Here is a 113,634-nt window from a genome sequence, read left to right on the forward strand (position 1 = left end):
CCACCCTCAACCCCCCGCACCCCCCCCCCTCCCCCCCCCCGCCCCCCCCCCCCCCCCCCCCCCCCCCCTCCCCCCCCCCCCCCCCCCCCCCCCCCCCCCCCCCCCCCCCCCCCCCCCCCCCCCCCCCCCCCGGATGCAGCTCTGAAAACCACCCGCGAGGGGGAACCACCCGTTCGACCCACCGCCTACGGTGCCGACGGCATCCCCGGCCGCACGTAGAACGACCGCCCGGTCTCGTCCACGAACAACAGTTCGGGCGCGCCCTGCCAGGAGGTCAGCATCGCGCCGGTATTGTTCTGATGCTTGACCATCAGCGTGGCCCCGCGGTCCGGGTTGGCGACAACCTTGAAGACTTCGGTCGCGCCGCTGGCATCGTCCAGGGTCAGGATCGCTTCGCCGCCGGTGTCCAGGGTGCCGTAGCCGCCGCGCTCGGTGCCGTCCGGGCCCAACAGGACCACGCCGGACAACGGCGCGGCACGCGGACCCAGCGCTTTTTCGCTGCGGGTGGGATCGGGAACCGGTGCGCCCAGGATCACCCGGGCCTGGCCCTGACCATCGCGGATGATCAGTCCACGGGCGTGCAGGACCCGGTCGGGCGATTGCGCTTGCTGCTGGCGCCAGGCGGTCCAGCCACAGGCGGCGAGGGCGACCAGTGAGAGGGCGAGGGCGGTGATGCTCAGGGCACGGGACATGACGGATTCCTTCCTTGGATCGATCCACGACAATAGCCGATGCCTGCGGCGCGCTCCAGTCGTCCATGCGACCTTCGCCGCATGCGACGGAGGTTGACAGCAACGAACCTGCTCGACCACTCTTCACCTGTTGGATTGCCCCGCAATCCAGGAGCAGGTTGTCACGCCGGACGGAGGGGTCCGTGCGCAGGCCCGCTCCGCCCCGGTCCCTGCAGTATCGCTCCGGCGACGCCTGCATGCGGGCTAGCGCTGCTCCCTTCGGCGGCACCCTTTCCAGGACCGACTGCGCAGGCATCGGGTTTGAAACGTCTGTCGATGAAAACGATTACAAAGCAGCTCTCCCTATCCGCCGCCATTGCCCTGGCGCTCGCCGTCCCGGCCCTTGCCGCCGATGCCGCGCCGTCATTCAACGTACTGGCACTGGACAAAGCGCCGCTGGCGGCTGACGTGCCGTCGCTGGTCACCCAGCTCGCCGACGTGCAGGCCGACGTGGTGACCGTGCTGGACGTGGAGCGTCCGGTGGGCGCGATCGATCCGCTGCAGACCCTGGCCGACCAGCTCGGGTATGACTATCGGTTCGTCCAGGCGGACGTGGATGCCCAAGGCACTGCGCAGGGCCAGGTGCTGCTGAGCCGTATCCCGGTGCAGGCCGAATCGGGCCCGGACCAGGTCGGCCGCGGATACCTGCGACTGGCCGACGAGCGCCACGTGGTCGCACTGTATGCACAGGCCGGTGCGGATGCGGCGGCATTGCCGGCACTGCTGAAGTCCTCCCGACTGGGTGCGCCGGCCGTGCTGCTGGCGCCGACTTCGGTGGCGGCGGAAGGCTTCATTGCGAGCGGCGTGTCCGGCGTGGCAAGCAATGGCTTCGCTGCGGGGCGCGCAGCGGATCTGAAGCTGCGCGGCGCCAGCGGCAACGCGCTGAAGGCGCAACTTCTGACCCTGCCGTATGCACAGGGTGCGACGCCGTCGCAGCCGTGGATGGACCCCACGCTGGCCGCCGACGAACGTACCCGGTTGTTGCTGGGCGAGATGACCCAGGACGAAAAATTCCAGATGCTGCGCAGCTACTTCGGGCTGGGCAAGGACGGCGGTCCGCTGCCGGAAGGCGCGGTCGGTTCGGCCGGCTTCGTGCCGGGCGTGGCGCGGCTGGGCATCCCGGCGCAGCAGTCGGCCGATGCCGGCGTAGGCGTGACCAACCCCGGCGGCATCCGCAAGGGCGACTTCGCGACCGCGATGCCGTCCGGTCCGTCCACGGCGTCCAGCTGGAACCCGCTGATCGCCTATGTCGGCGGCGCAACCATGGGCCGCGAAGCCTGGCAGCAGCGCTTCAACATCCTGCTCGGCGGCAGCGTCAACCTGCAGCGTGATCCACGCAACGGGCGCAACTTCGAATACGCCGGTGAAGATCCGTTGCTGGGCGGTGTGATCGTGGGTGAGTCGATCCGCGGCATCCAGAGCCAGCACGTCATCTCCACGATGAAGCACTACGCGCTCAACGACATGGAAACCCGACGCAACTTCCACAGCGTGCAGATCGGCGACCAGGCGATGCACGAGTCGGACCTGCTGGCCTTCGAGATCGCCATCGAGCTCGGCAAGCCGGGTTCGGCGATGTGTTCCTACAACAAGATCAACGGCATCTACGGCTGCGAACATCCGTACCTGATGAACCAGGTGCTGAAGCAGGAATGGAAGTTCCCCGGTTTCGTGATGTCCGACTGGGGCGGCGTGCACAGCGGCTCGAAGGCGGCGCTGGCCGGCCTGGACCAGCAGTCGGCTGGCGAAGTGTTCGATGCCACCACCTTCTTCGACCAGCCGCTGCGACTGGCCGTAGCCGGTGGCACGGTGCCGCAGGCGCGGCTCGACGACATGGTGTCGCGCATCCTGCGCACGATGTTCCTGCATGGCAACTTCGACAATCCGCCGCAGCACCAGCCGATCGACGTGGAAGCCGGCTTTGCCGCCGCCCAGCGTACGGTGGAAGAGGGCAGCGTGCTGCTGCGCAACGAGGGCAACCTGCTGCCGCTGGCTGATAGCGTGAAGCGCATCGTGATCATCGGCGGACACGCCGACAAGGGCGTGATCGGCGGCGGTGGCTCGTCGATGGTGGGCGTCACCGCCAAGGGCACCAATGCGGTACCGGGCGTGATGCCGACCACCTGGCCGGGCCCGGTGATCTTCCACCCGTCTTCGCCGCTGGAAGCGCTGCGCGCCGAGCGGCCCGATGCCCAGATCACCTATGTGGATGGCCGCAACCCGGCTGCCGCCGCGCGTGCGGCCGCACAGGCCGACGTGGCCTTGGTGTTCGCCACGCAGTGGTCGGCCGAATCGGTCGACCTGCCGGACATGCAGCTGCCCGACCAGCAGGACGCGCTGATCAGTGCGGTGGCCAAGGCCAATCCGAAGACCGTGGTGGTGCTGGAAACCAACGGCCCGGTGCGCACGCCGTGGCTGGCGCAGGTGCCGGCGCTGCTGCAGGCGTGGTACCCGGGCATCCGCGGCGGTGAAGGCATCGCCGCACTGCTTACCGGCAAGGTCAATCCGTCCGGTCGCCTGCCGGTGACGTGGGTGGTGGACGAATCGCAGCTGCCGCGGCCGCACGTGCCGGGGCTGGGCTTCAACCCGAAGCAGCCGCCGGTGGACATCTTCGATTTCGATATCGAAGGTGCCAACGTGGGGTACAAGTGGGCTGCGGCCAAGGGCCTGGTGCCGACCTTCGCCTTCGGCCATGGCCTGTCCTATTCCAGCTTCGCCTACGAGAACCTGCAGGTGAGCGTGGAAGGCCAGCGCGTGGTGGCCAGCGTGGACGTGCGCAACACCGGCGCGCGTGCCGGCGCCGACGTGGCCCAGCTGTACCTGAAGCTGCCACAGGGCCACACCACGCCGATCCGCCTGGTCGGTTTCGACAAGGTCAGTCTGCAGCCGGGTGAGCAGCGCCGGATCCGCATCGAAGCCGAGCCGAAGACCTTGGCTGATTTCGATCCGACCGCGCGGCAGTGGAAGATCGCCGCGGGCGCCTACCAGCTGCAGTTGGGTCGCAACGCGGGCGAGCCGCTGCAGGTGGTGGATGTGCAGCTGCAGGACACCGTGGTCCGCTGAGTGCGGGCAGGGAGGTGACGACCAACGGTCGTCACCCACCCGGAGGCGTTTCAGCCAGCCGGAAGCGTTTCAGCCACCCGGCAGCGTCAGCCAGCGCCGGTCACAGTGGCGGGTAATCGGTGTAGCCCTTTGCACCGCCGCCGTACAGGGTGGCTTGGTCGAGTTCGGCCAGCGGTGCATCACGGCGCAGGCGCTCGACCAGGTCCGGATTGGCGATGAAGGCACGACCGAACGCCACTGCATCGGCATAGCCCGATGCCAACGCGGCTTCGGCACGCGCCTTGTCGTACCCGTTGTTGGCGATCCATGCGCCGCCGAAACGCGAACGCAGGGCCGCGTAGTCGAACGGGATATTGTCCCGGTCACCGCCGGTAGACCCTTCGATGACGTGCACGAAGGCCAGCCCCTCGATATCGTCCAGGCGCTCCACGGCGCGTTCGAACAACGGCTGCGGATCGCTGTCGTGGGCATCACCGGCCGGGGTAGTGGGGGACAGGCGTACACCGGTGCGGGCCGCGCCAATGGTGTCGGCGACCGCCTTGACCACGTCGTACAACAGGCGGGTACGGTTCTCGATGCTGCCGCCGTAGGCGTCGTCGCGCTTGTTGCTGCCATCGCGCAGGAACTGGTCGATCAGGTAGCCGTTGGCGGCATGCACTTCCACACCATCGAAGCCGGCTTCGATGGCGTTGTGCGCGGCCCGGCGGTAGTCCTCGATAAGCGCCGGGATCTCGTCCAGGGCGAGCGCGCGCGGCGTGGATACGTCTTCGAAACCGTTGGCGGTGAAGGTCTTCGCATCGGCGCGGATGGCGCTCGGCGCGACCGGCACTTCGCCTTCCGGCAGCAGGCTGGTGTGCGAGATACGGCCGACGTGCCACAGCTGCAGCACGATCTTTCCGCCGCGGGCGTGGACTTGGTCGGTCACTGCTTTCCAGCCCTTCACCTGTGCATCGGTGTAGATGCCCGGTGTGTCCAGGTAACCCTGGCCCAGCGGACTGATCTGGGTGGCTTCGGCAATGATCAGCCCGGCGCTGGCGCGCTGCCCGTAGTACTCGACCGCCAGCGGCGTGGGCACGCGGTCCGGGAGTGCGCGGTTGCGGGTAAGCGGTGCCATCACCACCCGGTTGGCGAGGGCGATCGCGCCCAGGCGGGTTGCAGAGAACAGCACATTGTCATCGGTGGGCATCAAGCGTCCTTCGTTTGGGGGGAGGAAGGGCCGCGTCAGGGCCCGTGCGCCGAGCATAGGGCCCGGGTTGTTGCAGCGGTGGGAAGGCCTGTTGCACGCGCCGTGGACGCATGATGCGGGCGCGTCACGCAGCGCGGCGTACCGTTGCCGGGGATGGATGGACCCCCTCCAGACCAACGCAACAGGAGTCGAGCAATGATTGATTACCAACTCAAGGGCAAGACCGCGATCGTCACCGGCGGCGTGTCCGGGATCGGCCTGGCCGTGGCGGAAACGCTGGCCGCCTCCGGTGCCGCGATTTCCGTATGGGACCTCAAGCAGGAGGCGGTCGACGCCACCACCGAAGCGCTGCGTGGCAACGGGGTGAGGGCGCTCGGTATCGCGTTGGACGTCACCGATGAGACGGCGGTGGAAGCGGCCGTCGCGCGCACAGTGGCCGAACTCGGCAGCGTGGACATCGCGGTCAACAACGCCGGCATCGCAGGCCCGGCGGCGATCAGTGGTGACTACCCGGTGGATGGCTGGCGCAAGGTCATCGATGTGAACCTGACCAGCGTGTTCCTGTGCCAGCGCGCGCAGATCCAGGCCATGCGCAGGGCCGGCAAGGGCGGCAGCATCATCAACATGGCCTCGATCCTGGGCCAGGTGGGGTACGCCGGATCGGTGGCCTACGCGGCGGCCAAGCACGGTGTGGTGGGGCTGACCCAGACCGCGGCCTGGGAACATGCCGCCGACCAGATCCGCATCAACGCGGTCGGCCCCGGTTTCATCAGCACCCCGTTGCTGGAACAGATGGATCCGAAGGTACGGGCAACGCTGGAAGGGCGGCATGCGCTGAAGCGCCTGGGCACCCCCGAAGAGGTCGCCGAGCTGGTGGCCTGGCTGGCCAGCGATGCCGCATCGTTCGCCACCGGCACCTATTACCCCATCGACGGCGGTTACCTCGCGCAGTAGGCCACCGGGCTTCACGGTCCTCCCACGGCCTTCCGGCGACCTTCACGGTTTGACCAAGGGAGGACAGACGATGGATTTCAGCCAGGATATCTCCCTGCTGCTGCGGGTCGGCGCGGCGATGCTGTTCGGTGGGGTCATCGGCTTCGAGCGCGAACTGGGCAAGCACGCGGCGGGGCTGCGCACCCACATGCTGCTGGCCGGTGCGGCGGCGCTGATTGTCGGGTTGGGCGATTCGGTGGCCGAACACTTCCAGCAGGACCGGTACCGCGACCTGCTGCAGGTGGATCCGATCCGCCTGATCGAAGCGGTGGTGGCATGCGTGGGCTTCATCGCCGCCGGCACCATCATCCGTGGCGCGCGCGATGGCGAGGTCAGCGGCCTGACCACCGCCAGTTCGTTGATCATGTCCGCTGCGGTGGGCATCGCGGTGGGCATCGGCGCGTACGTGATCGCCACCGGGGTGACCTTGATGTGCCTGCTGGTGCTTACCGTCATGCACAAGCTGGAAAGGAAGCTGTAGGCGATCCCATGCGCCGAAAGGAGACTTGCCTGCCGGCGCGTTTTTCGCCCACAGTCGGGGCATGATCATTTCCGCCTCCACCGACTACCGCGCAGCGGCGCAACGCCGGTTGCCGCCGTTCCTGTTTCATTACCTGGATGGCGGTGCCTACGCCGAGCACACGCTGCGGCGCAACGTGGAAGACCTGGCCGGCATCGCGCTGCGCCAGCGCGTCCTGCGCGACATGTCCGAACTGGACCTGCAGACCGAGTTGTTCGGCGAGACGCTGGCGATGCCCGTGGCGCTGGCGCCGGTCGGCCTGACCGGCATGTTCGCGCGGCGCGGCGAAGTGCAGGCCGCACGCGCGGCGGCCAGCCGGGGCATCCCGTTCACGCTGTCCACCGTGTCGGTATGCCCGATCGAAGAGGTGGCCCCGGCCATCAACCGCCCGATGTGGTTCCAGTTGTACGTGCTGCGTGATCGCGGCTTCATGCGCAACGCGCTGGAGCGCGCGCAGGCGGCCGGGGTGACCACGCTGGTGTTCACCGTGGACATGCCGGTGCCCGGTGCGCGCTATCGCGACATGCATTCGGGGATGAGCGGACCCAACGCCGCGCTGCGCCGTGCCGGCCAGGTGCTGGCCCATCCGCTCTGGGCCCTGGACGTGGGCCTGCGCGGGCGTCCGCACGACCTCGGCAACATTTCGGCCTACCTCGGCAATCCGACCGGCCTGGGCGACTACATCGGCTGGCTGGCCAGCAACTTCGATCCGTCGATCAGCTGGAAGGACCTGGAATGGATCCGCGAATTCTGGAAAGGGCCGATGATCATCAAGGGCATCCTGGATGCCGATGACGCGCGTGATGCAGTGCGTTTCGGCGCGGACGGCATCGTGGTGTCCAACCATGGTGGGCGGCAGCTGGATGGCGTGCTGTCGACCGCGCGCGCCTTGCCGGCGATCGCCGATGCGGTGAAGGGAAACCTGAAGATCCTCACCGATTCGGGCATCCGCAGTGGCCTGGACGTGGTGCGGATGCTGGCGCTGGGCGCCGACGCCGTGCTGCTCGGGCGTGCTTTCGTGTACGCCCTGGCGACCCACGGAGAAGCCGGGGTGGCCAACCTGCTGGACCTGGTGGCGAAGGAGATGCGGGTGGCGATGACCCTCACCGGCGCGCGTCGCATCGCCGACATCGGCCCCGGCCTGCTGGTCCGCGCCGACTGAGCACGGACCGGCATGGCGCGCGTCTATTCGCAGCGCACGGCGGTGATCACGTCCTGCTTGTCGATGTAGACGCGCAGGCGATCGGTGCGCAGATCCTTGGTGGTGATGGTGCCCGGGCCGATCGGGTTGACCAGCCCGGCGCCGCTTTCGCGCGACAGGCGGCGCATGTTCGCCTCGTTCGCGGGCTGGCCCACGGCCCACCCGAGCGTGCCGGCCTGGCACTGGCCACTGCCTTGCACCTGCGGGCCGGGACTGCTGGCACAGCCGCCCAAGGCCAGCGTACCGAGCAGGGTGAGGGAGATCATCATGCCGTGACGGGTGGCCATCGGTGCGCGTCCGCAGGGGAGGTGGAGGCACCATAGCACTGCCCGGCGTGACGGCCACGGCAGCTGGACGGCGGCCCGCTGGACTGCCTGGCCGGGCGTTGCGTGGGTTTCGTGACCCTCCGACCGGGGGCTGGTCTGGTGCTGGAACCCGAACACTGGCGCCGACGTGCGGGTCGGTCAGTGCGGGAGCGCGCCCTGCAGGTAACTTTCGATCACGTAGCTGAAAGGCCGCTGCGCGCTGTCACGCAGCAGCGCGCGGATCTCGAGCACGGTGGCGCCCGTGCCTTCACCCCGCGCGGGCCACCAGGCTTCATCGCGCAGCGTTTCGCGCTGGAAGCCCAGTGGGGCAACCACGCGGCCGAACGGTTCATCGCTGCCGTCCAGCACGGCATTCATTGCCGGGGTCAGCAGGCTGGGCAGGTACCAGTTGTCGGCCTCGGACAGCACGTGTTGCCCACAGGCCAGCTGCACCCGGCGGTAGCGCAGCGGCGTGCCAGGCTCCACCTGCAGCGCGCGACGTACCTCGTCCGGGGCATCGCGCTGCACGCCCTGCACGCGCACCGCGCGCACCCGCGCCTTGTCGGCCAGCCCATGTTCGGCGCACCAGGCTTCCAGGGTCGCGGTGGCGCTGCGTCCGGCCAGCACGCGCTGGTGCAGTTCCTCCACGCGCTGCTGCGGCGTCGCCGGTGCGTTCAGCCCGGTCTGCGCATCGGCCGCGGCGAAGGCGGCAACCGGCGCTGCCGCCAGCAGCGAGGCGGCCTGCCAGCGAAGGCGGTCGGTGCGGTCGAACGGGCCCATGAAACCTGCTTTGGTGGTTGCGTCAGCGTTAGTTTACCCGCTCCCCGCACCGCTTCGGTTCAGCGCGCTTCGCTGTCCACCTGGCGCTTCAGCTCCAGGGCCAGCGCGCGCACGCCGTCGTCGGCGTTGTCACGGTAGAGGATGCCGATTTCGTAGCTGTCGATCACCGGCAGTCCGTGTTCGCCATCGATGATGCGATGGTCGGCGGTCACCGCGCGCCGTGGCAGCAGGCTGATGCCGATGCCATCGGCCACCGCGCCCTGGATCCCGCTCAGCGAGGAACTGGTGAAGGTGATCCGCCAGCGCCTGCCGAGCGTTTCGATCGCATGGATCATCTCATCGCGGTATAGCCCGCGGGGCGGGAAGGTGACCAGCGGCAGCACGTCCTGGCCTGCACTGGGCGTTGCGCGGCCGTCGATCCAGTGCATGGGCTCGGGCCAGCAATGCACGGCGGGCCGGCTGTTGCGCCGTTGCTTGACCAGCACCAGGTCCAGCTCACCACGGTCGAAGCCCTGGGCCAGGTCCCGGCTCAGCCCGCTGCTGATTTCCAGCCGGACCTGCGGATTGCCCCGGTTGAAGGCGGCCAGCATGCGCGTGGTGGCCGGGTTGACGAAATCCTCGGGCACGCCGAGGCGCAGCGTCGTGGCCACCGTTGCACCCGCCAGCGCCTGCAGCAGTTCGTCGTTCAAGCCGAGCATGCGGCGCGCGTAGCCCAGCAGCGTCTGGCCGGCGTCGGTAGGCTGCACGTCGCGGTGGCCGCGTTCCAGCAGGCGATGGCCGGCCAGCTGTTCCAGGCGCCGCACCTTCTGGCTGATGGTGGACTGGGTGGAATGCAATCGGCTGGCGGCTGCGGTGAAACTGCCGCAGTCGGCGACCATGACCAGTGCGCGCAGCAGGTCCAGTTCAAACAATGGTCTATTCGACTGGTTCATCGCTGCTATTCAATTATTTTGTTTCCGCATGGGTAAAGCGACTTCTACCATGCGCTGGCCGGGCATGCCAACGCGCACGCCGGCATTTGTTCCCGCGGCCCGTGCGCCGTGCAACCGGATGCCTGCCATGTTTTCCAGAACCCTGTGCCTGCTGGCCCTTGCAGCGGCCGGCGCACCCGCCGCGTCGGCGACCTCGCCACAGCGTGCCGACGTGCTGATCCAGCACGCCACCCTCGTGGATGTCGAAGCCGCGCGTACGGTTCCCGGGCAGAGCGTGGCGCTGCGCGGCGAGGACATCGTCGCCGTCGGTGACGACGCGTCCATGGCCTCGCAGTGGACCGCCGCGCGCCGCGTCGATGCGGGCAACCGCTACCTGGTGCCGGGGCTGTGGGACATGCACGTGCATTTCGGCGGTGGCCCGGCGTTGATCGAGGAGAACAAGGCGCTGCTTCCGCTGTACATCGCCCATGGCATCACCACCGTGCGCGATGCGTCCGGCGACCTGCCGCAGCAGGTACTGCAGTGGCGCGGGCAGATTGCCAGCGGCGTGCTCGAGGGGCCGCGCCTGCTGACTTCCGGGGCCAAGATCGAAGGCCTCGATCCGGTCTGGAAAGGCACGCTGGAAGTGGGCAGCGAGGCGGACGTGGATGCGGCGATCACGCAGCTTCGCCACGACCGGGTGGACTTCGTCAAGATCACCGACAGTACGTTGAAGCCCGAGCTGTTCCTGTATGCGGCCAGCGCCGCGCGCAAGGCCGGACTCAAGGCGTCCGGGCACATCCCGATGGCCCTGACCGTGGAGCAGGCCGTCGATGCCGGCCTGGCGTCCATCGAGCACCTGGATTACGCGTTCAAGGCCGGCAGCCGGGAACAGGCCGCCATCGCCGCGGACTTCGGCGCAGGGCGGATCGACCGCGCGCAGGCCAACCAGCGCCTGGATGCCAGCTTCGACCGCGATACCGCGATGGCGGCCTATCGTGACTTCGCCCGTCGCGGTGTCTTCGTCACGCCCACGCTCAACGGCGGCCGCATCCTGGATTTCCTCGACCAGGACGATCATCGCCAGGACCCGTACCTGGCGTATATCGGGCCCGGGCTGCGCGCGACCTATGCATGGCGCGTGGATCGCGCTGCCAAGGCCACGCCGGCGCAGGTGCAGGCGCGCCACCGGCAGTACCACCAGGTGGCCGCGGTGCTGCCGATGCTGCAGGAGGCCGGGGTGACGATCATTGCCGGCACCGATGCCGGATTCCTCAACGCGTTCAACTATCCAGGCATCGGGCTGCACCAGGAACTGCAGCTGTTCGTGCACGAGGGACTGACACCGCCGCAGGCACTGGCGGCAGCCACCCGCGCTGGTCCGGCCTGGTTCGGCCAGATGGATCGCTACGGTTCGGTTGAAGCAGGCAAGGCCGCCGACCTGGTGCTGCTCGATGCCAATCCGCTGCAGGACATCAGCGCCACCCGGTCGATCAACACGGTGGTGCTGCGTGGACAGGTGCACGACCGCGCTGCACTGGATGCGATGCTGCAGCGGGTGCGCAGCCAGGTAAAGGCCTGGGACGCCGCGCAGGGTGGCACACACGCGGATTGACCTGCGCGGGCATCAACCCGCAGCGGCGTGCGGGTCCCTGGCTGCCGGGGACGGCGGACGATTGTCGCGCGCGTCGCCGTGGCAGGCGCAGCCGCAGCTGCCGGGTGCCGCCTGGCGCTGCTGCATCGCGCCGGCGAACAGTTCCGCGCCCATGATGCCGGTCGGAAACGCGATGATGCCGTAGCCGAGCAGGATCGCACAGCCGGTGATCAGCCGGCCCAGCCCGGTCTGCGGGGTGATGTCGCCGTAGCCGGTGGTGCTCATGGTCACCGCGGCCCAGTACACGCCGACGGGGATGCTGCTGAAGCCGTTGCCCGGCCCTTCCACCAGGAAGATGACCGTGCCCAGCAGCATGATCAGCAGCACCATCACCCCGATGAAGACCAGGATCTTCCGTCGTGCACGGGCCAGGGCGTGGCGCAGGTGCCGGGTTTCTTCCAGGTAGACCGGCAACTGCAGGATGCGGAACAGGCGCAGCAGGCGCAGCAGGCGCACATCGGCCAGCACATGCAGCCCGGGCAGCAGCAGGGCCAGGAACACCGGCAGGATCGACAGCAGGTCGACCACCCCGAAAAAGCTGCGCGCGTAAGCCCAGGGCCTGCGCAGCAGCCACAGCCGCAGCAGGTATTCGGCGGTGAATACGGCGGTGAACGACCATTCCAGCGTGCTCAGCAGGCGGCCGTGCTGTCGGTGGATGTCCGCCACGCTGTCGAGCATCAGCACCAGCACGTTGACCACGATCACCACCATCACCGCCGCTTCCAGACGGCGTGCCACGCGGCCGCGCTCGGCGAAGCGGCGTGCTGCGGTCCGGAGGTGCTTTTGCAGGGAATACATGGCGGCGGCGGTGGGCAGGAGAGGATCGAGGGCGGGCAGCTTGGGGGCTCGCGGCGGGGCGCGGAATACAACAAACACGAAAAGGGGCAAGCGCCGCCTTCGCCTCTAGGCTGGCATTCATCAATGCAGCAGCGTTGCCTGGAGAGGGTCTCGCCATGCATGCACGAACCAGCTTTCTGATGATCGGCATAGGGGTGTGCTGCGCTGCGTTGGCGGGCCCCGTCCACCGCTGTGGCAGCGGCGCGGCGGTACGCTACCAGGACGCCCCCTGCGCGGCAGGCGAAGCGACCACGCACTGGGTGGATCGGGACCGCAACCCGCCCATCGCCACCACGCCCACGGCCCAGCCGCCGCCGATCCGGCGCAAGGCGCCGCGGGCGCCGCCGGGGCGAAGCGTGCTGATTCCCTTGCAGGAGGACCCGCAGGCCTGCCGCCGCGCGCAGCGTGCACGGGAAATCGCGCTGCAGCGCCGGCGCCAGCACGAATCCTACGTCGAGCAGCGGCAGTGGGACGACCGCCTTCGTGATGCCTGCCGATGACCGCGATCCTTGTGCACGGATTCAGGCGCGTCCTATGGGGACGGCGGGCACGTCCGACTATCGTGCAGGTCATTTCCCCGGAACCCTGTCGCAACCAGGAACGCCGCGCACGGCGCGGGCCCGACCTGCCTGCGCACCCCCTGCATGATCGCCTGTCTGCGGCCCCTGATCGGCCTGTCCTGCCTGCGTGGTCGGGGCCAGCCCCCCCGTCGCGGTGCGCCCGGCGTGGTGCATCGCCATGCGTACCGCCTGCTGGTGGCGGCCGCGGCCGCCTCGGTCGCCCTGCCGTGCGTGGCCATGGCCTTTCCGGCGGTCGCTGGCCTTCACTGCCATGGGCGGCAGGACAGCGGCGTCGCACGCACGCTGTTCCACCTGCATCGTGATGCGCCGCTGCCGCGCACCGACGGGGCGCTGGCCACCCGGGCCAGCGTGCCCGACAGGTCAGCCGGGAGGCCGCGCGCACCGGTGATCACCGTTGCGGCCTGCGCACTGCTGGCAGCTGCGATCTGGCTGTGGCTGGCGCGCCGGGCGCGGGGCGTGCCGGTGCCGGCAGCGCTGCGGGCGCGACAGGTCCGTACCGATGAACCACTGTTCCGATCGCTGATCCAGATGACGCCTTCCGGGCTGTGCCTGGTAGACATCGCACGCGCGCAGCCGGTGGTCCAGAATGAACTGATGCGCCGCTATGCCGACGCCGCCGAGCGCTGCGGCATGGACCTGTATGCCGCGCTGGTGGAGGGGCATGCACGCGCCCGCAGCCGAAGCGGGCCAGGCGGTGATCCGGAGATCGACGAGTTCGAACTGTCCCATCCGGCGATCGACCAGATCCCGGCACGCCACCTGCTGGTCAGCGCGACCCGGGTCGTCCACGCCCAGCGTCCGGTGCTGTTGTGCGTGCTGCAGGACCTCACCGCGCGGGTTGAACTGCAGCAGCAGAAGGACCTGCTGCATGAACAGGCGGACGCCGCGCACCGTGCCCGCTCGCGCTTGCTGGCTGCCATGAGCCATGAGATCCGCACCCCCCTGCATGGCATCCTCGGCCATCTGGAGCTGTTGTCGCGCTCGCGCCTGGACAGCGAACAACAGGCGCGCCTGCGCCGCATCACCCAGTCCGCCGATTCGTTGCTGCTGATCATCAGTGACGTGCTGGATCTGGAAAGGGTGGAGGCGGACCAGCTGGGCCTGGAGGTGGTCACCTTCGAGCCGGCCGTGCTGATCGAGGGCGTGGCGTTGCTGTATGCCCCGCTTGCGCAGGGCAAGGGAGTGGACCTTGACCTGCTCGTCGATCCGCTGCTCGCAAGCCACTATTCCGGTCCGATGGCGCGCATCGAACAGGTGCTGCGCAACCTGGTCGGCAATGCCATCAAGTTCACGCCTTCGGGCAGGATCGAGATCCGGCTGCTGCCATCGCAGCAACCCGGCGCCCTGCGCTGGGAGGTTGCCGACTCCGGGATCGGGCTCAGTGCCTCACAGCAGCAGAACCTGTTCGAGCCCTTCATCCAGGCCGACGCCTCCATCGCCGGCCGCTTCGGCGGATCCGGCCTGGGCCTGACGCTGTGCCGCCAGTTGTGCCGGGTCATGGGCGGCGACATCGACGTACAGAGCACCTCCGGGGTGGGCAGCGTGTTCGGCTTCGACATCCCGCTGCTGCCCGCCGAGCGGCACGCTACCGCAGCATCCGGGCCACTGTCGGGCCGCCAGGTGCTGTTGCATTCGACCGTCATCGGCTGGCGTGAGGAGTTGGCGCGCCGGCTGCGTGGCTGGGGCGCCGAGGTGCTGCTGCTGGACAGTCTGGAGCAGATGGGCGCGCAGGCCGACCGCGGGCCGTTGCCGCTGGTGGTCTTCGAACGCAACCAGCGCGCCGCCGGTCCAGCACCGCACGCCGGAGCCGAGCGGGTCGTGCGGGTACGCAGCGATGGCCCCCTGCGCGCAGCGCTGCAGGAAGGCGCGTGGCAGGTGTCCGCCTACTCGGCCGCGTCGCTGCTGCAGGCCCTGCTGGATGCCGGGAGCAGGTCGGACGCTGCGCAGGCCGTGGATCAATCGATGGCAAGCCGGGCAGGGATCGGCTAGATTCGAGCCGCGCAGGCGCGCAAAGGGAACCGGCTTGGATACGTTGCCAACCAGTGTTGCACCGACCGTGCAGGGACGCTCCCTGTTGTCGTCGCTGCGCCGCCACCAGCGCAGGCTGTTGTTCGGCGGTGGTGGCCTGGTCAGCCTGTTGATCCTGGCGACCCTGCTGGTGGCGGTCCTGTCCGATGTCGATGCATTCCACTCCGCGCAGCGGCAGCGGTTCGCGGAAGCCCGTGCATCGGTGGATTATTTCCTGCTGCAGCGCGATCGTGCCTACGCTGCCAACATCAACGGCAGCGAGGCCATGTGGAACGGACAGCAGGCCCACCTGCAGGCGCAGGGGCGGCCGCTGGTGGAGCGCTTCCTTGCTGGCGGCAGCCAACTGCTGGTGCGCGCCGAGGGACGCACCGCCGTGCCTTGGCTGGTGCTGGGCGCCAAGGACAATCCGTTGCCGCGACCACAGCTGGATGCCTACCTGGGCATCATGGTCGAGTACTCGGCCTATACCGCGTCCACGGTCACGGCGCTGCGTGCATCGGGCCCGGTCACGATGTATCTCTACGAGCCGCAGGGGCGCCTGCTGGCGGTCGCCGGGGTGGCCGACGAAGCCCAGCTGCTGCGCGCGCTGCGGGTCGGCAGCCGCGAAGAAGCGTTTGCCCGGTTGTTGGTGAATGAAGAAAGCGCCCGCGAGATGCGGCCGCTGGCGGGGCCGGTGGAAAGCGCGGCGGCCAGCGGGCGGTTGATCTCGCGCTTCGACAGCAACCCGATAACCGGGCAGCCCTCGCTGGTCGGCGTGCAGACCCTGCTGCAGGGACGTGAGCCTGCGTTCCGGCGGATCGTCTTCGAGCCGGTCGAGACCATCAAGGCGCGGTTGGACGAGCGCGTTTCGGGCGCGTATGCGGTGGTCACCCATGACGGACGTACGGTGCTGCGCAGTGCCGGCATGCCACGCGATATCAGTCCCGCGCTGGCGGGGCGGATCGCCGGGGCGGCCACTGGCGCCGACGGACGCCTGCACGTGCGCGGTCAGTTCATCGTGCACGGGCCGGTCCATGGCGTGGACTGGTCGGTCCTGCACCTGTATGGCTGGGGCGACCTGTGGCGCGACAAGGGCGGGCGGCTGCTGGCCCAGGCGCTGGCGTCGGCGGTGATCCTGCTGGCGTTGTGGCTGCTGTTGCTGCGGCTGCACCGGCGCGTGTTCACCCCCGCCCTGGCCGATGCGTCACGCGTGTACGAAAGCGAGGCGCTGAGCAGGGTGATCATCGACACCTCGCCGGTGGGGCTGGTGCTGATCGATCCCTCCAGCGGTGAGCCGCTGGTGGAAAACGAGCCGGCCCGGCAGATGGCCGCGCTGGTCGCCGCCGACGGCGCTGCGCTCTACGCGCTGTTGGCCACGCATGCGCGCGCGGCAGCCGATGCCGATCCCGGGGCCGGTGCCGCGCAGGAGTTCCAGTGGAATGCCGAGGGCGCTGGCCGGCATGCGCTGAAACTGCAGGTGGCGATGGCACCGGCGTCTTTCCGCGACCGGCCTGTCTGGGTCTGTGCCCTGCGCGACGTCACCGCGCAGGCCGAGCTGGAACGGACGCTGCGCGATGCGCGCAGTGATGCCGAACGCGCGCGCGCGGCAGCCGAGTCGGCATCGCAGGCCAAATCCGCGTTCGTCGCCACGATGAGCCATGAAATACGCACGCCGCTCAACGGCGTGCTGGGCCACCTGGAACTGCTGGCGCGCTCCCCGATGCAACCGGCGCAGCAGGAGCGCGTGGAACGCATCCGGCTTTCGGCCGACGCACTGCTCGGCATCATCAGCGACGTGCTGGACTTTTCCAAGATCGAAGCCGGGCAGCTGGACATCGACCCGGTGGCGTTCGAGCCGCGGCCGTTGATCGAACAGGCGGCGCTGCTGTTCTCGGCACAGGCCCAGCGCAAGGGGGTGAAGCTGTACTACGCGCTGGATCCGGCGCTGGACAGCGTGTTCCTCGCCGATGTGCATCGCATCCGCCAGGTACTCAACAACCTGCTGGGCAACGCGGTGAAGTTCACCGAGTCCGGCAGGATCGTGGTCAGGGCCGCGCTGGTGGAGCGCCCGACGGCGGCGGATCCCTTGCTGCGGCTGCAGGTGGTGGATTCGGGCATCGGCCTGGCAGAAGACCAGCTGGCCCAGTTGTTCCAGCCCTTCCAGCAGGCCGATGCCAGCATTTCACGCCGCTACGGCGGCAGCGGGCTCGGATTGGCACTGTGCCAGCAGCTGGCGCGGCTGCTGGGCGGCAGCATCGGCGCGGAAAGCACCCTCGGCGTGGGCAGCGTGTTCACCCTGGATGTGCCGGTGCAGCGTGGCCAGGCGCCCGGCTGCCCCGCGCATCCGTTGGCCGGCCAGCGCATCACGCTGTTGTCGGCCGCGGCGGAATGGCGGGTGGAGATCGGCGGGCTGCTGCAGCGAGCGGGAGCGGACGTGACGGTGCTGGAGCAGCCGCCGCTGGAGCCCGCCGCCGACGCAGACGCCACCTTGCTGCTGTTCGGCGAGCGGCGCGCGTGGAGCGCCGATGAGGAAGCCGCGCTGGTCGCACGGCACCGCCACGTGGTGCGTGCTTATGCCAATGGCCCGCTTTCGCCGCAGCAGATGCCCGATGGGGTGCACGTCAGCTGTTATGCAGGCCAGGCGCTGCTGCGCGCGCTTGGCGCGTTGCACGGCGACCTTCCGACGGTGGCGCCCGCGCCGTCGGCATCACTTGCCAGCGCTCGCGGGCGGCTGTTGCTGGTCGAGGACAATCCGATCAACCGCGAGTTGATCCAGCAGCAGTTGGAAGCGCTGGGATTCTCCGTGGATACCGCAGAGGACGGAAGGGATGGCCTGCTGGCATGGCGGCATCACGAGCACCGGGCCGTGCTGACCGACATCAACATGCCGGTGATGGATGGGTACGCGCTGGCGCGCGCCCTGCGCGAACGCAATGCATCCATGCCGATCCTGGCCATCACTGCCACGGCACTTGCCAGCGAACGCGAACGCTGCCGCCAGGCCGGGATCACCGACCTGCTGCTCAAGCCGCTCAACCTGGACACGCTGGCACGCGTGCTGCAACGCCATCTCGGTGCGATGCCCGACGCTGCGGGCGTGGATGCCGTGCCACCCGCGCCCGCCGACAACCATGCGCCGGACGCGGCGATGGCATTGCCGGAGCACCTGCGCCGCACGTTCGTCACCAGTGCGGTGGACGACCTCGAACGCATCGCACGTGCGCGCGCCGACCAGGATGGACCGGCCCTGCTGGACCGGGTGCATGCGCTCAAGGGCGTATTGATGATGCTGGGGCAGCGCGGGTTGGGGGAGCGATTCAGCGCGTTGGAAGCGCAGCTGCGCGATGGCGGAACGGTCGACGCCGCAACGTTGGATACGGCAATCGAAGCGCTGCAGGCGCTGGTGGACCAGCAGGCGGCGCTGATCGGCACTGCCTGAGGCTTCGCGTGCCCGGTCAGGTGGGGGTTGTCGACAGGCCCAGCTCCACGGCGTATTTGAACAGGTCCGCGTCGCGTTCAATGCCCAGCTTGGCCATCCCGTTTACTTTCTGCGTACTGACGGTCTGCTTGCGACGGTCCAGCTTCTCGGCGATCGCGTTGATGGTCCAGCCGGCAACGAACAGGGTGAGTACTTCGCGCTCGCGCGGAGACAGGGCAAGGGTGGGGCGCTGGGTACCGCGCAGGGGCAGCAGCGGCGCGATACCCGGTGACAGATACCGGCGCCCGACATGCGCGGCCATCACCGCGGCGGCAATGTGGCTTACGTCATCTGCCTTGCTCAGGATATGGCTGATCCCCGCTTCGAACAGTGCCTGCACGATGGCGGCCTGGTCCAGGCCGGTGAACACCACGATCTGCAGTTCCGGATAGCGCTCACGCAGCATGTGCAGCAGCGGCAGGCCGTCGCCATGCGCGCCGCCGGGCATGGCGAAATCGGTAACCAGGACGTCGCAGGGATGCCCGTCAAGCAGCGCGATCAGCTCGGTTGAATCGGCGGCTGACCCTACATGGACCAGGGCCGGGACCGAATCAAGTGCCGACTCGATGGCCACCCGGATCAGCGGATGATCGTCTGCCACGACGACGTGGATGGAATTATCGGCCATTCTGGACTCCGGCTTTCGTTGTCGGCCCCTGCAGAACGGGGGCGCGGCGCAACTATATGACAGCTTCGATTGAAGGTGGCATATAGTTCCCGGAATACCCGCTTCACATGGGCTGACGACGTGTCAATTCGCATAGCCATCGCCGATGATCACCCGGTCCTGCTGGCCGGGATTGCCCATCTGCTCCGGTCCGAAGCCGACCTTGACGTGGTGGGCATGGTCAAGGATTCGACCGCGCTGGTGGCGCTGGTCAGCGGGCAAGGTGTGGATGTGGTGGTCACCGATTTCTCGATGCCGCATGGCCAGTACGGCGACGGCATCGCCATGCTGCGGTTCCTGCAGCGGCGATTCCCGCAGACCCGGCTGGTGGTGCTGACCGGCATGGAAAGCCCGCTGGTGCTGAACAATATCCTGGCAGCGGGCGTGGAGTGCATCGTCAGCAAGAGCGATCCGATCCAGGAAGTGCTGCCGGCGTTGCGGATGGCATGGGCGCAGGGCGCCTACCTGTCACCGCAGGTGCGGGCCAGGCTGGTGCCGGATGCCACGGCCGGCGACGATCACCAGCACTTGTCAAAGCGCGAGAAGGAAGTGCTGCGCATGTATGCCGAAGGGCTTTCGGTGATCGAGATCGCGACCCGCATTGGACGATCGCGCAAGACCATCAGCACGCAGAAGGTGGCGGCGATGCGCAAGCTCGGCCTGGCGTCGGATGCCGATGTGTTCCAGTACGCCATTGCCCACGGCCTGGTAAACGCCTCGCAGCAGGCGCGGGCGAACGCGGCCGACACGGAGTAGGTTTGGGCCGGGTCTGATACGCGGCGCCTGGCCATGCCTCTAAGGTGGCATGCAATGTCGCGGTTCAACCGGTGCCGATGTGCTGCCCCTTCCACCCGCCCGTATCGCGTTGATGCTCTCCGCGTTCGCCGAGCTTGACCCGAGAGAGCAGGCTGCCTTCCTGGACACGCTCAATGCGTATCTGTATGCGTCGCCGCAGCAACGCCGGCGCCTGCGCGATGCATGGCGCGATGCTGTCGTGGACTGCCGCGCGCCAGCAGCGGCAGTCCCGTCCGGCGACGACCTGACAGCACCGCCTTGAACCATCGCCGGTCAGTTGACCAGGACTGGTATGCGCAGATCGAAGAACGCCTGGCCGACGCCGGCGAGGCCATCGGCTGAAGCCGGCCGCCGGCGGCTGCGGTGCTAAAATGCGCGCTGATTTCCGCTGCCGCGAGACCGCCATGAGCCCTGTTGCCTTCTATCCCGTGGGAACCCCCGGCCAGCCCTGGGGCGACGCCGAGCGCACGCAGTGGCGGTCACGGCAGCAGCGGCTGCGCCGGTTCGACCAGGACGTGCTGCCGCGCATCGATGCCTTGTCCCGCACGTTCGAAGGCGTGCAGTACGGTGCCCTGGACTACGCCGGCGAGGCCTATCCGCTGCTGGCGCTGCGCAGCATGGACTGGGACCCGGCGCTGCCGGCGGCGCTGGTGACCGGTGGCGTGCACGGCTACGAAACCAGCGGCGTGATGGGCGCGCTGGAGTTCCTCGAACAGCACGCCGCCGACTACGCCGGGCGCATCAACCTGCTGGTGGTGCCGTGCGTGAACCCGTGGGGCTATGAGCGCATCAACCGCTGGAACTACGATGCCATCGACCCGAACCGCAACTTCCGCGACGGCGGTCCGGCGCGCGAGTCCACCGCGCTGATCGAGCTGGTGGCCCCGCTGAAGTCGCAGTTCGTGCTGCACATCGACCTGCATGAGACCACCGACAGCGATGAAAGCGAGTTCCGCCCGGCGGTGGCTGCGCGCGACGGCAAGCCGTTCGAGCCGGGCCTGATCCCGGACGGTTTCTACCTGGTGGATGACACGGAAAATCCGCAGCCGGCGTTCCAGCAGGCGGTGGTGGCGGCGGTGGAGCAGGTGACCCATATCGCCCCCGCCGACGAGGCCGGGGAGATCATCGGCTCCAAGGTGGTTTCGCACGGGGTCATCCACTACCCGCTGGTGGCGCTGGGGCTGTGTGCGGGCATCACCGGGGCGCGCTACACCACCACCACCGAGGTCTACCCGGACAGCCCGCGCGCCACCCCGGCACAGTGCAACCAGGCCCAGGTAGTGGCGATCCGGGCGGCGCTGGATCATGCGCTGGTTCATCCTGCGCGGGCGTGATCTGACGCTTCTGGCATGCAGTGGGCCGGGGCCCGCAGCCGACTGAAGTCGGCTCTACCGGGATCTGCGGCCACCCAGGTGGCTTCTTCATGCCTTCTCCATGTGAAGTCGTTCACACTTGGACGGATGTATCACTGATCTGGAGTAGGCCGTCCATGGAAGCACTGGAGCCTGGCATCCCCCCGGTGCGTACCCTGCGACCTGTCTTCGCCGTTGCCTCGGTGATCGTCGTGGCGTTCGCGATTTTCGTCAGCCTGTTCCCGCTCGGGGCCGGGCGGATGCTGATGCAGGCGCAGGACTGGGCCTCGTCCAACGTGGGCTGGTACTACCTGCTGGCGATGACGCTGTACCTGGTGTTCGTGGTGGTGGCCGCGCTGTCGCCGTATGGCAGCATCAAGCTGGGCGCAGACCACGACGAGCCGGAGTTCAGCTATCTGTCCTGGGCCGGGATGCTGTTCGCCGCCGGTATCAGCATCACCCTGTTCTTCTTCTGCGTGTCCGAACCGCTGACCCACTTCATGCAGCCGCCGCAGGGCGATCCGGCTGCCGGAGAGGCCGGGGCACGCCAGGCGATGCAGCTGCTGTTCCTGCACTGGGGCCTGCATGGCTGGGGCGTGTTCGCGCTGGCGGCGATGGCCATGGCCTACTTCGCCTACCGGCACAACCTGCCGCTGGCACTGCGTTCGGCGCTGTATCCGCTGATCGGCAACCGCATCAACGGGCCGATCGGCTACACCGTCGATGCACTCGGCATCGTCGCCACGGTGTTCGGGCTCGGTGCGGACATGGGCTTCGGCGTGCTGCACCTCAACGCGGGGCTGGCGCACCTGTTCAACGTGCCGCATACCCACGCCGTGCAGGTTGCGCTGATCGTGCTGATGATGGGCGCGGCGGTGGCGGTCGCGGTCACCGGGGTGGAAAAGGGCGTGCGCTGGATGTCCAACATCAACATGCTGCTGGCGATCGCGCTGGTGCTGTTCATGCTGTTCGCCGGCCCGACGCAGTACCTGCTGGGCACGCTGATGCAGAACGCCGGTGACTACCTGGGCAGCGTGGTCGGCAAGAGTTTCGATGTGTATGCCTACGGTGGAAAGCCCGGCTGGATGGGCAGCTGGACGGTGTTCTACTGGGCATGGTGGATCGGCTGGTCACCGTTCGTGGGGCTGTTCATCGCGCGCATCTCGCGCGGCCGGACCATCCGCCAGTTCGTGTTCGGGGTACTGCTGATTCCGCTCGGTTTCACCCTGGCGTGGCTGTCGATCTTCGGCAACAGCGCGCTGGACCAGGTGCTCCACCATGGCCAATCACAGCTGGCGCAGCTGGCCATCGATGATCCCCCCACGGTGCTGTACGCGTTGCTGGAAAGTTATCCGTGGAGCCGGGCGGTGATCGCGGTGACCGTGCTGGTCAGTTTCGTGTTCTTCGTGACCTCGGCCGATTCCGGGGCGGTGGTGCTGTCCACGCTGTCTTCGCACGGGGGGGCGCCCGAGGACGACGGCCCGCGCTGGTTGCGGGTGTTCTGGGGCACGGTCACCGCCGTGGTCACCGCTGGCCTGCTGCTGGCCGGCAACATGGACGCGCTGAAGTCCGCGGTGGTGCTGGCCTCGCTGCCTTTCTCGGCGGTTCTGCTGCTGATGGCGTGGGGGCTGATGCGCTCGTTCTCCGATGAATCACACCGGAAGCGGGCGCTGCAGTACCGTGCCTCGCCGTTGGTGGGGGCCAGCCGCCACCACCAGGGCTGGCGCCAGCGCCTGGGCCAAGCGGTCAATTTCCCGGTGCGCGACCAGGTGTACCGCTTCATGGATACCGATGTGAAGCCGGCGATGGAGGCGGTGGCAGAACAGCTGCGCGGAGATGGCTGGGAGGTTTCCACGCGGCTTGAAGCGGGTGACATGGAGCTGTCGGTCAACCATGGCGAGCAGCAGGATTTCCTGTACCGGGTGATCCTGACCGGCTACCGGGTGCCGTCGTTCGCCTCGCACCAGGCGCGCAACAGCCGCTACTACCGGGCCGAGGTGCATCTGTACGAGGGCAGCCAGGACTATGACCTGGTGGACTACAGCCGCGAACAGATCATCAACGACATCATCAGCCAGTACGAGCGCCACGTGCAGTTCCTGCACCTGAGCCGCTGATTTGCCTGTGCCGCCGGGCATGGCTCGGCGCTACCGGGTTGCCGGGTGGTGGGGTAGCGCCGAGCCATGCTCGGCGAGCGCAGCGGCAAAGCCAGAGGCGTGACGGCCAGCGGCCGTCCTTGCCGCCGGCAACGGTCAAGAAACCGTCATGCGGGTCGATAGAGAGGCTGTCCGCCCCCCTTCCGAGTTCCGTGATGCGTACCGCTTCCCTCTCTTCCCGCTCCCGGCGCCTGCCCAGCGTGGCCCGGCGCCTGATGCTCGGCACCGGCCTGTTGGCCCTGGCGTGCTTCGGCTTCACCGCCGTGATCAGTTACTGGCGCAGCAGCGATGCCTTGCTGGACAGCGCGCAGGCGCGGCTGCAGGACCTGGCAGGGCAGGAAGCGCAACGGATCGCAGCAGAGATCGCGGTGGCTGCCGACACCGGTACAGCGTTGGCCAACAGTTTCAACGTGCAGCGTTCGCTGGGCAGCCTGGACCGGGAGGCCGCCAATGCGGTGATCCGCGCGCAGCTGCAGGCGCATCCACAATGGCTGGGCATGGGGACGCTGTGGGAGGCCGATGCCTTCGACGGCAAGGACGCCGCCTTCGTCGACAGCGAGGGGCATGATGGCAGTGGCCGCTTCATGACCTGGTGGGCCTGGCAGGACGGCACGCTGGTGCGCGAACCCCTGCGGGACTATGAAAAGCCCGGCGATGGCGATTGGAACCTCAAGCCGAAGCAGACCCTCACCCAGGCGGTGGTCGAACCGTATTACTACCCGGTGGCCGGCAAGGACACCCTGATGACCACGGTGGCGACTCCGATCCTCGAGGACGGGCGCTACCTGGGCGTGATCACGGTCGACTTCACCCTGGCCGCGCTGCAGGCGCGGATCGCGGCGATGCGGCCGATGGAAGTGGGCCACGCGACCCTGTTGTCGCCGGCCGGATCGGTGATGGCCAGCCGCGATGCGGTCGAGGTCGGCAAGGTGCGCGGCGATGCCGCCACCCGGGCGATGCTGGCGGCCGTGGCGAAGGGGGGAACGGTCAGCACGCAGACCCGCGTCAACGGCGAACCGCAGCTGCAGGTCTTCGTGCCCCTGCGGGTGGGTGCGGCGCCAGAGGTTTTCGCGCTCGGGATCGCGGTGCCGGAAGCACACGTGATGGCCCAGGCGCGCACCCTGTTGTGGGTCATCGTGGCCGTGGGCCTGTTCTCGGCGCTGCTGCTCAGCGCTGCCTTGTTCGTATTGCTGCGGGCCCTGGTGTTGAAGCCACTGGGTGAAGCCGAGCGGGTTTCGGCCGCGGTTGCCGAAGGGCGCCTGGACAGCCGCATCGCGGTATCGCGCAATGACGAGGTCGGCCGCCTGTTGACTTCGATGGGGGCCATGCAGGACCAGCTGCGCGCGGTGATCACTGCCCAGGCCGACATGGCCGGGCGGCACGACGAAGGGCAGATGAGCTATCGGCTGGATGAGCGCGCCTTCCCCGGCGAGTATGGCCGCATGGTGGCCGGCACCAACGCGCTTGTGGCAGGGCACGTGGACGTGCAGCGGCGGCTGGTGGAGGTCATGGCGTGCTACGCGGTGGGCGACATGAGTGCGGACATGGAGGAGCTGCCCGGCGAGAAGGCGACGATCAGCGCGGCGATGCGCGACACCAAGGCCAACCTGCAGGCGATCAACGCGCAGATCCTGCAGTTGGCACACGCTGCGGCAGCCGGTGATTTCACCCAGCGCGGTGATGCGGCGCGCTTCAGCCACGATTTCCGCAGCATGGTGCAGGGCCTGAACACCCTGATGCACACCACCGACGGCAACCTGGCCGAGCTGTCGCGGCTGCTGCAGGCGATCGCCCGGGGCGACCTCACCGCGCGCATGCAGGGGGACTTCCACGGCGTGTTCGCCCGGATGCGGCGCGATGCCGATACCACGGTGGAGCAGCTGACGCGCATCGTCGGTGGCATCCAGCAGGCCAGCGCGATGATCAACAGTGCGGCAGGCGAGATCGCCGCGGGCAACGAGGACCTGTCGCAGCGTACCGAACAACAGGCGGCCAGCCTGGAAGAAACCGCGGCGTCGATGGAGGAACTGACCTCCACCGTGCGCCAGAATGCCGACCACGCACGCCAGGCCAACCAGCTGGTGCAGGGTACCGCCGCGGTGGCATCACAAGGAGGGGAGGTGGTCGCACAGGTGGTGCAGACCATGACCGGCATCGAAGGGTCGTCGCGGCGCATCGCCGAGATCATCACGGTGATCGATGGCATCGCGTTCCAGACCAATATCCTGGCGCTGAATGCCGCGGTGGAAGCCGCGCGTGCCGGTGAGCAGGGTCGCGGCTTCGCCGTGGTGGCCACCGAAGTACGCGCCTTGGCACAGCGTTCGGCCACTGCCGCGCGCGAGATCAAGGGCCTGATCGATGATTCGGTCGGGCAGGTGGAGCAGGGCGCGCAGCTGGTGCGGCAGGCCGGCAGCACCATGCAGGACATCGTCACTTCGGTGCATCGGGTGACCGACATCATGGCCGAGATTTCCGCTGCCTCGCAGGAACAGAGCGCGGGCATCGAGCAGGTCAGCCAGACCGTGGTGCAGATGGACGAGGCGACCCAGCAGAATGCCGCGCTGGTGGAAGAAGCCAATGCCGCGGCGCGTTCACTGGAAGAGCAGTCGCACGAACTGCAGCAGGCGGTGGCGATCTTCCGCCTGCGCGACACCTCCACCCTTACCCAGCGCGCCGCGCCCACCGCCGAGCCTGCATGACGTCCCGACGGTAGCGCCGAGCCACGCTCGGCGGAATCCTTCCGGCGTCGCGGACTGGAAGCCGCCGAGCGCGGCTCGGCGCCAGCGTTCGCGGGTTGCCGCGCTCAGGGGCGCAGCAGCACCTTGCCGGTGCGTCCACCGGCCAGGCTGGCGGCGGCCGCGTCGGCGATCCGGGCGAGCGGATAGACCGCCTGCACCGGCAGCTGCAGGCCACCGGCAGCGGCAAGCTTCAACAGTTCGCCCACCAGACGGCGCTTGTCCTCCACGGCCATCGCCTGGCTGACCTTGCTGCCCCAGAAGCCCTTCACCGTGGCCTGCTTGAAGATCACGTCACCGGAAGGGATCTGCATCGGTTCGCCGGTCATCGAACCGAACGACACCAGCGTGCCGCCTTCGCCAAGCAACCCCATCAGATCGCCGCTGGCGCTGCCGCCGATCGAGTCCACTGCGGCGGTCGCCAGCCGGCCGCCGAGCGCTGTACGCACCGCCTGCTGCCAGTCATCGGAGGCGGTGGAGAACACGTTGGCGATGCCCAGTGCTTGCAGTTCGGCAACGCCGTCGTCGCGGCGGACCAGGTTGGCGACGTTGACCCCGCGTGCGCTGGCCAGCACCGCCAGCGTCTTGCCCACCGCACCGTTCGCGGTGTTCTGCACGATCCAGTCGCCCGTTTCCACATGCAGGAATTCCAGCAGCATCAGCGCGCTCAGCGGCATGGCGATCAACTGCGCGGCCGTTTCGTCGGCGATGGCGTCGGGCATCGGGATGACCATCCGCACCGGGGCGATGAACGCTTCGGCCCAGGTGCCGTGCACCGATGCGGCGGCCACGCGCTGGCCGACCGCAAGACCGTCCACGCCCTCACCGAGCGCGTCGATGGTGCCCAGCCCTTCGCTGCCGCCGACGGCAGGCAGGGTCGGCTTGTAGCCGTACTGGCCGCGCACCGTCCACAGGTCGTGGTTGTGGATGGGCGCGAGCGTGGTGCGGATGCGTACTTCACCGGGACCGGGCTCGGGCAGGTCCGTCTCGCCTTCGGACAGAACAGCGGCGGGGTCGCCAAAACGGGCGTGGAGGGCGGCGCGCATGCAGGTTCCTTGGTGTTCGAGGTAGCGCCACAGGGTGCCACCGCGAGCGGTAACGGCAGGTCAACGGCAACAGCGATGGGGTAGTGACGACCGGTGGGTGACGACCGTTGGTCGCCACGTTCGCAGTGAGGAGCGTGACGACCAACGGTCGTCACCCACCGGTCGTCACCTACCGGCCGTCACTACCCGGGTCAGCGCTTGCGGCGGAAGGCGGCCGGGGTGCGGGCGCCGACGATGATCATGCGCACCATTGTGGAAATCTCTTCGATCAGCTCGGCATCCTTTTCCGGCGGCTGGTCCATGGCGCTGGCCCCCATGGCGAACACCAGCCGGGTGATCGCCTTGGCAGCCAGCTGCGGGGCATGCAGGCGCACCCCGTCCATGGCGGCCAGCCTGACCAGGTCGACCTGCAGCTCGTCTTCGAAGTACTGCAGCTCGCGTTCCACCGCATGCTTGAAGTCGTCCGAACCGACCGCGCCTTCGCGCAGCAGCACGTGCAGCAGCTTGTCGTCGGCGCGCAGCTGTTCCATGAAGGTCTCCACCGAGACCCAGACCACGCTGGTGGCCGACACCGTGGCCCGGCGGCGGGCCTGGCCGATGATCGTGCGCAACGAGCGCCCGGCCAGGTCGATCAACGCGATGGACAGTTCATCCATGTCGCGGAACTGGCGGTAGAAGCTGTTCGGCGCGATGCCGGCTTCGCGCGCGACTTCACGCAGGCTGAGCGTGGACAGGCTGCGATGCGGCCCGATCAGCGCCAGCGCCGCGATGATCAGATCCTCGCGGGTCACCGTACGGCGGACCGGCGTGGTGTCTTCAGGCGGAGGCGTGACGATGGGGGGCATGGGGCAACCGGGTGGACCGAGCGTGAATCATACCTGATCCGGTTCGATATACACCTGTATACACAGCTGTGTGCGCGCACGTATAGTTGGATCCATGAACGCTGCCGTCCGCCCCGCCATGGTTGATCGTCCGTCGCTGCTTTCGCCGCACCGCTGGCTGTCGCCCGCGCTTTTTGATTACTGGGCAGGGCAGGTCAACCGCCTGTGGACGTTGCGCCAGCCATTGGCGCGCCTGCTGCGGCGCGAGCCGGCCGGCGAGGGCGCCTGCACCCTGATACTGCGCACCAACCGCCACTGGCGGGGCATGCAGCCGGGCCAGCACGTGTCCATCGGCGTCGAAATCGATGGTCGGCTGCTGCAGCGCAGCTACAGCCCGACCCGCTTGGGGCGCAACCTGCTGGCCATTACCGTGAAAGCGGTAGAGGGCGGCCGCGTCAGTCAATACCTGGTGTCGCAGGCGCGTCGTGGGAGTGTCTTCCCGATCGGCCAGGCCTTTGGCGAGTTCTCGGTCCCGACCGCCGCACCGTTGCTGCTGTTGGCCGCCGGCAGTGGCATCACGCCGATGCGCAGCCTGCTGCGCGCGCTTGCCGCCCGACCGCTCGGCGCGCCGGTGGACCTCTACTACTGGGAACGCAGCAACGCCGGCTTCAACTTCCGCGGGGAACTGATGGCGCTGGCCGCAGCCGACCCGCAACTGCAGGTACGCCTGCTGCCCACGCGCGATCCACATGCACCGGCAGCGCGCATCGACAGCGTGGACTTCGACAGCCTCGGCGACGTGCCGCTGGCGCAGCGCCACGTGCTGGCCTGCGGGCCGGACGGCTTCGTGGCCGCCGCGCGCAGCCGGCTGCTGCACCACGTTGCCGGCTTCCAGGCCGAAGCCTTCACTCCGCCGCCGGCGCCTGCCGGCGACCAGGGAGAAGTCCAGCTGACCCTGGCGCGCAGCGGCCGGACGCTGACCGTGCCACGCGGCAAGCCGCTGCTGGAAAGCCTTGAAGCGCAGGGCCTGAAGCCGAAGCACGGGTGCCGCATGGGCATCTGCAATACCTGCACCTGCGTGCGCGCCAGTGGCGCCACGCGGCACCTGCGTACCGGCCAGGACCAGGACGAACCGGCCATGCCGGTACGCATCTGCGTCAGTGCGCCGACCACCGACCTGGTCCTGGATCTTTAAAGGAAGCCTTTGCTGATGAGCCGCCCTGATCGTGCCCTGACCCCTGCCGAGCTGAACGCCTTCGGCGCAGAGCTTGACGCCATCCGTGACCGGGTGATCGCCGAGCTGGGCGCCAAGGACACCCGTTACATCCGCCGTGTTGCCGCAGCGGTGCGCTGGTCCGGCGTGCTCGGCCGCCTGCTGCTGTTCGTGGGCGCGTTCTCGCCGCTGTTCTGGTCCCCGCTGCTGTGGCCGGCGTGCATCGCCGGTACGCTGCTGCTGGCGCTGTCCAAGATCCTGGAGAACATGGAGCTGGGCCACAACGTGATGCATGGCCAGTATGACTGGACCGGCGACCCGAAGCTGGACGGCAACAGCTACGAGTGGGACATCGTCGCCACCAGTGACAACTGGCGCAAGACCCACAACTTCAAGCACCACACCTATACCAACGTGCGCGGCATGGACGATGACATCGGCTACGGGCTGCTGCGCATCTTCCCCGAACAGCGCTGGCGGCCGTTCTACCTGCTGCAGCCGATCATCGCACCGGTCTTCGCGCTGCTGTTCCAGTGGGGCGTGGCGATCCAGGACCTGCGCATCGGCCGTTGGCTGAAGGGCCGCATGACCGCCCGCCAGCTCTGGAAGGAAACCCGCCCGGTGGGCGCCAAGATGGCGCGCCAGCTGGGCAAGGACTACCTGCTGTTCCCGGCGCTGGCCGGTCCGTTCTTCCTGCCGGTCATGCTGGGCAACCTGGTGGCCAACGGCATGCGCAACATCTGGACCTACGTGATCATCTTCTGCGGTCATTTCACCGCCGATGCGGAGACCTTCCCCAAGGACTGCCTGCGCAACGAGTCGCGCGGCCACTGGTACCTGCGCCAGCTGCGTGGTTCGTCCAACCTCAGGGGCGGCTGGGTGATCAACGTGCTTTCGGGCAACCTCAGCCACCAGATCGAACACCATTTCTACCCGGACCTGCCGGCCAACCGTTATTCGCGCATCGCGGTGGAGGTCAAGGACATCTGCCGGCGTTACGGGCAGCACTACAACACCGGATCGCTTCCCAGCCAGTTCGGCCAGGTCGTCTGGCGCATCCTGCGGCATGCGTTCCCCAGCCGTCCCGCGCGCCTGCGCTCCCGCGAGCCGGTGGCGGGCGCAGCCTGAACGGCCAGGGCCCGCGCTATGCAAAGCGCGGGCAATCGCTGAGAATTGCACGCATTGCGTTGTTTTCCGTAAAGGCGTGCGAGTGAACGTTGCGGCATCGTCCCCGGTCTCCATCGAGAGCCCATCCCCCTCGCCGCAGGCCTTGCCCGAGTCCCGTGCCGCACAGATCGTCGCCGACGTCGGCGGGACCTTCGCCCGCCTGGCCTGGTCGTGCGGCGATGCGCGCGCTCCCCGCATCGAGGGCTTCCGGCGCTACCGCTGTGCCGACCATCCGAGCCTGGCCTCCATCCTGGCCGACTTCGCCGGCGAACGCGCAGGGCCTGGTTGCGGCGCGGTGGTGGCCATCGCCGGGCTGTTGCGCGGCGATGTGCTGGTCAACGCGAACCTGCCCTGGCCGGTGGCCGTCGAATCCACGCGCCACCAGGCAGGACTGCATTCGCTGCAGCTGATCAACGATTTCGAAGCGGTCGCGCTGGCGATCCCACACGTCCGCGCCGATGCACTGGTCGCCCTGCATGGCAGCGGCGACCCGGCCACGGCGTGGCCCGCGCTGGTGCTGGGGCCGGGCACCGGACTGGGCGCAGCACTGCGCTTCGCCGATGGCACCCGGCCGGTGCTGGCCAGTGAAGTGGGCCATTCCGCGTTGGCCGCCGGAACCGCGCTGGAACTGGAGATACTGCGCCTGCTGCTGCAGCGCTGGGACCACGTCGACAACGAACGCGTGTTGTCCGGCACCGGCATGCTCAATCTTTACCGGTGCCTGTGCCAACTGCGTGGCGCGAGCGCGCACTGGGACGACACCGAAGCGCTGCTCGCTGCCGCGCATCGCGGCGATGATCCGCTGGCGCGTGAAACCGTGGACGTGTTCTGCGGCTGGCTGGGCAGCTTCGTCGGTGACCTGGCGATCACCTTCGGCGCGCGCGCGGTCTACCTGGCCGGCGGTGTATCGGCGCATATCGCCCCGTTCCTGCCGGACAGCCCGTTCGTGGCACGCTTCCTCAACAAAGGCGTCCTGGCCAGCGTGCTGCAGCAGGTGCCGGTATGGCGGGTCGACCATGGCGAACTGGGCGTGCTCGGGGCGGCAACGTGGAACGCGTCGTTGGCCCGGTAAAACGAAGCCACGGCGCCCGGCGGCATAATCAACAGAGGGATGCGCATGACCGATCGTAGAAGCTTCCTGCAGGCCGGCGCGCTGGCGGTCGGTGCACTGGGACTGCCGCGGCCCGCGCGCGCCGCGGCCGGTGGCGCGGGGCCGAAGGTGGTATCGACGTGGGATTTCGGCGTGGGCGCCAACCAGGCGGCCTGGAAGACCCTGGCCGCGGGCGGCAGCGCGCTGGATGCGGTGGAACAGGGCGCACGCTGGGCGGAGAGCGAACTCTGCAACCCGACCGTGGGGCGCTGTGGCAACCCCGACCGCGACGGCAACCTGAGCCTGGACGCCAGCATCATGGACGGCGACGGTCGCTGTGGCTCGGTCGCCGCGCTGATCGACATCCTGCATCCGGTATCGGTCGCGCGGCGGGTGATGGAACAGACCCCGCACGTGATGCTGGTCGGGCAGGGCGCGCAGGCGTTCGCCGTGGAGCAGGGCTTCCCGCGCGAAAAGCTGCTGACGCCCGCCGCCGAAAAGGCCTGGAAGGCGTGGCTGCAGACCGCCGAGTACGCACCGCAGATCAATGCCGAACGCCGCGCGATTCCCGGCGACAGCAGCAACCATGACACCCTGGGCATCCTGGCCCGCGACGCACAGGGGCGGCTGGCCGGGGCCTGCACCACCAGCGGCATGGCGTGGAAGATGCAGGGCCGGGTGGGTGACAGCCCGATCATCGGCGCCGGCCTGTACGTGGACAACGAGGTGGGCGCGGCGACTGCATCGGGGGTCGGCGAGGAGATGATCCGCAACGCGGCCTCGTTCCTGGTGGTGGAGCTGATGCGCCAGGGCCGCAGTCCGGCCGAGGCCTGCCGCGAGGCGATCGCACGGGTGGTGCGCAAGCGCCCCGAAGCCAGCCGCACACTGCAGGTGTGCTTCCTGGCGATGAATCGTGACGGCGAGGTCGGCGCCTACGCCTTGCATCGTGGGTTCGTCTACGCGGTGTGCGATGCGCAACGCCAGGACGGGCTGCACGATGCCGACTCGGTGTACCGCACGGAGCAGGCCTGAGCATGCGCCGGCTGCTGGAGATCGCCGCTGATGGGGTCGGTTCGGCACTGGCCGCGCAGGCCGGCGGGGCCGACCGGGTGGAGCTGTTCGCCGACCTGGCCTGCGGCGGTCTCACGGCATCTCATGCAACCCTGGCGGTGGCGCGCGACCGGGTGCGGCTGCCGGTATTCGCGTTGATCCGTCCACGTGCCGGCGATTTCCTGTATCGCGACTGGGAAGTGGACGTGATGCATGAAGACATCCTGCATTGCCGCTCGCTGGGGATGGACGGGGTAGTGCTGGGGGCGTTGACTGCCGAGGGCGAGGTCGATGTCGCCCTGTGCCGCAGCCTGATGCGCGCGGCAGGCGATCTGAAGGTCACCTTCCACCGCGCCATCGACGCCGCGCGCGACCTGCCCCGGGCGCTGGAGGCGGTGATCGGGCTGGGCTGCACGCGGGTGCTGAGCTCGGGCGGCCACGCGTCGGCGGCGGAGGGCGCGCAGGCATTGGCCGGACTGGTCGGCCACGCGCGCGGACGGATCGGGGTGGTGGCCGGGGCAGGCATCACCGCCGCCAACATCGCCGACATCGCCCTGCGTACCGGCTGCACGGAGCTGCATGGATCGGCCAAAGCGCTGCGACGCAGCGCAATGCACAACCGCAACCCTGCGTTGACCGGACTGGCGCTGGACCACCAGCAGAGTGATGCGGAACGGGTGGCCGCGCTGCGCAGCGCGCTGGATCGGGTGCCCGAGGCGGAATGAACCAGTGCGTACCGGCACTGGACACCGGCCGCGGCTGCAGGCGCTCGCCGGCGATGTGGTCGCACATGCCGGCTTCCGGTTGCCCGTGGTTTCGATGCAGGGACGGCGGGCCGGAAGGATCGGGCTGCAGGCTGATTCTGAAGCATTAAGCCTACGGTCCGCTTGCCGCAGAACACGCTGAACGCGCCACGGTCAGGCCATCCACGACGGTCCTTCACGCGTTGAACACATTGCTGATTGCGTAATGCAGAGGTTGTCCGGCGAGGGAGGCGCACGCAGCACTTGTGACGGTGCCAAGCCCGGCCGGATCCCCGGCCAGATGGGCATGCAACGACATGCACTGCTGGTCCCACACAGCAGGAAAAATCCGATGTCGGCATTGCAGCAGCGCACCCTTGATCTGATCCGTAGCAACGAGACGCAGATCCTCACGCAGTGGCAGGAAAATCTTGCCGCTGCCGGCCAGGGCCAGGACAACCGCATTTCGAGCCAGGAGCTGCAGGCCCAGAACCGCGAATTCTGGCGCCTGTTCCTGCAGGTCATCCCGGTGGCCGAAGCCGGCACCCTGCACGGGCAGGAAGGACAGGCCATCCGTCGCTTCCTCGAAGATCTGTCCGCCGACCGTGCACGCCGCGGTTTCAATTCCTCGGAAACCGCCAGCGTCATCTTTTCGCTGAAGCGCCCGTTGTTCGAGCTGGTCCAGGGCGGATTCGCCGATGCGCCGGCGCAGCTGGGTGACCAGCTGTGGGCCATCTCCGAACTGCTGGACGTGCTCGGACTGCAGACCGTGAAGGCGTTCCAGAAGACCCGCGAAGAAGTGATCCAGCGCCAGCAGGAAGAAATGCTCGAGCTGTCCACGCCGGTGGTGAAGCTGTGGGAAGGCGTGCTGGCGCTGCCGATGATCGGCACGCTGGATTCGCAGCGCACCCAGGTGGTGATGGAATCACTGCTGCAGCGGATCGTCGACACCGGCTCGGAAATCGCCATCATCGACATCACCGGCGTGCCGACCGTGGACACGCTCGTCGCCCAGCACCTGCTGAAGACGGTCACCGCGATCCGATTGATGGGCGCCGATGCGATCATCAGCGGCGTGCGGCCGCAGATCGCACAGACCATCGTGCACCTGGGCCTGGACCTGCAGGGCATCGTGACCAAGGCCAACCTGGCCGACGCCCTTGCACTGGCGCTCAAGCGCACCGGCCAGACCGTGACCAGGACGGCCATCTGAGATGGATCGCATTCCGATCCTGCAGATGGGCGATCTGCTGTTGGTGACCATCCAGGTGGACATGCATGACCAGCTGGCGTTGACGCTGCAGGATGACCTGACCGACAAGATCCAGCGCACCTCCGCACGTGGCGTGCTGATCGACATTTCCGCGCTGGATATCGTGGACTCGTTCATCGGGCGCATGATCTCCACCATTTCCGCGCTGGCGCGGATCATGGATGCCACCACGGTGGTGGTGGGCATGCAGCCGGCGGTGGCGATCACCCTGGTGGAGCTGGGCCTGGACCTGCGCGGCGTGCGTACCGCACTGAACGTGGAGCGCGGCATGAAGCTGCTGCAGCTGCCCGCAGGCGACCCATGATCGCCGAGAACGGATCCCTTCCGATTCGCATCGAGCAGGACGTGGTGCTGGCGCGGCAGACTGTCCGCCAGCTGGCCGTGGCGTCGGGGCTGCGGCTGGTGGACCAGACCAAGCTGGTCACCGCGGCAAGCGAGCTGGCGCGCAACGCGGTGATCTACGGGGGCGGTGGTGACATGCACTGGAGCCGGGTGGAACGTGGCTTCCGTCGCGGCATCCAGCTGGTCTTCGCCGACCAGGGGCCGGGCATCCCCGACCAGGCCAAGGCGCTTACCGACGGCTGGTCATCCGGGACCGGCATGGGGCTGGGCTTGTCCGGCTCGCGGCGGCTGGTGGACGATTTCGAGCTGGATACTGCCGCAGGGCAGGGTACGCGGGTGACCATCATCAAATGGATCTGAACTTCCAGGGTCCGCTCACCCGCGTCGTGGTCGTCGAAGAAACCACCCAGGTCGGCCAGGCGCGGCGCGAAGCATTACGCGTGGCCGCAGAAGCCGGTTTCGATGAGATCGACGCCGGCAGGGTGGCCTTGGCGGCCACCGAAATGGCAACCAACCTGTGGCGCCACGGCGGCGGCGGCCGCATGCTGCTGTCGGTGATCGCCGGTTCCCAGGGCAACGGGGTGGAGCTGTGCAGCATCGACCAAGGGCCGGGTTTCGTGCTGGGCCAGTGCCTGCAGGATGGCTATTCCACGGGCGGCAGCCAGGGCCTGGGCATGGGCGCCATCGCGCGGCAGGCCCGGGTCATGGACCTGTGGTGCGATGCGCGGGGGGCGGTGCTGGTGGTGAGGATCCACCGCGAGCGCGCCCCGCGCGACGCCGACCTCGCCTATGGCGCGGTCCGTCTTCCAATGAAACACGAGCTGGCCTGTGGTGATGCGTGGCACCTGCGGATGCACGCGCAGCAGCTGGTGCTGACGGTCATCGATGGCCTGGGGCACGGCGCGGCGGCAGCGGAGGCCTCCGAGGCCGGGGTACGCGCCCTGGCCGCGCAGTCCTCGCCCGGGTCGGCGGTGGAGTCGATCAACGACCTGCATGCGGCACTGTCCGGCTCACGGGGTGGCGCGGCCGCGGTTGCCTGCCTGGCGCTGGACAGCGGGGCGATCGAGTACGCAGGAGTGGGCAACATCGCCGGCAGCCTGCTGGTGGAAGACGGCTCGCGGGGCATGGCATCGATGCCCGGCATCGTCGGGGTGCAGTACCGCAAGGCCCAGGCATTCGGCGTTCACGCTGCGGCTGGCACGCTGCTGGTGATGCACAGCGACGGCCTGCAGGCGCGCTGGAGCCTGCGCGACTACCCTGGATTGCAACACCGCCATCCGGCGCTGGTGGTGGCCGTGCTGCAACGGGATTTCGATCGCGGTCGCGATGATGTCTGCATCGTCGCGCTGCGCGTGGGAGCACTGAAATGAACGATACCGAGCTGTTCGTGCAGGAACGCCTGCGGCATCTCCAGGCCGAGAACGAAGGCCTGCGCATGGAGCTGGAAGAAACCAACCAGGGCGTGCTGGCGCTGTATGGGGAACTGGACCAGCAGGCCGAACAGCTGCGCCAGGTGTCCGAACTCAAGAGCCGGTTCCTGTCCTACATGAGCCATGAGTTCCGCACGCCGCTCGGCTCGATCTTGAGCATGACGCGGCTGCTCGACGATGGCATGGACGGGGAACTGAGCAGCGGGCAACGCCAGCAGGTCCTGTTCATCAGCAACGCGGCCAGCGAACTGCGCGAGATGGTGGACGACCTGCTTGACCTGGCCAAGATCGAAGCGGGCCGGATCACCATCTCGCCGGGCTGGTTCGACCTGATGGACCTGTTTTCCGCGCTGCGAGGCATGTTCCGCCCGCTGGTGGAGGGCAATGCCATCGAGCTGGAATTCATCGCACCGCCGCAGCTGCCGATGCTGTACACCGACGACAAGAAGCTTGCGCAGATACTGCGCAACTACGTGTCCAATGCGCTGAAATTCACCCCGCGGGGCCGGGTCGTGGTCTCGGCCGAGCTGGAAGGCGGGTCCGCCGTGCGCTTCAGCGTGCGCGATACCGGAATCGGCATTCCCGTGGAAATGCAGGCGTCCCTGTTCGAGGATTTCATGCAGGTGGATTCACCGCTGCAGAAACGCCTGCGGGGCACCGGGCTGGGCTTGTCGCTGTGCAAGCGCTTCGCCGGCCTGCTCGGCGGCTACGTCGGCGTCAACAGCGTGCCGGGCGAAGGCTCGGAGTTCTTCGTGGTGGTACCGGTGAAACTTGAAACCGCAGAGGCCGTCGATGCCGCACCGTGACCGCATCCTGATCGTGGACGACAACGTGGCCACGCGCTATGCGGTGCGACGGGTGCTGGAGCATCACGGTTTCCGCGTGGATGAAGCCGGGATGGGGCAGGATGGGCTGGATGCGGTGGCGGCCAATGACTTCGCCGCGCTGGTGCTGGACGTGAACCTGCCCGACATGAGCGGATTCGACGTCGTCCGCGAGCTGCGCGCGCAGCCGCGTACCGCGCTGCTGCCGGTGGTGCACGTGTCGGCGGCGTCGATCAGCACCGGCGACATGATCACCGGGCTGGACGCGGGCGCCGACGGTTACCTGACCCACCCGGTCGACCCGGAAGTGCTGCTGGCCACGCTGCGCAGCCTGCTGCGTGCACGCCGCGCGGAAGATGCGCTGCGCGAGGCCGAAGCGCGTTTCGGCGAGATCTTCCGCCAGATCAACGCGCCCATCGCGGTGTTGAACGCAGACCTCAGCGTGCGCGATGCCAATGATGCCTTCGCCCGGCTGCTGGGCACCGGCATCAGTGGTGGCTCGCCCCTGGACCGGCTCGGCGGGGCGGGCGATTTCATCGATGGGCTGCGCGGGGCGCTGCAGCGGCGCGAGCGCTGGCAGGGCACCGTCGCCCTGCCCAACCCGGGCGGGACCCCGCGGATGACCCAATGGCGCCTGACCCCGTACCAGCAGCCCGACCAGGGGCTGGTGGTGGTGGAAGACATCACCGCCCACCACGAGCGCGACCGCGAACAGCGGCGCGAACTGGCTTACCAGATTTCCGAGCGCGAGCGTACCGAAGCCGAGCTGCTGCAGGCGCAGAAGATGGATGCGCTGGGCCAGCTGACCGGCGGCATCGCCCATGACTTCAACAACCTGTTGACCACCATCATTTCCGGCCTGGACATGATCGGACTGGCGGCCGACAGCGGCAAGCTGGACCGGCTCGGCCGCTACATCGATGCCGCCTCCAGTTCGGCCACGCGCGCCGCGGCGCTGACCCAGCGCATGCTGGCCTTCGCACGCAAGCAGCCGCTGGATCCACGACCGTTCGACGTGGTCCAGTGCGTGCATTCGCTGGAAGACCTGCTGCGCCGGACCATCGGCGAGAACATCGAACTGGAGTTCGAGCTGGGCGAGGAGCCGCTGGTGGCGCTGGCCGATCCAAACCAGTTCGAAAGCGTGGTGCTGAACCTGGTGATCAACGCCCGCGACGCGCTGGGTGGGCATGGCCTGATCCGCATCCGCGGCGAGCGCACCACGGCGGACGGTGATTACAGCCTGGCCGCCGGGGAGTACATCAGCGTCAAGGTGATGGACAACGGCAGCGGCATCGAACCGCACCTGCTGAAGAAGGTGTTCGAACCGTTCTTCACCACCAAGCCGCAGGGCGAAGGCACCGGGCTTGGGCTGTCGATGACCTACGGTTTCGCCCGGCAGAGCGGGGGCGTGGCGCGCATCAGCAGCGAGCCGGGTGTCGGCACCGAAGTGGAGCTGCTGTTGCCGCTCGGCGATGCGGCCCGCATCGAGGTGATGGGCGAGCGCGGCGAGACGCCGGTCGGCCGTTTCGAGCGGATCCTGCTGGTGGACGATACCGATTCGGTGCGGCAGATGGTGCAGGACATGCTGCGCGAGGCCGGTTACGAGGTCATCGCGGTGGCCGACGCGCGGCAGGCGCTGCGTGAGCTGCGCGACGACCAGGGCATCGCCCTGCTGCTGTCCGACGTCGGCCTGCCGGGCATGAACGGCCGTGAGCTGGCCGATGCCGCGCGTGAACTGCGGCCACGCCTGCCGGTGCTGTTCATCACCGGCTACACCGAACGCGCAGCGGTGCGCAACGAGTTCCTCGGCCCGGACATGGGCCTGCTGCCCAAGCCGTTCAACCTGTCCGAACTGCTTCGGGCGGTCAGCTTCGCGCTGCACTGAGGTCGACCGGCGGCGTATCGTCGCCTGTCGGCCGAAGCCGGCCTAGACGCCCCCTTCGCGTGGCAGCGGGGCAGGGACGTTCAGCTGGCCACCGGCGGCCACATAGGCGGCCAGCGCTTCGCCCTGGCTGAGCAGGTGGCGGTTCATGGTCGCTTCGGCCGCCAGCGCATCCCGGCGGCGGATGCAGTCCATCAGCTCGCGGTGTTCGGCCAGCGACTGCGCCATGCGGCCCGGGGTCAGCAGCTGCCGGCCACGGTGCATCTTCAGGATCCGGTGCAGGTCATGGGTCACCCGGATCAGCCACGGATTGCCGGCGTGGGTCTGCAGGGATTCATGGATGAAGTAGTTGTTGCGGTAATACTCGGCCAGGTCCCCGCACGCGGCCGCGGCTTCCATCGCATCGTGCAGGGCCTGCAGCTGGGCGATGCCGGCATCATCGATGCGGCGCACCGCATCGTGCGCGCACCGACCTTCCAGCATCGCCATCACCGGGAACAGCTGGTTGAGGTCTTCCAGGGTGAGCCGGGTCACCCGGCTGCCGCGCCCGGCGTCGATCTGCACCAGGCCTTCGGCGGCCAGCAGCTTCAGGCTTTCACGCAGGGGCGTGCGGCTGATGCCCAGTTCTTCGGCCAGTGCCGGTTCGTCGATCCATTCGCCCGGTGGCAGGAGGTAATCGTAGATCTTCTGCCGCAGCTGTTCGGCCACCTCTTCATAGAGCGGCACGCGGCGGTTGCTTTTACGGGGGCCGGGGGCCAGGGGCATGGTCGAAGCGCCGTCCAGGTGGATCCATCAGTCTAGCGGGTGCACCGGGAGGTGACGACCGGTGGTCGCCCCCCCCCGGGACGGGTTACATCCAGCCAGGCACCACGAACAGCAGCCACGCCAGCAACGGACCGAAGGCCACCACCAGTCCGCTGTAGACCAGGAAGCGACGGAACAGTGCCTCGCGCTCTTCCTTCGCCGCCGACGCCACCACCAGTGCGCCATTGGTGGAGAACGGGCTGACGTCCACTACCGTGGACGACACCGCCAGGGCGCAGATCACCCCGGCGGCGCTGAGGTGACCCTGCATCAGGAACGGGACCGCCAGCGGGATCGTGGCGCCGAGCACGGCCGCCGACGAGGCGAACGCCGACACGATGCCACCCACGTAACAGACCAGCAGCGCACCCAGCAGCGGAATGCCGATGGCGCCGACGCCATGGCCGACGAAATCGACCGCGCCGGCCTTCTGCAGCACCGCGACATAGGTCACCACGCCGCTGATCAGCAGCACGGTGGACCAGCTGATGCCATCCACCGCGCCCTTCTGTGCGGAAGGCGAGGCCAGCGCGATGGCCACCGCGACGGTGATCGCCACCAGGCCGACGTTGAGGTCATACACCAGTGCCGCCACGCCCAGGCCCAGCAGGCCGACCAGGGTGATCAGGCGGTCGCGGTTGATGCGCACTTCGTCCAGTGCCTGCGGGTCGTTGGACAGGGTGCCGCCACCGGCACTGACCACCGCGCCATGGCCTTCAATGGCGAACTGGCGCGATGACGCCTGCACGCCGGCGACCAGCGGTTCTTCGGCCACCGCACGCCCACGACGCAGCAGCGCGATGCCGCCGAAGGCGAAGAAGCAGATGAAGGCCATCAGCAGGTTGAAGCCGAGGCTGGTCAGGAATACCGCCATTTCCGTGACGTCCAGTCCCGCCTTCTGCACCACCTGGTTGGTGATGCCGCCATACACGCTGATCGGCGAGAAGCCGCCGGCCTGCGCACCGTGGATCACCAGCAGGCCCATCATCAACGGGTTGATCCTGTACTGCTTGGCAAAGCGCAGTGCGACCGGGCCGATGATCGCCACCGCCGCCGGACCCAGTGCACCGAACGCGGTCAGCACGGCGGTGACGATGAACATCACCCACGGGATGGCCACGATGTGGCCTCTTACTGCTTTCACCGCCCAATGCACCAGCAGGTCGATGGTGCCGTTCTTCTGCGCGATGGCGAACAGATACGTGATGCCGACCAGGGTCAGGAACAGGTCACCGGGGAATCCGGCAAGGACCTCTTTGCCGTCCATGCCGACCCAGATGCCGCCGACGATGAAGGCCAATGCAAAGCCGACCGCACCCATGTTGATGGGCAGGGCCGTGGCCACGATGAACATGATCACCAGACCGATGATCGTTGCGATTTCCGGACTCATGCGCCCTCCCGAGACACCTGGTTCGTTGCTTCCGATGGCGACCCGCCATCCAGGGGTAGTGCTTCGACTGCGTGGCCGGTGCGCCCGCTCATGCAGCGCGCGCGCAGGCCGTTTCCACCCATTCCACGACGCCCTCCAGCGTGTGGAAATCCTCCACCGACCGCGCCTGCAGCTGCGGATGCAGTTCGCGCGCGAGACGGCTCAATGCACTGCCGGGGCCGAGTTCCAGGAACACCCGCGCGCCGCGCTCCAGCGCCTGCTGCATCACCACCTGCCACTGCACGGTGTGGGCGATCTGCCCGGCCAGCGTGTCGCGGACCTGGTCCCGCGTGGTCACGCGGCGACCGTCGATGCCGGCCAGCAGCGGCAGCCGTGGGGCCTGCAGTGGCGTGTCATCCAGCATCTGGGCGAACGCGGTGGCGGCGGCGTCCAGCAGCGGGGTATGCGCCGGCACCTGGACCGGCAGTACCACGCAGCGTGCGCCGCGTTGTTCGGCGTCCGCCTGCACGGCCAGCAGATCGGCGCGCAGGCCGCCCAGCACCACGTGGTCATCCCCGTTGACGATGGCAGGGAACACGCCGTGGTCGGCGCACAGCACCTCGACGCTGCGGCGACCCAGTCCCAGCACCGCCAGCAGGCCGGCGTCGGCCGGGCTGGCCGCATCCATGCAGGCGGCGCGGTGGACGGCGAGCTGCAGGCAGGTCGCCGCGTCGTAGCTGCCGGCCACCGCATGCGCGGCCAGTTCGCCAGCGCTGTAGCCGGCAACGACCGTGGGCACCGGCAGGCGCGCTTCAAGTGCCAGCCAATGGCTGAGTGCGCCGGCGCAGACCAGCGGTTGGGCGATGGCGTTGTCGAAACGTGCCGGGCGGCTGGCCGCGTCGTCGGGCGCGTCGCCGAGCAGCGCGGCGGCCGCGGCCAGCAGCGCGCCGGCACGAGGGTTCGCCCGCACGCGGCCGAACATGTCCGGGTGTTGGCTGCCCTGTCCGGGGCACAGGATCGCCAGGCTCACGTGGCCTCCTGCTGCAGCAGGAACAGCGCGCAGGCCAGCAGGTCGGCACTGCCGCCCGGGCTGAGTCGCCGCTGTTCGAAGGCGTGGCAGATCCGTGCCATGTGGGCGTGGGCGTCGCCCGCGTGCACGCCGCCGGCGTCAAGGAAGCCGCGTGCCTGTGCCTGTGCGAATGCGAGGCCTTCGGCGCCGCCACGATGCAGCAGGTTGAGATCGTCGGTGACCGCGACCAGCTGCATCAGGGTCTGCAGCAGGGCGGCATTGCGCGGCAGGCCCTCGGCCAGCGCCACGCGGAGCGCCGGGACCGCCACGCCGCGCAGCAGCGGGAAGCCCGCGGCGGCCTGTTCGCGTACCCCGGGCACGGCATGCCGGGCGCGCGCGCGCTGGCCGGGGCTGGCGGCATCCAGCGGCGCCTGCAGCAGGGCATCGCGCCACTGGCGCACGCCGTGGCACACCGCTTCGGCGGAGGGCTTCGCAGCGGTCGCTGCACGCAGCCGCGCCGCCGAAGCAACCAGCAGGCCGAGGCTGAAGATCGCCCCGCGATGGGTATTCACGTTGCCGGTGGCGGCCAGCATGGCGCGTTCCGCCTGCACGCCGAGCGTGCGCAGCGGCGCGAAATCACCGCTGGCAGTGGCCTGCGCGGCGAGTGCACTGAAGTAACCGCGCAGTGCGAACAGGCTGCGCAGGAAGGTGCTGGCATCCATATCCTGGTGGCTGCCACGGCTGAACGGAGTGACCAGTCCGGGCTTCGGGCTGCAGGCCAGTTCGGCGTGGAGTGCGGCGATCGCAAGACGACCGAGCGGACGCGTGCGCGGCACGGCCGTCGTCGCGGAAAGCGGGCGGGCCAGTGCGCTCATGCGGGCAGCTCCACGCCGGCAAGGCTTGAACGCGCCGCCATCCAGCACGCGGTATCACCCTTGACCAGCACCCGCGCGGCCGCGCCGGCGTACTCGCGCCAGTTCACCGCCTGCGCCGCGTCGAACACCAGTTCGCCGTCGGCACGCACGCCGTGCAGCGCTTCCCAGTCCTGCAGCAGTCGGCAGACCTGCGCTGCCTGGCCGGGTCCGTCGACCTGCCAGAGCAGGTCCAGGTCCGAGCCGGCATGCAGGTAATCCAGTCCGGTGATCGCCTGCCAGGCGTGGCTGCCGAACACACGTGGGAACAGTGCCTGGGCCGCGCAGCGTTGCTGCAGCGCCTGCAGGGCCGGGCGCCATGGCGCCGACAGCGCATCGATCACCTCGGTCAACCGCAGCGGGGGGGCGTGGCGGACGACCGCGTCGTGCCCGACCCGGAGTGACAAACGATGCCGGCCCTCATCCAGCGGCAACGGCACGCCCAGCCGCAGCTGCGCGCCGTCGACGGCCGGGTCACGCCGCGCGACCACCAGCGGCAGGCGCGCCTGCAACCATGCGCGCAGGCGAGGTTCTGCCTGCGGACTCAGCGTGGTCCACGTCGCCTGCGGGTCGATCCAGACCAGGTCGTGGCGATGCATTTCTCAGGCCTCGCCTGCGGCCACGGCACGGGCGACGTCGTGCGCCAGCAAGCGACCGCCACGTTCCAGCCCGCGCTCGCGGCGCAGGTCGAGCCGCTGCGGTCCGCTCAGCGCGGCGGCCAGCGCGGCGGCAAGGTCGCCCTCCCATACCGCCTCCACCGCGCCCATGCGCACGTAGTTGTCCACGCCGGGTGCGAACACCGGCGAGCTCAGGCTCAGTGCCTGCAGCTTCTCCAGCGGTTGCTTGGTGACGCGCGCCATCGCGCGCAGGTCCATCACCCGTACCTGCGCCTCGGGCAGGGCGAAGATGCGGTCGGCCATCAGGCCGAAGGACAGGAAACCGCCGCTGACCGATTCACCGTAGACCAGGCTGACCAGTGCGGCGCCGCGCCGGCGCGCCAGCTCCAGGCTGCGCGCCAAGTGGGCGAAGCAGCCGTTGATGCCCAGCAGTTCATCGCGCCGCGCCAGCAGTTGGCCAGCGGTATCGACCAGCATCACGATCGGTCGCGTGGGATGGGCGCGGGTGCTGGCCAGCACGCAGGCCGACAGTGCCAGCGCATGGTCCACGCCGACCTCCAGCTTGTTGGCCGTGCCGATCACCGTCACCTCGCCGGCGGCGGTGGTTGCCGTCCCGCTGAGCACGTCGTCGTTGCGTTCGATGCGATGGCCAGCGGGGAACAGCGCCGGCAGCAGCTGGTCGAGGTTCATGGCACGCTCCGCGCGGCGACCGCGTCGAGGAAGGCGGCCGTATCCAGCAGCGGCAGCCGGTCCGGGTCGGCGATGCCCTGGCGGGCCCATATCTCCAACCCGTCGCGGCAGTCGCCATATGCCGCGATCCGCGCTTCCAGCTGCTGCTGTGCCTGTTCGAGCGCGGCCAGCGGATCCTGGTCCGGATCGCAGGCCGCGATCGCGGCGACCGCGGCATCGGCGAACGCCTGCATGTGGTCGGCCACCAGGGTGGAGGCTTCGCCGATCAGGTAGCGGTGCTTGCCACCGGTCACCCGCCACACCAGCGCGCGATCGCGTGAGTCGAACTCTTCCACGCCGCGGACGGTTTCAATCACTTCCGGGCCTGACAGTGACAGGCGGCCTTCTTCGGACATCAGCACGGCCGAACAGCAGCGGGCGACGATGCCCATGCCGCCGAACGCACCATTGCCGCTGCCCACCAGCGCGATGACCGGAACACCCTCGGCACGTGCGGCAAGGACCGCGCGCATGATTTCGGAGATGGCGATCAGCCCGGCGTTGGCTTCGTGCAGGCGCACCCCGCCGCTGTCCAGCAGCAACAACACCGCGTCCGGGCGCAGCTCGCGGGCGCGTTCCAGCAGGCCGGTCAGCTTGGCGCCGTGCACCTCGCCGACGCCGCCGCCCATGAAGGCGCCTTGTTGTGCAGCGACCAGCACCTCGCGCCCCTGCAGGCGCCCGGCACCGACCACGATGCCATCGTCGAACGCGCCGGGCACGTCCAGCTGGGCCAGGTGCGGGCTGATGGTGCGCCGGCGCGGACCGAAGAACTCGCTGAAGCTGCCGGCATCCAGCAGGCCCTCGATGCGCTCGCGCGCATCAGCTTCGTAGTAACTGCGCTGGTTCATGCGTCACTCCCGCGTTCGGCAAGGGTTTCCAGCGCCTGCTGCAGGCGCAGGCTGACCACCGCCGGGGTGGCGCCGGCATCATTCAACGACAGGCGGACATCGCGCAGCGGGTGGCGGGTGGCGAAATCAGCCAGCACCGCCTGCCAGACGTCGCCGAACCCGCGCGCGGAGGTGATCACCTCGATCTCCATCGCACCGTCCAGCGCGGCCGGTTCGACCAGTATTTCGAGATTGCCGGAGGCGACCACGCCGACCAGCGCATGCAGCTCGGCGCTGGCAAGTGCCTGGGTGCCGGGAAAACGATAACGAAGGGTTTCCATGGAGCGTGTCCCTTACCAGTTGCGGAAACGTTTGGGCGGGTCGTACAGGCCGCCGGACCAGTGCACCAGATCCTTCACCGAGCGCGCGGCCAACAGGTCGCGGCTGGCATCGCGGCTGCGCACCCCAAGGTCGTCGGCGCGGCGGATCACCCCGCGGTCGCGCAGGTTTTCCACCATCGCCTTGTCGCGCGCCATGCCGACGGCGGTGTAGCCGGCGACCCCGCGGATCGCCTGTTCGCGCTCTTCCGGTGTCCGGCACAGCAGCAGGTTGGCGATGCCCTCTTCGGTGAGGATGTGGGTGACATCGTCGCCATAGATCATCACCGGCGGCAGCGGCATGTTCGCGCGTTCGGCCAGCTCCCAGGCATCGAGGCGATCGACGAACGCCGGCGCCATGTGTTCGCGGAAGGTTTCCACCATCTGCACCACCAGCTTGCGTCCGCGCGGCATCTGGCCGGGCAGGGCGGCCTGCTGGCCGGCCTTCAGCCAGGCCGGGCTGGCGTGGCGGCGGCCACGGGCGTCGGACCCCATGTTCGGCGCGCCGCCGAAGCCGGCGATGCGGTCGCGGGTGGCGGTTGAGCTGTTGCCCTGCAGGTCGATCTGCAGGGTGGAGCCGATGAACATGTCGCAGGCATACAGGCCAGCGGTCTGTGAGAACGCGCGGTTGGAGCGCATGCTGCCATCGGCCCCGGTGAAGAACACGTCCGGGCGGGCCTGGATGTACTTCTCCATGCCCAGTTCGGACCCGAAGGAATGCACGGATTTGACGAAGCCGGACTCGATCGCCGGGATCAGCGCCGGATGCGGGTTGAGCGCCCAGTGGCTGCCGATCTTGCCTTTCAGCCCCAGCGACTCCGCATAGGTGGGCAGCAGCAGCTCAATGGCCGCGGTATCGAAGCCGATGCCGTGGTTGAGGCGCTGCACCCCGTATTCGGCGTAGATGCCCTTGATCGCCATCATCGCCATCAGCACCTGGATCTCGGAGATCTGCGCCGGATCACGGGTGAACAGCGGTTCGATGTAGTTGGGACGCGGTGCGAGGGTCACGAAGTCGACCCAGTCGGCCGGGATGTCGACGCGGGGAAGCGTGTCGACGATCTCGTTGACCTGGGCGATGACGATGCCGCCACGGAACGCGGTGGCCTCCACGATCACCGGGGTGTCTTCGGTATTGGGGCCGGTGTAGAGGTTGCCGTGGCGGTCGGCGGCCTGCGCGGCCACCAGTGCGATCTTCGGGGTGAGGTCGATGAAGTAGCGGCCGAACAGTTCAAGGTAAGTGTGGATGGCCCCGATATCGATGCGGCCTTCGGCCACCAGCGCCGCCAGCCGGCCGCCCTGCGGACCGGAGAAAGAGAAATCCAGCCGCGAGGCGATGCCCCGCTCGAACACATCCAGGTGCGAAGGCAACGACAGCACCGACTGCACCATGTGCAGATGATGCACCCGCGTGGGATCGACCTGTGCCAGCGACTCGGCGAGGAAATCGGCCTGCTTCTGGTTGTTGCCCTCCAGGCAGACGCGGTCGCCCGGTTCGATGACGGCCTCGAACAGGTCGGTCATGCGGGCATGCGGTACTACGCGCTGCAGTCCGGCCTCGGCGGCCCGCTGCAGGCGCTGTTGCCGTTGTTGCTCAAGGGTGTTCCAGACACGGGTCATGCCACTGACCTTGTAATTACGGAGTAATTACGACGCTACCACCGGATTCCGGGCCCTGCAAGCGCGAGTGCAGCAGGGACCGCAGCCACCACGAGGGTCTGCGGATGCGTATCATCCGTATCTTTGGCGTGCCGCCGGAGTCCTGCTTGACCTCTCTTCGCCCGATCAGTCCGATGGGCCGCGTGTTTGCGTGGACCGCCTTCTTCGAAGCCCTCACCTGGGCCGGCCTGCTGCTGGGCATGTGGCTGAAATACGGCCCGCAGACCACCGAGTCGGTGGTCTGGCTGTTCGGCCGCCTGCATGGGGTGGTCTTCATGGCCTACGTGGCGGTGACCGTGGTGGCTGCACTGCGCCTGCGCTGGCCGTGGTGGGCAACCCTGCTGGCGCTGGTGGCGGCGGTGCCGCCGCTGGTCACCCTGCCGCTGGAATGGTGGTTCCGCCGCCGCGGATTGTTGTCGGCCCAGCGCTGAGGCGCAGCCGCTCAGCGCACCGCACGCGCCGCGATGCCGACCAGCAGCAGGGCGATGGCCACCAGCACGAAGGCGACCACCAGGCTGCTCAGCTGGGCAACGAAGCCGACCAGCGCCGGGCCCGCCAGCACCCCGGCGTAGCCGAGCGTGGTGACCGCCGGAATCGCCAGGCTTTCCGGCATGGCCTTCTGGTTGCCGGCCAGGGTGAACAGCACCGGCACGATGTTGGCGCAGCCCAGGCCGACCAGCGCATAGCCGATCAGTGCCATCGGCAGCGTGCTGGCGAAGGTGGCCAACAGCAGGCCGGCGGCCGCCAGCGCGCCGCCGATCAGCACCGCACGCTGCTGGCCCAGCCACGCAACGGCGCGGTCACCGAACAGGCGGGTGACGGTCATCGCCACGGAGAACACCAGGAAGCCCAGCCCCGCGCGACCCGCCGGTACGCCCTGCACCTGGTTGAGGAACACCGCGCTCCAGTCCAGCATCACGCCCTCGCCGAGGAACGCGATGAAGCACAACAGGCCGATCAGCAGCACGATCCCGCGCGGAATGGCGAACATCGGCGCATCACCGGCGGCGCGCTCATCGCGCCAGTGCGGCGCGGCCACCAGCACCACCAAGGCCATCGCCGCCACCAGCAGGCAGGCGCCCACCCACGGCGCCACGCCGAGCGCGAGCAGGCCGGTCATCGCCGCCGCACCGACCGCCCCGCCGATACTGTAGAAGGCATGGAATCCGGACATCATCGGGCGCCGGGCATCGCGCTCGACCATCACCGCCTGCAGGTTCATGACGCAGTCGCAGGCGCCGATGCCCGCCCCGAACACGAACAGACTGAGTCCCAGGCTGACCGCCGACGGGGCGAGGGAAAGCAGCGGCAGGGTCAGGCCCGCCATCAGCAGGGTGGCCAGCATCAATGCGCGGCAGCCGAAGCGCGCGGCCAAGGCCCCGGCCACCGGCATCGCCAGCAGCGAGCCGGCGCCCAGGCACAGCAGGGTCAGGCCGAGGCCGCCTTCATCCAGGCCGGTGCGTGCCTTGGCGAAGGGAACCAGCGGGGCCCACGCCGCGATGGCGAAGCCGGGCAGGAAGAACACGGCGCGCGTGGCATGCTGCTGCCGCAGGGCGACAGACGGGGTAGCTGCAGACATCGGTAGGCTCGGTGAGGGAATCAGGAAGAGGGGGCGCCGCTGACGATCACGTCCAGCCCCTGCAGGCGCAGTGCATCGACCAGCGCGGCGGGCGCATCGGCTTCGACAAGCAGCACGTCAACCTGCTCGCGCGAGGCGATCCGATGACTGGCGATCGCGCCGAGTTTTTCATTGCTGACGACCACTACCATGCGGTCGGCGCAGCGCACGAGCGCACGCTTGAAGGCGGCTTCCTCGCCGTCCACCGCCCAGGCGGTGCCGTCGCGGTCGATCGCGCAGGTGCCGGCGAAACACACGTCCACGTGCAGCTCGGCGAGGCATTCCATCGCCTGGCTGCCGAGCACCGCACCGGAGCGTCGGTCCAGGCGGCCGCCGATCAGGCTGACCTCGATGCCTTCGCGCGCCATCAACAGCAGGGCGATGTCCGGTGCGTTGGTAACCACCCGCAGCTGCAGGTCACGCGGCAGCATCGCGGCGATGGCGCTGTTGGTCGATCCGGCATCCAGTGCGATGACCTCACCGTGGCGGACCAGGCCGGCCGCCTGTTCGGCGAGCGCCTGCTTGCGCGGCAGGTCCTGCTGCTGGCGCTCGGCCAGCGGCGGGAAGGTCGGAGTGAGTGGCAACGCGCCGCCGTGCACGCGGCGGCAAAGACCGCGCTGGGCGAGGTCGCGCAGGTCGCGGCGGATGGAATCCTCCGACACGCCGAACTGCAGCGCCAACGGCGAAGCAAGCACGCGGCCCTGTTCGCGCAGCAGCTGCAGGATGGCCTGCTGGCGCTCGCCGGGCAGGGTGTCCGCACTGTTCATTGGAACGGTGCCGTACGCGAGGGGGAGGGCATGGGCGAGCACGGGGTTTGGACGGATCGTCATGCTATCCAACCCATGCGGGTTCGTGCAATATCGTGCATCAGCGTGCATACGTATGCACTGAGGCGCTGCGCGTCCGTTGACCGTGCCGCGATCAACGGCGCCCGGGCAACGCGCTGGCGCCGCAACGTGATGCGCGCGAAAGTCATCCCATCGCGACGGCGCGACCGGTACGCTGAAGAGCATGATGGCGAAGGGAACCGGAAGGATGGTCAACGCATGGCGGTAGCACGGAGCGGCGCGGTGGTCGATGGGAGCGCGCCTGCGCTCGGGGACAGCTTCGGCCGTCGTTTCCCTTACCTGCGCCTGTCGCTCACCGAAGCCTGCAACTTCAGCTGCAGTTACTGCCTGCCCGATGGCTATCACGGCCAAGCCGGCCCGGGGTTTCTTGGCGTGGTGGAGATCCAGCGGCTGGTGCGCGGCTTCGCGGCACTGGGCATGCACAAGATCCGACTGACCGGTGGCGAGCCCAGCCTGCGCAAGGACCTGGAGCAGATCATCGAAGTGGTTGCTGCGGTGCCGGGGATCCGCAAGGTGGCCATCACCACCAATGGCACGCTGCTGCCCCGTCGGTTGCCCGGCTGGCATCGTGCCGGGCTGACCGCGCTCAACGTCAGCATGGACAGCCTGCGGCGCGATCGTTTCCATGCGCTGACCGGCCACGACCGGCAGCCGGAAATCCTGCAGGGCCTGCAGATGGCGCAGGCATTGGATATTCCGTCGGTGAAAGTCAATGCGGTGCTGCTGCGCGGGGTCAACGATGACGAGCTGCCGCAGTGGATGGACTTCCTGCGCGAGCGACCGGTCAGCGTACGCTTCATCGAACTGATGCGCACCGGCGACAACGAGGCCTATTTCCTGCAGCACCACCGGCGCGCGGACGAGGTCATCACCCAGTTGCTGGAGGCCGGCTGGAGCGAGCGCCCGCGGTATCCCGATGCGGGTCCAGCACGCGAGTTCGGCCATCCGGGCCACCGCGGCACGGTCGGCATCATCGCGCCGTACGCCCGTGATTTCTGCAGCAGCTGCAACCGCCTGCGGGTGACCGCGCGCGGTGACCTGCGGCTGTGCCTGTTCGGTGAGTTCGGCGTGCCGCTGCGCCCGCTGCTGCAGTCCGACGATGATTTCGATGCCCTGCTGGCGCGCATCACGACCCAGCTCGGGTTGAAGGCGGCCGGCCACGGCTTGCACCAGGGCCAGACCGGGTTGATCCCGCACCTGGCCTCCATTGGAGGATGAAACACAGCATGAGTGGTGAGATGAGCGCGGCCTTCCACATGGCCGATGTGCGTGACAAACGGATCACCCGACGTCGCGCGGTGGCGGTGGGCGAGCTGCTGGCCGGCCCACTGGCGTATCCGATGATCGTCGAGCGCCGCCTGCCCAAGGGCGACGCGCTGGTGATGGCTGAGATCGCCGGGCTGCAGGGCGCCAAGATGGCATCGGCACTCATGCCGCTGTGCCACCCGCTGCCGCTGGAACTGGTGCGCGTGCACTGTGCGCCGGTGCCCGGACGGCACGCCATCCGCGTATGGTGCGAGTGCGCCAGCGAGGCCCGTACCGGTGTGGAGATGGAAGCGTTGGCGGGGGTCAACGCGGCGCTTCTGACGCTGTACGACCTGACCAAACCAGTGGAACCGGCGCTGGAGATCAGTGGCGTGCGGCTGCTGTTCAAGGAGGGGGGCAAGCGCGGGGTATGGGTCCATCCGCAGGGCATGGATGCGCAGGAAACCGAACGCTTCGCCCCGCGTCCGCCGCTGCAGCTGCAGGGCGCGCGCAGTGCGGTGCTGACGCTGAGTGATCGTGCCAGTGATGGCCGCTATGAGGATCGTTCCGGGCCGGTGCTGGTGCAGGGCCTGCAGGCGTTGGGCGCGGAGGTCGCGTTCGCGGAGGTGCTGGCTGATGGCATCGAGCCGCTTGCTTCGCGCCTGCGCGCGCTGGCGGCCGAGGGCGTGCAGCTGTGCCTGTGCACCGGCGGCACCGGCCTGGGGCCGCGCGACCAGACGCCGGAAGCGCTGCAGTCGCTGGGCGGGCGACGGGTCGATGGGCTGGCGCAGATGCTGCGCGCGCTCAGTGCCCAGCACACGCCGATGGCCTGGCTCAGCCGCGCCGAGGTGGTGCAGCTGGACGGCATGCTGGTGTTCGCGCTGCCAGGCAGCCCGCGTGCCGCCGCCCAGTGCCTGGAGATGCTGGCGCCGTTGCTGGGCCATGCCCTGGCGATGGCGGCGGGCAGGGGGCACGCGTGATCGCCTATGCCGAGGCGCTGCGCATCGTGATGGACGCAGCGCCGTTGTTGCCGGACGAGCCGGTCGCGCTGGACCAGGCGTGCGGTCGTACGCTGTCCGCGCCTGTCTGCAGTCCGCAGTGCGTTCCTCCGTTCGACAATTCGGCGATGGATGGCTTCGCGCTGCGCCTGGACGGATCAACCGCCATGGCTGGTAGCGAATTCGAGGTATCGGGGTGGCAGGCGGCGGGCGATGCGGCGAGCGCCGCGGGCGGCGGCGCCTGCGAAATCATGACCGGTGCACGGCTTCCGGATGGCCTGGACAGCGTGGTGCCGGTGGAACAGGTGGATGTCCTGCGCAGCGAAGGCGGACGCCCGCTGCGCGTGCGCCTGCGCGCCGACGTGGCGCCGCGGCAGTTCGTGCGCCTGCGCGGCCAGGATGTGCAGTCCGGCGAGCAGGTGCTGGCGGAAGGCGAGTGCCTTGACCTCAATGCGCTGAGCCTGCTGCATGCCATCGGCGCGGGGCAGGTGAGGGTCAGGGTGCGTCCGCGTGCCGCCGTGATCGCCACCGGCAAGGAACTGGTCAGCCAGGCCGGCCAGGCACTGCAGTCCGGACAGATCCGTGACAGCAGCCGGCCCGCGCTGGTCGCCCGGCTGCAGTCGGCTGGTGCACAGGTGGTTGCCGATGCGCTGGTGGGTGACGAGGTGGCCGCCTTTGATGCGGCGCTGGACCGGGCGCTCGCGGCTGGCGCACACGTGGTGGTGAGTACCGGTGCGGTGTCTGCCGGCCGCTACGATTTCATTCCTGCCGCGTTGCAGGCGCGCGGGGCGCAGATCCTGTTCCACAAGGTGGCGATCCGTCCGGGCAAGCCGGTATTGTTCGCACGCCTGCCCTGCGGCGCGTTGTACTTCGGCCTGCCGGGCAACCCGGTATCGACCGCGGTCGGCCAGCGCTTCTTCGTTGAACCGTTGTTGCGCGGCATGCTCGGCCTGCCCGCGGAGGTTCCCTTGCAGTTGCCGCTGCTGGCCGCTGCGGAGAAACCGGAAGGCCTGCGCTTCCATGCGCGTGCGCGGGTTGAGATCGATGCCAGTGGGCAGCTGGGCGTGCGCGTGTTGGCCGGGCAGGAATCGTTCCGCCTGAAGTCATCGCTGCAGGCCAACGCCTGGGCGGTGCTGGATGAAGCAGGCGATCGGGCCCCGGCGGGAAGCCAGGTGCAGGTGGTGGGCTGGGGCCACGCGACGCCCCTGCAGTTGAATGGAGAGGATCAGGCATGAGGCAGGTGACGGTGCAGTTGTTCGGCGCGTTTTCCGAACTGGATCCCGGGCGCGAAATCGCCGTGGATGTGGCCGGCGGCCGGGTGGCGGACCTGCGCGCGGCGCTGCAAGCGCTGCTGCCGCTGCGCTGGCCCGCGTTCCGCGCCGGATTGCTGGAGTACTCCGCGTTCTCCGACCAGCAGCGGGTGTTGCGTGACGATGACGCGCTGCCCGATGACGGGCGCGTGGCGATCCTGCCGCCGGTAAGTGGAGGATGAGCATGCCAGGGCAGGATCAGTGGATGATCGTCGACCGCGCCAGCGCGGCCATCGACGTGGCCGCGGCGATCGCCTTCGTGTCCGATCCCGGCTTCGGCGGCATCGATGTGTTCATCGGCAAGGTACGCGACCTCAACCAGGGACGCGCCGTGCTGGGCATCACCTACGATCTGTTCGACCCGCTGGTCATGGCCGAGTTCGAACGACTGGTCGATGAGGTGCGCGGCCAGTTCGGGCCGCGGGTGAAACTCTACGTGGCACATGCCAAGGGCCGCCTGGCGGTCGGTGACACGGCGGTGGTGGTGGCCGCCGGAACGCCACACCGCGACGAGGCCTTCAAGGCCTGCCGCGCCCTGATCGAAGCGGTCAAGCACCGCAGTCCGATCTGGAAACAGGAGCATTACCAGGATGGCGACAGTGTCTGGAGCGAAGGCTGTTCGCTGTGCGATGCGCCGCTTCCGGGGCGTCACGCCGCCGAGCCGCCAGCGAGGCCTGCGTGATGAAATGCCTGCTCGCCGCCGCGCTGCTGCTCGGCGTATCCCCGCTGGCCAGGGCCGCCGAGCTGACCGTGTCGGCCGCCTCGAGCCTGACCGAAAGCTTCCGCGACATCGCAACCGCGTACCAGAAGGCACATCCAGGCACCCGGGTCGACCTGAACTTCGCCGCCTCCGGCGTGTTGCTGCAGCAGATCGCGCGCGGTGCCCCGGTGGACGTGCTGGCGTCGGCTGATGAAGCGACCATGGACCAGGCGGTGAAGGGCGGGCACGTGGACCCGGCCAGCCGCCAGGTCTTCGCGCGCAATGCGCTGTGGGTGATCGTGCCGCCGGACAGCCGCCTGCGCCTGACCGCGTTGCAGTCACTTGCGCAACCGGCGGTCACGCGGGTCGCCATCGGCAACCCGGACAGCGTGCCGGTGGGGCGCTATGCACGCGCCGCGCTGCAGTCGGCCGCTCTGTGGACGGCCGTGCAGCCCAAGGCGATCACCACCCAGAACGTGCGCCAGTCGCTGGACTACGTGGCGCGCGGCGAGGTGGACGCGGGTTTCGTCTATGCCACCGACGCGCGGGCGATGCCAGGCCGTGTCAAACGTGCGTTCCAGGTCCCGGTCAGCGCTGGCATCACCTATCCGCTGGCCGTGGCCTCGCACAGCGCCAGGGCGCGCGAAGCGCAGCGCTTCGTCGCCTTCGTGCAGTCGGCAGCAGGCCAGGCGATCCTGCGCCGGCACGGCTTCAGTGCACCCTGATCGATGGACCTTGACTGGAGCGCACTCGGGTTGTCGCTGAAGGTGGCCGGCTGGGCCACCGCGATCAACCTGCTGCTGGGCGTGGCGCTCGGCTGGCTGCTGGCGCGCCGCCGCTTCCCCGGGCGCGAACTGCTGGACACACTGCTGACCCTGCCGATGGTGCTGCCGCCGACCGTGCTCGGCTACTACCTGCTGGTGCTGATCGGGCGCAACGGCCCGCTCGGTGGGTGGCTGCAGTCCAGCTTCGGCATCAACCTGGTGTTCACCTGGCAGGCGGCCGTGATCGCCGCGGCGGTCGCGGCCCTGCCGCTGGTGTTCAAGCCGGCACGCGCGGCCTTCGAGGGCGTGGACGGGCAACTGGAGCAGGCGGCGCGCACGCTGGGCGCCAGCGAAGCGGCAGTGTTCTTCCGCATCACCCTGCCACTGGCCTGGCGCGGCATCCTGGCGGGTCTGTTGCTGGCCTTCGCCCGCGCGATGGGCGAATTCGGTGCCACGCTGATGGTGGCCGGCAGCATTCCGGGCCGCACCCAGACCCTGTCCATCGCGATCTACGAAGCGGTGCAGTCCGGCCAGGACGGACGCGCCAATGCCTTGGTGCTGCTGACCTCGGGGGTGTGCGTCGTGGTCCTGCTGATGGCGGCCCGGCTGGTCGGTGGACGGCGCCGGGAGGTCCGCGATGTGGCTTGACGCGGACATCCAGCGCCACCTGCATGCCTCGGGCGAACATTTCCGTCTGCAGGTGCACCTGCAGTGCACGCCGCGTCGCGTGGTGCTGTTCGGTCCCTCCGGGGCGGGCAAGAGCCTTACCCTGAAAGCAGTCGCCGGGTTGCTCACGCCTGATGCCGGTCGCATCGTGCTCGACGGCCAGGTGCTGTTCGATTCCGATGCCGGGATCTGCCTGCCCGCACGCGCTCGGCGGCTGGGTTACGTGTTCCAGGATTACGCGCTGTTCCCGCACCTCAGCGTGCGCCAGAACGTGGCCTTCGGCGTGCAGCGCGGATGGTGGAACGCACGGCGTGGCAGTCGCCATGCCGAGGTCGAGCACTGGCTGCGCGTGCTGCGCATCGACCGCCTGGGTGACCTGCTGCCGTCGCAGATTTCAGGCGGACAACGGCAGCGCGTCGCGCTTGCCAGGGCGCTGGTGACGCGTCCCCGTGCGCTGTTGCTGGATGAACCCTTCGCTGCATTGGACCACGATCTGCGTGCGCACCTGCGCATCGAACTGCAGGCCGTGCTCGACCAGGCCGGCGTGCCGCTGTTGCTGATAAGCCACGATCCAGAGGATGTGGCCGTGTTCGGTGAGCAGGTCCTGCATCTGCTTGACGGCCGTCCGGCAGCGGCCGGCGGACGCGTGCTTCACCACCGCTCAGAGCCGCCGGTGCGGTAACGCGCGGGGCCGCGCGGTTCGCGGAAATCGCCGCGCACACGACCCGCTGCGCGGTGCACACGACGCGCGAATCTGAAATCTTCAGCCAATCGGTGCGCGGATGCATCGCCGCGCACTACGGCGCTGTCGGCGCGCGGGACGTGGCGATACTGGCCGCTGAAGCTGTTCAGACGATCGGCTCATGCGGCGATGTTCGTCGCACATCACGCGATGTCACAAAGACAACGCAGCGATTTCACGAAGGTTTGATTGATCGCAGGTATAGATTCACTGCAAGAGCTTCGCCAGCGTCCCCCACGCCCGCGCCGACTTTCCCTTTAGGCCCCGCTGCTTCCTGGCGGCTGGGCACGCCATTCTGCACGCCCTTCGAGCTACCTGATGAACACCATTGCCCCATTCAGTCGTCCGTCGCCGTCACCTGTCGCGCGCAAGGCGAGCCAGCGCCTGCGCCGGCGCGATGTGCGCGGTAGGTTCGTCCCCACCCTGGCCTCGATGGACCGCGGCGAGCCGGTGCTTTTCGTGGTGTCGGAGATGGCGGATTTCATCAAGGCCGGTGGCCTGGGTGATGTCGCCGCCTCGTTGCCGCGCGCACTGCGCAGCGCCTGTGATGTCAGGGTGCTGATTCCCGGCTATCCGGAAGTCCTGTCACGCCTGCGTTCGATCGAAGTGGTCGGCAGCGTGGCGCCGCGGGGCCACCTGCCGGCCTGCCGCATCGGGCGTGCACTGCAGAGCGACGGGTTGCCGATCTATGTCCTGTTGAACGGCCCGTTGTTCGATCGCGAAGGGTCGCCCTACGTGGACGCCGCAGGCAAGGAATGGAAGGACAACGCGATCCGCTTTGCGACGCTCTCGCACGCAGCGGCGGAAATCGCCGCCGGCCGCACCGGGATGGACTGGGCCCCGGGGCTGCTGCACCTCAACGACTGGCCCACCGCGCTGGCGGCTGCCTACGTGCGCTGGGACGGCACCGAAGTGGCCACCTTGTTGACCATCCACAACCTCGCCTACCAGGGACTGTTCCCGTATGCGCTTGCAGAGGCGCTGGGGATCCCGGCCGAACACCTGGAGGAAATGCATTTCTTTGGACACATGTCCTTCCTGCAGGCCGGCATCGTCAATGCCACGCGCTTGAACACGGTGAGCCTGCACTACGCCGAGCAGATCACCGCGCCGGCCGACGGCTGCGGGCTGGACGCGCTGTTGGCGCGGCGCGCCGCGCGCGGGCACCTGAGCGGCATCGTCAACGGCATCGATGCAAGCTGGGATCCGCGTTCGGATGCGCATCTGAGCGCGCACTTCAGCGTGCAGCAGTGTGCCGGCCGCGCCGCCAACGCGGCCAGCGTGCGGCAGGCGTTCGGCCTGCGCGACAGTGACGGTCCGCTGTTCGCGGTGGTCAGCCGGCTGGTGCACCAGAAGGGGCTGGACATCACCTGCGACGTCGCGCCGCAGATCATCGCCGCCGGTGGCCAGCTGGTGGTCATCGGCGGCGGCGAGCCGCAGGTTGAAGAACAGGTGCGCGCGCTTGCGCGGCGCTTCCCGGGGCAGGTCGGTGCCTGGATCGGTTTCGACGAACAGCTGGCGCGGCAGATGTTCGCCGGTGCGGATTTCCTGTTGATGCCTTCGCGGTTCGAGCCATGTGGGCTCAGCCAGATGTATGCGCAGCGTTTTGGCTGCCTGCCCATCGCCCACGCCACTGGCGGACTGGTGGACACCGTGGACGACGGGGTGACCGGGTTCCTGTTCAACGAGCCCACCGCCAACGTCATGCGCCGCTGCGTTGAGCGTGCACTGCGCACCTTCCGCATGCCCAGCCTGCTGCGTTCGATGCAGCGCGCGGCGATGCTGCGGCCCAGTGGCTGGGATATCGCCGGACGCCAGTACCTCGACCTGTATCGGCAGGCACGGGTGGCCGCATGATGGAGGGTGAGCGCGTGCGGGAGTCCGCCATCGCACAGGAACCTGTCGAAGCGACGGTGACAGAAACGCTTCCGGCCGCGCTGCAGGCGCTGTCGCGGGGTGAACCGGCCGATCCCTTCGCCTGGCTGGGCGTGCACGGCGACGGCAACGGCGGATACCTGCTGAGGACTCTGCTGCCCGGTGCGCTTGCCGTGCATGCCCGGCTGCCCGGCGAGCCCCCGGGGCGGGCCATGGCGGCGGCAGCAACATGCGATGGTCTGTTCCAGCTTGCCGTCGCCGGCCCTGGACGGGCCAGCCTGCGCATTACCTGGCCCGACGGCGAGCAGCGGCTGGACGATCCTTACGGCTTCTGGCCCGTGCTGCCGGACGACGTGCTGGATGGCGTGCGCGCCGGTGATGGCGAAGCCATGCGCGCGCTCGGAGCGGTTCCCATGCAGGTCGACGGCGTCGATGGGGTGCGGTTTGCGGTCTGGGCGCCGAACGCGCGGCGGGTCGCGCTGGTGGGCGAGTTCAACAGCTGGGACGGCCGTCGCCATCCCATGCGCCTGCGTCACGATGCGGGCGTCTGGGAACTGTTCCTGCCCGATATCGCCGCCGGTGCGCGCTACAAGTTCCGCATTACCGGGGCGGATGGGGTGGTGCTCGCCGACAAGGCCGACCCCATGGCGCGCTGGGCCGAGCTGCCCCCGGCCACCGCCTCGCGGGTCGCCCCCGCGGCGCAGCGCGAGTGGCAGGACGGCCAGTGGATGCAGCAGCGCAGTGCCTGTTCGGACGCGCCGTTGTCGATCTATGAGGTGCACGCCGGCTCCTGGCAACGCGACGGCGAAGGCCACGAACTGGACTGGAACGCGCTGGGCGACCGGCTGATTCCGCACGTCCAGGCGCTTGGCTTCACCCACATCGAACTGTTGCCGGTGAGCGAACATCCCTTCGGCGGTTCGTGGGGCTACCAGCCACTCGGCATCTATGCCCCGACCGCGCGCCACGGCACGCCGGATGATTTCGCGCGTTTCGTGGAACGCTGCCACCTGGCGGGAATCGGCGTCATCGTCGATTGGGTGAGTGCGCATTTCCCCAACGACGCACACGGCCTGGAGCGCTTCGACGGCACCGCGCTGTATGAGCACGCCGACCCGCGGGAAGGCTTCCACCAGGACTGGCACACCCTGATCTACAACTACGGTCGCAATGAAGTGGCGGCCTACCTGATAGGCAGTGCGCTGGAGTGGATCGAGCGTTTCCACATCGACGGGTTGCGCGTGGACGCGGTGGCTTCGATGCTGTACCGCGATTACAGCCGCAGCGACGGAGAGTGGGTGCCCAACGAGCACGGCGGGCGTGAGAACCTGCAGGCGGTGGCCTTCCTGAAACAGATGAACGCCACGCTGCGCGGCCGTTTCCCGCAGGTGATGGTGATCGCCGAAGAATCCACCGCCTGGCCCGGTGTCACCGCGCCGGTGGAGCAGGGCGGCCTGGGGTTCACGCATAAATGGAACATGGGCTGGATGCACGATTCGCTGCGCTACATGCAGCATGATCCGGTGCACCGCCAGCATCACCACAGCGAGATGACCTTCGGCCTGGTGTATGCGTTCTCCGAACGCTACGTGCTGCCGCTGTCCCACGATGAGGTGGTGCACGGGAAAGGGGCCCTGCTGGCGCGGATGCCGGGCGATGACTGGCAGCGCTTCGCCAACCTGCGCGCCTATTACGCGCTGATGTGGGCGCACCCGGGCAGCAAACTGCTGTTCATGGGCGGCGAGTTCGGGCAGAGCCACGAGTGGAACCACGGCGAAGCGCTCGACTGGGAGCAGGCTGCACGCCCGCTCAACCAGGGGCTTGCACGGTTGGTCGGTGACCTGAATCAGCTGCTGCGCCGGCATCCGGCGCTGCATCGTGACGAGCAGGATGAGCGCACCTTCGAATGGAGCATCGGCGATGACCACGCCAACAGTGTGTTCGCCTTCGTGCGCCACGATCCGCAGGGGCTGACGCCGCCGTTGCTGGTGGTCAGCAACCTGACCCCGCTGCCCCGCCATGGCTACCGCGTCGGCGTTCCGCGCGCGGGGCGATGGCGGGAGGTCCTCAACAGCGACAGCATGTTCTACGCCGGCAGCAACGTCGGCAACGGCGGCGCGCTGGCGACCGAGCCGCAGGCGATGCACGGTCAGCCGCACTCGCTGCAGCTGACCCTGCCGCCGCTGGCCACGCTTTACCTGCAGGTGGATGCATGACGGCAGCGGCAAAGGAGCGATTGGGTGCATGGCCGCTTGGGGACGGACGTTACTGCTTCTGCCTGTGGGCGCCCGACGCACGTGAGGTGGCGCTGGTGCTGGATGGCGAAGTACGCGCGATGTCGCCGGGCGAGGACGGCTGCTTCCGCGTGGAGGCCAGCGGCAGCAGCGGGACACCCTACCGGTTCCTGATCGACGGCCAGGCGCAGGTGCCTGATCCTGCCTCGCGCTGGCAGCCGCATGGCGTGGAAGGCGCCAGCGCGCTGCTGCCCGACGATGGCCATGTGTGGCAGGCGTGCTGGGAAGGCCGGCCGTGGCAGGAACTGGTCATCTACGAAGTGCACCTGGGGTGCAGCGGGGGCATTGCCGGCCTGAAGGCCCAGCTGCCTGCGTTGGCGGCGATGGGCATCACCGCGTTGGAGCTGATGCCGGTGGCGCAGTTTCCCGGCCGACGCAACTGGGGCTATGACGGTGTGTTCCCGTATGCACCGGCCGAAGCGTATGGGCATCCGGATGAGCTGAAGGGATTGGTCGACGCCGCCCACGCGCACGGCATGGCGGTGCTGCTGGACGTGGTCTACAACCATTTCGGTCCGCAGGGAAACCTGCTGGCCAGCTACGCTTCGGCCTTCTTCAACGACCAGGCGCCGACACCCTGGGGCGAAGCCATCGACTTCAACCAGCCCCAGGTCAAGCGCTTCTTCGTCGACAACGCGCTGATGTGGCTGCAGGAGTATCGCTTTGACGGCCTGCGGCTGGATGCGGTGCAGGCGATCACCCCGAACGCGTTCCTCGGCGAGCTGCTGCAGGCCATCCGCGCCGGCTGCGCCGACCGGCCGCACGTGCATCTGGTGCTTGAAAACGAGCGCAACCAGGCATCGTGGCTGCGCCAGGGGTACCAGGGGCAGTGGAATGACGACCTGCACAACGCACTGCATGTGATGCTCACCGGTGAGTCCGAAGGCTACTACGCCGACTATGCCGGGCGCGCCCCGCAGCTGCTTGCGCGGGCGCTTTCGGAAGGCTTCGCCTGGCAGGGCGAGCGCAACCACAAGGGCGAACTGCGTGGCGAGCCGAGCGCCGACGTTGCCCCCCAGCATTTCGTGATCTTCGCCCAGAACCATGACCAGATAGGCAACCGGGCGCTGGGCGAGCGACTGGTCTCGCTGGTGCCCGCCGATCACGCACGTGCCGCGCTGGCGCTGGTCCTGCTGGTACCGATGGTGCCGCTGCTGTTCATGGGTGAACCGTGGCAGGCCGGGCAACCGTTCCTGTTCTTCACCGATTACCTGCCGCCGCTGGACGAGGCGGTGCGGGAAGGCCGGCGGCGCGAGTTCGCCGGATTCGCGGCATTCGCCGACGCGGCCCAGCGGCAGCGGATTCCCGATTCCAATGCACGCTCCACCTTCGAGGCGTCCCGTGTCGCCCTGCCGGCGGCAGACGATGCGCAGGCCGCTGGGCATCTGGCCGTGTTCTCCACACTGCTGTCGTTGCGCCGCCGCTATCTGCAGGCTGGGCTTGCGCATGCGCGCCCGCTGGGTGCCCGCGTACTCGGGCCGGGTGCCGTGCAGGCGGGCTGGCAGCTGCCCGATGGCGAGTGGTGGGTCGCGCTGAACGTCGGCGATGCTGCGCTGGGGCATGAACTTCCCGACGGGACACTGGTATGGCAACAACAGGACGCAGCGCCCGGGCAGATCGCCGCCGGCAGCGTGTGCGTGCATTGGGTGCCGCGATGAGCAGCCACCACGCGCTGCTGCTGCGCGCGGCAGAGGCCGGCCTGCAGGTCCGTTGGACCGACGTGGCCGGCGTCGAGCGGGAGGTCGCACCGGACGTGGTCGAAGCGGTGCTGAGGTCGCTGGCAGACAGTGTCGGTGCAGCAGGCACCGCCCCGCCTCTGCTGACCTGCGTGGTTGGGCAGGCCCTGTCGGTGCCCGGCGCGGGCAGCGGCGAAGCGCACTGGATTGCAGAAGATGGCACAGCGCAACCGGCGCGGCAGACAGGGGTAGGGCAGTGGCAGGCGCCCCCGACGCCCGGCTATTGGCACTGGGCCCAGGGCTCGCGCCTGCAGGCTGTGGCGGTGGCGCCGCAGCGCAGCTGGTTTCCCGGACCAAGCACCGGGTGCCGTCACTGGGGTGTCGCCGCGCAGGTCTACAGCGTGCCCGCAATCGGGGACGGCGGGATCGGTGACAGCGGCGGCATCGCGGGCTGGATCCCGCGCCTGCGCGCGCACGGGGCCACGGCGATCGCACTGTCGCCGATCCACGCCAGCATGCCGATCCGCAGCGGCTTCAGTCCCTATTCGCCGAGCGACCGGCGCTGGCTTGAACCCCTGCACGGTGCCCCGCTCCAGCAGCTTCCCGAGGCCGCCGCGGCGGTACGCGCTGCGGATCCGGAACTGGATGCGCGGCTTGCCGCGCACGAAGCCGATGAGCAGATCCGATGGGCCGATGCGGCCGCTGCCAAGTGGCAGTGGATCGGCCGGTTGCCGGCCTGGTTGCAGACCCATCGTCCCGGACAGTGGCGCCAGATCGAATCCGAACTGGCAGCCGGTGGTGCGCCGTTGGCCTCATGGGCGGCCCAGACCGCGGCGTTGTCGCGCAGCCCGGTGTCCCTGCAGGCGTTTGGCCAGTGGTTGGCGCAGGCCAGCTGGCGCCAGCTGCAACACGACGCGCGCCAGGACGGCATGGCGATCGGCCTGATCGCCGACCTTGCGGTGGGCTTCGATCCGGCCGGTGTCGAGGCGCAGGACAACGCAGCTGCCGTACTGCAAGGCCTGGAACTCGGCGCGCCACCGGATGCGTTCAATCCGCATGGCCAAGCGTGGGGCATCACCGGCTATGCACCGGGCGCGCTGCGCGCCCAGGGCTACGCGCCGTTCATCACCCTGCTGCGTGCAGTGATGGCGCAACGCGGCGGAGTCCGCATCGACCATATCCTGGGGCTGCTGCGGCTGTGGGTGTTGCCGCGCGGCGCAGGTGCCGGGCAGGGCATCTATCTGCGCTACCCCTTCGATGACCTGCTCAACCTGCTGGTGCTTGAGTCCTGGCGCAACCACTGCGTGGTGATCGGCGAAGACCTGGGCGTGGTACCGCCGGGCATCCGTGATGCGCTCGCCGCGCGCGGCGTGCTGGGCATGGAAGTGCTCGCCTTCAACCGCGATGAACAGGGTTTCCTGCCCACTGCGCAGTGGCGGGAATCGGCCGTGGCGATGTCCTCCACCCATGACCTGCCGCCGGTGGCGGGCTGGCTGCAGGGCCGCGACCTGCAGTGGCGCAGGCGGCTGGGCTGGAACGACGAAGACGCCGACCAGACGCAAACGGTACAACGCCACGCCGAGGTCCAGCAGCTGGCTGCACGGGTACGCGCCGAAGGCGTGGACAGCGGAGACCTGCAGCGCGATGCGCTGGCACTCACCGCGCGCGCACCCTCCGTACTGGCCCTGCTGCCGCTGGAAGATGCCACGGCGAGCATCGAACAGCCGAACCTGCCCGGCACCGTGGAAGCGCATCCCAACTGGTGCCGCCGGATGCCACCGCACGGTGATGCCGCGGCAGTCGAAGGACGGCTGGCGGCCTTCGCCGCACAGCGCAGGCAGGGAGCCACTGCATGACCACGCTGCGCGCCACCGTTCGCCTGCAGCTGCACGCCGGCTTCGATTTCGATGCGGCGGCTGCCCAGGTCGACTACTTCGCCCGGCTGGGCATCAGCCACCTGTACCTGTCCCCGATTGCCAGCGCCGTGCCGGGGTCGACGCACGGCTATGACAATGTCGATCCCACCCGCATCAGCCCGGAGCTGGGCGGCGAGCAAGGCTTCCATCGACTGTCCGATGCCGCCCGGCAGCATGGAATGGGCATCCTGCTGGACATCGTGCCCAACCACATGGCGGTACATCCCGCCAATCCGTGGTGGAACGACGTGCTGCGCAATGGCCGGCGCAGCGCCCACGCAGGGTGGTTCGACATCGACTGGGACGCCCCGGAATGCGACGGCAGGGTGTGGCTGGCCGTGCTGGACAGGCCACTGGCTGCCGCCCTTGCGGACGGCGTGCTGGATCTGGACATCGGTGGAGAAGGGCCCTGCCTGCGCCACCACGATCTGGCACTGCCGCTGTCGCCGCTGAGCCATCCGGCACAGGCGGACAGCTGGCCTGCATGGATCGCGCGTTGCCGGCGCAGCCCGCAGCGCATGCAGGATGTGCTGCAGCGGCAGGCGTATCGTCTGGCCTGGTGGCGCACCGGCGCCGACCGCACCAATTACCGTCGCTTCTTCGACATCGATGGCCTGGTCGCGCTGCGCATGGAGGTCCCGGAGGTGTTCGACGCCGTCCACGCGTTGCCGCTGCGCCTGGTCGCCGAGGGACATGTCGACGGCCTGCGCGTGGACCATGTGGATGGGTTGGCTGATCCGCAGGGGTACCTGGGTCGGCTGCGCAGCGGCCTGGATCAGGCTGCCAGCGCATCCGGTCGCCCCGCCGGGGCGATCACCCTGCACGTAGAGAAGATCCTGGCCGATGACGAGGCGCTTCCATCCGACTGGGCCTGCGACGGGACCACCGGCTACGACTTCATGGACCAGGTCGGGGCGCTGCTGCACGACAGCGACGCCGGACCTGCGTTGCACGCACTCTGGCAGTCGGCCAGCGGCGACGCACGCAGCTTCGACCAGCACCAGCAGCAGGCACGCCTGCAGATGCTGCAGGGTTCGCTGCGTTGCGACTTCGACCGGTTGCTGCGGTTGCTTGATGCCCAACGGCGGGCCGATCCCGCCGCAGCCGAGATCACCGGCGGCATGCTGGAACGGGCCGTACGCGCGCTGCTGCAGCACTTCCCGGTCTACCGCACGCATGGGCTGCGCTCGGCAGCGGATCGGGCGTGGCTGGCGCGTGCCGCCGATGCCGCCGCCGCCCAGCTGGGGGACGGTGACCGCGCCGCGCTCGAGCAGCTGTGTGCCTGGTTGCACGGGAATCCCGCCGTGCTGACCCGGTTTGAACAGCTGACCGCACCGCTGAATGCCAAGGCGGTTGAAGACACCGCCTTCTATCGCTACGGGCGGCTGCTGTCGCGCAACGAGGTCGGCAGTGACCCGGGCAGGCTGCACCTGCCGCTGCAGGAGTTCCTGCTGCGGGCACGGCAACGCGCGCAGCAGTGGCCGCGCGCGTTGCTGGCAGTGGCCACGCACGACCACAAGCGCGGCCCGGACGCGCGTTGTCGCCTGGCCGCGGTGAGTTGCAACCTGCCGCACTGGTCAGCCCGGTTGGCGCACTGGAACGAGCTCGCCACGCAGGCCGGTCGGCCGTGTCCGCTGCCGGGCGGAGAAACCCTGATGCTGTGGCAGACGCTGCTGGCAAGCTGGCCCCTGCAGGCCGAGCGCGTGGATGCCGGGTTCATCGGCCGCGTCGACGGGTGGTTGCAGAAGGCCCTGCGCGAAGGCAAGCAGGTAAGCAGCTGGAGCGATCCGGACCACGCGCTCGAACAGGCGGCCTCGGACTGGCTGGCATGGCTGGGCAGCAGCCCGCAGGCGGCGTCGCTGCGCTCGGCCCTGGACGCGTTCGCCCATGCCCTCGCCCCGCACGCCGCGCGGCTGGGGCTGGTCCAGCTGGCGCTGCAGCTGTGCTGCCCCGGCGTGCCCGATCTGTACCAGGGCAACGAAGGCTGGGACACCAGCCTGGTGGACCCGGACAACCGACGCGAGGTCGACTACCTGCAGCGGCGGGCATGGCTCGGCTCGCCGCCGGGCTGGCAGCAGGCCCTGCAGGAGGACTGGAGCGGGGGCAGTGCCAAGGCGCTGCTGCTGGCGACCCTGCTCCGCCATCGCGCTGCGGTGCCGTCGCTGTTCGTCGATGGCTCGCTGACGCTGCTTTCTGCCAGCGCCGGCGCGTGGGTACTGTCGCGACAGGTCGGTGACCACCAGCTGCTGCTGGTGCTCGACACGTCGGCACGGCTGGAAACGCCCCTGGCGCCGGGCACGCTGCTGCGTCGCGAGGATACCGGGCGCGGCCGCGTCAGCCTGCCGGCGGGCCACTGGCGCAGCCTGCTGGACGCGCGCCGCTGCGAGGGCGGGACTGACATCGAGGCAGATGCGCTGCTGGACGGGGCGCCGCTGGCGATATGGGTATTGGACAACGGAGAGGATGATGGACGCTGAGGAACGCGAACGGCGTACGGCCGCGCTGGCCCACCAGATATGGGAGGCCGAAGGGCGCCCGGATGGCCAACAGGTACGCCACTGGCAGATGGCCGAACGGCTGGTGCTGGCCGATATCGAAGCCGCGCATGGCAAGCAACCGGAGGAGGCAGCCGTTGGCGCTCCGTAAATGGACACAGACCTCGCGCGTGCGCGAAGGCCTGCCGTATCCGCTGGGTGCAAGCTGGGATGGACTGGGCGTCAATTTCGCCCTGTACTCGCGGCATGCCACCAAGGTGGAGCTGTGCCTGTTCGATGCCCGCGGGCGCGAGAAGGAACGCATCGCGTTGCCCGAGTACACCGACGAAATCTGGCACGGCTACCTGCCCGATGCCCGTCCCGGCCAGCGGTATGGCTATCGGGTGCACGGGCCCTATGCGCCGGACGCGGGCCATCGTTTCAACCCGAACAAGCTGCTGCTCGACCCGTATGCCAAGCAGATCGTCGGCGAGCTCAAGTGGGCGCCCCACCTGTTCGGTTACACCATCGGCCACCGCGACCGCGACCTGAGTTTCGACCGGCGTGACAGCGCCGCCTACATGCCGCGCTGCGCGGTGGTCGACCCCGCTTTCAGCTGGGGCAATGAACGCGCGCCCGCCACGCCCTGGGACCGCACGGTGATCTACGAAGCGCACGTGCGCGGACTCACCATGCGCCACCCGTCTGTGCCGCTGGACGAGCGGGGCACGTTCTCGGCGCTGCGCCACGATGCGCTGGTCGATCACCTCACGCACCTGGGCGTGACCGCGGTGGAGCTGCTGCCGGTGCATGCCTTCATCGATGACCAGTACCTGCTGGAGCAGGGCCTGCGCAACTACTGGGGCTACAATTCGATCGGCTTCTTCGCACCGCACCCGCGTTACCTGTCGCAGGGTACGGTGGCGGAGTTCAAGCAGATGGTGGCCCGCATGCACCATGCCGGGCTGGAAGTGATCCTGGACGTGGTCTACAACCACACTGCCGAAGGCAACGAACTGGGCCCGACGCTTTCGTTCAAGGGCATCGACAACACCAGCTACTACCGGCTGGGCGATGAGCGGCGTTACTACATCAACGACACCGGCACCGGCAATACCTTCGACCTGACCAACGCTGGTGCGCTGCGCATGGTGATGGATTCGCTGCGCTACTGGGTCACCGAAATGCGCGTGGACGGATTCCGCTTCGACCTCGCCACGATCCTGGGACGCGAGAAGCATGGCTTTGATCCGTCCTGCAGTTTCCTCGACGCGGTACGCCAGGATCCGGTGCTGAGCCAGGTCAAGCTGATCGCCGAGCCGTGGGACATCGGCCCGGGCGGTTACCAGCTCGGCGCCTTCGCTCCGGGCTGGGCCGAGTGGAATGATCGTTTCCGCGACACCAGCCGCGCGTTGTGGCGGGGCGACGGTGGCCAGCTTCCCGGCTTCGCCGCACGCTTCACCGGGTCGGCCGACCTGTTCGACCACCATGGGCGCCGTCCCTCGGCGAGCATCAACTTCATCACCGCCCATGACGGATTCACGCTGCACGACCTGGTGAGCTACCAGCACAAGCACAACCTGGCCAACGGTGAAGACGGACGCGACGGGCACGGCCACAACCTGTCCAGCAACCATGGCGTGGAAGGAGAGACCGACGATCCCTCGATCCTGGCCCTGCGCGCGCAGCAGATGCGCAACCTGCTCGCCACGCTGCTGCTTTCGCAGGGCACCCCGATGCTGTTGGCGGGCGACGAGTTCGGCCACACCCAGCACGGCAACAACAACGTGTACTGCCAGGACAACGAACTGGCCTGGATCGACTGGGAGCGCGCGGAACAGCCGGCCGCGCAGGCGCAGGCTGCGTTCGTGCGGCGCCTGTTGCTGCTGCGCCGCCGCTATGGACTGCTGCGGCGCAACCGGTTCCTGCGCGACGCCGGGCAGCAGAGCGGTGACATCCATTGGCTGACGCCGGAAGGCCACCGCATGCAGGAAGCCGACTGGCACGACGGCGAGCGCAGGGCGTTGACCATCGTGCTGGACGGTCGCAGCCCGGCGCCGGTGCACGCGTCCGGCCGCAACGTCAGCCTGGCGCTGCTGATCAATACCGGCGCCTCGCCGCAGGGATATCGGGTCACCCTGGATGGCATGGAATTCCGCAAGGTGCTGCTGCAGACGCCGGAGCTGCCACTGCAGCAGGATGACGAGGGGCAATGGGAACTGCCCGGCCACAGCCTGTGCCTGTTGGCGGCGAGCAGCGGTTGAAGGCGGCGGGGGTGGCGCATCCGGTGGACGCGCCGCCTCCCCACCCACCACGTCAAAGCGCAACCAACCTTCCCGTCACGTTCCGTTGCGGTGCACTGCGTCCATCATCGTGCTGTATTCATGGCGCCGCGATGTGGCGGGGCTACTTCTGGAGGCAGTGTGTGACGGTGACGAACGTGGACAATGGCGGGCTGGCGGGCAAGCGGATACTGGTCGCCGAAGACGAATACAACATCGCCATGTTCCTGGTGGAATATCTGCAGATGAAGGACGTCGACGTGGTCGGTCCTGCCGGAAACCTGAAGGCGCTCGATGCGCTGCTGGATGCGCAGCCGGTGGACGGCGCGCTGCTGGACATCAATCTCGGCGGGGAGCTGGTGTATCCGCTGGCGGACCGCCTGCGCGATGGCAACGTGCCCTTCGTGCTGACGTCGGGGTACGACGACAACGTACCTGAGCGCTTTGCCGACGCTCCGCGCTGCGGCAAGCCCTATCGCCTGGAAGCCCTGACCCAGGCTCTGGAACAGGCACTGCAGGCACGCCGCGTTCCCGGCAGCAGCTGACTTGGCCATGGCCAGCCATCTTGATCCGCGCCTCGCGCCGCAGCCCGGCCGCCCGGTCGATCATGCCGGCGTGATGGCCACAGGCGCCCGCGGCGGGATGCGCGAGCGCATCCAGGGCCACGACTGGGCTGCGTCCCCGCTGGGGAGCATGGATGACTGGCCGCCGCACCTGCGCGCCTGCGTGGACCTGATGGCTGCGCACGGCTTTCCGATGATCGTGCTGTGGGGCCCCGACCTGCTGCAGATCTACAACGACGGGTATGCCGAAATCATGGCGGACAAGCACCCCGGCGGGCTTGGCCAGCCGACCGCGGAATGCTGGCCGGAAGTCTGGCACATCAATGAACCGCTGTACGAACAGGTGTGGCAGGGCGAGACCCTGACATTTTCCGACAAATGCTATCCGCTGCGCCGGCACGGCCGGTTGCAGGATGTGTGGTTCACCATCACCTACAGCCCGATGCGCGACTGCGATGGCTCCATCGGGGGCGTGCTGGTGACCATGTTCGACACCACCGCCGAGCACGTGGCGCGGGTGGAGCGCGAGCGCACCGAACGTGAGCTGCGCCGCACGAACGCGTCACTGCAGGCCAACGAGGAACGGTTCCGCCAGTTCGCCGCCGCGTCGTCCGATGCGCTGTGGATCCGCGATGCCGGCAGCCTGGACACCGAGCTGCTGAGTACCGCCTTCGACGCGGTCTACGGGCTGCCCGCCGGGCAGGCGTCAGGCGCGCTGCGCTGCTGGGCGGCGCGGGTGGTGCCCGATGACCGGCAGGCCGCCATCGACGCGGTAACCGGTGTGCGCGATGGCCTGCCGCGCATCCACGAGTTCCGCGTGCAGCGCGAGGACGACAGCCAGTTCCGCTGGGTGCGCGACACCGTGTTTCCCCTGTTCGACCAGCACGGACGGGTGACCCGGATCGCGGGAATCGCCCGCGATGTCACCGACGAACGACGCTGGGCGGAACACCAGTCGGTGCTGGTGGCCGAACTGCAGCACCGGGTCCGCAACATCATGGCCACCATCGGCTCGATCACCCTGCGTACCCGCGAATCGGCCACCAGCGTGGACGACTATGCGCAGCGGCTGTCAGGCCGGGTGATGTCGCTGGCGCGAACACAGACGCTGCTGACCCGCGCCGGCAACGTCGGCATCGATCTGTGGGGCCTGCTCAACGACGAGCTGTCTTCTTCCTCCTGCGGCGCGCAGCGGGTTGTGCTGCAGGGACCGACCGTGATGGTGCCGCCGAAGGCTGCCGAGGTGATGTCGCTGGCCGTCCACGAACTGGCCACCAATGCGCTCCGCCATGGTGCCCTGCGCGATCCGGACGGCAGGCTGGAGGTCAGCTGGGCGGTGCGCGAGGACCCGCAGCAGCAGCGTTGGGTCGACCTGCACTGGGTCGAAACCCATGGCGCGCGGCCTGGGTGGGAGCCCCCGGCCCGCCGCGGCTTCGGCACCTCGCTGATCGAAGACCGGATTCCGTATGAGCTGGAAGGCGAGGGCCATCTGCAGGTGGCTGCCGAGGGTACCGAAGCACGCATTTCCTTCCCGCTGCGGCATCGTGACAGCATCCTGCAGACCGATGCGCCGCAGGGTACGGCCATTGCCGGCGGTTCGGTCGACCTCGGCGATGCCGGGCTGCTGGCCGGCCATCGCGTCCTGGTGGTGGAGGACGATTTCTATCTCGCCCATGACACCGCCACTGCGCTGCGCAGCGCAGGCGCCGTGGTGCAGGGACCGTGCTCGACCCTGCAGGCCGCGCTGCAACGGCTGGATGGCGGCGGGGTGGATGCGGCGGTGATCGACATCAACCTCGGCCAGGGTGCCGAGACCGGAGTCGTCGCTGCCCTGCAACGGGCTGGGCTCCCGTTCGTGGTGGTCACCGGCTATGACGAAGGGGCTGCCTCGCTCGACGCAGGTCGCTTCGTGCGGCTGCAGAAGCCGGCTACACCGGCAGGGATCGCCCGCGCGCTCGCGCGCCTGGTGCACGCCGGGACGGCCTGATTCCCTGATGCGCGAAATCTTGAAGCGCTGCATCGCCTGCCTTGCTCAAATACCCCTGCGCCGCCGCCACGGGGCGTTCCCGGAACGCAGTCGTTGGTAACGGGGTATGGCTGTATGAAGCAAAGAGGAGGCGTTGCGGACGCGGGTTCGAGTCCCGCCAGCTCCACCACCTGGGTATTGGGGGGCCAATTCCCAGCTGAAGGGGCTGTATTGGTTTCGACGTGGCGAGCATTCGGCGTGGACAGCCCGGGAGGCGACCGACGTCATCGGCGCAACAACCATAATCGCCAATAACGACGATTATCATCAGGTGCTCAAAGCCGCCTGATCCACGCAAGCGCACGTGGTCACCCAACGCGCGACACCCTGCCGGCAACGGCGGGGTGTTTTCATTGGCCAGCGGGCGGCGGTACTGGGCCGGGGGCAGACGCCAATGCTAGCCTTCAGCCCCTCCCTGCAACACTGCCCCGCCCATGGATCACCGGCTTTTCCTGTTCGACCTGGACGACACGCTGCTGGATTTCCGCGCATCCGAGCGGCTCTCCTTCGCCCGTACGCTGTCCAGCCTCGGTGTCGAAGCGGCGGTGGAACCGCTGTATGCCACCTACCAGCAGTGCAACCGTGTGCTGTGGGAGGCGCTGGAGCAGGGAAGGGTGGACAAGGGTTTCCTCAGGGTCGAGCGCTTCCGGCGCCTGTTCGCCGCGCATGCCATCGACGCCGATCCGGCGCGCGCCGGCCATGTCTATCTGGAGTGGTTGCCGCAGACGGTGGTGCTGGTGGACGGTGCACGTGCCGCCTGCGAAGCACTGGCGGCGCACGGCGAGATCGGCATCATCACCAACGGCATCGAGCAGGTGCAGAGCCGGCGCATCGCGGTATCCGGGCTGGCCGACCTGATCAGCTTCGTGGCGACGTCCGAAGCCTGTGGCCACGCCAAGCCGGACGTGCGTTTCTTCGCTTACGCCACCGCCATGGCCCGTGCTTTCCAACCGCAGCGCACGATCATCATCGGTGACCGGCTGGAAGCGGACATCCTGGGTGCCAACCGCTTCGGGATCGACAGCTGCTGGTTCAATCCGGGCGCTGTCGCGCTCACCGGCGAGGCCCTGCCGACCTGGCAGGTTGAAACGCTCAGTGACCTGCCCACGGTGCTTGGGCTGGCCTGAACGCCTCGGCCCGGCGCGGCGCGGCGCAGGGCCGGCTTCTGCGCAAGGATGCACGGCACGCACACGCCGGCATTGCAGGACGCTTACATCGCAGGCTCTACGGTGGGGATTCATGCCGCAGCGAACTACAAAGGAAACCCCATGACCGAGCACACTCCCATCCCCGAAGGCGCCCTGATCGTTGTCGCCGACGGCGGCTCGGCCCGCGTTTTCACCAACGTCGGCAGCAGGACCGAGCTCAAGCTCAAGCAGCAGGACGAACTGGTGCTGCGCGATGTCAGCGAGGCCGGCGTATCGGGCCAGGGGCCTTCCGGTGCGGTGCCCAAGGACATGAGCATCGCCCAGCTCAACGAGGCGACGTTTGCCAAGCAGTTGGCCGAGCAGTTGAACGATGATGCGCTGAACAACCGCTACGCCCACCTGGTGCTGGTGGCCGACCCGCAGACGCTTGGCCGGATCCGTCCGCAGTTGCACAAAGAGGTGCAATCGCGGCTGGTGCGCGACCTGGCCAAGGATTTCACCAATGCCCCGCTGGAAGACATCCAGCGCGCACTGGGGTGAACCATGGCAACGCCTGCAGGAACGCCGCAACCGGAGCCACTGCGATCGGCTGTCGATGCCAGCGAAGGCTGGCTGCTGCTCGAATTCGGTGCAACGTGGTGCGGTCACTGCCAGGCCGCCAAGCCGGTGGTGCAGGCGTTCGTGCAGGGTCATGCGCTGGACCACCTGTGGGTGGAGGACGGCAAGGGGCGCCCCTTGGGGCGCTCGTTTGCGGTAAAGCTGTGGCCAACGCTGATCCTGCTGCGTGACGGACAGGAGCTGGCACGGGTGGTCCGTCCGCTGCGGGAACAGGACCTTGCGCCGCTGCAGAATGCGATGGCTGTCTAGCAACAACGCAATGCAGCATGAACGGCGCGCGCGCCGATGCTAGGATCGAGTTCCCTGAATCGATCTAAATGCCGCCCATGCCAAACCGTGCGAAGCGTCGATGGATACTTCTTGCTGCCGCCATGCTGCTGGGCCCAACGGCAACCGCGGCCGGCGCGGCCAGCGTGGGTGAGCGCGCCTTCGCTGCCGTCGATCCGTTCATCGGCACGGCGGGCGAGGGGCATACCTATCCCGGTGCCACCGTCCCGTTCGGCATGGTGCAGCTGAGCCCGGACACCCGCATCCAGCCACGCGAAAAGGCCTATGACTGGGCCGCCGGTTACCGCCACGACGACACCAGCATCGTGGGCTTCTCGCACACCCATTTTTCCGGCTCCGGCCATTCCGACCTCGGCGACGTGCTGTTGATGCCCTACACCGGCGAGCCCGGGCTGCAACGCGGCGATCCGGACAAGCCGCGTAGCGGTTATGCGTCGCGCTTCAGCCACAAGGACGAGCGAGCGGAGCCGGGCTATTACGCAGTGAACCTGGACGACTACCGCGTACGCGCCGAGCTGACCGCGAGCGAGCGGGTCGGCGTGCACCGTTACCGCTTCCCGGCAGGGGAGCAGGCCAAGGTGCTGCTGGACCTGCGCACCAGCCTGTACGACTACCCCGGCAAGATCCTGTGGTCGCGCCTGCGCGTGCATGAGGACGGCACGGTAACCGGCTTCCGCGAAACCAGGGGCTGGGCACCGGGGCGGCAGTTGTACTTCGCGATGCGTTTCTCGCGTCCGGCCACCGGCCATGCGCTGCACAACACCGAAACCGACATCGCCTACAAGGGCTTCCCGCCGCCTGGGCACGGCTCGCCGCTGCAGCGGGCACAGGTGGAAGGCCGCCAGCTGGTGGCGACCTTTGATTTCGGCAAGCTCGACGGTCCGCTGGTGGCGAAGGTGGCCATTTCCTCGGTGAGCGAGGCAGGTGCCATCGCCAACCTGGATGCCGAGGTGCCGGCCTTCGACTTCGACCGCGTACGCGCCGATGCGAAGAAGAAGTGGATGGAAGCGCTTGCGGTGGTGGACATCGAAGCGCCGTTGCCGGACCGCCGCAGCGCTTACACCGCGCTGTACCACTCGCTGCTCGGGCCGACCCTGTCGATGGACGTGGATGGGCAGTACCGTGGTCCGGACAATGCGGTGCACCGTGCCGAAGGGTTCCGCCACCATTCCACGTTCTCGCTGTGGGATACCTACCGCGCGCTGCATCCGCTGCTGACCCTGGTGCAGCCGGAGCAGCGCAACAGTGACTTCATCAATTCCCTGCTTGCCCACCAGGCGCACAGCCCCTACGGCATGCTGCCGGTGTGGTCGTTCCATGGCCAGGAAACCTGGTGCATGATCGGCTACCACGCCGTGCCGGTGATCGCCGATGCCTACCTGAAGGGCATCCGCGGCTTCGATGCCGACAAGGCGCTGCAGGCGATGGTCGCCACCGCCAATTACGGTCCCTACGACGGCATCGCGCAGTATCGCGAGCTGGGCTGGGTGCCGATCGACGAGGAAGGCGAGGCCGCCAGCAAGACGCTGGAATATGCCTTCGACGACTGGACCATCGCGCGCATGGCCCAGGCGATGGGTCGCACCGAGGTCGCTGCCGAGTTCGGCAAGCGCGCGGGCAACTGGCGGCATGCGTTCGACAAGGAAACCGGCTTCATGCGCGCGCGCAAGCGCGACGGTAGTTTCCGGACCCCGTTCGATCCGTCGGCCAGCGGCTATGGCACTGATTACACCGAAGGCAACGCCTGGCAGTATTCCTGGTACGTGCCGCAGGACGTGCAGGGCATGGCCGATGCACACGGCGGCAGCGATGCGCTGTTGAAGCGGCTGGACCAGGTGTTCGAGGCCAAGGTCGACCCGGCCGTGTTCGAGCACATGGAAGACATCACCGGGCTGATCGGCTGGTATGCGCACGGCAACGAGCCCAGCCACCACGTAGCCTACCTGTACGCCCATGCCGGCCAGCCGTGGCGCACCCAGGCCCGCCTGAAGCAGATCATGGACACCCAGTACGCCGATCGCCCCGACGGCCTGGCAGGCAATGACGACCTCGGCCAGATGTCGGCGTGGTATCTGTTCACCGCGCTGGGGTTCTATCCGGTGGCACCGGGCAGTGGCGAGTACATCATCGGCCGGCCGTTCCTGCCCAAGGCGACCTTGAACCTGCCCAATGGCAAAGTCTTCACCATCATCGCCGAAGGGCTGACCGCAGGCCATGGCTACATCGGCTCGGCCACGCTCAACGGCAAGCCGCTGCAGCGTGCGTTCCTGCGCCACGACGAGATCATCGCCGGGGGCGAGCTGCGATTCGTGATGCAGGCCGAACCGAATACCGCATGGCCCGGACCGGACGCCGAACGGCCGTATTCGATGTCCCGCGCGTTGCAGCAGTAACCGGCGCACCTGCCCATGGCGGCGCGTCCTGCTTGCCGCCATGATCGGTGGACCCGGAACCCGCAGGTGGCACGATGTCGAAGATCTTTTCGCTGATGATGCTGGGCGTGGGCCTGACGCACGCAGAGGGCGCCTTCGCCACCGCGTCGAAGGTTCCTACCGATTCCGAGGCGCGCACTGCGATACGTGCGGTGCTGCAGAGGATTCCCGGCGATGATATCCAGCATGATTACCGCCCATTGCAGGTCCGCGTAGCGGACCTCGATGGCGACGGTGTCGCCGAGATCATCCACGTCTACAGTTCCACCTATACCGGCGGAACGTTTGAACAATCCAACGAGTTGGTGGTGATGACCGCGCTCTCCGGAGGTGATCGCCGTGGTCAGGTGCCGCATCCCGGTGCGAACGCCATCGATGACAGCGACATGGCGGCTATACGCGCGGCCGGTTATGCCACCGATGCCGAAGAGCATGTGCCTGGCCGACTGGACGCGCTGCAGGTGGTCGATGGAAAGATCATCGTGCGTTTCACCGCTGCGGCGGGCTCCACGTTCTGCTTCGAGAAGGACCGGGCGCGTGCAAAGCTCGAAGGCTGTCCGACGCCGGGTCCGCATGTGTGGCGGTTTGATTGGCGGCCAGGGCAGTTGCAACGCATCCAGTGACCGATAGCGCTGCGTAGATGCCGGAACCAGTCAGAGGGTCGGGGGGGGGGGGGGGGGGGGGGGGGGGGGGGGCTGGGGGGGCGCCCCCCCGGCGGGCCGGGGGGGGCTTTTGCCCCCCCCCCCCCCCCCCCCCCCCCCCCCGGCCCAGGCCGGCATCCAGGACGACTGGTGGTTTCGGGATCAGGTATCCAGCAGCCCCAGCGAACGCGCATGCGCCAAATCCTGCGGGGTGTCGATATCAAGCTCCAGCCCGCCTGCCGGCAACAGCACCAACGCATCGTCGGTGAGCGCGCGCAGGCGGGCACGGAAGCCCGCATTCGATGCGCGTTGCGGCAACGCGTCGAACCAGTGACCGGGCACCACCGCCGGCACCCCGGCCAGCCCCTGCAGGCGGGTAGCGGCGCAGCCGGAGCATGACCGGCGTGCCCCATCCAGCAGGCGCTGCAGGTGCGCGGTCGAAAGCGCCGGCTGGTCCGACATCAGCACCAGCACCTGGGCATGGCCGGCCACGTGCGATGCAGCCGCCTGCAGGCTGCTGGCCATGCCGCTGGCGGCGTTTTCGTTGATGACCGTCTCGTGCGGCAGGTCCTGGAGTGCGGCCTGGTACGCAGACGGATCGCTGCCCAGGACAACGATGAAGACCTCCGGGCCGGTCTCCAGCGCGATGCGTGCCGCCCGGTGCAACAGGGTTTCGCCGTCGCGGCGCAGCAGCTGTTTGGGCTGGCCCAGCCGTGTGCTGCTGCCGGCGGCGAGCAGCACCACCGCATGCCCGACGAGCTCACTCACGCGGGCGCCAAGACATCATGGCGCCACGATTGCAGCTGGGCGGCAATGCTCAACGCAATCGCGTCGGGGCCGCGCCCCCCCAGGTCCAGCCCCACCGGCGCATGCAGGCGTGGCTGCAACGCGTGCCGGGCGGCATCGGGCAGCAACGAGAACAGGTCATCGCGGCGCCGGGTCGGGCCCAGCAGGCCGATGAACGGCACGGGGCAGGGCGCCAGCGCCTCCAGCGCCTGCAGGTCAAGTTCAAAATTGTGATGCATCACGAGCACGACATCGGGCACGACGGAGGCCGTGGCCAGCGCGGTCGCGGCAGCCAGTGCCTCCACCTCGACCGGGCTGCGCGCGCGCCACGTTGCGCGCGGGTCCGCTACCCGCACCTGCCAGCCCAGGCCCTGCAGCGTTGGCCACAGCGCCGCCACCTCGGGACCGGCGCCGAGCAGCAGGGCGCGCGGTGGCGGCATCCAGCGCAGCGACCACAGCCCCTGCGGCGCATCGAAACCACAGCGATCGGAGGGAAGGCGCTGCTCCACCGCGAACCCTGCACAGCCGATCCGCACGCCGCCGCCGGCGTCCGCGTCCAGCCGCAACGGACCTTCGCCGCGCAACCATCCCTGCAGCACCGCGGCGCATCCCGTCAGCGCGGACAACGGCAACAGCAGCAGGCGCTGGCAGCCGCGGCAGCCGACCGCGTTGCCGGAGAACAGCGCGGAATCGTCGCGGGTGTCGATCTCCATCCAGCCGATGCGTCCGCTCGTGGCGCACTCCTGTGCCACGCGTTCGATCTCCGGCTCCAGGCAGCCGCCGCTGAGCCAACCGATGTGCGTGTGTTCGCCGAACAGCACCAGGGTGCCGGCCCGCGCGTAGGTCGAGCCTTCGGTCTCCAGCACCACCGCCAGCGTCACCGGCTGGCCAGCGGTGCAGGCAGCGGCCGCGGCCTCCACCACCCGGGCCATCCCGGCGTCGGGCACGTCCACTACCGGGATGGCAGGCAGCCGGGTCATGCGATGTCCGGCAGTTCACCGAGCAGCTTGTCCAGCGTGATTGGGTAGCTGCGCACGCGCACGCCGGTCGCGTTGTAGATCGCGTTGGCCACCGCCGCGCTGACGCCGCACAGGCCCAGCTCACCCACGCCCTTGGCCTTCATCGGCGAAGAGATCGCATCGGCTTCGTCCAGGAACACGACCTCCTGGTGCGGGACATCGGCATGCACCGGCACTTCATAGCCGGCAAGATCGTGGTTGACGAAGAAGCCCAGGCGGGTATCGACGGCCAGCTCTTCGGACAGCGCCGCGCCGATGCCCATCGTCATCGCACCGATCACCTGGCTGCGGGCGGTCTTCGGATTGAGGATGCGGCCGGCGGCGCACACGGCGAGCATGCGGCGGATGCGGCTTTCGCCGGTGGCCACGTCCACGCCGACTTCCACGAAATGTGCAGCGAAGGTGGACTGCTGGTACTTCTCTTCCAGGCTGGCGAACTCGATGCTGTCTTCGACCACCAGGTCACCATCGGCGGCGGCCTTGCCCAGCGCCGCCGAGCGGCTGCCATCGCGGACCTTGCCGTCGGCGAAAGTGGCGCTGTCCGCGTCGTAGCCGAGCTTGCCGGCAATGGCCGCGCGCAGTTTGGTGCAGGCCGCGAACACGCCGGCGGTGGCACTGTTGGCGCCCCACTGGCCTCCCGAACCGGCCGAGGCCGGGAAGCTGGAATCTCCCAGCTTCACCGTGACCTGGTCCAGGCTGACGCCGAGCATTTCCGCCGCGGTCTGGCCGAGGATGGTGTAGCTGCCGGTACCGATGTCGGTCATGTCGGTTTCCACGGTGACATGGCCCTTGTCGTCCAGCCGCACCCGCGCGCCGGACTTCATTACCAGGTTGTTGCGGAAGCCGGCGGCCACGCCCATGCCGACCAGCCAGCGGCCATCGCGGCGCTGGGCCGGCGCGGCGGAGCGCTTGTCCCAGCCGAAGCGCTGCGCGCCCTCCTGCAGGCACTGCACCAGCTGCCGCTGCGAGAACGGCCTTTCGGGGTTGGACGGGTCGACCTGGGTATCGTTGCGGATCCGGAATTCGACCGGGTCCAGCTTCAGCTTCTCGGCCATTTCGTCCATGGCGATTTCCAGCGCCATCAGCCCCGGTGCCTCGCCCGGTGCGCGCATGGCGTTGCCTTCCGGCAGGTCCATCGTGTGCAGGCGCAGGCCGGCCAGTCGATTGGCGCCGGCATACAGCAGCTTGGTCTGCTGTACCGCCTCCTCCGGCGAACCGCCGGCAAGGTTGCCCGACCACGATTCATGTCCGATCGCGGTGAGCGTGCCTTCGGCGGTGGCACCCAGCCGGATGCGCTGCACGGTGGCAGGCCGGTGGGTGGTGTTGTTGGCGATCAGCGGCCGCTGCAGCGCCAGCTTGACCGGACGCTTGGCCGCACGCGCGCCCAAAGCGGCCAGTACCACGTCGGAACGGATGAACAACTTGCCGCCGAAGCCACCGCCGATGAACGGCGACACCAGCCGTACCTTGTCCTCCGGCAGGCCGAGCGTGGTGGCCAGGTCTTTCTTTCCCCAGGCGATCATCTGGTTGGAGGTCCACACGGTCAGCTGGTCACCCTCCCAGGCCGCCAGCGAGGCGTGCGGTTCCATCATCGCGTGCGACTGGTCAGGCGTGTGGTACGTGGCGTCCAGCGTGACCGGTGCATCGCCGTAGGCTTTCTCGAAATTGCCCACGCGTGCATCGGGGTCGGTGTCCTGCAGCGTGTTTCCGGCCTTTTTCGCAGCGTCAAGGTCGAACACTCCCTTGCTCGGGGCATAGCGGATCCGTACCAGGTCCGCGGCGGCGCGCGCCTGTTCGAAGGTTTCGGCCACCACCAGTGCCAGTGCCTGGTGGTAGTGGTCGACCTGCGGGCCACCCAGCAACGGGGCGGTATTGCGGTCGCCCTTGTGCAGGGGGCCGGCGTTGTCGGCGGTGACGATGGCCAGCACGCCCGGCGAGGCACGTGCGGCGTCGAGGTCCATGCGGGTGATGCGGCCCTTGGCGATGCCGGCGCCGACCACGTAGCCATAGGCCGGCGATGCGGCGACGTCGTGCCACTCATACGCATAACGGGCGTGTCCGGTGGTCTTCTGCGGGCCGTCGATGCGATCCAGCGGCTTGCCGACCACCTTCATCTGGTCGATCGGATTGGTGCCTGCGGGGGTATCGAATTTCATGGATCAGCTCCTCGCCTGCAGCAGGACCGAGGCCAGCGTGCGTTCGGCAAGCTGTACCTTGAACTGGTTTCCGGGACTGGGCGTGGCGCCCTGCAGCAGGTTGCCGACCACCGCACGCGCGCCCTGCGGCAACAGCGCGTCGGCGGCGTCGCTGCGCCATGGCCTGTAGGCCACGCCCCCCAGTGCCACGCGGCCGCTGCCGTCGGCCTGCAGCACGGCGGCGACCGACACCAGCGCGAACGCGTAGGACGCGCGGTCGCGTACCTTGCGGTAGATGTGGGTACCGCCCAGCGGAGCAGGCAGGAGGGCCGCGGTGATCAGCTCACCCTTCTCCAGCACCGTCTCGATGTGCGGGGTCTTTCCCGGTGCGCGGTAGAAATCAGCCAGTGCGATGCGTCGGGTGCTGCCGTCGGCGCGCACGGTCTCCACCGTTGCATCCAGGAGCATCATCGCCACGGCCATGTCGCTGGGATGGGTGGCAATGCAAGAGGGGCTGGTGCCGATCACCGCCAACTGCCGGCTGACGCCGCCGATGGCCGCGCAGCCACTGCCGGGCAGGCGCTTGTTGCAGGGCTGGGCGGTATCGTAGAAATAGGGGCAGCGGGTGCGCTGCAGCAGGTTGCCGGCGGTGGTTGCCTTGTTACGCAACTGTCCGGACGCGCCTGCGACCAGCGCACGGGTCAGCAGGGCATAGTCGCGGCGGATCCGGCTGTCGGCGGCCAGGTCGGTGTTGCGCACCAGTGCGCCGATGCGCACGCCGCCGTCCTCGGTGGCCTCGATGGTATCCAGCTTGAGCCCATTGACGTCGATCAGATGGCTGGGGATCTCGATCTCCAGCTTCATCAGGTCCAGCAGGTTGGTGCCGCCGGCGATGAAGCGGGCACCCTGGGTGCGGGCGGCGGCCGCGGCGGCTTCGGCAGGGGTGCGCGCGCGTTCGTAGGTGAAGGCTCTCATGCGCGCTGGCCTCCGACGTCTTCGATGGCTTCGATGATGTTGGAGTACGCGCCGCAGCGACACAGGTTGCCACTCATGCGCTCGCGTATTTCCTCAGCGCTTGCCTCGCTGCGTGCGGTGAGGTCGGCGGTGACATGGCTGGGGATTCCATCCTTGATTTCCTTCAGTACCGCAACGGCCGAGCAGATCTGCCCCGGCGTGCAATAGCCGCACTGGTAGCCATCATGTTTGACGAAGGCGGCCTGCATCGGGTGCAGGTCATCGGGTGATCCCAGGCCCTCGATGGTGGTGATCTCGGCACCTTCGTGCATCACCGCCAGGCTCAGGCAGGCGTTGATGCGGCGGCCGTCGACGATCACCGTGCAGGCGCCGCACTGGCCGTGGTCGCAGCCTTTCTTGGTGCCGGTCAGCTGCAGGTGCTCGCGCAGCGCGTCCAGCAGGGTGACCCGCGTATCCAGCTTCAGTGCGCGCGCCTTGCCGTTGACCTTGAAAGCCACCTCGGCGGTGACCGGCGCGCGCGCGGAGGCGCCGATTCCAGGCACGTCAGCCATGGCGGCAGGGGCGACCAGCACCGATGCCGAGCCCGCGCCGAGCTTCAGCAGGGTGCGCCGGCTGAGCGCGAATTCGGGAAGGGTATTCATGCAAGGCGGATCCTCTATGGCGGGTGCAGGCATGGCTGAGGGGATCGCGGCGCTCCGATCCAGGCAGAGCGCCGAGGACTCCAGCATGGCCGCAGCGAAGTAGTCAGGGGGTGAACCGACGCCCGGGGGGAGAAAGGAGCAGAGGCGCGCGGCGTCAGTGAGCCGGCGCTGGCGGCGGGCGCGCTGCCCAGGCCTTCAGCAGGGGCAGCGGATCGTAGGCGCCCTGCGCGCCGTAGATGCCCCAGTGCAGGTGCGGCGGCGTGCCTTTCGCATTGCCGGTGTCCCCGACGTAACCCAGCAGCGTGCCCGCATCGACCACCTCGCCGCGCGCCAGCCCGTCCCGCCAGCCATCCAGGTGGGCGTAGTAATAGCGTTCCCGCGCGGGCCCCTGGATCCACACCTGGCGCCCGCCCAGGCCGCCCTCGCGCACGTCCATCACGATGCCGCGGGTGGCGCTGCGCACGGCGGTGCCGCGTGCGGCGAAGATGTCCACGCCGGCATGGGTGCGGTCGGCGCCGCGCGGGGCACCGAAGGTGTCGGCCACCTGGCGTGCGCGGACGCCTTCGACCGGGACCGGCAGCGCGGTGGGCGCGGGCATCCGCGAGATCTCCCACATCGCGCGCGGCACAGCGGCCCAGCGGCTGTTCCAGAGCGCACCGCCGGCCACGATCAGCACGGCGATCCAGACTACGCGCAACAACCAGCGGCGAAGGTTTCGCGCGGGCGAAGGCCCTGCAGGTGCGGCGGCGGGATCAGTCAAGAGGCAGCCCGGTCGTGGAGGACGGTCCAGCATGCCAGCGGCGGCATCAACGGTGCGTGGCCGCCGACGGGCTGATCGGACCTGCCGCGCCCCGGGCGGGCCGGTCAGTCGGCGCGTTCTTCGTCCAGGGTGCCACGCACCGCTCGTGCCAGGTCGATGCGGGTGAACGGCTTGGGCAGGATCGCGATGTTGCGGCCGAGCTGGTTGTTGGACTGGTGGTCGCGCGGATAGCCCGAGGTGAACAGGATGCTCAGCGCGGGCTTGCGCTGGCGCGACTGGCGGGCGAGCTCCCAGCCGGTCATGCCGGGCATCACGATATCCGAAAACAGCAGGTCCACGTCCACGTCGGGACGATCCAGAAGCCGCAGCGCCGACGGCCCGTCATGCGCCTCCAGGACGCGGTAGCCGAACTGTCGCAGCGCTTCGACGGTGTAGGCACGCACGTCGTCGTTGTCTTCGGCCACCAGGATGATTTCATCCTGTGCCTCGTACTCGGCGTAGCCATTGTCCTCGGCCAGCCGCGGGCCCGGCAGCGGCAGGCTGGAACGCGGGAACAGCATGGTGATCACCGTGCCGCTGCCGGGCGCGGAATCCAGCTGCACGTGGCCACCGGACTGCTTGACGAAGCCATACACCATCGACAGGCCGAGACCGGTTCCACGACCGACTTCCTTGGTGGTGAAGAACGGTTCGAATACCCGGGCCATGGTGTCCGCGTCCATGCCATGCCCATCATCGCGCACCCGCAGCACCGCGTACTGCCCGGGCGGGACGTCCGGATTCTGCTCGGCGAACTCCTCATCCAGCACGCCGGTGCCGGTCTCCAGCACCAGCGTACCGCCGTCCGGCATCGCATCACGTGCGTTCACCGCCAGGTTGAGGATGGAAGCTTCCAGCTGGCCCGGATCGACCTCCACGCACCACACATCCGGCGCGGTCGCGATCTCCAGCCTGACCAGTTCACCGAGCGCGCGCTGCAGCATGTCCTGCATGCCCTGCACCTGCTCGTTGAGGTTGACCGCCTGGTTCAGCAGCGGCTGGCGGCGTGCGAAGGCCAGCAGGCGCTGGGTGAGGCTGGCCGCGCGCATCACCCCCTTCAGTGCGTTGTCCAGCGGGCGCGAAACGGGGCCTGCCTGCTCGCCGAGGCGATCGGTGAGCAGCTTGGCATGCTCCACGTTGCCCGCGATGACGGTCAGGATGTTGTTGAAATCGTGGGCGATGCCACCGGTCAGCTGGCCAACCGCCTCGATCTTCTGGCTCTGCCGCAACGCCTCTTCGGCCTGCCGGCGTGCAGTGGTTTCCACCGCTTCGGAGACCACGGCGGTGACCGTCCGGTGGTGATCGAACAGCGGGCGGAAGGAAAACTCGAACGAGCGGGTGCCGGTGGGCAGCTGCAGTTCCAGTTCCTGCCGGGATTCGTTGCCGACGGCAGCGGCCTGCACCGCGCCGTGCACGGCGGTGGCCGCATCCGGGCTGCCCGAAAACCAGGCCGAGTCCCAGAACAGGCCGCCACTGACGTCGCTCTTTTCTGCCAGGATCGCCGCCAGCGAGGCCCGGTTGGCATCCAGCACGCGGCCCTCCGGACTGATCAGCACCTGCAGCTGGAAGCTGGATTCAAACACGGCCTGCAGCCGGCTTTCGCTCTGGCGCAGGTCGGCGGTGCGCTGCTCGACCTGCTGTTCAAGCGATTCGTTGGCATCACGCAGCAACAGCTCGGCCTGCTTGAGGTCGCTGATGTCGCGGGCCAGGGTGTAGTAGCCGGCCACCTGGCCATCGGCGGCGATCTCCGGCACGCCGTCGAGCAGCACATGGCGAGCACTCCCGTCGGCACGCGGGACCTCCAGCTCGAAGCTGACCCGTTGACCCTGCAGCACCTGCTGCAGGTGGGGCAGGGCGGCGTCGAACATGCCCGGGCCGGCCACTTCACTGATCTGCAGGCCGATCATCTCCGCTGGCGGCCGTCCATGCCAGGCCTGGTAGGCATTGTTGGCAAACCGGTAACGATGGTCCGGGCCCAGGTGGGCGATCAGCGCGGGCATCGAATCGGTGATCAGCTGCAGGCGGTCACGGCTCTGTTTCAGTTCCACCTCGGCCCGGCGCAGCTTCTCCCTGGCCTCGGCTTCGCGGATCGCGCGCAGGATGGCATCGGGCAGGCGCTGCAGGCGCTGCTTGACCACGTAGTCGCGCGCGCCGCGGGTCAGCGCCTGCACCGCGAGTTCTTCGGTCAGGGTGCCGGAGACGAAGATGAAAGGCAGCTGCGGTACCCGCTCGCTGGCCAGGGTCAACGCAGTGTCGCCGTCGAAGCCGGGCAGGACGTGGTCGGCAAGGATCACGTCGTGGCGATCACCATCGAGTTCGGCGAGGAACGCCTCCCGCGTCCACACGCGCTGGATCACGAACGCCATGCGCGCGCGCGCCAGCTGCGCTTGGATCAGTTCCGCGTCGAGCGCACTGTCCTCGAGCATGAGGATGCGGATCGGCGCATCCCCTCGGGTTTCAGTCATTCGTGCGGCCTTGGCCTGGCGGGCGGATGGGATGCGGCGGCGGATTGTTGGTGATGCCCCAGAACATGCCCAGACCCTGGATGGCGTCGAAGAACTCCTTGAAGTCCACCGGCTTGACGACGAACGCATTGACGCCCAGCTCGTAGCTGCGCACCAGGTCCTGCTCTTCGCGCGAGGACGTCAGCATCACGATCGGGGTGCGGCTGAGGTGGCGGTCACCGCGCACCTCGGCCAGCACTTCCAGGCCGTTCAACTTGGGCAGTTTCAGGTCCAGCAGCACGACCACGGGACCCCCATGGTTGAGGTCCTTCCAGGCGCCTTCGCCGCGCAGGTACTGCAGTGCCTCGACCCCGTCGCGCACGTGTGTGACCTGGTTGAGCAACTGGCAGCGCGCCAGCGCATCGAGGGTCAGCTCGGCGTCTTTCGGGTTGTCTTCCACGAGCAGGATCGGTCGCAGGTCCCTCATGCAGTACCTCGTTGGGAATACGGTAAGGTGAAATGGAACGTGGCGCCGACGCCCGGCTCGCCTTCGGCCCAGGTGCGGCCGCCGTGCCGGCTGACGATGCGGTGGACATTGGCCAGCCCGATGCCGGTGCCTTCGAACTCGTCGGCGTGGTGCAGTCGCTGGAATACCCCGAACAGCTTGTCGACATAGCGCATGTCGAAGCCGCAGCCATTGTCGCGGACATGGAAGACGTGCTCGCTGCCGTTGTCTTCGTGGCCGATTTCGATGGTCGGCTCGGCGCTGTCACGGGTGAACTTGATCGCATTGCCCAGCAGGTTCTGCCATACCAGCCGCAGCATGCTGGAATCGGCCTCGACCCGCGGCAACGCTGCGATGGACCAGGTGATGCTGCGCCCGCCGGTTTCCATCACCAGGTTGCGCTGCACGTCTTCCACCAGCGTGGCGACATCCACGCTCACCAGGCCCATGCTGGAACGGCCCATCTGCGAGAAGCTGAGCAGGTCATCGACCAGCGTGCCGGCGGACTTGGCCGACTCCACGATCGTGGCCAGGAAGCGTTTTTCGGTGTCGGTCAGCTTGTCCGCCGCCGAACTTCCCAGCAGCTCGGAATAGCCGACGATGTGGCGGAACGGCGCGCGCAGGTCGTGGCTGACCGAATAGGAAAACGCCTCCAGCTCCTTGTTGCTGCGCAGCAGCTGTTCATTGAGTTCGGCCATTTCCTCGGCCTTGCGCAGCACGATGTCGACGATGGCCGTGCGCAGCTCGATCGCGGCGTCGCGGTCCACGTCCTGCCAGGGCGTGGACTGCTCGCGCACCGTTTCCTTCCACGCCTCGAAGGACAGCCGCGGCGAAAGCCTGCCGTCGACGACGGCCTTGCGGGGTTCGCCGCCCCAGCGCACCGTGCGCATGACTTCGGCGCGGAACCACAGCACGAAACTGTCGTGCAGCTGCGAGATTGAAATGGCCATGACGCCGCTGGCGAGGTCGGCGAAGGCCGCCGCTTCCGGCCAGATCGCGGGCAGGGCATCGGTGTGGAACACATCCTCCGCGGGGTGATGGCGGGTCAGCCAGTCCACCAGCGCATTGACGTCGGTCTGGCCCGGGGTCTGCCCCAGCAGCACGCATTGGCCGCGGTGGACGATCGCCGCGCCGGTGGCGCCGGTAAGGTCCAGCAGGCTTTTCTGGTCGCGGCCCAGCGCCGCCATGAAATCTTCGTCGCCGGCCATCCGCCCGAGCAGGCGGACCTGGATGGCACGCCGCGCGATGCGCTCCTCCACCGCCAACGCGCGTTCCTTCAAGGCGATCTGCAGCGAAAGGATCTGCCCGATGAACTCGCACGCGGTGCGCACGTGGTAGGGCACGCGGCGCGGCAGCTGGTTGTGGCAGGACACCAGCCCCCACAGACGGCCTTCTGCCAGCAGCGACACCGACAGCGAGGCGCCGGTTCCCATGTTGCGCATGTACTGCAGGTGCACGGGCGAGACACTGCGCAGGACCGCCAGGCTGAGGTCGGTGGGGGCGGCGCCGGCCAGGGCTGCACTGCGCAGCAGCGGCACCGCCCGGTAGTCGTTGTCGGCGATCAGCCGCACGCGGTTGCGGCGATACAGCTCTCGTGCCTGCGCCGGGATATCCGATTCGGGGAAACGCAGGTCCATGTAGGACGGCAGCCGGTCGTTGCGATCTTCGGCCACCACCGCGCCGTTCCAGTCCTTGTCGAACTGGTAGATCAGCGTGCGGTCGAAACCGGCCAGGCCGCGCACGTGGCGCGCACCGATCTCGCACAGCGAAGCGATGTCCGGCGCCGTCTCGACCTCGCCCATGAAGCGGCGGATGTGGGGATAGAGATCTTCCAGCGAGCCGGGTTCGCCGTCGACCGGCTCTTCAAGTTCGATGATGAAATGGGTTTCGCTGCGGTGCGCCAGCGCATGGTGGCGACCGGACCGCCCGAGCTGGACCGAGCCGAGGAACACCGTGGATTCCGGTGCCAGCAGGTCAAGGTGCCGTCGATAGGGCACCAGCGCGCCGCCGAGCACCCGGTCCAGGTGCTGGTCCAGCGGATCGCCGAAGTCCTCCAGCACGTGGGACTGGCCTACGGCACGTTCCTGCACCCGCATCGACAGCGGGTCCACCACCAGCAACAGGCCGTACGGCTGGATGGCCCCGGGCGTATGGATCGGTTCACGCGCGCAGCTGGATAGATCCAGGTCGACATCAGGGGCGTCGTTCATGGGAACTCCTCGGTAACGAACCTGCCCACGGCGGCGAAGGCAGCGCGTGCGCCGTCCTCCACGTGCCGTTCGTCCGCCGCGGGCAGCACGATGGCATTCAATGCAGTGGTGAAGCGGCGCCAATGGGACGCAACGCCCCCGGCAGGAGGAGCAAGATGGCGTGCGCCGAAGGCCCGGTCCACGCCCAGCGGGGCAGCAAGCCTGTAGATCACCGCACCGCCCAACGCGGATCCCTCGGCCACGTACAGCCAGCCCAGCGCGGCGGGCAGGGGCAGGGTGGCGGGCAGCACCGGGACCGGCGCAGGCAGGGGCGACTGCAGGTCGGACAGGTCGCGGCTGATCCCTTCCAGCCGGCGCCGGGCAGGCAGGTCGGGCAGCAGCGGCTGCAATGCCGGTGCGGCGTAGAGGCTGTCCACGTGCTGGTGCAGGCGGTGCTGCACGCGCAGGAAGGCGGCGAAGCGTTCGCGGCTTTCGAAGATGCGTTGGGCCATGATGCGCTGGTCCAGCCGCTCGTGCGTTTCATGGGTGGCGCGTTTCAGGCGCTCGGCACGGGTAGGCGGCAGGGCCGGGGCAGGTACTGGCATCGACGACGACGGGCAGGATGCACGATGGGAAGGACGCGCAGAATATCAGACCGCTCGACGGCCTCGTGTCAACGGAATTTCATCCGTTCCGGTGATGCACCAACGGCCCGCTGCGCTCGCCGACCATGGGTCGGCGCTACCGGTCTACATCAGCCCCAGGGTGACCAACGCGAGCACGATGTAGCGCATGCCCTTGGCGATGAACACCAGCGGCAGGAACACCCGCAGCGGCTCGCGCATCACGCCGGCCGCCAGGGTGATCGGGTCGCCGATCACCGGAGCCCACGACAGCAGCAGCGACCAGCGCCCAGAACGTCGATACCAGGCCTGCGCGCGTTCCAGCCGTGCTGGCGATACCGGGAACCAGCGACGCCCCTGGAACCGTTGCACCTGCAGGCCGAGCCACCAGTTGACCAGCGATCCCAGCACGTTGCCGGCGGTCGCCACCGCGACCAGCAGGACCGGATCGCCGCCGTCCAGCAGCAGGGCCACCAGCACCGCCTCGGACTGGGCGGGCAGCAGGGTGGCGGCGATGAGGGCGGCGAGGAACAGGCCGGACAGGGAAAGCATGCTCCATTCTACGGCGGCGGTGTCGTCGCGCGGCTTTCAGCCCGCCCGCGCCATCCTGTGCCGGTCCATCCGCAGCAACCGAGGTGCCGCATGCCCCGTTCGCGCACGCTGACGATCGCGACCTTCAACGTCAACGGCATCAACAGCCGTCTGCCGCACCTGCTGGCGTGGCTGGAGCAGGAACAGCCGGATATCGTCGCCCTGCAGGAACTGAAGGCGATCGACAGTGCGTTCCCGATCGCCGCCATCGAGGGCGCAGGCTACGGGGCGATATGGCAGGGCCAGGCGTCGTGGAACGGCGTGGCCCTGCTGGCCCGCGGCAGCGTTCCGGTGGAGAGTCGCCGCGGTCTGCCCGGCGCACCCGCGGATACCCAGGCGCGATATATCGAGGCGGCGGCGCACGGCATCGTGGTGGCCGCGCTTTACCTGCCCAACGGTAATCCGCAGCCGGGGCCGAAATATGATTACAAGCTGGCGTGGATGCAGCGGCTCGCGCGGCATGCCCGCAGCCTGGTGAAGCTGGAGCATCCCGTTGCGATGCTCGGTGATTTCAATGTCATTCCCACCGACGAGGATGTGTACGACGCCGCCGCGTGGAAGAAGGATGCGCTGATCCAGCCGGCGGTGCGCGAGGCCTACCAGAAGCTCCTGGCGCAGGGCTGGACCGATGCACTGCGGTCCTGTTCCGGTGAGCAGCGGGTATATACCTTCTGGGACTATTTCCGCCAGCACGCGCAACGCGACCGCGGCCTGCGCATCGACCACCTGCTGCTGAATCCGGTGCTGGCGCAGGGTGTGGTCGAGGCCGGCGTCGACCGTTGGGTGCGCCTGCAGGAAAAGGCCAGTGACCATGCGCCCACCTGGGCCAGGATCAAACTGCCGGCGGTCCGCCGAGCTTCCTGATATCGGCCAGCAGCAGTGCATGGGCAGCCTCGCGCGCTGCGCCCTCGCCCTGGCGCAGTACCCAGGATGGATGCACGGTGACCAGCGCGGGGGTGCCGTCATGCAGAGTGTGCCACTGGCCACGCCCCTCGCTGAAACGGAACGCCGCGCCGAGCAGCGCCGAGGCGGCCGTAGCGCCCAGGCACACCACGGTATCCGGACGAACCTGTTCGATCTCACCTGCCAGCCAGGAACGGCAGGCCTGCACGTGCTCGCGGTCGGGGCGCTGGTGCACGCGGACTTTGCTGCGGCGCTGGAAGCGGAAATGCTTGACCGCGTTGGTCAGGTACAGCGTGGTCCGATCAATGCCGGCTTCGGCGAGCACGCGGTCCAGCAACTGGCCGGCCGGGCCAACGAACGGTCGGCCGCTGAGGTCTTCGCGGTCTCCGGGCTGCTCACCGATCAGCATCACCCGCGCATCGGCCGGTCCTTCGCCGAACACGGTCTGGGTGGCCGGTTCCCACAGCGCGCAGCGCCGGCAGGCGGCGGCGCGGTGCCGCTGCGCGGTGAGTGAATCCGGTTCGGTTTCAGCGGCGCGTGCGGCGGCTGCCGACGGCAGCAACGGTGCCTCGGGAATCCGGCGCTGCGGCGCCAACGCTTGGCGCGCATGCATTTCCTCCACGCGCGTACCGGCATCGCGCACCAGCTGCGGCAGCAACGTGGCTTCGGGCAGGTGCTTCCAGTATTTCACCGGCATCTCCTGGCGCATCATCCGCTCATTCAACCGCGCCGGGTTGAAGATGCTGGCGTAGTAGGTGCGCCACAGCTCCTCGCGTGAGTCATCGGCGGGGGCGTCGCTGCGCTGAGCGCCGGGGCCGGCGCTCAGTTGGCTGCCATCCCAGTACGCACTGCGCGAGGGTGTCAGGATGGCCCAGCGCATGCCGGCGAAGCGGCGCGCGAAGAATGGCGCGACGCGGTCCACGATGTGATGGTCCGGCTCGAACCAGGCGATGAACGCATCGTCCTCGCCGGGCACCTCGCGGAACCGGACGAAGGCCTTCATCTTGTGCGAATCGCGGCGTACCGCCTGCGCCAGCGCATTGGCGCGCAGCACATCGGCATCGGCGGGGTTGGACAGCACCTCGCGTTGGCCGTGGGCTATCCGCCACAGCAAGCGGTACAGCAGCGGCAGGCGCTGCGGATCGCGGTGGCATAGCACGCTGGCCGCCAGTTCCAGGAAGGCCTTGGATACGCGTGGGACGGGTGCGCCGCTGTCGCCTGACGTCGCCGCGCCAGCAAGCGCAGGCGCAGCCAGCAGCGAGGTCTCGGTGCCCTCCAGCCAGTCGATCTGTTCGGGTGCCACGCTGGCAGCGAGCCCCTGGCGCGCTGCTGCCCGCCAGGCATCCAGTGACCACGGCGGATCGATGCGTGCCGACCAGCGCTGCATCTCAGCTGGCAAGGCTTTCGCCGAACAACGAGCCCTGCCGCGGCGGGGGCGCCAGGCTGGCACGCAGGCTGGCCGGATCATCCAGGCGACGGTGCGGATGGTGGTCCAGCAGCTGCACGAACGGCAGCAGCTTGCGCATCGGCGCGCGCAGCCGCGCTACGTCGGCCACCCGCAGGCGGCCATGGCGGCGCGCCATCAGCACGCGCTTGACGTTGCGTACGCCCAGTCCCGGCACCCGCAGGAGCAGTTCCTTCGGCGCCAGGTTGAGATCCACCGGGAACTGCTCCGGGTGGCGCAGCGCCCAGGCCATCTTCGGGTCGATGTCCAGGTCCAGCATGCCGTCCCGGGTAGTGTCGGTGATCTCTTCGATGCCATACCCATAGAAGCGCAGCAGCCAGTCGGCCTGGTACAGCCGGTGCTCGCGCTGCAGCGGCGGGGGCTGCAGCGGCAGGGCCTTGCTGGCGTCGGGAATCGGACTGAAGGCGGAATAGTAGACCCGACGCATGTGGTAATTGCCGTACAGCTGGTCGGAGGTGGTCAGGATGTCGCGGTCGCTGGCACCGTCGGCACCGACGATCATCTGCGTGCTCTGACCGGCAGGCGCGAACTTCGGCGCGCGCTTTTGTGCGCTGCGGTGCGGGGTGGTCACCACGGAAGGACGAGCGCGCTCCTCCCTGGATTCCTCGATGCGCCAGCGCAGCTCACCCATCGCGCCGCGGATGGTGGGCATGGTCTTCTCCGGCGCGAACGCGGCCAGGCCGGCTTCGGTCGGCAGCTCGACGTTGATCGACAGGCGGTCGGCGTACTTTCCCGCCGCCGCCAGCAGTTCCGGCGACGCCTCGGGGATGGTCTTTAGGTGGATGTAGCCGGCGTAGCGGTGTTCTTCGCGCAGTTGGCGCGCCACTTCCACCATGTGTTCCATGGTGTAGTCGGCGCTGCGGATGATGCCGCTGGACAGGAACAAGCCCTCGATGTAATTGCGCTTGTAGAAGTCCAGCGTCAGCGCGACGACTTCGGCCACGCGGAAGCGGGCGCGCGGCACGTTGCTCGATACGCGGTTCACGCAGTAAGCGCAGTCGTAGATGCAGAAGTTGGTGAGCAGGATCTTCAGCAGGGAGACGCAGCGGCCGTCGGGGGTATAGCTGTGGCAGATGCCGGACCCTTCGGTGCTGCCGATGCCACCGGACTTTTTCGAGTCGCGCTTGCCGGCCCCGCTGGAGGCGCACGAGGCATCGTACTTTGCCGCGTCGGCGAGGATTTCCAGTTTGCGCAGGGTTTCCATGGGGCCACGCTAGGGAGGGCGGGTCTCAGGCTGTGAGACGGACAGCAAGGGCAAGCTGAAGGCTTCAGTCGACGATCTGCGACGCTTCCAGCTCAATTAGCAGGAATACTAACAGGTGCCGGCTGTCATCTGTGTGTATGCGCCCGCCGGCAGACTGCGGGGCCCGCAGCTGACAGGTCATTCCACGTGGCATTCTCCCGCAGGCCCCGTTCCGCCTTGCTGTTGTTGCTGGCGTTGGCCGCCGACGCCTCCGCCGCGCCTCCGGTGCTGCGCATCAACGATGTGCTTGCCGTCGGCACCCACAACAGTTACAAGCTGCCGATGCCACAAGCGCGTCTGCAGGCGTTGGCAAGCCAACAGCCGGACATGGCACAGGCGCTGGACTATGCGCATCGTCCGTTGGCCGAGCAGCTGGAACATGGGGCGCGGCAGCTCGAACTGGACGTCAATTTCGATCCGCAGGGCGGCCATTACGCGGCCGGATCGGCCGACCCGGACCTGCAACGGCCGGGCTTCAAGGTGCTGCACATGCCCGGGCTGGACAATGCCAGCAGCTGCACCAGACTGCTGCAGTGCCTGCGGCAGCTGCGCGCATGGTCCGATGCGCATCCGCGGCACGCGCCGATCCTGCTGCTGTTCAACGCCAAGGATGACCAGAACGCCCGGCTGGGTGGCATCGATGCGCTGCGCTTCGATGCGGCGGCGTTCGACGCGCTGGATGCGGAAATCCGCTCGGTGCTCGGGCCGGAAAAACTGATCGTGCCCGATGACGTGCAGGCCGGCTACCCGACGCTGCGCGAGGCGGTGCTGGCGGGAAACTGGCCAGCGCTGGAGCAGGCGCGCGGCCGCTTCCTGTTCGCGCTGGACGAAGGTCCGGCGAAGGTGGCGCTGTATCGGGGCGATCGCCGTTCATTGCAGGGCAGGGTGTTCTTCGTCAACACCGATTCCGATTCACCGGCCGCTGCCTACATGACCCTCAACGACCCGATCGGCCAGGCGATACAGATCCGCCGCGCGGTGCAACAGGGTTTCATCGTGCGCACCCGTGCCGATGCGGAAACCCGCGAGGCGCGCACCGGGGATACCCGGCGGCGCGAGGCGGCACTGGGCAGCGGGGCGCAGTATGTATCGACGGATTATCTCTGGCCCGATCCGCGCTTCGACACGGGTTACCAGGTGCCGCTGCCGCAGGGAACAGCGGTGACCTGTAATCCGGTGCGCGCGGACCACTGCGGCACGATGGATCTTGAAGCCCTGCCTTGAACAGCAGCCGGTTCAGGGCACCATCGCGGCCGAGTTCACCAGGCCTACGGCAATCGCCACCCCTGCCGAGAACCAGCCGGCGCTTTCGTTGCCGGCGTCGATCTGGTCCGGCCCGCGACGGGTGATGATGGCGCGCGAGATACCGAAGGCCAGCATCTGCATCACCGCCGCGATGGCCGCCCAGATCGCGGCATCGACCAGCGACACCGAGTGGCTGATCACCGAATTGATCGGCAGCGCCAGGCCGACGAGGGCACCGGCCATGCCGATGCCCGCCGCCTTGTTGCCCTGCCGGATCAAGGTGATTTCCTTGTGCGGGGTGATCAGCGCGACCAACGTGATGGCCAGCAGCAGGATCAGCAGGCCGATCCCCATGAAGGCGGCGAAGGCGAGGAACGATTGACCGGTGATGACGTAGTTCATGGCAGTCCTTGGGGCATGTCGGGGCAGGAGCCCACGCTACCGCATCGTTGCAACGAATGCGCGCGATCGCGGACGCAGCGTGCGCAGGAAACCCGGTCCGCTGCCTGCCTTCCCATGACATCGCCTGCACGGGCCGCAGCAGACTCTTGCCCGTCCCAGGCCGCACTTCCGCGGCCTGCCCAGCGAGCAGACCATGCGCGATACCGTACACGCCCGTTATGCCACCCCCTCGCGCGTCCGCGAAGGCCGACCGTTCCCCCAGGGCGCCACGTTCGATGGCAAGGGCACCAACTTCGCGCTGTTCAGCGCGCACGCCACCCGGGTCGATCTGTGTCTGTTCGACGACGCCGGCAACGAAGAACGGATCGAGCTCCCCGAGTACACCAACGAGGTCTGGCACGGCTATCTGCCAGGCGTGAAGCCGGGCCAGCGTTACGGCTATCGCGTGCATGGCCCGTACGCGCCTGCCGAAGGCCATCGATTCAACCACCACAAGCTGCTGCTGGATCCGTATGCGCGGGAAATCGAAGGTGACCTCACCTGGAGCGATGAGCTGTATGGCTACACCATCGGTCACCCCGATGCGGACCTCAGTTTCGACGAGCGCGACAGTGCGCCGTTCATGCCCAAGGCCGTGGTGGTGCAGGACGACTATGACTGGGAAGACGACCAGCGCCTGTTGACCGCCTGGAACCAGACCCTGGTGTACGAAACGCATGTGCGCGGCTACACGATGCGCCATCCCGACGTCGCCGAAGCAGCGCGGGGCACCTGTGCCGGCCTGGCACACGACGCGGTGCTGGATTACATCAAGGGGCTGGGAGTGACCGCAGTGGAACTGCTGCCGGTACAGGCCTACCTGGATGACAGCCACCTGCTGGAGAAAGGCCTGCGCAATTACTGGGGCTACAACACGCTGGCCTTCTTCGCGCTGAAGAGCCGCTACCTGGCCAGCGGACACCGCGACGAGTTCCGTGACATGGTCAAGGCGATGCACCGCAAGGGCCTGGAAGTGGTGCTGGACGTGGTGTACAACCACACCGCCGAAGGCAACCAGCTGGGCCCGACGCTGTCCTTCAAGGGTATCGACAACGCAACCTACTACCGGCTTGCCGACGACAAGCGCTATTACATCAACGACACCGGCACCGGCAACACGTTCAACCTGAGCAACATGCAGGCGATGCGGTTCGTCACCGATTCGCTGCGCTACTGGGCACAGGACATGCACGTTGATGGCTTCCGCTTCGACCTGGCGACCATCCTGGGCCGGGAACCGAGTGGGTTCGACCAGCGCGGCGGGTTCCTGGACGCCTGCGGGCAGGATCCGCTGCTGTCGCAGGTCAAGCTGATCGCCGAACCGTGGGATTGCGGGCCGGGCGGTTACCAGGTCGGGCGTTTCCCGCCGGGGTGGGCGGAATGGAATGACAAATTCCGCGACAACGCGCGAAGCTTCTGGAAGGGTGACGAGGGCGTGCTGGCCGAGTTCGCCACGCGCTTCACCGGATCGGCGGACCTGTTCGATCGCCGTGGTCGTCGCCCGTGGTCATCGGTCAACTTCATCACCGCCCACGATGGGTTCACCCTGCATGACCTGGTCAGCTACAACGAAAAGCACAACAGTGCCAACGGCGAAGGCAACCAGGACGGGTCCAACCATGATGGTTCCTGCAATCACGGCGCTGAAGGCGAGACCGATGACGCGGCCATCAATGCACTGCGCGAGCGGCAGATGAAGAACCTGCTGGCCACGCTGCTGCTGGCGCAGGGCACGCCGATGCTGCTGGCCGGCGATGAACGTGCGCAGACCCAGGGCGGCAACAACAATACGTATTGCCAGGACAACGAAACCGCATGGATCGACTGGCAGCGGGACCCGAGCGAAGGACGGCTGGCGGAGTTCGTGCGCGAACTGACGGCACTGCGCCGCCGCTACCCGATCCTGACCCGTGGCCGCTACCTCAACGGGCGCTACAGCGAAGAAGCCGGGGTCAAGGACCTGACCTGGCTCAATCCGAGCGGGGCGGAGATGCAGGAGGCTGACTGGACCGATGCCGGCGCGCGATCGGTGGGCCTGGTGCTGGAAGGCAAGGCGCAGCATTCCGGGGTGCGCGAGCATGCCAACGATGCCACCCTGTTGATCCTCATCAACGCATGGCACGAGGGGGTGTCCTTCAAGCTGCCCGATGACGAGCAGACGCCGCTGCACTGGAAGCTGATGGTGTCCACCGATGAAGCGCTGGATCGCGAGTCGGTGCCCAAGGGCTCAACCGAATTCCTTGCGCCGCCGCGCAGCGTCACCGTGTTCGAATGCCGTAGTTGACGGCAGGACGCGGCGGGGGGGCGTACAACGCCCCCTTTGCCGCAGGGGGCGATCACACCAGTTGCGCGGTGGGCTTGTGCGTGGCCAGCCAGATCGCCTGCCACAGCCCGGAAAGCCCGATCAACGCGTAGACCGCACGCGGCCACGGACTGTCGATGCCGCAGGCGAGCCCGATCAGGTCGATCTGGAACTGGCCCTGCAGGCCCAGGCAGATGGCACCGAACAGCACCATGATCATCGTCGCGATGTTGAACGCTCGCACTGCATTGCCCCTGGTTGACTCGTTGATGTCGGCATGGTGGCGCGCGTTCCGTGCGAGCACCGTGATCGCGCGCTTCACGCTCCCTCAACCCGGGCCTGCACCCGCACTGCACGCCGGGCTGCCTATGCTCTTTCCATCCCTTCGTCCTGGCAGACACTCCGCATGGTCCCCACTTCCTATTGGCGCAAGAGCTGGGGCAGCTTCGTGCGACCCAATACCGGGTCGTTCGATATCCGCGATGTCTCCTGCCTGCAGGAGCCGACCTCGCTGCGGATCGTCCACCTGTACCGCATCGATGCCTGCTGCCAGCGCTGCGACCGCGCTTTCTCGGCACGCGACGGCCATGGCATGGCCACGGTCACCGGTGCGCGCGTGTTGACCTGCCCGGGATGTTCGGCCAGCCAGGCAGTATCCAACCGTGAGCTGGCGCGATTCTCCGCCTCCCACCCGGGCACCGCGATGGCAGCGCCAGGCCCGGTTGCCGAAGTCGCTTGAGCGCGCCGCCGTGAAGAATTCCTTGCGCGTCCATCACGCCGCCGCACAGAGGGCTGATGGACACTGGGCGCATGAGATGTGTTGCCGATGCCATGAACCGCCCCGACACCCGCACCCGCACCGAGAACGGCGCAGCACCCAGGATCCTGGTGGTCGAAGACGAGCTTGAGCTGTCCACGCTGCTGCAGACCATCCTGGTGGGGGAGGGATACCAGGTCGAGCAGGCCTATTCGTTGTCAGATGCGCTGCATTCGCTCGACGAAGCGACATTTGATGCGGCAGTACTGGATGTCGAGCTTCGCGACGGGCTCGTGTTCTCCGTCGCCGACCGTTTGAAGGCGCGCGGGATTCCGTTCTTCTTCCTGTCTGCGGTTTACCGCGGGGTGGTGCCGGTGGCGCACCGTGACGTGCCGTTCCTGGGCAAACCCTATGAACTGGACGAACTGAAGGATTACCTCGCTGAGAGTCTGCGAAGCGCTTCATGAGTCCGAAGCCAGCGGAAGAGGCGCCGGCAGCCGTCCGGCGTCACATGCCCTAGGCGGGCGCGATGGCAACCTGTGCGCCGTCTTCCACCGTCTCCCAGGAGCACACAGCCATGGCGTCCAGCCCCTTCCTCCACCCCGCGCGGGCGATACATCCCGTGCATGCCGCCGTGCTCGGTGGCGTGCTTCCGCTGTTCCTCGGCACGCTGCTGGCGGACTATGCCTACTGGAGCAGTCACGAGATCCAGTGGAGCAATTTCGCGGCGTGGCTGCTGATCGGCGCCATGGTGATGACCACGCTCTCCCTGCTGTGCGGCGTCGTCGGCCTGGCCCGGCATCGTCACGGACTGGCCTACGTGGTGGTGCTGGCGGTGACCTGGGTACTGGGCTTCTTCAATTCGCTGCACCATGCGCGCGACGCCTGGGCAGTGATGCCCGCCGGCCTGGTGATGTCGCTGGTCGGTACGCTGCTGGCCCTGCTGGCGACCTGGATCGGCCTGTCCACCCTGCGCGCGGGAGGTGTGCGATGAGCCGTCAAGCGATCACGATTCTCTCCGTTTCGGTGCTGGCCGCCGCGCTCGCCGCATGCAGCAACAAGGCCCCGCAGGTGGACCAGTACGGTGCCACCCCGGAGATGCCCGCGCCCAAGCGCGACCTGATGCCGGACATGACCATCGCCAAGCCGACCGCGTGGGGCGACAGCGTCCCGACCGTGCCGGCCGGTTACCGTATTTCGGCCATCGCCACCGACCTGGGCATTCCGCGCCAGACCCTGGTGCTGCCCAACGGTGACATCCTGGTGGCGGAAGGGCGGGGCGGCAACGCGCCGAAGCTGAAGCCGAAGGATGTGATCGCCGGCAAGATCAAGGCCAAGGGCAACACGGCGGTGAAGAGTGGCAACCGCCTGACGCTGCTGCGCGATGCCGATGGGGACGGTGTGTATGAAATGAAGACCGTCTTCGCCGACAAACTCAATGCCCCGTATGGCCTGGCGATGATCGGCAACGTGCTTTACGTCGCCAACCAGGATGCGCTGGTACGATTCGACTATGTCGAAGGGCAGACCCGCGCCAGTGCGGCGCCGGTGACGGTCACCGAGCTGCCTTCGGCGATCAACCACCACTGGACCAAGTCATTGACCGCGAGCGCCGACGGCCGCCATCTGTACGTGGGCATCGGCTCCAACAGCAACATCACCGAACGCGGCATGGCCGCCGAAGTGGACCGCGCGGTGGTGTGGCAGATCGACGCCGCGACCGGCGCCCACAAGACCTTCGCCACCGGCCTGCGCAATCCCACCGCGCTGGCCATCCAGCCGGGTACCGGCGCGTTGTGGGCGGTCGTCAACGAACGCGATGAGATCGGGCCGAACCTGGTGCCGGATTACCTGACCTCGGTGAAAGAGGGCGCGTTCTACGGCTGGCCGTACAGCTATTGGGGCAAGAACGTGGATGATCGGGTGATGCCGCAGGATCCTGCGAAGGTGGCCAGTGCCATCGCGCCGGATTATGCGCTGGGCTCGCACGTGGCCGCGCTGGGTGTCTCGTTCTCCGGCCCGGCCATGGGCGCGAAGTTCGCCGATGGTGTGTTCGTCGGCGAGCACGGCAGCTGGAACCGCAATCCGCCCGTGGGCTACAAGGTGGTCTTCGTGCCGTTCCGTGACGGCCGCCCGGCCGGTGAGCCGATCGACTTCGTGTCCGGCTTCCACGGCGAAGACGGGCTGACCCGTGGCCGCCCGGTCGGCGTGACCGTGGATCCCCGCGGTGCGTTGATCGTTGCCGATGACCTGGCCAACACGATCTGGCGGGTGACGCCGGATACGGTCGCCGCCCCGGCTGCACCGGCGGCGCCACCGCCGGCACCGGTAACCCCGTAAGCCGGCTGCGTCCGTGCCGGGTGATCCCCGGCGCGGGCGGCGCTCAGCCCAACGCCGCGCGTACGCGCGTGGCCAGCTCGTCCACGCTGAACGGTTTGCCGATCAGCTGCACGCTGGGATCCAGCACGCCGTCCTGCACCAGCGCGTTCCGGCTGTAGCCGGTCGCGAACAGTACTTTCAGGTCCGGCCGGCGTCGGAGCGCCTCATCGGCGAGTTCGCGGCCGTTGACTTCCGGCATCACCACATCGGTGAACAGCAGGGCGATCGCCGGATGCGCGTCGAGCAGCTTGAGCGCGGCGGCGGCGCCGTCCGCGGCGAGCACCGGATAGCCCAGTTCGGTCAGCGCATCGATGGAGAACTGGCGCACGCTCGGCTCATCTTCCACCACCAGCACCAGCTCCTGCCCGCCGGACGACGCCAGCGGGGCATCGTCCGCAGTGGAGGGGGCCGCATCGAGCACCGCCATCAGGCGCGGCAGGTAGAGCATCACGGTGGTGCCGTGGCCGACGCGCGAATCAATGCGCACGTGGCCGCAGGACTGCTTGACGAAACCGTACACCTGGGAAAGCCCCAGTCCGGTCCCCTGGCCGACCTTCTTGGTCGTGAAGAACGGCTCGAAGGCCTTGGCCATCACCTCCGGCGGCATGCCGCTGCCGTTGTCGGCGACGGAGATCAGCACGTATTCGCCGACAGGGACGCCGCCAGCTTCGGCGCATTGCTGCGCACAGTTGGCCGTCTCCACCGTGAGCCGGCCGCCGCCGGGCATGGCGTCGCGCGCATTGACCGCAAGATTGAGGATCACGTTTTCCAGCTGGTTGGCGTCGGCGAAGGTCGACCACAGGTCGGCGGCCAGCACCGTCTGCAGGCGCACGCTGCTGCCCAGCGAATGCACCAGCAGGTCCGACATGCCCGCCACCAGCCGGTTGGCATCCACCGGCACCGGCTGCAGCGGCTGTTGGCGCGAGAACGACAGCAGCCGCTGGGTCAGCTGCGCGGCCCGGCGCGCGCCATCGATCGCCATGTCGATGTAGCGCTTGGCACGCGGATCCTGGTCGCCCAGGCGTGCCGCCAGCAGGTCGAGCGGCCCGATCACCGTCGCCAGCATGTTGTTGAAGTCATGGGCGATGCCCCCGGTCAGCTGGCCCACCGCCTCCATCTTCTGGCTCTGCCGCAGCGCGTCTTCGGCGCGCGTGCGCTCCTGTACTTCCTCCAGCACGCGGGCTTCCAGATGCTCGTTCAGCTCTTTCAGGCGGGCCTCGGCCAGCCTGCGCTCGGTGACATCGATGGCCACCCCCAGGACGCGCAGGCAGCGGTCCCCTTCGAACAGTCCGCGGCCTTTGGCGGCCACCCAGCGCAGCACGCCGTCCTCCCGGCCCACCGTGCGGTATTCCACGTCGTAGAGCGCGCGCACGGCCGGGTCGGCGGCGGCGGCGAAGGCGGCGGTGGTCGCCTGCCGGTCATCAGGATGCAGGCCGTCGTAGAAGTCCTGCAGGGACACCTCGACCTGGGCGGAGATGCCGAACATGGCCTTGGTGCGCGGCGGCCAGATCAGCACGTTGTTGACCAGGTCCACGTCCCAGAATCCCATGTCCCCGGCTTCGGTCGCCGAGCGCAGGCGCTCTTCGCTCTCGGCCAGCGCCGCCTCGGCCGCCTTGCGCGTGGTCAGGTCGAGCATCGCGCCGATCATCCGCTGCGGCTCGCCGGAGGGACCGCGCAGCACCGTGCCTCGATCCAGCACGGCGGCATAACTGCCGTCGGCGCGGCGGAAACGGTACTCACCCGACCACGCCGAGCTGCTGCTGTCGATCACCGCGTGGATGGCGGCATCCACCCGGCCACGATCGTCGGGATGGATATGGTCCAGCCACCATCGGGCACTGGTGGCGGTGGCCGCATGCCCGAACAGCGTACTCAACGCCTCGTTCCAGATGACGTGCCCATCGGCCATCCGCCAGTCCCAGATCGCATCATTGGTGGCCCGCGCCGCGAGCCGGTAGCGTTCCTCGATTTCCCGGTGCTGGGCTTCGGCGGCCTTGCGGTCGGTGATGTCCAGCGACGTACCGACCAGGCCGACCACGGCGCCTTCCCCATCGCGCAACGGCGCCTTGGTCGACAGCCAGAACGCACGGCGGCCATCGGGGAAACTGATTTCTTCTTCGACCTGCTCACTGCGGCCGCTGGCCATCACGCGCTCATCGGTGGCCATCACCGCTGCCGCCTGCCCGGGATCGCCCAGCAGCTCGGCATCGGTGCGCCCGACGTAGTGCTCCGGCGGCATGCCGATCAGTTCGGTGGTGCCGCGGTTGCCCATCAGGATGCGGCCCTGGCGGTCCTTGGCGTAGACCACGCCGGGCGCGGCCTCGACGAAGGAACGCAGCAGGGTCTGCGCCTGGTCACGTTCGGCTTCAAGCCGGCGCCGCTCGTCGATATCGATCAGCACGCCGGGGAAGTCGATCGCGCGACCGTGCGCATCCAGGTCCACACGGCCGGCCGCTTCCAGCCAACGGTACTGTCCGTCCGCGCCGCGCGTGCGGAACTGGTGCACATAGCGCCCGCCGCGGCCTACCGCCTCGGCGATCGCCTGCTGCAGGCCGTCCCGGTCATCAGCGTGCACGGCGGCCACCACCTGGTCCAGGCGCAGCTCGCTGCGTGCCAGCGCGGGATCCAGGCCGAACGCCCGGGCGAGGGCATCATCCACGGCGAGTCTGTCGTGCGCGACATCCCAGAACCAGGTGCCCACGATCGCCCCGGCGGCGAGCGCCAGTTTGACCCGCTCGGCATCACGCGCCACCCGGGTCGAATTTCCGTCTTCAAGGTTCAAGGTGTTCTCACGGCGAGGCGCGGGGATGACGTGTTTGGCCGCATAGATTATCGCCGCCGCCCAGCGCTGGGAACGTGGCTTGCTGAAGCTGATCAGGATGTTCCCGGCGCAGCGTCTTCACGCCAGCGCGGACTGCGGCCTGCGGGTGCCCCTGGTCGTGTGGCACAGTGGCGGCGCGGACGCATATCCACCAGATCAAGGAGATCGGAATGAACGCGAGAACGATGATGTTGGTGCTGTGCCTGGCCGCGGCGGGTTCGGCGATGGCAGGTGGCAGTGCCCGGTTCGGCAACAAGCTGGTGAGTACCGGCGACGGGGCGGGCAAGGTGGCCCAGGTGGCCGGCAAGCCCGACCGGGTGATCCAGCTGGAAACCGACTACAGCGGCAACGTGGGCGAGCGCTGGGAATATTACCAGGCGCGGAAGACTGTCCAGATCATTTTCCGCGATGGCAGGGTGACCGAGGTCAACGAGCTCTACAACTGATTCGCCAGCACGCCCTGAATCGATCTAAACTCGGTCGAAACCACCTTGGGAGGGCAGGGCATGGCAAAGATGAGGGCAGCAGTGCGCGCCGCCCTGGTCGCCGCGGCAGTGTTCGCTGCAGCGGCCGCTCCGGCGGATCCGGGTGACCCTGCGGCGGCGACGTCCGGCAACCCCATCCTGCCGGGTTGGTACGCCGACCCGGAAGCGGCGGTGTTCGGGAGCACCTACTGGATCTACCCGACCAGCTCGGCGCCGTATGCCGAGCAGACCGGATTCGATGCCTTCTCCTCGCCCGACCTGGTGCAGTGGACCCGGCATCGCAATGTACTCACCACCGCCGCCATCCGGTGGGCCAGGGAGGCGCTGTGGGCGCCCTCCGTCGTGGAACGCGATGGCCGCTACTACTTCTTCTTTTCCGCCAACGACATCAAGAGTGACCAGGAGCTCGGTGGCATCGGCGTGGCGGTGGCCGACCGGCCCGAAGGTCCCTACCGCGACCTGCTGGGCAAGCCGCTGATCGGCACCTTCCATAATGGTGCCCAGCCGATCGACCAGTTCGTGTTCGAGGACGATGACGGCGCCTGGTACATGATCTACGGTGGCTGGAAGCACGCCAACATCGTGCGCCTGAAGGATGATTTCACCGGCGTGCAGCCGCACGACGATGGCACGCTGTACAAGGAGATCACCCCCGCGCCGGAATACGTGGAGGGCTCGCTGATGTTCAAGCGCGGCGGCCGCTACTACTACATGTGGTCCGAGGGCGGCTGGGGCGAGCCGGAGTACTCGGTGGCTTACGCCATCGCCGACAAGCCGACCGGACCGTTCAAGCGGATCGGCAAGATCCTGCAGCAGGATCCCAGCATCGCCACCAGCGCCGGCCACCATTCGGTGATCCACGCGCCGGGCTCGGACAACTGGTACATCGTCTACCACCGGCGCCCGCTGGGAGAGACCAGCCGGCATCACCGCGCCACCGCGATCGACCGGATGTACTTCGATGAAAAGGGACTGATCCTGCCGGTCCGGATGACGATGGAGGGCGTGCCGGCCGAGCGGCTGGACGCGCGCTGATCGCGGTTGTCCCGCGCACGGTGGACGTGCTGCCGCGCTTCGTCAGCGCTCCAGCGCGGTCCATCGCGTGCAGGGCGGTTTCGTCGGCGGCCACTGGAGTGGCCGGGGCGCGGGGTGCAGTCTGCGGGTGTACGACCTACCCGACGCGACAAGGAATGTTCGATGCTACCCCGAGCCCCACTGCTTTGCTTTGTGCTTTCCTGCTCCCTGCTGTCCAGCGGCGCGATGGCGGCCGACGCCGGTGCACCGCCGGATGACGCGTGCGCGCTGGCGGCCTGGCCCCTGCGCGCGCCGGAACTGCAGGTTCCCTTCGACATCGTCGACGGCCGCGTCTATGTCCAGGCCCAGGTCAATGGCCGCGGACCTTTCCGCTTCGCCGTCGATACCGGGGCAAGCGGCATCGGCCGCGCCGACAGCCGCTTGACCGCTGCCCTCGGTCTTTCGCCGCACGGCGAAGCCACGACGTCCGATGGCGTGGCCAGTGCCAGCGTGCAGACGGTCCGGATCGACTCGCTCGCCCTGGGCGCAGTGGTCCGGCGCGACGTGGAGGTCATCACGCGCGACTACAACGCCCACAACGCGCCGGAGGCGGCGTTCATGGGGATACTGGGCCGCGGCTTCTTCGATGACGGCCTGCTGGTCATCGACTATCCGCGACGCATGCTGTCCTTCAGCCGCACGCAGCAGCTTCCCACCCAGGGCGCGAATGTACTGCGTTATGAGCGGGCCTTCCGCGTGCCGGTGCGGATCGGGCGAGAGCATGTGCTGGGCCAGCTCGACACCGGCGCCAATGTCAGCTTCGTGCTGCCACGGGCGCTGTATGACACGGTTTCCGCCGGACCCCTGGAAGCAGCCGGCCGCTCGCGGTTGACCAACAGCCAGGCCGAGGCGCAGCGGGCCACCGTGCAGGGGCCGATCGAGATCGGCCAGCTGCGCCTCGCCGATGTGGAGGTGAGCGTGTCGGCGAAGTATCCCGAATTGCTGATAGGCGCACATGCCCTGCAGCAGGCCGTTGTATTGATCGACCAGCCTGCCAGGGCGGTGGCCATCTGCCGGTAAACGCGCCGTAGCGGCGGCCACCTGCGGCCTTCACCCGTCTGCGCCGCCGCTCAGCAGCAGCCGCGCCTGCGTCCCCCAGCCACCTGTCAGTACATCCGGCCTGCCGTCGCCGTCCAGGTCGCCCTGGCCCATGCTCCAGCTGCGCCCCACGGTGATGCCCGGTACCACGGCAAGCGTGACATCCCGGAAGTGGCCCTTGCCATCGTTCTGCCACGCACGCAGTTGCAGCGGCACGAAGCCGGGCACCTGGATCGCGCCGACCAGCAGGTCGGGGTGACCATCGCGGTTGAAGTCGACCACGGTCCCGGCCCAGCTGGAAAACCTGTGCGCCGGCAGGCGCTCGGCGGTCTCGTCGCGGAAGCGACCGTTGCCATCGTTGACCAGCAGGCGCGTCTGCGGATCCTTGTCCCAGGCCGCGTTGTTGCTGGTGATGTTGAAGAACACGATGTCCGGGCGGCCATCACCGGTGAGGTCGGCCACATGCACTTCGCGGGTTTCCATCGGCACCTTCAGTTCCAGCCGATGCGAGTGGTCGGCGAAGTGTCCGCTGCCATCGTTGATCAGCAGGCGATTGGGGTGCGCCGGGCTGGCCAGCACCACGTCCAGGTCGCCGTCGCCATCGATATCGGCAAGCGCCACGCCTTCGGTCTGTGCATCGCCCTGCGGCAGATGGGTCGCGCTGGCATCGATGAAATGGCCGGGTCGTCTGGGGTCGTTGAGGAAAAGAAGACTGCGCGACACCCGCGCAGGCGCCCCGGCGCCATGGCCGGTCTCGCCGGTGCTGCCGATGAAGATGTCCGGCAACCCGTCACCGTTCACATCACCCAGTGCCAGCCCGTTGCCCTGGCTGCCGGCGGGCAGCCGTTCGCTGGCATCGGTGAAGCCGCCCTTGCCATCGCCGAGAAACAACTGGTGCACCTCCTCGGATTCGCTGATGAACACCATATCGGCGTGGCCATCGCCGTTGAAATCCGCACTGCGCACATGTTCGTTGTCACGCATCGTGCGGCCGAAGGCATCCGGGACATAGCGCAGCTTTCCGGCTCCGTCGTTCAGGTACAGCCGGTTGACGCCGTGTTCCACCGACACCACCACGTCACGGTCCCCATCGCCGTCGACGTCCACGAATACCGAGTCAGTGGAATGCAGGCTGGGCGCGGTCGGCACATGGGTCGCGGTGGCATCCACGAACACCGGGGAGGCGGCCTCGCGGACCCGCTGGAACGCGTCCGTCGCCGGATCCCGCGTCGATGTATCGCGGGCAGAAGCGGGGTGCGGCACGGCGAACAGTGCCAAGGCAGTGGCGAGCGCGTGCATCGAAAACCGTAGCGACATCGGATCCTCTCGCGGGCAGGAATCAGCCTCCAAGCTAACCGCATGCGACCCTGTGCGCAAAACCGGGCGTGCTTGCCACTATCATGCCCGCACGCGGCCTTGGCCAACGGAACGTAATTCAATGTCTGACATGCACCTGGTACTGCAGGAACTGTTCAAGGTCGGCCGGCTGGAGCGCCGCGAGATCACGCTGGTCGCCGCCCCGCGCACCTTCCCGATCTGGGATCGCGTGGAGAAGCTGCTGAAGATCAAGGGTCCCGAGCCCCGGACCCTGACGCGCCACATGTTGTTCGATCTGTACCGGCTGTTTCCGCAGCTGAAGGGTGAGATCGAACTGACGCGTTACATCTACACGCTCGGAACCTTCAAGCCAGCCCGCGTGCCGGCCGACGGTTACCTGCTGGCGCGGCGCTCGGAGGTCGATGGCAGCGTCATTGCGATGTTCCATGCCCCCGCCGAGCAGGTGCAGCAGGCGTGGGCGGACACCTTCGCGCCGGATGTCCCCGGTGCCTACGTGTCGCGGTTCATCGCGCCGGCCCTGCGCGACCCGCTGCTGGCGGCGTACGGGGTCACCGACGATGGCGGCGGTGCGTGCTTCCACGAGCTGCACCCCTACGTACTGGGCCATCGCGCGCATTACCTGACGACCTACGGCGTGGACATCGCGCCCGGGCACGCGGCAGACGACCCGACGGCGTGACGCGTCACGCCGGTCCGGCGTCCGGCGGCATCTTCTTCACCCGTTTCCGATGGTCGTGCACGTTGTCTCCGGTGATGCGCTTCTGCTCGGTGCCGGTCACCGTATGCAGCTTGCGGTCGTTGCCGGTCACCGGCTTGGTCGCCACGGCCGTCTCGCGTTCGAACGCATGGGACTTGTCCGTGTTGCGGTAGTAACGGAAAAGCGTCCAGTACAGCGCCGTCGCGCTGGCCGGACCCAGCGCAAGCAGCGCCACCAATCCACCCCCATCACTGCTCATAGCGTCATTCCCAGGAACCAGAGGACCGCGCCTTCGACGATCGTGCCCACCCCCAGCGCTGCCAGCAGCAGCTTCCAGTGCTGCACCGGCACGCTGCCCATGGTTTCACCCGTGCGTCCATTCACCGCGATGTAGTGCAGCATGCCCTTGCCACGCTGGCGGTACGAATACAGCCAGACCGGCACATACATCGCCACCCAGCGCGACCCATGCACCTCGACTTCTTCCATGTCCCAGCGCACGCCGCGGTCGTACCGCCGCACCGACTGCTCCAGCCTGGAGCGGGCGATCGACAGCAGCTGGTCCTCCAGCCGCGGTCGCAGCTGTTCGATGTCCACGTCGCGCTTTTCCGATGAGTACCCCACCAGGTAGGACGCGTTCCACTTCAGCGCATTCTTGGTGTCGAAGGGCAGGATGGTGTTGATGATGTTGTTGGTATTGGTCTGTATGTCCAGCCGGCCACGCCGGGCCGAAGACTCCAGCGGGAGGTCGTCGACGGTGAAATCGAGCTGGCGCTCCACCTGGTAGACATCCGCGTCGTAGTAGGTTTTCTTGTTCTTCTCGGTGCCGCGGGTATAACGCCGCGTCTCGATCTCGCCGTTGCCCACCACGCTGGCGCTGGCGTTGCTGTCCACCACCATGTACGGCAGGTACACGCCGATGACGTTCTCCGGCGTGAACTCGGTCTTGAAGGCCTTCAGCGCGAAGAAGCGCCGCTTGTCCACGAACTGGCGGATGCGCGCGACCGCATCGGTCTTGCTGACCTTGAATGGCAGCACCGCGTCGGGCACGGCACCGTTGGCTACCTGTTCGTTGACCCCGAACACATGACGGCACCAGTGGCAGCGCGCCGTCATGCTGCTTTCGGTATTGATCGTGACTTCCGCGCCGCAGCCGCTGCATTTGAAGCTCATCAGGCTGGCGGCACCGGCGTCGATATTCCGCGCGCCGGAGGCGATCACATCGCCACGCAGGTCCTCGATGCCCGTGCCCAGCCCGAAGGCCTCCTCGATCCGGTCGCCATGCCATTCGTTGCGGCAGTACTGGCAGACCAGCACATCGGTGCCGAGTGCGTGGCGGATATCGCTGGATCCACATTTCGGGCAGCGATTCAGTCCGTCCTTCAGCTCCGCGGCCGACGTGTCCAGGGCGACCGGATCCGGCGCCAGCAGTTCGTCACGGATCGGCGGGGGCAGGGTGGAGGGGTCCACCCCGAAACTGCCGGGCAGCGGCGGCATGTCCTGCGGCGATCCCGGGCCGGCAGGGGAAACCGCCCCGGGCAGGGGCGGCGGCTTTCTGGGGTGGGTCATCGTGGCGTCGCCTGGCGTCTTACAGCCCCAGCGCCTTGGCTTTCAGCTTGTCGTAGTCATCCTGGGTGATCAGGCCGAGATCGAGCAGTTCCTTCGCCTTCTTCAGCTGACTCACCGTGTCATCGGCCGCCGCTGCGGCGGGCGCGACCGGCTGCTGCAGGCTGCCGGCACCGAACATCCCCGAGGCCATGCCGACGCCCACCAACCCGGCGGCACCGCCGCTTTCACCGGCCGACTGGATGCCCTGCGCCACGCTGGCCTGCAGGTTGGAATTGCCGCGTGCGCCGGCCAACGCATCGGCGCGCTGCACGGTCTTGAGCAGCTCACGGGTGTTGGCGTCGTACTCGATGGAAACGATCGCGGTCTTGACGATGGCCAGGCCACGATCGGACTTCCACTGGTAACCCTGCTCGACCGCGCTGGACAGGCTCTGCGCGAAGCCGAGTGAATCCTGCTGCAGCCTGCTGATGCGGTTGCCCTTGCCTGGATCGTTGGTATACAGGCTGAAGGCCGGCGCCAGCGAGCCGACCACCTCGTTGAACAACTGGCTGGCGGCCGCATTGTCCAGGTCGGTGAAGTCGAAAACCTGGCCCGGCTGCAGATAGCTTGCCGGAACGAAGTTCTTCACGAACAGGATCGGATCCACGATCTTCAGCGTGTACGAACCGCGGGTCACCGCGCCGACCTGGGTGCCGAGGAAGCCGTCATCCCAGTAGATTTCCGACTGGGTGCCGAAGCGGTTGTCCGGCAGTTCCTTCAATGACACGAAGAAGGCTGCTTGCTGCGATCCCGGCTGGCCGCCGAACTTGAAGCGTTCCCAGCTCTGCCGGATCAGCGAACTGACCAGGCCGTCGCCGGCGAAGATCGACTGCGAGTTGATGTCATCCGACTCCCAGATGTAGCCGCCCGGCTCGGCGACGAAGGCGGTGACCGCGCCGTCCTGCAGCAGCAGCAGGCCATAGCCTTCGGGCACGACGATCTTCGACCCGTTGCTGATGATGTGGTTCGACGCGCCGGTGTTGGAACCGCGTCCGGCATTGGTGCCACGCGGCGCTGCGGCAAACAGCGCTGCGGTGGAGGGCAGGCCATTCGGCACCGTGTAGAAGTCCTTCCACTGGTCGGCCAGAACACCGCCCACCGCACCTGCCACCGCCTGTCGAAGACCCATGACAATTCCCTGTTGTTCGTGGACAGGCACCACGCCCGTCATGCTCGGCCGACTATATCAGGGGTGCACCCGGGCGACACGCGCCGGCATCAGGGCAGGTTGCACTGCATCTTGCCATCCACGTAGTAGGGCTTGGGCACGTTCGGGTTCTCGCTGGTCTTTTCGAACACCACCTCGAAGGAGGCCAGGTCCGGCGTCCCCTTGCGATCGGTGCAGGCGGCCTGCAGCTTCTGTTTGACGGCGGCGATGCCGGCTTCGCGGTTGGCTCCGTCGGCGCTGTTGGTGAGGTTGGCGACCTCGGCGAAGGCGGCCGGGGAGGCGCCGAGCAGGCCGGCGGCGATCAGGGACAGGTGCAGTTTCTTCATGGACGCTCCTTGTGGTGGGGCGGGCGATCGGTGCCCGGCCAGCAGGATAGGGTGGCGAGGTTAAGGTCCCGTGGACTGCCGGTACCTACGGAGATCTCGGCTAGACTGCCGGGCAGTCGCGCTGCGGAGTACGCAATGCCTTCCACGGTGATCGGGGCTGCCGCCCGCCAGTTGGTGCAGGAAGAGTGCCTCGCGATTGCCAATGCGTTGGCGATGCGGTCGGATATCCATGTGGGCGTGCACAGCGCCCGCAAGGCCATCCGGCGTCTACGCGCGGTGCTGGCCCTGTTTGCAACCGACGAACAGCCACTGCAACGCAGCGACCGTGCGCTGCAGCGGCTGGGTCGCGGTCTTTCGGCGCTGCGCGACGCGCATGTGCTGGTGGATACCGCGCAATCCCTGCAGGCCGGCGCTCCCGCCCCCGGCTGGGCCACTGTCATCACGCATCTGGGCGCCCGCCGTGACCGCCTGCTCCAGCGCGCCTGTGCGCAGGATCCCGGATTCCAGAGGAAGCAGCGCGTGGTGCAGCGCGTCGGCCTGGCGCTGGATACACAGCGCTGGGAGTTGGTGCGCAAGGGGGATCTTCGGCGTGCCTTGGCCCGTACCCGGCGAAGGGTCGAAAAGGCCGCCGCGCGGGCCCGCGACAGCGATGATGCGCAGGCGCTGCATGACTGGCGCCGCAGGGTGCGGCGGCTGCGCATGCAACTGGAGGTGATGGCCCGGCTGGACGGCGGCCTGGTCAAGGATCGTCCCGGCAGTGACGGCGGGAAGCAGGCCAAGGGACTGCACAGGTTGAGCGACGCGCTGGGCCGCGAGCAGGACCTGCGCATGCTGCGCAACCACGTGCGCGCGATGCGAGGGCTGCCGGAAAAAGCGGAGCTGATGGCGCTCGCGCGATGACGCGGCACCGGTAGCGCCGAACCATGCTCGGCGAGCGCAGCGGCAGGCAACAGCGTGACGACCAACGGTCGTCACCCACCAAGAGCAGAAGCAGACGGCCAGCGGCCGTCACTACCGGGACACGCCTTACCAATCGGTGGGCGCGTAATCCTTCAGGAACTGGCCCCACACATGCTCGCCCGTGTTGAAGCCATGGATGATCGGGTCGACGATACGCGCCGCGCCATCCACGATGTCCAACGGTGGATGGAAGCGCTCTTCCTGCACCTTCTTGGCCGCGATGTCCGCCGGATCTTCGTCGGTCACCCAGCCGGTATCCACGCTGTTCATGTGGATGCCGTCGTTCTGGTAATCCGCCGCCGAGGTGCGGGTCATCATGTTCAACGCGGCCTTGGCCATGTTGGTATGCGGATGACGGGTGGTCTTGAAGTTGCGGTAGAACTGGCCTTCCATCGCCGATACGTTGACGATGTGCTTGTCACGCTCGGGCGTGGCCAGCATCAGTGGCTTCAGCCGTGCGTTGATGATGAACGGCGCGATGGCGTTGACCAGCTGGGTTTCCAGCAGCTCGACCGACGGCACTTCGGCCATCAGCAGGCGCCAGGAATTGCGACCGCGCAGGTCGACCTGCTGCAGGTCCTGGTCGAGCCGGCCTTCCGGGAACAGATGCTGCTGGCCGACCAGCTCGTCTTCCAGCAGGGCCACCTGGGACAGCTCGGCGGCACGGGTCAGGCCGTCGGCACCGTTGAGTCCCCGTTCCTGCACGGCCGGAAGCGCGATCGCCGAGGCGTCGCTCAGCAGCTCGGCGCCGCGCAGGCCCTCGTAGTGGCCTACCAGGCTGCGTACCGTTTCGGGCAGTTCGTGCAGCGCGGCGGTTTCACCGGCCATCATGTGCGCGTAGAACTGCGGCGGCCGGCGCACCGTCTGGCAGGCGTTGTTGATGATGAAATCCAGCCGCTTGCGGGTGGCCAGCAGCTCGCTGCAGAAGGCTTCCACGCTGGGGGTGTGGCGCAGGTCCAGCCCGTACACCTGCAGTCGATGGCCCCATACCGCGAAATCCGGTTCTTCGGCGTAGCGGGCGGCCGAGTCGCGCGGGAACCGAGTGGTGACGATCAGTTCGGCGCCAGCACGCAGCAGCTTCAGGCCCGCCTGGTAGCCGATCTTGACCCGGCCACCAGTGAGCAGCGCGACGCGACCGTGCAGGTCGGCGGTCTCGGTGCGCTTGGTGAAGTTCAGCTCGGCGCAGGCCGGGCACATCTGGTCATAGAAATGATGCAGCTGGGTGAACTTCTGCTTGCACACGTAGCAGTGGCGCAGTTCGGGCGAATGCACCGGCTCGGCAGCGGCTTCGGCGCCTTCCCCATTGCGTGCGTCATGCAGGCCGGCCGCATGCGGCGGGAAGTAATTCGGGGTGCTGAAGACGGGCTTGCGGCGCAGGGTGCGGATGCCGGTCTGCTCCAGCAGGGCTTCGGCCTTGCGCACCTTCTCCTGGTGGCGGACCTTGGCCTGCTGTTTGAGCATTGCCCGGCGTGCCTTGGGTTCGGGGTGGTAGACCTTGGCCACCACCTGGTGCAGGCGCACGCGGTCGGCTTCGGGCAGCGCATCCAGCACGCTGCGGTCGGCCTCGATGGCTTCCAGCAGGTCCAGCGCGGTGCGCAGGCGATCGGTCAGGGGCAGGTCGTCGGCCACGGGCGCGGCGGGTGGGGCGGTGGTTGTCACATCGAATCCGGAAGGAATGGCACTAGGCCTGGAATGGACAGCAGAGCGGTGACCGGCTCGATGCGGGTCCATGCTGTTGCGGGCCGGGCAGGGCCCGGACGGGGGCCATTGTCCCTGATCGACGGGGGCAGATGCCAGCCGGGCGGCATCAGCCCGGCCGGCGGCGGGCGGGACGGATCACGAGCCGGGTTGCGTGGCGCCCTTGTGGACGTTCTTGTCCGGTTCCTGCGGAGTCTCCGGATTGCCATTGCGTGCAAGCCAGATGCAGGACGGGCCCACGATGGCCAGGACGCCAATGATCACGATCAGCAGCATTTTCGTGCTCTTCTTCATACAGACCCTCGCGTGCGGACGTTCAGCCGAGCATAGAAGCAACGGCGTCGTTCGCATGTGTTCCCGGCGACGGCCGGCGCGGACGTCACGGCGACGTCCGCCCGGTGGCCTCTGCTTATTTCGGCATCAGCACCGTATCCACCACATGGACGATGCCGTTGGACTGCATCACATCCGCCGTGCTGACCGAAGCCTTGCCGCCCTTCGCATCCACGATCCACAGCTTGCCCTCGTGCAGCTTGAAGGTCAGCGGTTCGCCCTGGACCGTCTTCAGCGTGGCGGTGCCACCCTGTTGGGTGGCCGCGGCGGTCAGCTGGGCAGCGGTGTGTACGCCCGGCACCACGTGGTAGGTCAGGATCCTGGTCAGTGCCGCCTTGTTCTCCGGCTTGACCAGGGTGTCCACGGTGCCGGCGGGCAGCT

General features: G+C 68.2%; 103 protein-coding genes (1 of these 103 only partly in view). 59 read left to right on the forward strand and 44 right to left on the reverse strand.

The features are described from left to right. Positions 1-185: 185 nt before the first annotated feature. Positions 186-692, reverse strand: coding sequence for a hypothetical protein (locus ABE522_RS03780; RefSeq protein ID WP_346590556.1), 507 nt, complete (start codon positions 690-692; stop codon positions 186-188). A 315-nt stretch (positions 693-1,007) separates the two neighbouring features. Here ABE522_RS03780 and ABE522_RS03785 point away from each other — a divergent pair, with 315 nt between their 5' ends. Then, positions 1,008-3,794, forward strand: coding sequence for a beta-glucosidase (locus ABE522_RS03785; RefSeq protein WP_346590557.1), 2,787 nt, complete (start codon positions 1,008-1,010; stop codon positions 3,792-3,794). A 100-nt stretch (positions 3,795-3,894) separates the two neighbouring features. On the opposite strand, the gene ABE522_RS03790 is transcribed toward ABE522_RS03785, so the two are convergent. Continuing rightward, positions 3,895-4,980, reverse strand: a complete 1,086-nt coding sequence (locus ABE522_RS03790) for an alkene reductase (protein ID WP_346590558.1) — start codon at positions 4,978-4,980, stop codon at positions 3,895-3,897. 195 nt (positions 4,981-5,175) lie between these two features. On the opposite strand from ABE522_RS03790, the gene ABE522_RS03795 reads away from it, so the two are divergent. The 3 genes from ABE522_RS03795 (at position 5,176) to lldD (ending at position 7,655) form a co-directional block, all read left to right on the forward strand. Further along, positions 5,176-5,934, forward strand: a complete 759-nt coding sequence (locus ABE522_RS03795) for an SDR family NAD(P)-dependent oxidoreductase (RefSeq protein WP_346590559.1) — start codon at positions 5,176-5,178, stop codon at positions 5,932-5,934. Between the two features lie 70 nt (positions 5,935-6,004). After that, positions 6,005-6,454: an MgtC/SapB family protein gene (locus tag ABE522_RS03800; protein ID WP_346590560.1), complete on the forward strand. Its 450-nt coding sequence runs from the start codon at positions 6,005-6,007 to the stop codon at positions 6,452-6,454. 61 nt (positions 6,455-6,515) lie between these two features. Then, entirely contained in the window at positions 6,516-7,655 is a 1,140-nt protein-coding gene (gene lldD, locus ABE522_RS03805) for an FMN-dependent L-lactate dehydrogenase LldD (RefSeq protein ID WP_346590561.1), read from the forward strand. Positions 7,656-7,678: 23 nt separating this feature from the next. On the opposite strand, the gene ABE522_RS03810 is transcribed toward lldD, so the two are convergent. The 3 genes from ABE522_RS03810 to ABE522_RS03820 all read right to left on the reverse strand — a co-directional run bounded on the left by ABE522_RS03810 (position 7,679) and on the right by ABE522_RS03820 (position 9,711). Continuing rightward, entirely contained in the window at positions 7,679-7,981 is a 303-nt protein-coding gene (locus ABE522_RS03810) for an I78 family peptidase inhibitor (RefSeq protein ID WP_406846297.1), read from the reverse strand. Between the two features lie 177 nt (positions 7,982-8,158). Beyond that, complete coding sequence (locus ABE522_RS03815; protein ID WP_346590562.1) at positions 8,159-8,779, reverse strand: hypothetical protein; 621 nt, start codon at positions 8,777-8,779, stop codon at positions 8,159-8,161. Positions 8,780-8,838: 59 nt separating this feature from the next. Further along, on the reverse strand, positions 8,839-9,711 hold the full coding sequence (locus ABE522_RS03820; protein WP_346590563.1) for a LysR substrate-binding domain-containing protein: 873 nt from the start codon (positions 9,709-9,711) through the stop codon (positions 8,839-8,841). A gap of 127 nt (positions 9,712-9,838) precedes the next feature. On the opposite strand from ABE522_RS03820, the gene ABE522_RS03825 reads away from it, so the two are divergent. Beyond that, a complete protein-coding gene (locus tag ABE522_RS03825; RefSeq protein WP_346590564.1) occupies positions 9,839-11,305 on the forward strand; it encodes an amidohydrolase family protein in 1,467 nt (488 codons plus the stop codon). A gap of 12 nt (positions 11,306-11,317) precedes the next feature. Here ABE522_RS03825 and ABE522_RS03830 read toward each other — a convergent pair whose 3' ends face one another. After that, the gene (locus ABE522_RS03830) at positions 11,318-12,142 is read right to left on the reverse strand and encodes a potassium channel family protein (RefSeq protein ID WP_346590565.1); all 825 of its coding nucleotides are present in this window, start codon (positions 12,140-12,142) and stop codon (positions 11,318-11,320) included. Positions 12,143-12,297: 155 nt separating this feature from the next. Between ABE522_RS03830 and ABE522_RS03835 the strand changes: the two genes are divergently transcribed. The 3 genes from ABE522_RS03835 to ABE522_RS03845 all read left to right on the forward strand — a co-directional run bounded on the left by ABE522_RS03835 (position 12,298) and on the right by ABE522_RS03845 (position 18,208). Beyond that, positions 12,298-12,681 carry a hypothetical protein gene (locus tag ABE522_RS03835; RefSeq protein ID WP_346590566.1) on the forward strand — a complete coding sequence of 128 codons (384 nt, stop codon included), beginning with the start codon at positions 12,298-12,300 and terminating at the stop codon, positions 12,679-12,681. A gap of 144 nt (positions 12,682-12,825) precedes the next feature. Next, positions 12,826-14,751 carry a sensor histidine kinase gene (locus ABE522_RS03840; protein ID WP_346590567.1) on the forward strand — a complete coding sequence of 642 codons (1,926 nt, stop codon included), beginning with the start codon at positions 12,826-12,828 and terminating at the stop codon, positions 14,749-14,751. A 34-nt stretch (positions 14,752-14,785) separates the two neighbouring features. Beyond that, the gene (locus ABE522_RS03845) at positions 14,786-18,208 is read left to right on the forward strand and encodes a hybrid sensor histidine kinase/response regulator (RefSeq protein ID WP_346590568.1); all 3,423 of its coding nucleotides are present in this window, start codon (positions 14,786-14,788) and stop codon (positions 18,206-18,208) included. 16 nt (positions 18,209-18,224) lie between these two features. Here the strand turns inward: ABE522_RS03845 and ABE522_RS03850 are convergent, their stop codons facing one another. Next, positions 18,225-18,875 (reverse strand): response regulator transcription factor, encoded by a 651-nt coding sequence (locus ABE522_RS03850; RefSeq protein WP_346590569.1) that lies wholly within the window; start codon positions 18,873-18,875, stop codon positions 18,225-18,227. Positions 18,876-18,995: 120 nt separating this feature from the next. Here ABE522_RS03850 and ABE522_RS03855 point away from each other — a divergent pair, with 120 nt between their 5' ends. The 5 genes from ABE522_RS03855 to ABE522_RS03875 all read left to right on the forward strand — a co-directional run bounded on the left by ABE522_RS03855 (position 18,996) and on the right by ABE522_RS03875 (position 25,916). After that, entirely contained in the window at positions 18,996-19,670 is a 675-nt protein-coding gene (locus ABE522_RS03855) for a response regulator transcription factor (protein ID WP_346590570.1), read from the forward strand. 112 nt (positions 19,671-19,782) lie between these two features. Next, the gene (locus ABE522_RS03860; protein WP_346590571.1) at positions 19,783-19,971 is read left to right on the forward strand and encodes a hypothetical protein; all 189 of its coding nucleotides are present in this window, start codon (positions 19,783-19,785) and stop codon (positions 19,969-19,971) included. A gap of 142 nt (positions 19,972-20,113) precedes the next feature. Beyond that, positions 20,114-21,043, forward strand: a complete 930-nt coding sequence (locus tag ABE522_RS03865) for a M14 family metallopeptidase (RefSeq protein ID WP_346590572.1) — start codon at positions 20,114-20,116, stop codon at positions 21,041-21,043. Between the two features lie 155 nt (positions 21,044-21,198). Further along, entirely contained in the window at positions 21,199-23,178 is a 1,980-nt protein-coding gene (gene betT / locus ABE522_RS03870) for a choline BCCT transporter BetT (protein ID WP_346590573.1), read from the forward strand. Positions 23,179-23,372: 194 nt separating this feature from the next. Next, positions 23,373-25,916, forward strand: coding sequence for a methyl-accepting chemotaxis protein (locus tag ABE522_RS03875; RefSeq protein WP_346590574.1), 2,544 nt, complete (start codon positions 23,373-23,375; stop codon positions 25,914-25,916). Between the two features lie 104 nt (positions 25,917-26,020). Here ABE522_RS03875 and ABE522_RS03880 read toward each other — a convergent pair whose 3' ends face one another. Together ABE522_RS03880 and fabR are read right to left on the reverse strand one after the other, a co-directional pair. Beyond that, complete coding sequence (locus tag ABE522_RS03880) at positions 26,021-26,998, reverse strand: zinc-binding dehydrogenase (protein WP_346590575.1); 978 nt, start codon at positions 26,996-26,998, stop codon at positions 26,021-26,023. 191 nt (positions 26,999-27,189) lie between these two features. After that, complete coding sequence (gene fabR / locus ABE522_RS03885; RefSeq protein ID WP_346590576.1) at positions 27,190-27,843, reverse strand: HTH-type transcriptional repressor FabR; 654 nt, start codon at positions 27,841-27,843, stop codon at positions 27,190-27,192. Between the two features lie 94 nt (positions 27,844-27,937). Here fabR and ABE522_RS03890 point away from each other — a divergent pair, with 94 nt between their 5' ends. The 11 genes from ABE522_RS03890 (at position 27,938) to ABE522_RS03940 (ending at position 38,839) form a co-directional block, all read left to right on the forward strand. Beyond that, complete coding sequence (locus ABE522_RS03890; RefSeq protein WP_346590577.1) at positions 27,938-29,017, forward strand: flavin reductase family protein; 1,080 nt, start codon at positions 27,938-27,940, stop codon at positions 29,015-29,017. A 15-nt stretch (positions 29,018-29,032) separates the two neighbouring features. Further along, a complete protein-coding gene (locus ABE522_RS03895) occupies positions 29,033-30,163 on the forward strand; it encodes a fatty acid desaturase family protein (protein WP_346590578.1) in 1,131 nt (376 codons plus the stop codon). Positions 30,164-30,245: 82 nt separating this feature from the next. Then, positions 30,246-31,274, forward strand: coding sequence for a glucokinase (locus ABE522_RS03900; protein WP_406846298.1), 1,029 nt, complete (start codon positions 30,246-30,248; stop codon positions 31,272-31,274). Between the two features lie 45 nt (positions 31,275-31,319). Then, positions 31,320-32,324: a glycosylasparaginase gene (locus ABE522_RS03905; RefSeq protein WP_346590580.1), complete on the forward strand. Its 1,005-nt coding sequence runs from the start codon at positions 31,320-31,322 to the stop codon at positions 32,322-32,324. Beyond that, positions 32,321-33,067: a copper homeostasis protein CutC gene (locus ABE522_RS03910; protein ID WP_346590671.1), complete on the forward strand. Its 747-nt coding sequence runs from the start codon at positions 32,321-32,323 to the stop codon at positions 33,065-33,067. The genes ABE522_RS03905 and ABE522_RS03910 overlap by 4 nt, the downstream gene beginning before the upstream one ends. Before the next feature lie 370 nt (positions 33,068-33,437). Continuing rightward, on the forward strand, positions 33,438-34,298 hold the full coding sequence (locus ABE522_RS03915; protein WP_346590581.1) for an STAS domain-containing protein: 861 nt from the start codon (positions 33,438-33,440) through the stop codon (positions 34,296-34,298). A 1-nt stretch (position 34,299) separates the two neighbouring features. Then, positions 34,300-34,662 carry an STAS domain-containing protein gene (locus tag ABE522_RS03920; protein WP_101100628.1) on the forward strand — a complete coding sequence of 121 codons (363 nt, stop codon included), beginning with the start codon at positions 34,300-34,302 and terminating at the stop codon, positions 34,660-34,662. Continuing rightward, entirely contained in the window at positions 34,659-35,060 is a 402-nt protein-coding gene (locus ABE522_RS03925; RefSeq protein ID WP_346590582.1) for an anti-sigma regulatory factor, read from the forward strand. The genes ABE522_RS03920 and ABE522_RS03925 overlap by 4 nt, the downstream gene beginning before the upstream one ends. Further along, positions 35,051-36,070 carry an ATP-binding protein gene (locus ABE522_RS03930; protein ID WP_346590583.1) on the forward strand — a complete coding sequence of 340 codons (1,020 nt, stop codon included), beginning with the start codon at positions 35,051-35,053 and terminating at the stop codon, positions 36,068-36,070. Before ABE522_RS03925 ends, ABE522_RS03930 begins: the two co-directional genes overlap by 10 nt. After that, complete coding sequence (locus ABE522_RS03935; RefSeq protein ID WP_346590584.1) at positions 36,067-36,936, forward strand: sensor histidine kinase; 870 nt, start codon at positions 36,067-36,069, stop codon at positions 36,934-36,936. Before ABE522_RS03930 ends, ABE522_RS03935 begins: the two co-directional genes overlap by 4 nt. Beyond that, a complete protein-coding gene (locus ABE522_RS03940; RefSeq protein ID WP_346590585.1) occupies positions 36,923-38,839 on the forward strand; it encodes a response regulator in 1,917 nt (638 codons plus the stop codon). The genes ABE522_RS03935 and ABE522_RS03940 overlap by 14 nt, the downstream gene beginning before the upstream one ends. A gap of 42 nt (positions 38,840-38,881) precedes the next feature. On the opposite strand, the gene ABE522_RS03945 is transcribed toward ABE522_RS03940, so the two are convergent. The 9 genes from ABE522_RS03945 to mdcA form a co-directional block, all read right to left on the reverse strand. Next, positions 38,882-39,601, reverse strand: coding sequence for a GntR family transcriptional regulator (locus tag ABE522_RS03945; protein WP_346590586.1), 720 nt, complete (start codon positions 39,599-39,601; stop codon positions 38,882-38,884). 85 nt (positions 39,602-39,686) lie between these two features. Next, positions 39,687-41,033, reverse strand: a complete 1,347-nt coding sequence (locus ABE522_RS03950) for an SLC13 family permease (protein ID WP_192083607.1) — start codon at positions 41,031-41,033, stop codon at positions 39,687-39,689. Positions 41,034-41,121: 88 nt separating this feature from the next. After that, the gene (gene mdcH, locus ABE522_RS03955; RefSeq protein ID WP_346590587.1) at positions 41,122-42,042 is read right to left on the reverse strand and encodes a malonate decarboxylase subunit epsilon; all 921 of its coding nucleotides are present in this window, start codon (positions 42,040-42,042) and stop codon (positions 41,122-41,124) included. Continuing rightward, on the reverse strand, positions 42,039-42,896 hold the full coding sequence (gene mdcB / locus ABE522_RS03960; RefSeq protein WP_346590588.1) for a triphosphoribosyl-dephospho-CoA synthase MdcB: 858 nt from the start codon (positions 42,894-42,896) through the stop codon (positions 42,039-42,041). Before mdcB ends, mdcH begins: the two co-directional genes overlap by 4 nt. Next, positions 42,893-43,531, reverse strand: coding sequence for a malonate decarboxylase holo-[acyl-carrier-protein] synthase (gene mdcG, locus ABE522_RS03965; protein ID WP_346590589.1), 639 nt, complete (start codon positions 43,529-43,531; stop codon positions 42,893-42,895). Before mdcG ends, mdcB begins: the two co-directional genes overlap by 4 nt. 3 nt (positions 43,532-43,534) lie before the next feature. Further along, the gene (mdcE, locus tag ABE522_RS03970; protein WP_346590590.1) at positions 43,535-44,239 is read right to left on the reverse strand and encodes a biotin-independent malonate decarboxylase subunit gamma; all 705 of its coding nucleotides are present in this window, start codon (positions 44,237-44,239) and stop codon (positions 43,535-43,537) included. Continuing rightward, on the reverse strand, positions 44,236-45,126 hold the full coding sequence (locus tag ABE522_RS03975; protein ID WP_346590591.1) for a biotin-independent malonate decarboxylase subunit beta: 891 nt from the start codon (positions 45,124-45,126) through the stop codon (positions 44,236-44,238). Before ABE522_RS03975 ends, mdcE begins: the two co-directional genes overlap by 4 nt. Next, positions 45,123-45,446 (reverse strand): malonate decarboxylase acyl carrier protein, encoded by a 324-nt coding sequence (mdcC, locus tag ABE522_RS03980; RefSeq protein WP_346590592.1) that lies wholly within the window; start codon positions 45,444-45,446, stop codon positions 45,123-45,125. The genes ABE522_RS03975 and mdcC overlap by 4 nt, the downstream gene beginning before the upstream one ends. 12 nt (positions 45,447-45,458) lie before the next feature. Continuing rightward, positions 45,459-47,102 (reverse strand): malonate decarboxylase subunit alpha, encoded by a 1,644-nt coding sequence (mdcA, locus tag ABE522_RS03985; protein ID WP_346590593.1) that lies wholly within the window; start codon positions 47,100-47,102, stop codon positions 45,459-45,461. A gap of 173 nt (positions 47,103-47,275) precedes the next feature. Between mdcA and ABE522_RS03990 the strand changes: the two genes are divergently transcribed. Next, positions 47,276-47,572 carry a DUF3817 domain-containing protein gene (locus ABE522_RS03990; RefSeq protein ID WP_346590672.1) on the forward strand — a complete coding sequence of 99 codons (297 nt, stop codon included), beginning with the start codon at positions 47,276-47,278 and terminating at the stop codon, positions 47,570-47,572. 11 nt (positions 47,573-47,583) lie between these two features. Here the strand turns inward: ABE522_RS03990 and ABE522_RS03995 are convergent, their stop codons facing one another. Next, positions 47,584-48,720 carry an MFS transporter gene (locus ABE522_RS03995; RefSeq protein WP_346590594.1) on the reverse strand — a complete coding sequence of 379 codons (1,137 nt, stop codon included), beginning with the start codon at positions 48,718-48,720 and terminating at the stop codon, positions 47,584-47,586. Positions 48,721-48,740: 20 nt separating this feature from the next. Continuing rightward, positions 48,741-49,526 (reverse strand): DeoR/GlpR family DNA-binding transcription regulator, encoded by a 786-nt coding sequence (locus ABE522_RS04000; RefSeq protein WP_346590595.1) that lies wholly within the window; start codon positions 49,524-49,526, stop codon positions 48,741-48,743. A 279-nt stretch (positions 49,527-49,805) separates the two neighbouring features. Between ABE522_RS04000 and moaA the strand changes: the two genes are divergently transcribed. The 22 genes from moaA to ABE522_RS04110 all read left to right on the forward strand — a co-directional run bounded on the left by moaA (position 49,806) and on the right by ABE522_RS04110 (position 76,247). Next, positions 49,806-50,825 (forward strand): GTP 3',8-cyclase MoaA, encoded by a 1,020-nt coding sequence (gene moaA / locus ABE522_RS04005; protein WP_346590596.1) that lies wholly within the window; start codon positions 49,806-49,808, stop codon positions 50,823-50,825. 8 nt (positions 50,826-50,833) lie between these two features. Beyond that, on the forward strand, positions 50,834-51,832 hold the full coding sequence (gene moaCB, locus ABE522_RS04010; protein WP_346590597.1) for a bifunctional molybdenum cofactor biosynthesis protein MoaC/MoaB: 999 nt from the start codon (positions 50,834-50,836) through the stop codon (positions 51,830-51,832). After that, positions 51,829-53,085: a molybdopterin molybdotransferase MoeA gene (locus ABE522_RS04015; RefSeq protein ID WP_346590598.1), complete on the forward strand. Its 1,257-nt coding sequence runs from the start codon at positions 51,829-51,831 to the stop codon at positions 53,083-53,085. The genes moaCB and ABE522_RS04015 overlap by 4 nt, the downstream gene beginning before the upstream one ends. Further along, a complete protein-coding gene (locus ABE522_RS04020) occupies positions 53,082-53,342 on the forward strand; it encodes a MoaD/ThiS family protein (protein ID WP_346590599.1) in 261 nt (86 codons plus the stop codon). Before ABE522_RS04015 ends, ABE522_RS04020 begins: the two co-directional genes overlap by 4 nt. Positions 53,343-53,344: 2 nt before the next feature. Then, the gene (locus tag ABE522_RS04025) at positions 53,345-53,842 is read left to right on the forward strand and encodes a molybdenum cofactor biosynthesis protein MoaE (RefSeq protein WP_346590600.1); all 498 of its coding nucleotides are present in this window, start codon (positions 53,345-53,347) and stop codon (positions 53,840-53,842) included. Continuing rightward, complete coding sequence (modA, locus tag ABE522_RS04030; protein WP_346590601.1) at positions 53,842-54,585, forward strand: molybdate ABC transporter substrate-binding protein; 744 nt, start codon at positions 53,842-53,844, stop codon at positions 54,583-54,585. The genes ABE522_RS04025 and modA overlap by 1 nt, the downstream gene beginning before the upstream one ends. Positions 54,586-54,588: 3 nt before the next feature. Then, positions 54,589-55,272 (forward strand): molybdate ABC transporter permease subunit, encoded by a 684-nt coding sequence (gene modB / locus ABE522_RS04035; protein ID WP_346590602.1) that lies wholly within the window; start codon positions 54,589-54,591, stop codon positions 55,270-55,272. Continuing rightward, entirely contained in the window at positions 55,262-55,972 is a 711-nt protein-coding gene (locus ABE522_RS04040; protein ID WP_346590603.1) for an ATP-binding cassette domain-containing protein, read from the forward strand. The genes modB and ABE522_RS04040 overlap by 11 nt, the downstream gene beginning before the upstream one ends. A 378-nt stretch (positions 55,973-56,350) precedes the next feature. Further along, positions 56,351-57,889: a glycogen synthase GlgA gene (glgA, locus tag ABE522_RS04045; RefSeq protein ID WP_346590604.1), complete on the forward strand. Its 1,539-nt coding sequence runs from the start codon at positions 56,351-56,353 to the stop codon at positions 57,887-57,889. Beyond that, a complete protein-coding gene (gene glgB, locus ABE522_RS04050; RefSeq protein ID WP_346590605.1) occupies positions 57,886-60,123 on the forward strand; it encodes a 1,4-alpha-glucan branching protein GlgB in 2,238 nt (745 codons plus the stop codon). Before glgA ends, glgB begins: the two co-directional genes overlap by 4 nt. Next, positions 60,120-61,859 (forward strand): malto-oligosyltrehalose trehalohydrolase, encoded by a 1,740-nt coding sequence (gene treZ, locus ABE522_RS04055; RefSeq protein ID WP_346590606.1) that lies wholly within the window; start codon positions 60,120-60,122, stop codon positions 61,857-61,859. The genes glgB and treZ overlap by 4 nt, the downstream gene beginning before the upstream one ends. Next, complete coding sequence (locus ABE522_RS04060) at positions 61,856-63,733, forward strand: 4-alpha-glucanotransferase (protein WP_346590607.1); 1,878 nt, start codon at positions 61,856-61,858, stop codon at positions 63,731-63,733. The genes treZ and ABE522_RS04060 overlap by 4 nt, the downstream gene beginning before the upstream one ends. Then, on the forward strand, positions 63,730-66,270 hold the full coding sequence (treY, locus tag ABE522_RS04065) for a malto-oligosyltrehalose synthase (protein WP_346590608.1): 2,541 nt from the start codon (positions 63,730-63,732) through the stop codon (positions 66,268-66,270). Before ABE522_RS04060 ends, treY begins: the two co-directional genes overlap by 4 nt. Next, entirely contained in the window at positions 66,260-66,439 is a 180-nt protein-coding gene (locus tag ABE522_RS04070; RefSeq protein ID WP_346590609.1) for a DUF2934 domain-containing protein, read from the forward strand. The genes treY and ABE522_RS04070 overlap by 11 nt, the downstream gene beginning before the upstream one ends. Next, a complete protein-coding gene (gene glgX, locus ABE522_RS04075) occupies positions 66,426-68,531 on the forward strand; it encodes a glycogen debranching protein GlgX (RefSeq protein WP_346590610.1) in 2,106 nt (701 codons plus the stop codon). The genes ABE522_RS04070 and glgX (ABE522_RS04075) overlap by 14 nt, the downstream gene beginning before the upstream one ends. Before the next feature lie 161 nt (positions 68,532-68,692). Next, positions 68,693-69,094 carry a response regulator gene (locus ABE522_RS04080; protein ID WP_346590611.1) on the forward strand — a complete coding sequence of 134 codons (402 nt, stop codon included), beginning with the start codon at positions 68,693-68,695 and terminating at the stop codon, positions 69,092-69,094. 7 nt (positions 69,095-69,101) lie between these two features. Next, positions 69,102-71,099 carry an HWE histidine kinase domain-containing protein gene (locus tag ABE522_RS04085; RefSeq protein ID WP_346590612.1) on the forward strand — a complete coding sequence of 666 codons (1,998 nt, stop codon included), beginning with the start codon at positions 69,102-69,104 and terminating at the stop codon, positions 71,097-71,099. Positions 71,100-71,572: 473 nt separating this feature from the next. Next, positions 71,573-72,265, forward strand: coding sequence for a YjjG family noncanonical pyrimidine nucleotidase (locus tag ABE522_RS04090; protein WP_346590613.1), 693 nt, complete (start codon positions 71,573-71,575; stop codon positions 72,263-72,265). A gap of 141 nt (positions 72,266-72,406) precedes the next feature. Further along, positions 72,407-72,826, forward strand: a complete 420-nt coding sequence (locus tag ABE522_RS04095) for a host attachment family protein (RefSeq protein WP_346590614.1) — start codon at positions 72,407-72,409, stop codon at positions 72,824-72,826. Between the two features lie 3 nt (positions 72,827-72,829). After that, positions 72,830-73,153, forward strand: coding sequence for a thioredoxin family protein (locus ABE522_RS04100; protein WP_346590615.1), 324 nt, complete (start codon positions 72,830-72,832; stop codon positions 73,151-73,153). A gap of 77 nt (positions 73,154-73,230) precedes the next feature. Continuing rightward, a complete protein-coding gene (locus ABE522_RS04105; RefSeq protein ID WP_346590616.1) occupies positions 73,231-75,585 on the forward strand; it encodes a GH92 family glycosyl hydrolase in 2,355 nt (784 codons plus the stop codon). Between the two features lie 74 nt (positions 75,586-75,659). Then, on the forward strand, positions 75,660-76,247 hold the full coding sequence (locus tag ABE522_RS04110) for a hypothetical protein (protein ID WP_346590617.1): 588 nt from the start codon (positions 75,660-75,662) through the stop codon (positions 76,245-76,247). A gap of 180 nt (positions 76,248-76,427) precedes the next feature. Here the strand turns inward: ABE522_RS04110 and ABE522_RS04115 are convergent, their stop codons facing one another. The 11 genes from ABE522_RS04115 to ABE522_RS04165 all read right to left on the reverse strand — a co-directional run bounded on the left by ABE522_RS04115 (position 76,428) and on the right by ABE522_RS04165 (position 88,933). Continuing rightward, entirely contained in the window at positions 76,428-77,033 is a 606-nt protein-coding gene (locus ABE522_RS04115; protein WP_346590618.1) for a nucleotidyltransferase family protein, read from the reverse strand. Beyond that, positions 77,030-78,031: an XdhC family protein gene (locus ABE522_RS04120; RefSeq protein ID WP_346590619.1), complete on the reverse strand. Its 1,002-nt coding sequence runs from the start codon at positions 78,029-78,031 to the stop codon at positions 77,030-77,032. Before ABE522_RS04120 ends, ABE522_RS04115 begins: the two co-directional genes overlap by 4 nt. Further along, a complete protein-coding gene (gene paoC / locus ABE522_RS04125; protein WP_346590620.1) occupies positions 78,028-80,226 on the reverse strand; it encodes an aldehyde oxidoreductase molybdenum-binding subunit PaoC in 2,199 nt (732 codons plus the stop codon). The genes ABE522_RS04120 and paoC overlap by 4 nt, the downstream gene beginning before the upstream one ends. Positions 80,227-80,229: 3 nt before the next feature. Continuing rightward, positions 80,230-81,180 carry an FAD binding domain-containing protein gene (locus ABE522_RS04130; RefSeq protein ID WP_346590621.1) on the reverse strand — a complete coding sequence of 317 codons (951 nt, stop codon included), beginning with the start codon at positions 81,178-81,180 and terminating at the stop codon, positions 80,230-80,232. Further along, a complete protein-coding gene (gene paoA, locus ABE522_RS04135) occupies positions 81,177-81,908 on the reverse strand; it encodes an aldehyde dehydrogenase iron-sulfur subunit PaoA (RefSeq protein WP_406846299.1) in 732 nt (243 codons plus the stop codon). Before paoA ends, ABE522_RS04130 begins: the two co-directional genes overlap by 4 nt. A gap of 67 nt (positions 81,909-81,975) precedes the next feature. Next, a complete protein-coding gene (locus ABE522_RS04140; RefSeq protein ID WP_406846300.1) occupies positions 81,976-82,614 on the reverse strand; it encodes a M23 family metallopeptidase in 639 nt (212 codons plus the stop codon). A gap of 71 nt (positions 82,615-82,685) precedes the next feature. After that, a complete protein-coding gene (locus ABE522_RS04145; protein ID WP_346590624.1) occupies positions 82,686-85,085 on the reverse strand; it encodes a PAS domain-containing protein in 2,400 nt (799 codons plus the stop codon). Next, positions 85,078-85,551: a response regulator gene (locus ABE522_RS04150; RefSeq protein ID WP_101100981.1), complete on the reverse strand. Its 474-nt coding sequence runs from the start codon at positions 85,549-85,551 to the stop codon at positions 85,078-85,080. Before ABE522_RS04150 ends, ABE522_RS04145 begins: the two co-directional genes overlap by 8 nt. Continuing rightward, complete coding sequence (locus tag ABE522_RS04155; RefSeq protein WP_346590625.1) at positions 85,548-87,779, reverse strand: ATP-binding protein; 2,232 nt, start codon at positions 87,777-87,779, stop codon at positions 85,548-85,550. Before ABE522_RS04155 ends, ABE522_RS04150 begins: the two co-directional genes overlap by 4 nt. Next, positions 87,776-88,363, reverse strand: a complete 588-nt coding sequence (locus ABE522_RS04160; RefSeq protein ID WP_346590626.1) for a biliverdin-producing heme oxygenase — start codon at positions 88,361-88,363, stop codon at positions 87,776-87,778. Before ABE522_RS04160 ends, ABE522_RS04155 begins: the two co-directional genes overlap by 4 nt. Positions 88,364-88,507: 144 nt before the next feature. Continuing rightward, positions 88,508-88,933 (reverse strand): YqaA family protein, encoded by a 426-nt coding sequence (locus tag ABE522_RS04165; protein WP_346590627.1) that lies wholly within the window; start codon positions 88,931-88,933, stop codon positions 88,508-88,510. 90 nt (positions 88,934-89,023) lie between these two features. On the opposite strand from ABE522_RS04165, the gene xth reads away from it, so the two are divergent. Beyond that, positions 89,024-89,836 (forward strand): exodeoxyribonuclease III, encoded by an 813-nt coding sequence (gene xth, locus ABE522_RS04170; protein ID WP_346590628.1) that lies wholly within the window; start codon positions 89,024-89,026, stop codon positions 89,834-89,836. Here the strand turns inward: xth and ABE522_RS04175 are convergent. Together ABE522_RS04175 and ABE522_RS04180 are read right to left on the reverse strand one after the other, a co-directional pair. Further along, positions 89,805-91,262, reverse strand: coding sequence for a UdgX family uracil-DNA binding protein (locus ABE522_RS04175; RefSeq protein WP_346590673.1), 1,458 nt, complete (start codon positions 91,260-91,262; stop codon positions 89,805-89,807). The genes xth and ABE522_RS04175 overlap by 32 nt on opposite strands. Position 91,263: 1 nt before the next feature. Continuing rightward, positions 91,264-92,544: a putative DNA modification/repair radical SAM protein gene (locus ABE522_RS04180; RefSeq protein WP_346590629.1), complete on the reverse strand. Its 1,281-nt coding sequence runs from the start codon at positions 92,542-92,544 to the stop codon at positions 91,264-91,266. 186 nt (positions 92,545-92,730) lie between these two features. Here ABE522_RS04180 and ABE522_RS04185 point away from each other — a divergent pair, with 186 nt between their 5' ends. Continuing rightward, the gene (locus ABE522_RS04185; protein WP_346590630.1) at positions 92,731-93,807 is read left to right on the forward strand and encodes a Ca2+-dependent phosphoinositide-specific phospholipase C; all 1,077 of its coding nucleotides are present in this window, start codon (positions 92,731-92,733) and stop codon (positions 93,805-93,807) included. A 12-nt stretch (positions 93,808-93,819) separates the two neighbouring features. On the opposite strand, the gene ABE522_RS04190 is transcribed toward ABE522_RS04185, so the two are convergent. Continuing rightward, entirely contained in the window at positions 93,820-94,230 is a 411-nt protein-coding gene (locus ABE522_RS04190; RefSeq protein ID WP_042612938.1) for a DUF350 domain-containing protein, read from the reverse strand. 193 nt (positions 94,231-94,423) lie between these two features. Here ABE522_RS04190 and glgX (ABE522_RS04195) point away from each other — a divergent pair, with 193 nt between their 5' ends. Beyond that, a complete protein-coding gene (gene glgX / locus ABE522_RS04195; protein WP_346590631.1) occupies positions 94,424-96,553 on the forward strand; it encodes a glycogen debranching protein GlgX in 2,130 nt (709 codons plus the stop codon). A 52-nt stretch (positions 96,554-96,605) separates the two neighbouring features. On the opposite strand, the gene ABE522_RS04200 is transcribed toward glgX (ABE522_RS04195), so the two are convergent. Beyond that, complete coding sequence (locus ABE522_RS04200) at positions 96,606-96,893, reverse strand: DUF378 domain-containing protein (protein ID WP_198551484.1); 288 nt, start codon at positions 96,891-96,893, stop codon at positions 96,606-96,608. An 84-nt stretch (positions 96,894-96,977) separates the two neighbouring features. On the opposite strand from ABE522_RS04200, the gene ABE522_RS04205 reads away from it, so the two are divergent. From ABE522_RS04205 to ABE522_RS04220, 4 genes are all read left to right on the forward strand, one after another. Continuing rightward, positions 96,978-97,310 (forward strand): hypothetical protein, encoded by a 333-nt coding sequence (locus tag ABE522_RS04205; protein ID WP_346590632.1) that lies wholly within the window; start codon positions 96,978-96,980, stop codon positions 97,308-97,310. 92 nt (positions 97,311-97,402) lie between these two features. Next, complete coding sequence (locus tag ABE522_RS04210; protein WP_346590633.1) at positions 97,403-97,795, forward strand: response regulator; 393 nt, start codon at positions 97,403-97,405, stop codon at positions 97,793-97,795. Positions 97,796-97,905: 110 nt separating this feature from the next. Beyond that, positions 97,906-98,322, forward strand: coding sequence for a DUF2231 domain-containing protein (locus ABE522_RS04215; RefSeq protein WP_346590634.1), 417 nt, complete (start codon positions 97,906-97,908; stop codon positions 98,320-98,322). After that, entirely contained in the window at positions 98,319-99,668 is a 1,350-nt protein-coding gene (locus ABE522_RS04220; RefSeq protein ID WP_346590635.1) for a PQQ-dependent sugar dehydrogenase, read from the forward strand. Before ABE522_RS04215 ends, ABE522_RS04220 begins: the two co-directional genes overlap by 4 nt. A gap of 43 nt (positions 99,669-99,711) precedes the next feature. Here the strand turns inward: ABE522_RS04220 and ABE522_RS04225 are convergent, their stop codons facing one another. Further along, entirely contained in the window at positions 99,712-102,489 is a 2,778-nt protein-coding gene (locus ABE522_RS04225) for a PAS domain-containing protein (RefSeq protein ID WP_346590636.1), read from the reverse strand. 209 nt (positions 102,490-102,698) lie between these two features. Here ABE522_RS04225 and ABE522_RS04230 point away from each other — a divergent pair, with 209 nt between their 5' ends. From ABE522_RS04230 to ABE522_RS04240, 3 genes are all read left to right on the forward strand, one after another. Continuing rightward, on the forward strand, positions 102,699-102,974 hold the full coding sequence (locus tag ABE522_RS04230; RefSeq protein WP_346590637.1) for a DUF2845 domain-containing protein: 276 nt from the start codon (positions 102,699-102,701) through the stop codon (positions 102,972-102,974). Positions 102,975-103,034: 60 nt separating this feature from the next. Continuing rightward, positions 103,035-104,048: a glycoside hydrolase family 43 protein gene (locus ABE522_RS04235; RefSeq protein ID WP_346590638.1), complete on the forward strand. Its 1,014-nt coding sequence runs from the start codon at positions 103,035-103,037 to the stop codon at positions 104,046-104,048. Between the two features lie 225 nt (positions 104,049-104,273). Next, positions 104,274-105,107, forward strand: coding sequence for an aspartyl protease family protein (locus ABE522_RS04240; protein ID WP_346590639.1), 834 nt, complete (start codon positions 104,274-104,276; stop codon positions 105,105-105,107). A 30-nt stretch (positions 105,108-105,137) separates the two neighbouring features. Here ABE522_RS04240 and ABE522_RS04245 read toward each other — a convergent pair whose 3' ends face one another. Continuing rightward, positions 105,138-106,442 (reverse strand): FG-GAP repeat domain-containing protein, encoded by a 1,305-nt coding sequence (locus tag ABE522_RS04245; RefSeq protein ID WP_346590640.1) that lies wholly within the window; start codon positions 106,440-106,442, stop codon positions 105,138-105,140. A 121-nt stretch (positions 106,443-106,563) separates the two neighbouring features. On the opposite strand from ABE522_RS04245, the gene ABE522_RS04250 reads away from it, so the two are divergent. Further along, positions 106,564-107,142 (forward strand): hypothetical protein, encoded by a 579-nt coding sequence (locus tag ABE522_RS04250; RefSeq protein WP_346590641.1) that lies wholly within the window; start codon positions 106,564-106,566, stop codon positions 107,140-107,142. A 4-nt stretch (positions 107,143-107,146) separates the two neighbouring features. Here ABE522_RS04250 and ABE522_RS04255 read toward each other — a convergent pair whose 3' ends face one another. From ABE522_RS04255 to ABE522_RS04270, 4 genes are all read right to left on the reverse strand, one after another. Then, positions 107,147-107,419 (reverse strand): hypothetical protein, encoded by a 273-nt coding sequence (locus ABE522_RS04255; protein WP_346590642.1) that lies wholly within the window; start codon positions 107,417-107,419, stop codon positions 107,147-107,149. Further along, positions 107,416-108,729 carry a TFIIB-type zinc ribbon-containing protein gene (locus ABE522_RS04260; RefSeq protein ID WP_346590643.1) on the reverse strand — a complete coding sequence of 438 codons (1,314 nt, stop codon included), beginning with the start codon at positions 108,727-108,729 and terminating at the stop codon, positions 107,416-107,418. The genes ABE522_RS04255 and ABE522_RS04260 overlap by 4 nt, the downstream gene beginning before the upstream one ends. Before the next feature lie 19 nt (positions 108,730-108,748). Continuing rightward, the gene (locus tag ABE522_RS04265; protein ID WP_346590644.1) at positions 108,749-109,897 is read right to left on the reverse strand and encodes an SPFH domain-containing protein; all 1,149 of its coding nucleotides are present in this window, start codon (positions 109,895-109,897) and stop codon (positions 108,749-108,751) included. 89 nt (positions 109,898-109,986) lie between these two features. After that, complete coding sequence (locus ABE522_RS04270; RefSeq protein ID WP_191768538.1) at positions 109,987-110,262, reverse strand: hypothetical protein; 276 nt, start codon at positions 110,260-110,262, stop codon at positions 109,987-109,989. A 135-nt stretch (positions 110,263-110,397) separates the two neighbouring features. Here ABE522_RS04270 and ABE522_RS04275 point away from each other — a divergent pair, with 135 nt between their 5' ends. Beyond that, positions 110,398-111,162, forward strand: coding sequence for a CHAD domain-containing protein (locus ABE522_RS04275; RefSeq protein WP_346590645.1), 765 nt, complete (start codon positions 110,398-110,400; stop codon positions 111,160-111,162). Positions 111,163-111,288: 126 nt separating this feature from the next. Here ABE522_RS04275 and ABE522_RS04280 read toward each other — a convergent pair whose 3' ends face one another. The 3 genes from ABE522_RS04280 to ABE522_RS04290 form a co-directional block, all read right to left on the reverse strand. Then, a complete protein-coding gene (locus ABE522_RS04280; RefSeq protein WP_346590646.1) occupies positions 111,289-112,881 on the reverse strand; it encodes an SDR family oxidoreductase in 1,593 nt (530 codons plus the stop codon). A 177-nt stretch (positions 112,882-113,058) separates the two neighbouring features. Continuing rightward, a complete protein-coding gene (locus tag ABE522_RS04285) occupies positions 113,059-113,214 on the reverse strand; it encodes a hypothetical protein (RefSeq protein ID WP_346590647.1) in 156 nt (51 codons plus the stop codon). Between the two features lie 115 nt (positions 113,215-113,329). Further along, positions 113,330-113,634, reverse strand: the 3' portion of a protein-coding gene (locus tag ABE522_RS04290; protein ID WP_346590648.1) for a fasciclin domain-containing protein. The gene runs 259 nt beyond the window's last position; the window shows 305 of its 564 coding nt (coding positions 260-564); the start codon falls outside the window, past its right edge; it ends in the stop codon at positions 113,330-113,332.

Source organism: Stenotrophomonas lacuserhaii (assembly GCF_039674585.1).
In the GTDB taxonomy this organism is placed as follows: Bacteria; Pseudomonadota; Gammaproteobacteria; order Xanthomonadales; family Xanthomonadaceae; genus Stenotrophomonas; species Stenotrophomonas pennii_A.

What these genes read in the sequence shown, in the direction of transcription:
- ABE522_RS03780 (WP_346590556.1), bottom strand. Translation starts at nt 692, where the DNA reads ATGTCCCGTGCCCTGAGCATCACCGCCCTCGCCCTCTCACTGGTCGCC.
- ABE522_RS03785 (WP_346590557.1), top strand. Translation starts at nt 1,008, where the DNA reads ATGAAAACGATTACAAAGCAGCTCTCCCTATCCGCCGCCATTGCCCTG.
- ABE522_RS03790 (WP_346590558.1), bottom strand. Translation starts at nt 4,980, where the DNA reads ATGCCCACCGATGACAATGTGCTGTTCTCTGCAACCCGCCTGGGCGCG.
- ABE522_RS03795 (WP_346590559.1), top strand. Translation starts at nt 5,176, where the DNA reads ATGATTGATTACCAACTCAAGGGCAAGACCGCGATCGTCACCGGCGGC.
- ABE522_RS03800 (WP_346590560.1), top strand. Translation starts at nt 6,005, where the DNA reads ATGGATTTCAGCCAGGATATCTCCCTGCTGCTGCGGGTCGGCGCGGCG.
- lldD (WP_346590561.1), top strand. Translation starts at nt 6,516, where the DNA reads ATGATCATTTCCGCCTCCACCGACTACCGCGCAGCGGCGCAACGCCGG.
- ABE522_RS03810 (WP_406846297.1), bottom strand. Translation starts at nt 7,981, where the DNA reads ATGGCCACCCGTCACGGCATGATGATCTCCCTCACCCTGCTCGGTACG.
- ABE522_RS03815 (WP_346590562.1), bottom strand. Translation starts at nt 8,779, where the DNA reads ATGGGCCCGTTCGACCGCACCGACCGCCTTCGCTGGCAGGCCGCCTCG.
- ABE522_RS03820 (WP_346590563.1), bottom strand. Translation starts at nt 9,711, where the DNA reads ATGAACCAGTCGAATAGACCATTGTTTGAACTGGACCTGCTGCGCGCA.
- ABE522_RS03825 (WP_346590564.1), top strand. Translation starts at nt 9,839, where the DNA reads ATGTTTTCCAGAACCCTGTGCCTGCTGGCCCTTGCAGCGGCCGGCGCA.
- ABE522_RS03830 (WP_346590565.1), bottom strand. Translation starts at nt 12,142, where the DNA reads ATGTATTCCCTGCAAAAGCACCTCCGGACCGCAGCACGCCGCTTCGCC.
- ABE522_RS03835 (WP_346590566.1), top strand. Translation starts at nt 12,298, where the DNA reads ATGCATGCACGAACCAGCTTTCTGATGATCGGCATAGGGGTGTGCTGC.
- ABE522_RS03840 (WP_346590567.1), top strand. Translation starts at nt 12,826, where the DNA reads ATGATCGCCTGTCTGCGGCCCCTGATCGGCCTGTCCTGCCTGCGTGGT.
- ABE522_RS03850 (WP_346590569.1), bottom strand. Translation starts at nt 18,875, where the DNA reads ATGGCCGATAATTCCATCCACGTCGTCGTGGCAGACGATCATCCGCTG.
- ABE522_RS03860 (WP_346590571.1), top strand. Translation starts at nt 19,783, where the DNA reads ATGCTCTCCGCGTTCGCCGAGCTTGACCCGAGAGAGCAGGCTGCCTTC.
- ABE522_RS03865 (WP_346590572.1), top strand. Translation starts at nt 20,114, where the DNA reads ATGAGCCCTGTTGCCTTCTATCCCGTGGGAACCCCCGGCCAGCCCTGG.
- betT (WP_346590573.1), top strand. Translation starts at nt 21,199, where the DNA reads ATGGAAGCACTGGAGCCTGGCATCCCCCCGGTGCGTACCCTGCGACCT.
- ABE522_RS03875 (WP_346590574.1), top strand. Translation starts at nt 23,373, where the DNA reads ATGCGTACCGCTTCCCTCTCTTCCCGCTCCCGGCGCCTGCCCAGCGTG.
- ABE522_RS03880 (WP_346590575.1), bottom strand. Translation starts at nt 26,998, where the DNA reads ATGCGCGCCGCCCTCCACGCCCGTTTTGGCGACCCCGCCGCTGTTCTG.
- fabR (WP_346590576.1), bottom strand. Translation starts at nt 27,843, where the DNA reads ATGCCCCCCATCGTCACGCCTCCGCCTGAAGACACCACGCCGGTCCGC.
- ABE522_RS03890 (WP_346590577.1), top strand. Translation starts at nt 27,938, where the DNA reads ATGAACGCTGCCGTCCGCCCCGCCATGGTTGATCGTCCGTCGCTGCTT.
- ABE522_RS03895 (WP_346590578.1), top strand. Translation starts at nt 29,033, where the DNA reads ATGAGCCGCCCTGATCGTGCCCTGACCCCTGCCGAGCTGAACGCCTTC.
- ABE522_RS03905 (WP_346590580.1), top strand. Translation starts at nt 31,320, where the DNA reads ATGACCGATCGTAGAAGCTTCCTGCAGGCCGGCGCGCTGGCGGTCGGT.
- ABE522_RS03915 (WP_346590581.1), top strand. Translation starts at nt 33,438, where the DNA reads ATGTCGGCATTGCAGCAGCGCACCCTTGATCTGATCCGTAGCAACGAG.
- ABE522_RS03920 (WP_101100628.1), top strand. Translation starts at nt 34,300, where the DNA reads ATGGATCGCATTCCGATCCTGCAGATGGGCGATCTGCTGTTGGTGACC.
- ABE522_RS03925 (WP_346590582.1), top strand. Translation starts at nt 34,659, where the DNA reads ATGATCGCCGAGAACGGATCCCTTCCGATTCGCATCGAGCAGGACGTG.
- ABE522_RS03930 (WP_346590583.1), top strand. Translation starts at nt 35,051, where the DNA reads ATGGATCTGAACTTCCAGGGTCCGCTCACCCGCGTCGTGGTCGTCGAA.
- ABE522_RS03935 (WP_346590584.1), top strand. Translation starts at nt 36,067, where the DNA reads ATGAACGATACCGAGCTGTTCGTGCAGGAACGCCTGCGGCATCTCCAG.
- ABE522_RS03940 (WP_346590585.1), top strand. Translation starts at nt 36,923, where the DNA reads ATGCCGCACCGTGACCGCATCCTGATCGTGGACGACAACGTGGCCACG.
- ABE522_RS03945 (WP_346590586.1), bottom strand. Translation starts at nt 39,601, where the DNA reads ATGCCCCTGGCCCCCGGCCCCCGTAAAAGCAACCGCCGCGTGCCGCTC.
- ABE522_RS03950 (WP_192083607.1), bottom strand. Translation starts at nt 41,033, where the DNA reads ATGAGTCCGGAAATCGCAACGATCATCGGTCTGGTGATCATGTTCATC.
- mdcB (WP_346590588.1), bottom strand. Translation starts at nt 42,896, where the DNA reads ATGAGCGCACTGGCCCGCCCGCTTTCCGCGACGACGGCCGTGCCGCGC.
- mdcG (WP_346590589.1), bottom strand. Translation starts at nt 43,531, where the DNA reads ATGCATCGCCACGACCTGGTCTGGATCGACCCGCAGGCGACGTGGACC.
- mdcE (WP_346590590.1), bottom strand. Translation starts at nt 44,239, where the DNA reads ATGAACCTCGACCAGCTGCTGCCGGCGCTGTTCCCCGCTGGCCATCGC.
- ABE522_RS03975 (WP_346590591.1), bottom strand. Translation starts at nt 45,126, where the DNA reads ATGAACCAGCGCAGTTACTACGAAGCTGATGCGCGCGAGCGCATCGAG.
- mdcC (WP_346590592.1), bottom strand. Translation starts at nt 45,446, where the DNA reads ATGGAAACCCTTCGTTATCGTTTTCCCGGCACCCAGGCACTTGCCAGC.
- mdcA (WP_346590593.1), bottom strand. Translation starts at nt 47,102, where the DNA reads ATGACCCGTGTCTGGAACACCCTTGAGCAACAACGGCAACAGCGCCTG.
- ABE522_RS03990 (WP_346590672.1), top strand. Translation starts at nt 47,276, where the DNA reads ATGGGCCGCGTGTTTGCGTGGACCGCCTTCTTCGAAGCCCTCACCTGG.
- ABE522_RS03995 (WP_346590594.1), bottom strand. Translation starts at nt 48,720, where the DNA reads ATGTCTGCAGCTACCCCGTCTGTCGCCCTGCGGCAGCAGCATGCCACG.
- ABE522_RS04000 (WP_346590595.1), bottom strand. Translation starts at nt 49,526, where the DNA reads ATGAACAGTGCGGACACCCTGCCCGGCGAGCGCCAGCAGGCCATCCTG.
- moaA (WP_346590596.1), top strand. Translation starts at nt 49,806, where the DNA reads ATGGCGGTAGCACGGAGCGGCGCGGTGGTCGATGGGAGCGCGCCTGCG.
- moaCB (WP_346590597.1), top strand. Translation starts at nt 50,834, where the DNA reads ATGAGTGGTGAGATGAGCGCGGCCTTCCACATGGCCGATGTGCGTGAC.
- ABE522_RS04020 (WP_346590599.1), top strand. Translation starts at nt 53,082, where the DNA reads ATGAGGCAGGTGACGGTGCAGTTGTTCGGCGCGTTTTCCGAACTGGAT.
- ABE522_RS04025 (WP_346590600.1), top strand. Translation starts at nt 53,345, where the DNA reads ATGCCAGGGCAGGATCAGTGGATGATCGTCGACCGCGCCAGCGCGGCC.
- modA (WP_346590601.1), top strand. Translation starts at nt 53,842, where the DNA reads ATGAAATGCCTGCTCGCCGCCGCGCTGCTGCTCGGCGTATCCCCGCTG.
- modB (WP_346590602.1), top strand. Translation starts at nt 54,589, where the DNA reads ATGGACCTTGACTGGAGCGCACTCGGGTTGTCGCTGAAGGTGGCCGGC.
- ABE522_RS04040 (WP_346590603.1), top strand. Translation starts at nt 55,262, where the DNA reads ATGTGGCTTGACGCGGACATCCAGCGCCACCTGCATGCCTCGGGCGAA.
- glgA (WP_346590604.1), top strand. Translation starts at nt 56,351, where the DNA reads ATGAACACCATTGCCCCATTCAGTCGTCCGTCGCCGTCACCTGTCGCG.
- glgB (WP_346590605.1), top strand. Translation starts at nt 57,886, where the DNA reads ATGATGGAGGGTGAGCGCGTGCGGGAGTCCGCCATCGCACAGGAACCT.
- treZ (WP_346590606.1), top strand. Translation starts at nt 60,120, where the DNA reads ATGACGGCAGCGGCAAAGGAGCGATTGGGTGCATGGCCGCTTGGGGAC.
- ABE522_RS04060 (WP_346590607.1), top strand. Translation starts at nt 61,856, where the DNA reads ATGAGCAGCCACCACGCGCTGCTGCTGCGCGCGGCAGAGGCCGGCCTG.
- treY (WP_346590608.1), top strand. Translation starts at nt 63,730, where the DNA reads ATGACCACGCTGCGCGCCACCGTTCGCCTGCAGCTGCACGCCGGCTTC.
- ABE522_RS04070 (WP_346590609.1), top strand. Translation starts at nt 66,260, where the DNA reads ATGGACGCTGAGGAACGCGAACGGCGTACGGCCGCGCTGGCCCACCAG.
- ABE522_RS04085 (WP_346590612.1), top strand. Translation starts at nt 69,102, where the DNA reads ATGGCCAGCCATCTTGATCCGCGCCTCGCGCCGCAGCCCGGCCGCCCG.
- ABE522_RS04090 (WP_346590613.1), top strand. Translation starts at nt 71,573, where the DNA reads ATGGATCACCGGCTTTTCCTGTTCGACCTGGACGACACGCTGCTGGAT.
- ABE522_RS04095 (WP_346590614.1), top strand. Translation starts at nt 72,407, where the DNA reads ATGACCGAGCACACTCCCATCCCCGAAGGCGCCCTGATCGTTGTCGCC.
- ABE522_RS04100 (WP_346590615.1), top strand. Translation starts at nt 72,830, where the DNA reads ATGGCAACGCCTGCAGGAACGCCGCAACCGGAGCCACTGCGATCGGCT.
- ABE522_RS04105 (WP_346590616.1), top strand. Translation starts at nt 73,231, where the DNA reads ATGCCAAACCGTGCGAAGCGTCGATGGATACTTCTTGCTGCCGCCATG.
- ABE522_RS04110 (WP_346590617.1), top strand. Translation starts at nt 75,660, where the DNA reads ATGTCGAAGATCTTTTCGCTGATGATGCTGGGCGTGGGCCTGACGCAC.
- ABE522_RS04120 (WP_346590619.1), bottom strand. Translation starts at nt 78,031, where the DNA reads ATGACCCGGCTGCCTGCCATCCCGGTAGTGGACGTGCCCGACGCCGGG.
- paoC (WP_346590620.1), bottom strand. Translation starts at nt 80,226, where the DNA reads ATGAAATTCGATACCCCCGCAGGCACCAATCCGATCGACCAGATGAAG.
- ABE522_RS04130 (WP_346590621.1), bottom strand. Translation starts at nt 81,180, where the DNA reads ATGAGAGCCTTCACCTACGAACGCGCGCGCACCCCTGCCGAAGCCGCC.
- paoA (WP_406846299.1), bottom strand. Translation starts at nt 81,908, where the DNA reads ATGCTGGAGTCCTCGGCGCTCTGCCTGGATCGGAGCGCCGCGATCCCC.
- ABE522_RS04140 (WP_406846300.1), bottom strand. Translation starts at nt 82,614, where the DNA reads ATGCTGGACCGTCCTCCACGACCGGGCTGCCTCTTGACTGATCCCGCC.
- ABE522_RS04145 (WP_346590624.1), bottom strand. Translation starts at nt 85,085, where the DNA reads ATGACTGAAACCCGAGGGGATGCGCCGATCCGCATCCTCATGCTCGAG.
- ABE522_RS04150 (WP_101100981.1), bottom strand. Translation starts at nt 85,551, where the DNA reads ATGAGGGACCTGCGACCGATCCTGCTCGTGGAAGACAACCCGAAAGAC.
- ABE522_RS04155 (WP_346590625.1), bottom strand. Translation starts at nt 87,779, where the DNA reads ATGAACGACGCCCCTGATGTCGACCTGGATCTATCCAGCTGCGCGCGT.
- ABE522_RS04160 (WP_346590626.1), bottom strand. Translation starts at nt 88,363, where the DNA reads ATGCCAGTACCTGCCCCGGCCCTGCCGCCTACCCGTGCCGAGCGCCTG.
- ABE522_RS04165 (WP_346590627.1), bottom strand. Translation starts at nt 88,933, where the DNA reads ATGCTTTCCCTGTCCGGCCTGTTCCTCGCCGCCCTCATCGCCGCCACC.
- xth (WP_346590628.1), top strand. Translation starts at nt 89,024, where the DNA reads ATGCCCCGTTCGCGCACGCTGACGATCGCGACCTTCAACGTCAACGGC.
- ABE522_RS04175 (WP_346590673.1), bottom strand. Translation starts at nt 91,262, where the DNA reads ATGCAGCGCTGGTCGGCACGCATCGATCCGCCGTGGTCACTGGATGCC.
- ABE522_RS04180 (WP_346590629.1), bottom strand. Translation starts at nt 92,544, where the DNA reads ATGGAAACCCTGCGCAAACTGGAAATCCTCGCCGACGCGGCAAAGTAC.
- ABE522_RS04190 (WP_042612938.1), bottom strand. Translation starts at nt 94,230, where the DNA reads ATGAACTACGTCATCACCGGTCAATCGTTCCTCGCCTTCGCCGCCTTC.
- glgX (WP_346590631.1), top strand. Translation starts at nt 94,424, where the DNA reads ATGCGCGATACCGTACACGCCCGTTATGCCACCCCCTCGCGCGTCCGC.
- ABE522_RS04205 (WP_346590632.1), top strand. Translation starts at nt 96,978, where the DNA reads ATGGTCCCCACTTCCTATTGGCGCAAGAGCTGGGGCAGCTTCGTGCGA.
- ABE522_RS04210 (WP_346590633.1), top strand. Translation starts at nt 97,403, where the DNA reads ATGAACCGCCCCGACACCCGCACCCGCACCGAGAACGGCGCAGCACCC.
- ABE522_RS04215 (WP_346590634.1), top strand. Translation starts at nt 97,906, where the DNA reads ATGGCGTCCAGCCCCTTCCTCCACCCCGCGCGGGCGATACATCCCGTG.
- ABE522_RS04220 (WP_346590635.1), top strand. Translation starts at nt 98,319, where the DNA reads ATGAGCCGTCAAGCGATCACGATTCTCTCCGTTTCGGTGCTGGCCGCC.
- ABE522_RS04230 (WP_346590637.1), top strand. Translation starts at nt 102,699, where the DNA reads ATGAACGCGAGAACGATGATGTTGGTGCTGTGCCTGGCCGCGGCGGGT.
- ABE522_RS04235 (WP_346590638.1), top strand. Translation starts at nt 103,035, where the DNA reads ATGGCAAAGATGAGGGCAGCAGTGCGCGCCGCCCTGGTCGCCGCGGCA.
- ABE522_RS04240 (WP_346590639.1), top strand. Translation starts at nt 104,274, where the DNA reads ATGGCGGCCGACGCCGGTGCACCGCCGGATGACGCGTGCGCGCTGGCG.
- ABE522_RS04245 (WP_346590640.1), bottom strand. Translation starts at nt 106,442, where the DNA reads ATGTCGCTACGGTTTTCGATGCACGCGCTCGCCACTGCCTTGGCACTG.
- ABE522_RS04250 (WP_346590641.1), top strand. Translation starts at nt 106,564, where the DNA reads ATGTCTGACATGCACCTGGTACTGCAGGAACTGTTCAAGGTCGGCCGG.
- ABE522_RS04255 (WP_346590642.1), bottom strand. Translation starts at nt 107,419, where the DNA reads ATGAGCAGTGATGGGGGTGGATTGGTGGCGCTGCTTGCGCTGGGTCCG.
- ABE522_RS04260 (WP_346590643.1), bottom strand. Translation starts at nt 108,729, where the DNA reads ATGACCCACCCCAGAAAGCCGCCGCCCCTGCCCGGGGCGGTTTCCCCT.
- ABE522_RS04265 (WP_346590644.1), bottom strand. Translation starts at nt 109,897, where the DNA reads ATGGGTCTTCGACAGGCGGTGGCAGGTGCGGTGGGCGGTGTTCTGGCC.
- ABE522_RS04270 (WP_191768538.1), bottom strand. Translation starts at nt 110,262, where the DNA reads ATGAAGAAACTGCACCTGTCCCTGATCGCCGCCGGCCTGCTCGGCGCC.
- ABE522_RS04275 (WP_346590645.1), top strand. Translation starts at nt 110,398, where the DNA reads ATGCCTTCCACGGTGATCGGGGCTGCCGCCCGCCAGTTGGTGCAGGAA.
- ABE522_RS04285 (WP_346590647.1), bottom strand. Translation starts at nt 113,214, where the DNA reads ATGAAGAAGAGCACGAAAATGCTGCTGATCGTGATCATTGGCGTCCTG.